Origin of the sequence: Pelagicoccus enzymogenes (assembly GCF_014803405.1) — a bacterium.
In the GTDB taxonomy this organism is placed as follows: Bacteria; Verrucomicrobiota; Verrucomicrobiia; order Opitutales; family Opitutaceae; genus Pelagicoccus; species Pelagicoccus enzymogenes.
Map to the genome: position 1 here is coordinate 57,672 of NZ_JACYFG010000004.1, position 100,632 is coordinate 158,303.

Sequence of the window (100,632 nt, forward strand, 5' to 3'; positions counted from 1 at the left end):
GCGTTCACGTAACTCAAGTGCGCCACAATCCCGCAGGCCAAGCCGACCACTATCACTGAAATCGATTTCCACATGGCCGGAGACTACTTGAAGAGGTAAGTGTCCTTGATCAGCGGGTCGATGACCTGCTTGTAGCTTTCCGCAAGCTGCTCGCCGCGCTCCACCTGCTGCTGGGCCACCCGAAGCTCCGCCAAAAGCAAGCCTCCTAAAACGCAGGCCACCACGAAGGCGGCAGCGTAGACCGGGCGGTTGAGAATAGACTGCACCAGACGGAAGAAGTTCGGCAAGGCGGCTGGTTCGAGGTCCTCGTTCGCCACCCGCGCCCAAACGCGAGCGTTGAGACGGGGATGCTCGATCTCCACATCCTGCCACAGCTCCAAGGCCTGGTCTAACTCTTCTGACTTACGGTCCATTTACGCGATCTTTGATGCTCTCAGTTCAGTTTCGTTCGAAACGATTCCGGGCACGCCAAAAAACGATTCGATAAAAACCTTACGTAGCACAACACCCAAGCTCCAGCTCTCACTTCACGAAAAAATACGGATTCGCGAAGATGCTGGAAAATCGCAGAATATCAGAGCTGTCGTCCTCCGCTGCGCCCCCAAATGGGGGGAACCGGTGAATGTCTCGCCTCCCAGCCTCGGTACCCTCGGTCCGCATTGCGAGAGCTGCACCCTATCGACGACTAGTTGCAGCCGCAGCCGCCACCGCCGACTCCCTCTCCCCCCGTGGACGCCTCCCGGGAAAAGGTCACGTGGGCCGTCATGACGCCCTCCAACTCGTCGCGGTCGGAACGCATGCCATACTCGGCCAAGTTACCTTTTTGCCACGCTTCCACCGACTGGCAGCCTGACATGAGCAGCGCTCCCAAAGACACGCCAACAAGCACGAACACCCGGACAGCCCCCGCTTGACCCTTTTTCATCGCTCCACCTCCCGCAAGAGATCGGCGATCTCGCTCTCCAGCTTTTTCGCCGTTTCCTCTCCTCGCCAGCCATAGTGCACCGAGCGGATCACCCCTTTGGCATCTACCAAAAAGGAAGTCGGCATGACCTCCACTTCCGCGTCAGCTACCAGCGATTGCTTATGATCCCATACGACCGAAAAGCTTGGCCCGGCGCGATCCAGAAACCGCTGCATCGCCTTCTCGCTGGAGTCCACGCTCACCGCTATTACTTGGAAGCCAGCGTCTTTGTTTTCCTGATACAAACGCTCCATCTCCGGAAACGAGGCCTTGCAAGGCGCACACCAGGACGCCCAAAAGTCCACATAGCTTACCTTTCCCTCCAGCTCGGGAATCTCTCCCTGCAAATCGAAATCTGCCAGGTCCGGCAACTGCTGCCCCTTCTCCCAAGCAGCGAAGCAAGCTGCCGCAGCAATGAACGAGGAGAAAAAGAACGCTCCCAAAAGTCTAAGACTGTACAACGTATTCATAAAATCGTGATGTTTGATAGTTCGAGTGTTCCGAGACGAAACAGGCCTCGGCTCCAAAGTTCGCTTCCATCAGTTCCGCTCCCCTTTCCGGCCCCGCCACAAACGCAGCCGTAGAAAGCACTCCCGCCTCCAAGCAGGAGCGAGCCACCACCGAAACAGCCAAAAGGCCGTTCGCAACCGGATAGCCCGTGGAAAGATCGATGATGTGACCATAGCGCTTTCCCCCGAGCACGAAATTTCGATGGTAGTCGCCCGAGGTCGCAACCCCGCCTCCTTGCAGCAGGGCCAGTCCGGTCCAGGTCGTTCCCGGACGAGTCGGATCTTCCAGTCCGATATGCCACGCGGGCGAATCCGGTGGCGTACCCAAAACATGGATATCCTGTCCAAAATCGACCAAGCAATTTCCAATTCCGTACTCCACCGCAAGGCCCGCCACCTTGTCCACCGCGTATTCCTTGCCAAATCCGCCGAAGTCTAGGCACATTCCCTTTTCGGGCAGGAAAACTTCACCCGGACGCCGCTGCACCTTCTGCCAACCGACCAACGACTTGGCTACGGAAATTTCCTCCGGACTGGGCAATTCCGATCGTTTGCGGCGATAATCCCACAACCCGATCAAAGGCATTCCCGACGGATCGAGTTGCCCGTGGGTCATGAAATTCAAGTCGTCGCACAGGGCTAGCAGATGCTCGAAATCCTCATCGACCTGCACCCAATCTTCGCCCGCCTTGCGATTCACCTCCGAAAGCAAGCTCGTATCCAAAAACCGAGAATACTTGCCCTCGAAAACGCCGACCCATTCAACCGCTGCGTCGGAGAAGGCAATCGCCCTAGGACGATCTTCTAGGGCGAACAAGACCGAACACGCCGTCCCCAAGGCTTGGAACTGCAAACGATAGAGCCGCCGCCCCTCGTCGAAAGAAAGGCGGCTATCGATACACTTTCGGTACGCCTGGTCGCTCGCTAAAACCACCAGCTTCCTCCAAGGGTTAAAATATCCGCGCTCGGGAAAGCCTCGTCCGAGGTATTGCCGTCGCGTCCCTTCATCTCGTAGCGCTCCCAGCTCGCGTCTAGGGAAACGGCTTCCGATAACTTGTAAATCGCCTTCAGCCCAAAGGTTTCCGTCTCCATCTTGGCCAGACGGTAGTCCGCAGAATAAAACGGGCCCCTCCCGAACTCCGTATCGAGAGGATTGATACCGGTTCCGTTCAAATCCGTATAATAAAAGTCAGCCGCTCCCTGGGAGTAGTAACGATAACTGGGGCGCAGCGTGAATGCGTCACCGATTTTCTGATACCATTCGAAATCGAAAGTGTGGCTTTCGATTCCCCAAGAGTCGCTGAAGAAACGATAGTCAAAGTCGACGCTCGCCCGTAGTCCCGGAAAAAACCGTTTCACGTTGGCGAACCAGATGCGGCGCAGCCGCTCGTCCGGCCGATGCTCCGACGTTTCTTGAAAGAGAAAGAATCCGGGCAAGACTTCCAAATTCGCGGCGATCGACTTGTAGGGATCCGACAAATACCCATCGAACTCGCTGTAGGTGAAGTTCAGACTGGCCACCGTGTTGGGATCGAGCACTTGGCTGATGCCCACATAAGCGTCGAGGCTCTCTTTTTCGCGGGCCTCCGAGAAGAAACTCGGCTCGATCTCGTCGTCGATGTAGGAAAGCCCATAACTGAGCCCAGTGTTGCGCTTGTTGTACTCGGAGGTGTTGTAGATCGCGTAACCCTTGGAGAGGAAATCGCTTTCCTTGCTGTGGGAAAACTGGAAGGAGGTTTTGTGGATACCGTTGGTCCAATCGAGATCGACAACCCCCGCTTCCCGTACATCCGTGATCTCGGAAAGAACCGTTTCGTCCCCGTTCCTGCCATTGGAACCCGTCGGGGTCGCCCCGGAAATGGTGTCATGCACCCCATGCAGGCGCAGGGCGAGGCTCTGCGTGATGGCCTTCTCGCCGCCCACATACTTCGATAATACCCGCACCCGTCCGTCATCCTCCTGATAGTCCTGCCATTTGACGGACAAATGGTCCTCCGCTCGCGTCGGCTTCACCCAAGCGATTTGCAAGTAAGCTCCGAAGGCAATGACCCGCAGCGAGGTCGGGAGCGAGAGGCGAACAAAATTCATGGCGTATCAAACGAAGGGAGTGAGGGGAGGCGAGACCTCAGCGGCTAGCTCGCCCCACATAGACAACGCAGCAATCGTCAATTTGCACTAAGGAACAAGTTTCTTGAAGGATATTCCCATAAGGACGTGGCAAAAGCGCAAAAACCATCAACATTGCCTAGGTAGCAACAATTCCAAAACGACACCCCTCCATGAGTTCCCAATACCTTTTCACGTACGGCACCCTGAAAAGCGACCAGCCCGAGCACGCTCAACACTGCCTTCCTCCACTCTCCATCGTCTCGGCCAAGGCTTGCGGCACTCTCTGGCGCCTGCGGGAAGGGTATCCCATTCTGCAGATCGAGCCGGAACTCGCCTTGCTAGACGCCAGCAAGGACCTCGTAGCGGATTGGGCCAAAGCCTTGCAAGCAGAAGCGAGCGACTCGCCTCCCCAACTGGAAGGCAATTGGATCGAAGGGCAGCTGTTCGAGTTTCCGCTGGAAGCCGACGTCCTCAAGAAAATGGATGCCTGGGAAAACTTCATCCCCGGCGTCAAAAGCGCCTACCAACGCCGCTTGATCTGGGTAAAAACCGCCGACGGCGCCGACCGCGTTGCCTGGGCCTACGTCTGCTACTCTCCCCCCAATTGGGCCACAATGCTGAACGAAACCAGCTGGAACGCCTGAGTACGACAAAAAGGATAGCACTGCAGGACGCGACGCCCCCTTCTGAGCAAACCCGGTGGGACGGCCGCTCCGCGGGCGTCAATAGCCCTTTCCCTCTACCCGCCGATTCGCTTCAACCAAAAGCGCATTGGCTTCGAACTCTCCTCAGACTCGCCGATCTCCTTCCAGGAGAAGCTCGCTTCCAGATCCGGCTGCTCCACGAAGCCGTACTTTTTCCAAAAGGCCGACAAATCCGCATAGTCCGGCGGGCGCCTCGGATCGTCCTCCGCCCGACGCACCGCGCAAAAAGCGCAGTAGTCGAATCCCCCCAAAGCGCGAGCATGCCGCTCCCGCTCCTTCATAAATCGCGAGCCAATCCCCAGGCCGCGATACCCTCGTCGCAAAACCGACTCGCCAAAATAGAACACTTGCTCGATCGCGTATCCACTTTTCAAGAACGGCTCCGCAAATTCGCCGTCCGCATCCGCCAGCGGCAAGCCCGTCGAAACGCCCACCACCTTGTCCCCATCGAAAGCCAGCGCGAATACGCTTCGCTGCGACTCAGCGTAGGACAGCAAGTACTCCGACTCATAGTCCAGGCTGCCTTCGTAGAGATAAGGGTACTCCCGAAAGACCTCCATACGCAACAAAGCGAGGTCCGGCACGTAAGGCCCAACCTCGCTTCCTGAAACCGTCTTGACGCTAATACCTGATGTATCCATCAGACGGATAAAAGTTAAGGTGCGACTCTCCCGCCTAGAAAGGGGATTCCTCGAGATCGTCGAGGTTACCGCCGCCGGACGATCCTTCCGAGCCCGCTGCGTCGAGAGCTGGCGAAACTTGACCGCCCGCGTTCTCGATCTTCCAAGCCTGCAGGTTCACGTAGTAGCGGCCCTTGTACTCGTTGCCTCGGATATTGAAGCTGACCTTCACATGATCGCCCACCTTGAGCTTGTCCACCTGCTCGATTTTTTCCTTCGTCGCCTCGAACTTCACGTCTTGCGGAAACTTGTCCTCAGTAGTGATGACAAACTCGCGCTTGCTGAAGCCGCTGGAAAACGTCTGCGTTTCTTCGATAACTTTTACGGATCCGACCATTTCGTACATAGACCCGCACTCTTGGAGGCCGCTCAGCCGATGTTAAGCCGAAACTTCCAGAACTTACTCACAAAGGAAGTGGGAAGCGGCCTTGCGCCGCGATTTCAAATGGAATGATCGCGACGCAAGGTCGCTTCCCACAATGAACAATTGAGATCTGGAACTTGGCGCCCCCTCCCGCTACCGCCAATTCTCTTCCACCCACTTGGCCGGACGCGAGTAGCGACGCACCCAGAAGCTCGTTCCTTCCAGAGCTTCCTGCAGCTTCGGGTTGCCGTGGAAAATCGCGATGCGCGTGCCCGCCGGATACTTCGGCTTGATGAAATAGTTGAGCGGGGCCGTCGGCAAGCAATGGTACTTGTAGCTCACGCACCACTCCGCCGGCCAGTACTTCAACTTGCCACGCTGGTGAATCGCGTCGCTCAGGTAAGCCTGCTCGTTGCGGAAACGGGCCCGCACGTCCTCCAAATTGTTAAGGAAGTAGTCGAGCACGTAGGGATGCGCCCCCGGACGAAAGCGGAACACGGAAGAGTTGCCCGTCACACGACGCGGATACTTCCAGTCGTTGATGATCAAGAACTCGCCCTCTTCCTCGAAAAACGGGTCGATGCTGTCGAGAATCACCACGTCCAAATCCAAGAAAAGCGTGTCCCCCTCCAGATCTTCCAGCTTCTCCGGAAACATGCTCAACTTGTTCCAGCCGCGCTCAGGAGCGCCCGCCGGCAACTTCATCTCCGGCAAAGGAAATACCTCCACGTCCGCATCGATCCCCTCCGGACGATCCGTGAAGCACACGAAGCGATGCTCGTACGACAAATGCCGCTTCACCATCGACTTAAGACGGTTCACGTACTCAGGACCATAGCGGGTCCCCCACTTCATGCAGATCACGTTTCTCATGCTCGTCCGCCAAGAAGGCGAAAGCCTCCACCCCACGCAAGCGAGAACCACCCATGGTGGGTCGACCGCTCCGCGGGCGACTCCGTACCCCCTTCGCGCTTCCCCATCGAAAATTCACCACCCCCCGCTACCCCTGCGGCAACAACGCCATCTCCGAGAGCAACTCCTCGCTCAAGCTCGCCGACAAGTTCGCCCGCCCCGAACCCAAGTAGCCCGCAACCGCCTCCACATCCACTGCAAGCCAGTCCTTCAAAGTCGAAAACACCACCGGAGCCCGCCCCTCGTCCTCCGGCAGGTAGACGTAGTCAATGTAGCCCAGCGAGCTGCCAATGTCCTCGTACCCGATCTCGTAGAGCGCGTCCAAAACCGCCCGCTGCCGCGTAGACGGATCCTCGATAGCCCTTGCCCATTGAGCCGATACCACCGGCTCGCGGCGCGCCTTCAGGCGAGAGACTTCGGACGCCACCGAATCACGCTTGCCCGGTTCCCCCAAGCCCTCGTGAAAGCCGTGCAGCTCCTCGTCCTCCGCGCCCAAGGTCAGATGCTTGGCAATGCTGCGCACCCCCGCCAGCGACATTTCCTGCTCATTTGCCAAGACCCACTGAGCGGCTCCTTCGCCGTCGCGAGCGGCCCATTGCTCCGCCACCGCATCCATCACCGAAACGTCAAAGACTCCGGTCTCCAGCTCCGCCAAACGATCCAATGCGTTCTCGGGTCCATCCCGCACGATCCGATGGGCCACCAGCTCCGTCAGCTCAGCCTTCAAGTCCGGATCCGCCAAGCCAGCCAATACCTCCGCCGCTTGCTCGTAGTCCCGCAGTTCCCCCACCAAAACGTCCATCGCCCTCCCATAAAGATCGTTCTGCAAGCCCCGATCAATGTAGCCGCCGTCCGGCGCCACCCAAGCCGACTCGATCCAAGCAAACGCCCCCTGCGGGTCCGCCATCGTCCAGCCCCTAGCCACCGAAGGAACCAAGGCCGCACGCTCCGCCGGAGTCATGGCGCTGAGCAAAGCCACCCCCAGATCCGGGGACCGTTGGGCAATTTCCTGCAAAACTCTTCCCGCATAGCCAAGAGCCCGATGGTCGTCCAAATCCCGAGCCATCAACTCCGCAAAGTGCTGCTCGAGCTGAGGTCCCGAGAAGTCCCGCAAAGCCACCTCCAGCATCAAAGCGCCCTGTCGCTCGTTTTCCCGCAAGACCTTGTCCGCAAAAGCGATTTCGTTGCCCGCCTCTCGAGCCAACAAGCTTTGCCAGTTCGCCTTCTCCACCGACCTCGCCACCTCAGGTAGCTGCGGTGCCTCCTTGCCAGCCTTCACCTCTGCCACCGTCGCCGCCGGGCGAGCTTCCTGCCGAATCGCCTCCAAGATGAAAGCCACGCAAAAGCCCAAGGCAGTCAGGGTCAGAATTGAAAAAGCGATTTTGGCAGCGAGTCTCACGAAACAAGATCCAGGAAACAAACACCTGCGCGAGCCCGACGCACATGGCAAGCCTCCCCACAGGCGTAGCGTCCGCTGTCCCAGCGGACAGAACTCCGAGATGGAGGGACGATCCGCAAATCCAAAGCAGCCACCCCGAGAAACAAGAAGGCCGACGATCTAAGATCGCCGGCCCAGGAATCCAACTCTTGTATGTGAGCAAAAGCTCCCGATCGAATATAGCCTGCTGTTACCCTAGCCGTCTCCGAGGAGACGCGTTCGATCGGAATCCTAAACCCGAGAACAGGATATCACTTTTCCGCCTAAAATCTATTGGGCCCGCTGCTCAAATTCGATAAGTGGTAGTACGTAAAATTTGGACACATACGTGTAACAACTGCGCAAAACCGTGAGTGAAACATCCCATTTTTAGCTCGTTTGCCCTTACTGGGATACCCTCATACCACTCCCCATCTCGCCAAGAATCCTTGATTCCGCCCCGCAGCGCCCAACTGACCGCAGCAATAAGCCTCAAGGCGTCAGGTTTCACGGTCACCCAGCCAATCGTCTCCAAACCGTCAGTACAAACTGAAGGCCATTCGGCGGCGCCTCGCCCAAAAAAATTAGAAAAAAGTCAAACAAAGGCGCTTTGCGTCGTCGCATCCCAGCAATTCGCCCTACTGCCGAACCCAATTTGACACAATTCAACAAAACGCTTGACCACCCCCCACCGTTTTTGATCTAACCCCCACCCTACTAATTAAGCGGGTATAGTTTAGTGGTAGAACTCCAGTCTTCCAAACTGGTTGCGTCGGTTCGATTCCGTCTACCCGCACCACTTTCTTAAAGCGCTGTCCACTACCGGGCGGCGTTTTTTTGTGCTCGCTCACCAACAGGACCAAGGCAGAGCCATCTCAAAAAATCACCGCTGCTCGAACGACCAAGGTACCGTGGAACTCACTCCCACAACCACCCTTCAGGAAAGCCCGCTGGCAAGAAAGATAGATATCTGGCGACGACTTCCTCCCCCACTTCGCCAGTCACGCAATGAGCGTCGAATCTGTACCAGTAAATGGATACAAATCCCGACAAGAACACTTAACCGTCCTCTGCGGCCACCCCACAGTTCAGCCGAAGCCCAAATCCCCCTAACCTCAAAGCCAAAACCAGGGTAGTGGAGCAGGGCAAACTACCCCGCCAAGAGGTCTTCGAAATAGTGGGTGGCTGCCCTTGTCGGGCCAACTGTGGTTGGCCAATAGGCTAGAGACTGCGACCTAGTCCACATCCAAGCTTTTGAGGTAGGCCAGGCTGAGAGGGATGTCGACATGAGGCCGGACGCCCTCGTCCTCGATGAAATGAAGGTCTACCCCGTACTCGAGTGCCGTGCTGATGACAGCCTCCCAGTCGATCTGGCCGGTGCCAACCGCCACTTTGTCCGTGGCAGGCGCGCCGCCGGTCGGTTTTCCGATCGGGGCTCCTTTCCTGATATCCTTGATATGGGTGGCAATCCAGCGGTCCTTGTACTTGTGCAAGAGTCCGACGGGATCTCCCCCGCCGTGCACCACCCAGAAGACATCCATTTCGAACCAGACGGTCTCGGGATCAGTCTTCCGAAACATGGAATCGAGGAGGGTCTCCCCTTCCAGTTCGCCGGGAGCAAACTCATAGCCGTGAGGATGGTAACCGAAACGGATCCCCTCTTCCGCGAACATTGCCCCCCACTTGTTAAAATGCGCCACCGCAGTGTTCAACTGCTCGATGTCAAAGGTATCGCCCTGCCGTATCCATGGAATGAAGACCGCCTCGACGCCGAGAGCCTTCATTTCAGCTACCACTTTCTTCGGATCTTCCTTCATCGCCCCGTACTGGACGTGGGCCGAGCGCAACTTGAGGCCGCGCTTTTCGATTTCTTCGCGGTACTCCTCAGGAGTCCACCCATAGAGCCCCGCTGCCTCCACCTGCTCGATCCCCCAAGCCTTTACTAGGTCCAACGCCACCTCTGGGTCTTCCTTGGTCAAGTCTCGAAGGCTCCACAGTTGAAGCCCAATCTTGTTTTTGAAGCTTCCATGCCCATGTTCATGGGCCTTATCGCTCCCCGCGAATAGGAACGGCGCCAATAGTGTCAGTGAAAGCAGGGTAAGGGTCGTTTTCATAATACGCTAAGGACAGGTGCTCGGCGAAGCGCTGTAAATTGGAAAATGGCTGCCACTCGCGAATCCTTCGTTGAAAGAGAGCGGAGCAGTCACGGGTCGAAACAGGATAAGATGACTCCTTAGACGACTAAGGCGTGCCTCAACCTCTTATTCGACAAGCCCATCAACTTCGCTCACGGCAGCCTCGACTGATACGGCTGTGCCGTTGAACAGCAAAAGCGTAAGCTCAACGAGTCCTGAGATCTCCAGTCAACTCAACCATCTATCCTACTCCGGCCTAAAAGCTTAACTCTCACAACCGTCCCATCCTGGCGTCTCCAATCTCCAAAGAGATAACGCAATCGCATAACCTGAGTGACCTGATTTATCGAAGCGAATTCAACAGAATAAAACGAGCCGACGGGATCTATTTAAGCGCAGAAACGAGGTCTTGAGTCAGCTGCATCATGCTGACGATAAACAATTCTATATGGTTTATCGATATATCCTATATGACTTAGGGTATAGAACGACATCAAATACCCTCGATAACAAGCCGTGCCCAACCTCTCAACCCTCACAGCAACTCACTATCCTACAACCACTTGGAATCTTCCTACAGAAATCAATCAACAGTGCCACCGCAGATGACAGCCTGCTCTATAGGCAGACGGACAGAGTAACTAATATTACCGAGTCCGGTTTGACGAGGGCAGGTATTTGAACAACCTCACATATATTAATAAGACCAATCAGTTTTATTGATAAAGCTACCCACTGATTGCCCCTTCCCCCTACACTATAGCAGCTTAACACTGCTCGTCTCCAAGGCTGCAATTCCAACTAGAACATACCCCCTACCCCCATACCCTCCCACCATTATTCGAGAACCTGTACTGGTTTACACTTTACAATTGGCAATCCGTCACGAATTGCACCCGCCTTTGTTAGATAATGTCGTGCCGAGGACTCGGCTCGAAAGCTAGCGGAAGCCAATGCATCCTGGTTGTTAAGATACCCAGAGTCCAACCGGCCCACGACGGGCTGTTTCAGTGCCCCCCCCTCCGCAACATCCTCGAACGGCTCCCTGTCGCCCAACAATGCGCTCCGGCTAGCCCGCCACTAGAAACTGCAAATTTCCAACACTCGCTCAATCTGGCTCCGCCCCCAGGCTCCGTGGCCAAGCTACATGCCTCGAAAAAGGAAAGCGACCCCTGCCATAGCCTACGATTTGAGCGCTGAGTACAGCCGCCTTCCGCGACGCCATGATTTCCTGTTCATAATCAACTATAACCTATGAAAAAACAAAACCTAAGATCATGCACGATCATGGCGTTTGCGAGCACCTTGCTCACTCTGCCAATGGTCGGTCAGGACGCAGACGGCGAGGAAGAAGAAGTCTTCGAACTCTCGCCGTTTGAAGTCACGGCCAATGATAGAGAAGGTTATCAAGCGGTGGATACGCTGGCTGGTAATCGTCTGAACACCAAACTGCGCGATGTCGGTAACGCCATATCCGTTGTCACGACGCAATTCCTCGAAGACACTGGAGCGACCGATAACAAATCCCTGCTGCAATACACCACGGGAACCGAAGTCGGAGGCACGCAAGGTACCTTCGCTGGTACAGGCGATGGAGCATTGCTCGACGAATCGTCCAACTTCATCAACCCGAACCAAAACACGCGCGTGCGCGGCCTCACCGCCGCCGACAATACGCGAGACTTCTTCACTTCCGACATTCCTTGGGATGGATACAATGTCGAACGTGTGGAACTGCAGCGCGGGCCTAACTCCATCCTGTTCGGACAGGGAAGCCCAGCCGGCCTCGTAAACGTCGGCTTGAAAAGCGCTGCCTACGAGGACGAAGGAGAAGTCGAAGTACGGTTCGATCAGCACAACAGCATTCGGCTGGCCTTCGACATCAACAAAGTCCTTATAGAGGACGAGCTGGCGGTGCGATTTTCCGTCCTGAACAATGACGAAAAATATCAACAAAAACCCGCATACAGCCTAGACAAACGTATCTACGCGGCCTTGCGCTGGGATCCTGCCTTCCTCAACGGCGAGGGCGTCAGGACCACCTTCAAAGCGAACTTTGAAGACGGGAAGGTTGAAAGCAACAACCCTAGAACCCTGCCCCCTATCGACCGCATCACCCCTTGGTTCGATACCGGCACCTATAATGGTTCCTACATTTCCAACGGAAACATCATCGGTCCCGACGGAGAGCTGATAGCTGTCAGCAAAGGCGACACTCGGGTTTACCAAGCTCTCAATAGGCAAACGTTTAATGCCCACCAGTTGCAGCAGGACAACGTCCAGTTTCCGAACCACGGCCAAGGCCGCCCGGGCGTTAATGGCGGTCCGTATTCTGGTGCCTTCAATCCCGACTACAATCCTCGCCTCGGCAGCTTCGCTGATGCTTTTGGCGGTCCCATCAACTACTTTGCGGTAGACGGCGGATCACCTCAAATCTGGCAACAGGAAATCCAAGGATCTCGCGGTATTGGGCCAGATGGTAACATCGATGGAGGAATCGGCGGCTTCGACTTCAACCGTTCGATGGGAATCGCAACCGAGTCGGACTTCGCCAAAAACGCAGGCCTGCCCTTCGGCGAGTTTGGCGTCTACAAGAACAACAGCATTACCGATCCTTCCATCTTTGACTTCTACAACAACCTGATCGACGGTCCAAACAAGGAGGAGTGGCAAAACTTCAACTCCTTGACCATGAGCTTCTCCCAGACCTACTTGAGCGACATGGTTGGTTTCGACCTGTCGTACAACAAGCAGGACTACGACAACGGTCAGCTGTCACTCCTCACCGGAAGTCAGCAGGCTCTCTACATCGATATGATGGGAGTGTTCCCCGACGGCAACACAGACGGCTGGGATCCCGGTGAAATACCTTTCGACAACGGCACGCCAAATCCGAACGTTGGACGTCCATTCGTCTCTGATAAAGGCCAGTTCGGAAACAACTCCTACGAGAGCTTGCGCGAGAGCATCCGCGTCACTCCTTTCGTCAAGTACGACTTCGACAAAGGGGACGGCAACTGGTTCACCAACATACTCGGTAGCGGGACAATCACTGGCCTTTACAGCGAAGACTCGCTCGACCGTGAAAACCGGAACTGGCAACAGTACGCGATCGAAGACCAAGGGTATATCGACTTCATGAATTTCGCCAATGTCAACAGCTTCAGCAGTGGCGATCTCGCTCCCAGCACCGTGGTCTACTTAGGTGGTTCGCTAAAGGACGCTTCCAGCGCCGTCGGGGCAAACATTCCAGGCATCACCCAGAAAGTTAACCTGCCACGGAATTCGATAACGAGAGTTTTCGACTCAACTTGGGGCAATTATCCAGGTGTCGATCCAGCAGCGGAGTGGATCAACAATGCGTATCTGCCACCCGAACTGGAGTATCCAGATTATGACCCTTCCGATCCAGACGCAGAGACCCTGTGGCCAGATCGTCGCCTAAGCACCCAAGCGGAGAACCCGCTGAACTACGTGGGCTGGCGCGACTATCCGTACACCTTGACTGCGTCAGAAGACTCGGCAGCGAACCGCGAAAGACTGACCACTCGGGCTGCCCTCGAGAGCAGTGAAGTGGAATCCCAAGCGCTGATCTGGCAGGGGCACCTCATCAACGATTCCATCGTCGGAACCTACGGATGGCGCAAGGACACGGTGACCTCTCGATCTTTCAGCCAGGACACCAATGATCATCTCGACGGCGGCGGATTCGGATACTTGGACTTTGACCCTTCCTACTACACGCTCGAAGGCGCCAGAGAGAACCAACTCGAGGTGCAATCTCACAGCTACAGCATCGTTACGCACCTAGACCAGCTGCCTTTCGTCAGCGACCTCGTGGACAACCTGCCATTCAGCGTGAGCTTGTTCTACAACAACTCGTCGAACTTCCAGCCTGAGTCGGCTCGCGTCGATGCCTACGGCGAATCCATCTCCGCCCCTGCCGGCGAAACTTGGGACAAGGGCATACTCGTGCAAAGCAAAGATGGCCGCTACTCCTTCAAGCTCAACAAGTTCACGACCAACGTTACCAACGGTACGAGCACAGCTCTCAGCAATATCGGATTCGTAGGGCAATCCCAGGACTGGGGCGGCAACTGGGCCAACCAGTTTGAATACGACATGTCCATCGACAACCAGTCACACGTTATCAGCCACATCGCCAAAAACCGACCCGCCGGTTCCCCTATTCCGCCTAACTTCTCGGAGGACCTTCTCCTTCCGAACGTCGACATTTGGAACGATGGACAAGGGAATGACATCAACGGTGACCCCGTTGACGGCGGAAGAGGTTCACTGTACAACTACGGCCTCGCTCCTGGAGAGACAGCCGCGGATGCCGCAGCCCGCGAAGCCAATGCGATCGCCGCATGGCGTTCTTGGCAGGCTTCGATCGACCCACGTTTCTACGAAGCGTGGAAAATCGATCTGAACAGCCCGTTTAGAACCACGGATGCGACACGCATCTCATCCACAACTCCGCAAAACCTAGCGGTCACCGAGGACAGCACCTCGCAGGGCTACGAAATGGAGTTCACGATGCGTCCCACCGAAAACTGGAACATCATGGTCAATGCCGCCAAAACCACGGCAGTTCGCAATAATATCGGTGGCGCTGCACTGAACGAGTTCATCGCTGGTTACGAGAACGCCCTCAACAATACTGCGGCAGGCGACATCCGCGTCTGGTGGGGTGGTGCCGGTAACGAAACGACCCTATTCCAGTGGAATCGAGAAATCGGTTCCGAGTGGACTTCGCGCAAGCTTCAGGAAGGCACAAACGTCCCGGAACTTCGCGAATGGCGCGCCAACTTGATCACCAACTACGACTTCACCGATGGTAAATTCGCCGGTCTAAGCGTAGGTGGTGGCCTTCGCTACCAAGATTCGGTAATCATTGGATATACTCCCGTAATCGATTCGGATGGAAAACTCGGCTACGATCTAGCGAACCCCTACATGGGACCTTCCGAGACGAATCTGGACCTCTGGGTCGGATACGGCAGGGAGTTAAATGACAATCTCGATTGGCGAATACAGCTAAACGTTAGAAACGCCTTTGAGGGGGATGGCCTGATACCGATAACGACCCAACCGGATGGCACGCCGGCGGGCTATCGTATAGCGCCGTCGGAAACCTGGTCGATTAGGAATACATTCTCGTTCTGACCAATTGATATTAATTGGTCGTCTTTGCGCGCCCCCGGATTTTCCGGGGGCGTTTTTCTTGCCTGAACGAACGGCCCAATCATAATGCAAGATCCCAGCTGTTCTATTTTTTGATCCTTGTTTTGCCCCACGAACAAAGCTTGATTCGCTCTAGGCTAACCGGCAGCTTCTCGTATTCACTTCTCGATTACTTAGATATGCGCGTACTAGCGATCACAACAGTAACCACCCTATACATCGCTGGCGCTAGCTACCTCAACTCCACCCCACAGTCCATTCCTCTCGCGCCGCCCAGCGCTAAAAGCAGCACAACCCTTTTCACCCGCCTCAGCCCAGAAGAAACAGGTATTCGCGCCAACAACGAGTACGCTGACCCTCGCATGTGGGGCGAACGCTACCAAGAATTCGCGCTCGGAGCAATCGGTACCGGCATCACCGTCGGAGACTACGATAACGACGGAAAGCCCGACCTCTTCATCGTGAACAAGACCGGTCGCTCCAAGCTATTTCGCAACCTCGGCAACTGGAAATTCGAAGACACCACCGAAAAAGCCGGCCTCGCCCCCAAAGCCGAAAACGGACTCCTTAGCTGGTTTGGCTCGGTTGAGGATGAAAGCTCCGTCGAAATCTGGAAACAAGGCGCCGCATTCGCCGATATCGACAACGACGGAGATTTAGACCTGTACTTATGCCGTTCCAATGCCCCCAATCAACTCTTCATCAACCAAGGCGACGGCACCTTTAAAGAAGCCGAGAATGCCAATGGACTCGCTCTCAACAGTGCTAGCGGCATGGCTTGCTTTGCCGACTTCGACAGAGATGGCTGGCTCGATGTCTACGTGCAGACCAATCTCCTAGACTCAACCACAAGCCCTGAAGGCAATCGAGACCGTTTGTATCGCAACATCGGATACGGTAAATTCACAGACATCACCGACGCTGCCGGAATATCTGGGCTGACCTTAGGCCACTCCGCCACTTGGTGGGACTACAACGAAGATAATTGGCCCGACCTCTACATCGCGAACGATTTCGCCACGCCCGACACCTTGTATCGCAACAATGGCGACGGCACATTCACAAACGTACTAGATCAAGTCGTCCCCCACCAACCCTTCTCCTCAATGGGCGCCGACCTCGGGGATATCGACAATGACGGGCACATTGACTTCTTCGTCGCCGACATGGCCCCCACCACCCATGAGATGGACCACCGTGGCATGGCTGTTACCCGCTACTCCATGCGCGAAGAAAACATTACACCTGGCACCGCTCCCCAGTACATGTACAACGCTCTGTATTTGAATAATGGAACAGGACGCATGCAAGAGGGAGCCTGGCTCTACGGCATAGCCCGCACCGACTGGACCTGGTCAACTCGCTTCGTCGACTTAGACAACGATGGTTGGCTCGATCTTCATGTCACCAACGGCATGTCCCGCGAATACCAAAACGACGACCTACGCCAAAGAATCTACCGCACTGTTCATCCCAAAGCACGCCTCGCAGTCATGAAATCCAGCCCAGTCATGAACGAGGCTAACCTCGCCTACCGCAACCAAGAAGGCCAAGGCTTCAAACGCGTCGAGAAAGACTGGGGCCTTGGAGAAGTCGGCGTCAGTTTCGGCACCGCCTTCGCCGATTTCGACAACGATGGCGATCTCGATCTCGTATACAGCAACCTCGACGCCCCTCCCACGATCCTCCGCAACGACAGCCAAACAGGAAATCGCGTCATTTTCGATCTCCGAGGCTCCGCTTCCAATCGCTACGGCGTCGGCGCCACCATCGAGATTCAAACAAAATCCGGAAAGCAACTACGCCAGCTCGTCCTAGCCCGCGGCTACCTTTCTAGCAGCGAACCCGCCCTCCATTTCGGCCTTGGCGAAGATACCACAATACTGAGCGCCACCATAAACTGGCCAAGCGGAACAACCCAAATTCTAGAGGACCTTCCCGTTAACCAGCGGTACCTCATCCAGGAATCCTCGAGCTCCGAATCGTCCAGCAACGATTTGGTCAAGAACAAGAGAACAGCACCGATTTTTGCAAAGGAAGCAGCTCCAGCACAATCCCCGTCGCCAAAAAACCAGCCCAAACCGGATCTACCCTTTCTCGAATCCACGCTCTGGAATTGCGCTGTTAAAGCCGATTTCAACGGCGATGGTATCCCCGACTACGCCATCGGTAACCAAGGTTTAAATACACACTACCAAGCCACCCCCGAAAACTCCATCGTCTTCTTCAAAGGTAACTTCGGGGGACGTAGCCAAAACCAACAAGTCGAAGCCTACTACCAAGACGGTCGCCTACTCCCCTTCGCCTCGCGAAAGGAACTCATCGCAGCGATCCCACCCCTCCAACGACGAATCCCCTCGACCAATAAGTACGCCGCTTCCACCATCGAAGAAATTCTCCCACCTGCAGCCCTCGCCCAGGCAATCCGCACCGAAATAACAGAACTCCGCAGTGGCGTCCTGATCAGCCAAGCAGACGGCTCCCAGCGCTTCATCCCCTTCCCCTTCATAGCCCAAATCGCTCCTATCCAAGACTTCGGAGTAGCCGATATCGATGGCGATGGTCATCTCGACCTCCTAGCCGCCCAAAACGACTACCAAGTCCCCGCTCATATTTCACGCTACGACGGAGGACTGGGCCAACTTCTCCTAGGAAATGGTGATGGCACCTTCCGTGCAATAGATCCTCAGTCAAGTGGCATCATCATAGACGGTCACGCCCTGTCCATCCATATCGAAGACCTGAACCAAGACGGAAAAACCGACTTCATCGTACAGCGAGAAGGCCTAGAACCACTCGTCTTTCGCAACCAATCCGAAGGCACCTCCTCCAACTAGCCATGCGCTTTTATTATAAAGGAAGCTTCGCTTTGCTCGCCCTAGGCCTAGCTACGACGACGCCCAACCTTGTCGGCAGATCCCAAGTCGATTCAGCACCCCTTGTTCCCTATTCCTCCCCCAACCCCACCAGCTCTCAGACCCTATTCTCCGAAATCCCCTCCACCCATTCCGGAATCGATCTCGTCAACAGCTACAACGACCCCCGCATGTGGGGAGAACGCTACCAGGAAATGGTTTTTGGAACCATTGGCACCGGAGTCGCCGTAGCCGACTACGACAAAGATGGACTACCCGATCTATTTCTAGCGGCTAAGACTGGAGGCTCACGACTGTATCGAAACCTTGGTGACTTTAAATTCGAAGACCTGACCGAGTCTGCCGGACTGAGTCTTCAAGACGACAGTTGGTCAGGTAGACTGAGAGGCCTCTTTGGCAGCGGCTCGGACCAAGACCTGCCCTGGGATCAAGGCACAGCTTTCGTTGATGTGGACAACGACGGATGGCTCGATCTCTACGTCACCTCTTTCAATGCGCCCAACCGCCTTTACATTAACCAAGGCGATGGCACCTTCCACGAAGAAGCAGAGCAAAGAGGGCTTGCCATTCAAGACTCAAGCGGCAGTGCCGCCTTCTGCGACTTCGATCGAGACGGATGGCTCGACGTCTACCTGCAAACCAACATGCTAGACGTCATCTCACAGCCCGACGGGAGACCTGACCGGCTCTTCCGCAACAAGGGCGACGGAACCTTCGAGGAAGTCACCCAATCCGCTGGCATCTCTGGCTCCACCTCCGGCCACTCCGTCGCTTGGTGGGACTACAACGAAGACGGCTGGCCAGACATCTACGTCTCCAACGACTTTTCCGTTCCCGATCGCCTGTATCAAAACAATGGCGACGGAACCTTTACCGATGTTCTCGAATCGGTCCTCCCTCTCACCCCATACTATTCTATGGGTGCCGACATCGGAGACATCAACAATGACGGCCTGATTGACCTCTTCGTCGGCGACATGGCCCCAACATCGCATGAAACCGACCACCGTGGCATGGCCATCTCCCGAGCCCGTGAACTCGCAAACCGCCCCCCCGAAGCAGCGCCCCAACGCATGCGCAACGCACTCTACCTAAACACTCGCTCCAGCCGCATGCTCGAAGCCGCTTGGCTGTTCGGCGTCGCACGCAGCGATTGGACTTGGTCAGTACGGTTCGAAGACTTCGACAATGATGGCTGGCTCGATCTCCACGTCACAAACGGAATGATACGAGAGTACCACAACGCCGATATCCTTAAAGGCGTCATGGGCGCCGTCAGCCGCCAAGCCCAGCGTGCTGTCATGAAACGCAGTCCCGTCATGGCCGAGAGCAACCTCGCCTTCCGCAATAAACAAGGGCAAGGCTTCGAACGCGTCGAGCAAGAATGGGGACTCGACCACCTTGGCGTCAGCTTCGGCTCCGCCACTGGAGATTTCGACGGCGACGGCGACCTCGACCTCATCTACGCAAACTACGACGCCCCCTTCACCCTATACCGCAACGACAGCCGAGACAACCGCGTCGTATTCGCCCTCCAAGGCAAGCAATCCAACCGCTACGCCATCGGAGCCTCCATCGAAATACAAACCGTATCTGGTAAACAGATACGTAAACACCTCAATGCCCGCGGCTACCTTTCCACTAGCGAACCCATCTTCCACTTCGGCCTTGGGTCAGAGGAAACCATCCAAACCGCCACCATCCGCTGGCCCAGCGGGAATGTGCAAACCCTAACCAATTTAAAGGCGAATCGCAAATACACCGTCCCGGAAGACAACTCGTCGCAGAACGGTACGCTCGCCACCATCCCGGATCCAGCGCCACAACTCTTTAGGAAAGCAGATTCCACATCACTGGCCTCTAACCTGCAGCCCCCAGTCCAGACAAAAGACTCCCTAGCCATCGCACCGCCCCTCGTTCCCCAAGGAATACAGTTCTTCCCAGACTTCATCTCAGTCCAAGCCGACCTCAACAACGACGGGACCCCCGACTACGTCATCGGTAACCTCGGTTTGAATACACGCTACCAAGCCAGCCCCGAGGCCCCCTTCGTTATTCTGGAAGGCCGCTTCGCCAATCCCCGAGAGACGCAACGCATCGAAGCCTACGTCGAAAACGGACGACTCCTCCCCTTCCGCTCGAGAAAGGACCTCATCGAGCTCATCCCGCCGCTCGAACGAAAATTTCCCAGTGCCAACGCTTTCGCCGCAGCCACGCTCGAAGAAATCCTCGGCCCAAGCGCAATCTCCAAAGCCTCCCGCCTTGAAATCACCGAACTGCGCAGTGGGGCGCTTATCTCAAGCCCCGAAGGTGAACTCACCTTCTTCCCCTTCACCGGACTCGCCCAAATCGCCCCCATCACCCACGTAGCCATCGCCGACTTCAACGGCGACGGACATCTCGACATTGCCGCCGCCCAAAACGAACACGACGTGGATCCCGTCATTGGCTACCACGACGGAGGTCTCGGTGTCATTCTGCTCGGTGACGGAACGGGCCACTTCAACAGCCTCTCCCCTTCCGAGAGCGGCCTCGTTCTTCCCGGTACCAACTGGCGTCTAAACGCTCAAGACGTCGACAAAGATGGCGACATCGACCTGATCGCCACCCCGTCCGAAGGAACAAGCCAAATCTACCTCAACCGCACAAACGACTGATCCCCATCAACCATTGTCGCTTTCACTGCGCTCTTGCACCTCTCGTGCGTCCGGCAGTTAATTTCCTCCACCGACAAGACCCATAACTCGTGACTCAAGCCCCAAAGACACAAACAACATTCCTGAGCTCCAAAGGCTGGCTACTCGCCTTAGCGGCGTCCTCGCTACTGCTGCTTTTCGCTCACTCCTCCCGCATCAAGCAGATAGACCACGTTTCAAATCTTGCCGGAGGAGACGAAATTGCAATCGACGCGTCTTCACCCACTGGATACGAAAACGGCTTCCGTAAACTCGTCGTTCCCGAAAAAAACACGAACAGCATTCAATGGATCATGCAGGTCCAGCAGCTCTTCGAAGAAGACACGCTACTACTTCGTCACGTCGACTACGACAATGCCCCAGACGGACGAAGCGTTCGAACCTCCTCGCTTTACCGGTGGTATCTCGGGAGCATAGCGTTCCTGAACAGCCTCCTCACCGGGAATCCGACAGGCGTATCGGTCGAAAAAGCTGCACTTTGGGCCGATCCCATCCTACAAGTAGCGACTCTTCTTTTGCTCGCTTGGTTCATCAAGCGCCATTTCGGTACATTGCCGGCGAGCTTTTTTGCAGCCGGCTTTGTAAGCCTCTTCCCTTTGAGTACCGCCTTCGCCCCAGGTCAGCCCGGCGAATCCTCCGTTCTCATCGCTTGCCATCTCGGCGCCATAGCCACCCTCCTGGTCGCCGTCCCAACCCCCTTACCCCCAAACGCCCCCACATCGCTTTCTAAGCGACGGCGCCTCTTCACCGCAAGCGGCCTGCTTGCCGGCCTCGGGATGTGGATAGGCATTGCGGGGACCTTGCCCCTCTTAATCGGAATAGTCCTGTCCGGCATCTTGCTCGCTTTCTTAAACTCCCGCCAAGCAGAATCAGATCCGCTACCATGGAGAGCCTGGGCACTTGCAGGAGCTTCCACCACCCTCGTGGCATGGCTCATAGATCGAGCTCCCGCTATCGCGGACGAAGCGTCCTGGCAGTCCGACTTTATCCACCCGCTCTACTCTGCAGCATGGTTAGGCTCCGGAGAGCTACTACGTTTTCTGTCCATGCCAAATAAAGGCTCAACTCGCCGCAAGGTTACCATAACCGTCCTTTGCTTGCTCCCAATAGCAGGCCTCGCCTACATCAGCAGCGTAAACTCCTCCGTGGAAGGATGGAGCTTGAATCCTGTATCCATAAAACTAACGCGTCTACCCATTGGCCCAGACGCAGCAGGTTTCGTTGAGTGGATCAAACAAGACGGAACCGGCCTCATGCTGATTGCCACTTTGCTCCCGCTTGCCACCCTAATCTCCCTTGCATTCCATCTGTTCACGACGAAACTCGCAAATGCCGAGAACCGGGCGCTGTTAATAATTCTCGGCCCCGTCCTACTCGCCGCTGTATTCGCATTCTCGCGACTCGGCTGGTGGAATCAAGTGGCCGCTCTCACACTCCTCCTTGCAACAACCGCCCTGACGAGCAAACACGTCAGCCAAGCCCTCAAGTGGAGCCTAGGCTCGACCATTGGATTCGCCGCCTTGCTCGGACTCTCCCTCTCCTACTCCGGTATCGGGAAAGCATCGGACAACCTAGTCGAAACCAAGGATTTCGAAAGCCTCATCGAGCGCCACCTCGCGCAATGGCTTGCCAGACGAGGGGCCATGCCTGGAGAAGTCGCTCTCGCTCCGCCCACCGTGAGCGCTACGCTTTCGTACTATGGAGGCCTTCGCGGTCTCGGTACACCGTATCCAGAAAACGTTGAAGGTTTTTCCACCGCAGTCCGGCTTTCCGCCGCCTCGACCGCAGACGAAGCGCACGCGCTTTCAGAAGGACGCGAGGTCAGCTTCATCGTCCACCCCTCTTGGGACACCTTCCTTGAAGAGTACGCTCGTCTCGGCACCGAGCATCCCGAAAACTCCTTCATAGCGCTGCTGAACCGCTGGCTCGCCCCACGCTGGCTCTATCCCGTAGCCTTCCAGCTTCCAGTTGTGCCAGGCTTCGAAAACGAATGGGTTACCATCTACCGTGTGGGCGAAGTACAGGACAACTCCAGCGCTATCGCCAGTCTCTTTGAGTACTTTTTGGATACTGGTCGCCGCCAACTCGCCGTCATGGCCCAAGAAGCGCTCGCCAACAATTTTCCCGATGAACTCGTTACCCACATAGCCACAGCACAACTCGCTATAGCTCGCGGCGACCCTCAAGGCTTAAAACTCGCCGCTGACAAAATCATTGGATCCATCAATGCCGGAACCGACTTCTACCTCCCTTGGAATTTCCGCGTGAGCGCCTCTATAGTTCTCGCCAACGCTAAGCGTATTCCCGAAACGAAAACGCAGCTAGGGATCTGTCTCGAGGAAATCACTACAGATCGCGTTCGACGCCTTCCAACCGGCTCCCTAACGAACCTGCTCCTTCTCTCAAAGGCACTCAAGGCCGACTTTCCCGATCCAGAAGTCAAAGCCTATGCCATAAGCCTACTTCCGAAGCAACAGCAAGCTGAGTTTCAGCAGTAGGCTATCCACTACTTCACGATTTCCCAAAGGCCATTTTCAGGGATCTCGCTCAATTCGCTTACTTGCCCATCCGTCCATCGTACAGCAACCCTCGCAAGCCTGCGCTCCTTCGAATGAGCCACCCAAAGAAGCGCCGATCCTTGTGACATCCAGCCCCCGCCCGAACCTACTTCTTGAATTCGCTCGTATCCATCTTCGTAGACAAACATTAGTTGCGCACCCACTGCGTTTGGGTTTGTTGCGGAACCCGTCAGATGAATAGCCAGCCAATTCGCCGCGTTACTCTTATTTTCAAGATAGACGCTTTCGCCACGATGCCGCGTCGAAAAAACTCCCGGCTTGCCATCTCCCGCAGCATCCAAAACCACAGCCGCTCGCCCGTTCCCCTGTATCGACACTCCTGAGCGACTCGGCTCTAAGACTTCAAAACGTCCGTCGCCTTTACCGGCTAGGAACAGACCCGCTCCCCCATGGAAGCTAGGCGTCGCTACGTCCGTATTTTGGCTGGCAAACACATCCAAATAACCATCCCCATCGAAGTCCTCGGCCAGCAATCCCAAAATCGGCCCGATCTGGGCCCTCGGCGGAAAAGGGGAAAATTCATAGCGCCCACCTTCTTGGCTAAGAAACACGCCCGAAAGAAAACTGTCAGCTTCGAAAACTTCAGCTGCATCCAAAGCACGAACTCCGAAGACTTCTTCCAAAGTGGCTTTCGCATAGTCATCACTCCGCGGAAAGCGTCGGAGGGCATGTCCGAGCCGACTGCCTATATCTCCACGAGCCCTCAGCGGATACAGCGTCCCATCTTCGTACACCGCTTCCGCGATCACTCTCTGGTTGCTAGCGCCGAAGGGTCCGTAGTACAAGCTCGCCGGAGCTTCCCGAGAAGCTTCATAGGTCGTATTCAATCCTAGGTTACCGACTGCGAAGTCAAGTCGGCCATCTCCATTGAAATCGCCGCTCGCCAAGCCATTCCACCAGCCGCGAAGGCCACTATCGAAACCAGCAGCCTCCGTCCTGTCTTCAAAGACACCGCCGCCCGCGTTACGGAAGTAGCGGACCGTATCCCACTCCAAAGCTGCGATCAGGTCCGGACGGCCATCCATGTCGATATCGCGAAACAAGGCACTCTTAACCAAACCAATATCATCCAACCCGGCGACCTCGCTTACAACAAAGCGTCCCCCCTGCCTCAACAACAAGAAACTACGCGGACTAGCCGGATACTCGCCGGGAATCGAACGGGCTCCCAGAAAGAGATCCAAATCGCCATCGCCATCTACGTCGCCTAGCGCCGCCGCTCCCACGTTGATAGAGAGACGAGGCAACCAGTTCGTCTTTGAGAATTTTCCTTTGCCATCGTTGGAATAGATCAAAGGCTCAAAACCCTGCGGCCATAGCTCCGATTTAGCGCTCGCCTTTGTCACCAGCAGATCCTCAGCTCCATCTCCGTTGGCATCGAAAAGCATGACCGGCCCGTCCTCGACCGCAGAAGCACCCAAACCCGAGACGGCGACCTGCTCGTATCCACCGTCCTTAGACAATAACAATCGAGCAGCGGAACCAGTCGTGGCGCCCACATAGACATCCTCCCGTCCATTGCCGTCGACATCCCCCACTGCCAAAGCAGGACCATGTCGATCGGTGCGAAACGGAAGCAGGAACTGCTCTTGGTCGGATATCGCAAGTCCCGACTCGTCCACGAACTTCAAGCCATAATCCTCGGCCCGAGGAACAAAAAGCGGCTCTCCCTGAACCTTTACTGGTCCATCGCGCGCTGCCCCCTCTTCCTCGATTAGATAAGCAAAGTTCGCATCAAGCTTCTCAAAGACCTGGGCTCCCCCCAATGGCCATTGGACCGTAAGTCGTTCAATCTCAGATTCCGAGCCAAGACCGAAATGAGTCACCAATTCGCTGCCTGAGGAATAGCCACGGGCCGAAGCTAAATCCCTCACCTGTACCCCCGACCTCGTTTCGACCTTTACAAGCGCACCCAATGCATCCCGGTTCGACTCGCCCCCGCGCAGGCGAACCTGTATGCGATTCCCCCCCGCAACGTCATTCCGGTAAACGCTGAGACCTCCTCCGTGGTTTAGGTACACAATATCCATGTCCCCATCCCTATCAAAATCGCCCATCGCCGCTCCGAAACTCACCCCGACGTCCTCAAGTCCCCAATTCTTGGTTACATCTTCGAAACGCCCTCCAGCTAAACTGCGAAAGGCTAAGTTCGATTCCTCCAAACGTGGCGAGCGATTCATAACGGCGATCCGCTGCGGCATGGAACGCGCTTGCATCATACGGGCCAACAGATCGCTGTTGTTCGCCTCCCGGACCATGCCATTGGTCACGTGAAGATCCATCCAACCGTCATTGTCGAAATCCTCGAAACGAACCGACCATGTCCAATCCGTCGCGTCCAGTTCCGCCCAACAAGCCGCTTCCCAAAAGGAATCCGTACCCATGTTGAGCAAGAGTGAGTTCCGCGTATACTGAGGAGCCACATGAATGCCGCCTCCCATTCTAAGCAAATCCTCCTTTGACGCTGCTGGCTTGCGACGCATCTCTGTCTCACGCGAGGTCGCCGCCATGTCGCCGAGGAAGATGTCGATATGCCCATTGTTGTCCACATCAGCCGTGTCCAGACCCATCGTCGAGTACGAGGTATGTGGGGCCACTTGGTCGACAACGTTGGTAAAGCTACCGTCTCCGTTATTCCGATACAAATAGTCGGGACCTGCATAGTCGTTGGCGATGTAGAAATCAGGCCAAAGGTCCTCATTGTAGTCGAACCAAATGACAGCGTGGCCGAAGGTATCTCCAGAGACTCCCGCCTCCTTTGTAGTCTCCACAAATAGCCCGCCCCCTGTGTTGCGGTAGAGGCGGTCCAAGCGACCATTCGACTCGGTCCCATCCATTTGGTTTGTGAGCACGAGCACATCCAGCCATCCATCTCGATCGTAATCGGCAAAGGCCCCTAAAACGCTGCCATCAGACAATCCCAGACCGCGTTTTTCGCCCTCCTCCTCAAAGGTACCGTCTCCTTGATTTACATAGAGTAGATTCGGGGCTCCATTTCGACAGACGTAGAGGTCCTTGTCTCCATCATTGTCGATATCCGCGAACACCGCCCCTTGACGCCAAACGACCTCGTCGTCCGAAGAAACCGCGTTCCTCAACCAACTCATCACCCCAGACTCCTCAGCTAGCCCAGCCTCTTCAGTTACATCCTCGAACCTCCAGTCGCCCAGATTACGGAAAAGGCGGCCTGGCTTCGTCTTCGTCGACACGTAAAGGTCGAGCTTCCCGTCACCATCGTAGTCGCCCGCCGCGATTCCCGAACCCATGCTGCCGCCCATGTACTCCCGATAGCGAGTTCCCCACATCTCTGGATCATCATAGGCGTTGTCGACCACAAGCCCCGTATCGTTCGGGTCCAACTTGGTAAAAAGGGTCGAGGCCCTAGATTCGGAGGGCACGGAGAATTCCGTTTTTTCGATAAGCTTGGAAAACGCCTTTTGTCCAGATACCGCGCTAGACGATAGTAAGGCAATTGTTACGAGAGCGATCGAATCAGTGCGTGTCATGCTTAAGCAAGACAGATTGAAGGACATCGAAAATCGCTTCGCAACTGAATTGTCCCCCTCGCCAAACTCAAACCGTTCCAAGTCTTGACCGAGCAGCGAACTATCCCATCAAAAACTCGCGAATTCAGTCATCTCGCACTCCTCCCAGAGGGGCACCGGCCAAATCCTCCCATTGGAGTCCTAAATTCGACCACGCTCTCGCCTTTGGGGCCCATGCGAACCGACATGATTAAAGTCAACGTGCGAATACAGGTTCTACAAGATGCCCTTTTGCATCAGTGGGCCAACAAGCGATTCATCGCGACCCGCACCCGCTATCGAATGAAAGGCAAACAATAGCCAGCCATTCGGAATATTGAAAAACCGCCCCTCGAAAACCGGCATTGAACGAAAAGGAAAACACGAGGCTGGAGGACCTGCTTCAACAGTAGACAAATAAAGCCCCATTTGGTTTAGTAAATAAAATCTATAACCTTGGATATAGCCAACAGCCCCATTCGGCATATTCTATTTATAGAGATGCCTGCAGCGTTTACTTCTAAGCGTTCCAAGGATGAACTAATGTTCACGATGAGGAAATTCCGACTCGCACGTACCCATTCCCAAGCAGCGAACATCATTGTGCCTTCCGCATCGTTCTCATCTGCAACACTCCAACAAAAACGGAACTCAAGATTCAACATCTCGTTTCCATTTCGAAACGCCCCCAAAACCTGATACCGAATCACGTATATTACTTTTGGATACACAAAAGCTAATGCTTTGTCAAAAAGATCGATATTATGAAGTACCTACTCTCGATTTTTAGCCTTCTGACCTGCGCCACTATCGCTGAAATGCATGCGCAGGACGAAGACTTTTACATATTCCTCTGCTTCGGCCAATCGAATATGGAGGGATTCCCAGGCATTCCGGAATCGGAAAAAGGTCCTGTCGACCCACGTTTCCAGGTCCTCGCTGCCGTAGACTTCCCAGAGCTGGGACGGGCAAAAGGCAGCTGGTACACCGCGACCCCTCCGCTAAGTCGCCCCTCCGCAGGCCTCAGCCCAGCCGACTACTTTGGCCGGGCTCTCGTCGAGGCCCTACCTGAAAACAAAAAAGTCGGCGTCATCAACGTCGCCGTCGGCGGCACCAAGATCGAACTCTTCGACGAAGCCGCGCGCGCGGCCTACCTCGCCGATGCTCCCGACTGGCTACACAACATTTCCAGCGCCTACGACAAGGATCCCTACGCTCGCCTAGTCGAGATGGGCAAGCTCGCTCAAAGGGACGGCGTCATAAAGGGCATACTCATGCATCAGGGCGAATCCAACACCGGCGATAAGGAGTGGCCCCACAAGGTGAAGACCGTATACCTGAACCTCCTCAACGATCTTGGCCTCAAGCCCGAAGACGTTCCTCTGATCGCAGGCGAGGTCGTTGCAGCCGACCAATACGGAAAGTGCGCCAGCATGAACGAGATCATCCGCACCCTTCCCGAAACCATTCCCACCGCTCACATCGTTTCTTCCGCTGGATGCCCGGACACGGTAGACGACCTCCACTTCTCTCCCGAAGGCTACAAAATGCTGGGCACCCGTTACGCCGACACGATTTTACCACTATTGGTACAGTAACCAAATATCCAATACTAATCATGCGCCCTTACCCCATCTTCGCCGCCTTCGCCCTATTGGCCTGTGCCACTTGCCACGCCCAACAGGCCAACGTAAACCTCGACTGGAATCCTCAAGAAAACACGGAAAACCTAACGCCCTTCAGCGCCCCGCTCAATTCGCCCGAGGTCCACGACGACCGAACCGTCACCTTCCGCGTCAAAGCTCCGAAAGCAGAAACGGTCGCCCTCAACGGAGCCATCCTCGCCGCATTCGGCCGAAACTGGAACGATACCCTGCCGTTCGAAAAAGGTGAAAACGGCATTTGGACACTGACCGTAGGGCCCGTCCGTCCCGACATCTACGCATACCTCGTGCAGGTCGATGGCGTCCAGGTCGCTGACCCATCCAATACCATAGCATCCTTCACCGGCATGCCGCCCTACAGCCAAGTGGTCGTGCACGGCGACGGTCCGGCTTACTACGATGCCAAGAACGTCCCTCACGGTGCCATCACTAGGCACATTTACCACTCGGACGTTACCCAAGGCGAACGCGATCTCTACGTGTATACGCCTCCTGGATACGACTCATCTATTCAATACCCCGTCCTCTACCTCATGGGTGGCAGCGGCGAACTCCCCCATAACTGGATACACGACGGGCGGGCCAACTTCATTTTGGACAACCTTTACGCGGAAGGAAAAGCCGAGCCTATGATAATGGTGATTCCAAACAACCAAGTCATCCACCGCAACCATCCCCAGCACCGCCAACTCAGCTTCGACATCCTCGAACGCGAACTGCGCGAACAAGTAATCCCACTAATTGACGCCAACTACTCCACCATCCCCAATCCGAGCGGACGCGCCCTCTCCGGTCTTTCGATGGGCGGTCGACACGCCATGCTAGTCGGGCTCAACTCACTCGATCTATTCGGCTCCTTTGGAATCCTCAGCGCGGGCATGACGGATGCCGAGGAAGTCCTCGCCGACTTCCTGAACGACCCTATGGCCAACCAGAAAGTCGACTACCTATTCATCGGCCAAGGGAAAATGGAAGCGGAAGGCCGCTGGAACGAACGCGTCCAAGCCCTCATCGACTCCCTCAAGGCTCACGACATCGAGTACGAGTATTCTGTCGCTGGATACACCGCCCACGACTGGGCAACATGGCGGGCCCTTTTACACGAGGACTTCCTGCCCAACCTCTGGAGAAAGCAGTAACAAAGCCCTTTACCCCTTATTCCCCACCATTCTCTCTCTTTCCGTGTTCCAAACCTTACGCCGCACCCCACTTTTTATTATCCAGACGATTGCGTTCGCTACGATGAGCCTCGCCGAAACAACCGACCGATCTGATATTCGCATCCGCGATCCCTTTGTGCTGCCTGACCCGTCCTCGAAAACCTACTACATCTACGGCACCACCACTTCCGGTATTTTCGATGGCAACATCGAGCGTAAGGCTGTGATGGTTTTCCGCAGCAAGGATCTGAAAAACTGGGAAGACCCCGTTCCAGTCTGGGAAATTCCCGAGGACCACTGGGGACGCGAAACAGTCTGGGCCCCGGAAGTGCATGAGTACAAAGGTCGCTACTACCTGTTCACCACCGTCACCTCCAAGGAGACCCTTCCCACCCCGCCAGGCCGTCCGCAAAACGTGCGGCGCGGCACAGAGATCCTCGTGGCCGACTCTCCGCTCGGTCCTTTTGAACCTTTCGAGAACGGCCCACAAACTCCCCACGACTGGATGGCCCTGGACGGCAGCCTCTGGGTTGAGGACGGCGTTCCCTACATGGTTTTCTGCCACGAGTGGGCCCAGATCACAGACGGCAGTTTCGACATCGTACAACTCAGCGAAGACCTCTCCCGTCCCGTCGGGAATCCAAAGCTCCTCTTCCATGCATCGGAAGCGCCTTGGGTTCGCTGCCGCGGGGATATAGGCGAACTGTATCAAGGAAAGCGATACCACGCTTACGTGAGCGACGGAAACTGGCTCCACTACACCAAAGACGGAACGTTGCTCATGCTCTGGTCCAGTTATGGCCCGACCAAGTATGCCGTTGGGATTGCCCGATCGCAAAGTGGCAGCGTTTTCGGACCTTGGGAACAGCTCCCCGATCCGCTCTGGTCCGACGATGGAGGACACCCAATGCTATTCAACACCTTCGACGGACGCCTCGTCATGGTCATCCACCAACCCAACCGCAAAGTCGAGCGAGCACGCTTCTTCGAAATCGACGACCTAGGCGACACCCTCGCAATCAAAAAGGAAATAGCCATCGATTAGGCACATCTTGAATAGCTGTATCCAAAATTCCTACAGACTGCAACGCGCTGTAATTTACTAAAAATAATTCAACCCTATCGCAAAACAATGACACTACCCAATACCGTACTCAATCTAACCAAATCAGCTATTTTCACGCTGACGCTTGCAGTCTCTGCGACAGCCATCGCCCAAGACGGAAAAATCTATCCCCTCGATCGCCCGGACGAGCCTAACGCCATTCCCCTCAACACCGGAGGCGTCGAAGGTCAGGAAAATCCAGAGAGCTGGTTCCGCCAATGGGGAGATCCCATGGCTCGCAATATCTCCGAAGCGACACTGACTCCGTTCCTGCCTGATCCTGAAAAAGCGAATGGAGCCGCAGTAATCGTAGCCCCCGGCGGAGGTTTCCGCTGGTTATCTATGGGCAACGAAGGCTGGGAAATCGCCGAGGCCCTCAACGAACAAGGTATCGCCGCATTCGTACTCAAATACCGACTACGCCCAACCGGAGCGACCATCGAGGATTTGGAGCGCAGCATGAACCGCACATTCTCTTCGGCCGGCAGCGGCGACAATCCCCCACGCCCGCAGTGGGATCTATCAAATCAACTCGAAGACGCCGAAGCAGCCTACGACATGATCATCGAGCGAGCCGAAGAATGGGGCGTCGACACGGACCGCATTGGCATGATCGGCTTTTCGGCTGGTGCTGGTCTGACCATGCACTGTACGCTAAATTCCGAAAAGATGAAGCTCGCCTTCATCGGTCCAATCTACGGCGGAATGGGACCGCAAGAAGTTCCCGAAGACGCGCCACCAATGTTCGCCGCCATCGCTACCGACGACTTCCTTTTCCGCGGTCAATTCGGCGTAATAGAGTCATGGCACAAAGCTGGCGTTCCCGTCGAATTCCACCTGTATCAGAATGGTGGGCACGGATTCGGACTCGGCAACCCCGACCGCACCAGCAACAAGTGGTTCGGCTCCTTCATCTACTGGCTGGAAGTAAACGACTTCCTCGAAGCTAAGTAAGTTTTCGAGAGCAGTTTCTGCTCCATCTTCAGTTTCTTTCACGCAAAAGCGTCGCTGCCATTCGGAGCGACGCTTTTTCATTTATTGCTTGGACGCAATATACTTCAGCGTGCCTCACGTTTTCGAGAGATGCCGATGCTTCCGATAAACCAGTGGAGTCGTCTCGAATATTGAGCGAAAGTGGCGGATGAAGCTGCTGTGATCGTAAAAACCCGACTCAATCGCGATGTCGGTAATAGGAGTATCACTGTTGAGCAATCGGTCGCTGGCGATCAGGACGCGCAAGCGCACGATATATTGCCTCGGAGTTGTTCGAAAAGTCTCCTGGAAACGTCGCTCGAGCTGTCGCTGCGAAAGCCCAATCCGCTTGGCAAGCTCCGGAATTGAAATCGGTTCCGAGTAGTGGCTGCGAATGTATTCTACGAGGGTGAAGATTACATCGTTGGAGTGATCCAGAATCCTCTCGTAGCTTTGCACGATACCGCAAATCCCAACCGTTTTCCCCTTCACGTCACGCATGGGAAACTTCTGAGTGATGAACCACTCGGGAAGGCGCTCGCGCGATGGGAAAAGCTCCACTAGGTTCAATAAGGGTTTTCCGCTGCGCAGGACCTCCAAGTCGTCGGCTCGAAATTTCCGAGCCATGTAGGCGGGAAAGATATCCATATCGCTCTGCCCGTGCAGGTCCTCGGCCCCGGACAGTCCGCAGCGTTGAGCGAATTCGCGATTGCCCATCAGAATGCGGGATTCGCGGTCCTTGACGAAATACATGATGCCCGGGAGGTGCTCGAAAACCTGGTTAAGCGATACGGTGGGATCGATGTTCGAAAACCAAGATTTCACTTCCAGCATGGCGAAAAAGTACAATTTTTAAGCCAGTCGATACAAGCTGTATTTCCTTCGGTGCGCTAGACTACAGTTGTGGGTCGGGCTACGTGCTGACCCCAGCCCTTCAACCCCATTACCCTTTCATGAAATTTGGAGCGAGCACTTGGCTTTGGACCTCACCTTTCGACGGCAGCGATGTTTCGTTGCTCTATAAGATCGCGGAGCTCGGCTTCGACTGCGTTGAGATTCCCGTGGAAGACCCGGAAGCGATTGATCCGGAAAAAATCGCCGCAGCACTGAAAGAAACAGGTCTTCAGGCGATCGTTTGCGCAGCGGTCGTGGGAGACCGAGACATTTCTAGTTCCGATCCCATCAAGGTTCAAGCTGCCGAAACCTACTTGCAGGCGTGTATCAAGCTAGCAGTGACATGGGGAAGCTCGCTCGTGGTGGGCCCGCTTTACGCCCCCGTCGCCAAAACTCGTTTGCCCACAGAAGTCGAAAGACAAGCGGAATGGTCCCGCTCCGTCGCAGGCTTGCGTCGCATGGCGGGTTTCGCCGCTGAAGCCGGAGTCCGCCTCGGTATCGAACCGCTGAACCGCTTCGAATCAGACATGGTAAACACTGCGGCTGATGCCTTGCGAATGCTTGACGAAATCGATCATCCGGCCATCGGCCTTTCGCTGGACAGCTTCCACATGAACATCGAGGAAGTCGATTTTTGCAAAGCAGTCGAGCGAGCAGGAAAACGTCTGCTCCACCTGCAGGTCTCGGATAGCCACCGCGGCGTTCCAGGCGATGGAAATAGCGATTGGACGGGCTTACGAGAAGGGCTTCGTCGCATCGGCTATGATGCAGCAGTATCGATCGAGAGTTTTTCGCCCGATACCTCCAGCTTAGCGGAAGCCGTCTGCATCTGGAAACGCTTCGCGCCGAGCCAAGACGAGTTCGCGAAAAGAGGTCTACAGTTTTTAAAGAGTTGGTCTGCCTGACAGATAAGGGCGACCTAGGTTAACCCCAAAAAGTGAATACGATGAAAGTTGCAATCATAGGGCTCGGATTTGGAGCCGAATTCATTCCCATCTACCAAGCCCACCCACGGGCTGAAATGTACGCCATCTGTCAACGCAACGAGGATAAGCTCAATGCGACTGGCGACCAGTTCGGAATCGCAAAGCGCTACACTTCGTTCGAAGACGTGCTGGCTGACCCGGAAGTTGACGCCGTGCACATCAATACGCCGATTCCTGATCATGGCCCGCAATCCATCAAGGCGCTGGAAGCCGGCAAGCACGTCGCCTGTACGGTGCCGATGGCGACAACTGTCGAAGACTGCAAACGAATCGTAGAACTGACGAAAGAGACCGGTCTTATCTACATGATGATGGAGACTGTTGTCTATAGCCGCGAGTACCTCTTTGTGAAAGAGATGTACGACAAGGGCGAGTTGGGTCGTATCCAATTTCTACAGGCAAGCCACCAGCAAGACATGGCTGGTTGGCCAGGGTACTGGGACGGCCTTCCACCGATGCACTACGCCACGCACTGCGTAGGACCCGTGCTCGGATTGCAACGCAAGCTGGCAGAGAGCGTTTCGTGCGTCGGTTCCGGAAAGATCGACGACGCGCAGGCTAACGTCTATGGGTCACCGTTCGCGATCGAGTCTTGCCACATCCAGATGAAGGATAGCGATGTGGCCGCTCGCATCTATCGCTCGCTTTTCGAGACGGCCCGTCAATATCGCGAGAGCTTCGACGTATACGGCTCCAAGAAGTCTTACGAATGGCCGTTGATCGAGGGTGAAGACCCTGTATTGCACACCCTCGGCAAACCAGAGCCCGAAATCCCAGAGCGGGTGAAGGTACCGGACTACGCCCATCTCCTGCCGAATGAGATCCAGCATTTCACGGGGCGCGGCGTTTACGATGCCGACGAGCACCAACACCTCTCCTTCACGCAAGGGGCTGGGCACGGAGGGTCGCACCCGCATCTCGTTGACAACTTCATCGGAGCGGTCCTCGACAAGTCCAATCCGTATCCAAATGCGGTGGAATCTGCCAACATCAGTTGTGTGGGCATCCTCGCCCACGAGTCAGCCATGAAAGGCGGCGAGCTGATGAGAATGCCAGATTTTACGCTCTCGCTGGACTAAACCAAAGGCGTCTCGCTCACGCGAGACGCGTACCCGCTTCTTTCTTGAAAATCCTGTAACTCGCAGATGAAACAATCCTTTATCCACCGACTGGCTGTGGTGGCCGCAATCGCAGCAATCTTTACGGCGGGCCCATCCGTTGCGGCCCAGGAAAACGATGACGATGGCGTTATCGACCTCCTGTTCATAGGGCACGGTCAACGCGAAGGTAGCGGTTACCACCTGTCGCACGTATTCGCTCCCGTCTTCAACCGCTCTCTCGGAGACGAGAAAATTCGTATGCGTTATGTGGAGACACTGGATGTGCTCAACCCGGAGGACTTGGCGGCAACCGACGCTCTGATGCTGTATGCGAATTACAATACCATCAGTGACGATCAAGAAGCGGCCTTGCTCGAATTCGTGGCGAACGGCGGCGGGTTCCTACCTGTTCATTGCGCGAGCGCCTGCTTCGGACATTCGCAGGAGTTCGTCGACCTTGTCGGAGCGCGTTTCCGCAGCCACGGCTACGAGGAGTTTTCTACAACGATACCAGAGGGTAGAGAGACACACCCCATTTTGCAGGGGTACGAAGGCTTCGTCACCAAGGACGAAACTTATGTGCACGCCGACCACAACGAGGACCAACGGGAAGTGCTGATGTTGCGGGAGGACGAGCCATGGACCTGGACTCGAACTCACGGTAAAGGCCGCGTGTTCTACACCGCTTACGGCCACGATATGAACACTTGGGGACAGGAAGCGTTTCACGACCTGCTGATTCGCGGGATTCTCTGGAGCGTCGGCGAGGAGAAAAGCGAGGCGAATCGGCGATTGGTAGCGAGCATGCCAGAGATGAAATACGAGGCTGCGGATACGATTCCAAACTACCTGAAAAAAAGCCCAGCTCCCCAGCTCGCGAGCGCCTTTTCTCCTGAAGAATCCGAGAAGCTAAGTCTCGTTGCGGACGGCTTCGAAATGAAATTGTTCGTGGCAGAGCCAGACATCGTGAACCCGATTGCTTTCGCATGGGACGAAAAGGGACGCCTCTTTGTTGCGGAATCTGTGGACTACCCTAATAACGTCGACCCGAACCAAGAGGGTAACGACCGAATCCTCATCTGCGAAGATAAGGACGGCGACGGGCGAGCAGATACTTTCACCGTGTTCGCGGAAGGACTGAATATCCCGACTAGTTTGACGCCCGTGGACGGCGGATGGATCGTGGCCCAAGCGCCTCATTTCCTGTTTCTCAAAGATACGAACGGCGACGACAAGGCCGACGTCAAGTATCCAATAAACGATTACTGGGGAATTCGAGATACTCATGCCGGTCCCTCTAACCTGCGCTACGGTTTCGACAATAAGATCTGGGGAGCCGTCGGCTACTCGGAGGTCGAGAAGTCGACACAGGGAGAATTTGGACAAGGTGTATTCCGCATGGATACGGATAACGGAACCGTCGAGCCAATAGGTCTCTTCAGCAACAACACTTGGGGACTAGGCATGAGCGAGGATTTCGAAATTTTCGGGTCAACCGCCAACAACGCGCCTGCTTGGCATGTACCTTTGTGGCGTCCTTTCACCTACGAGAGAAACCCTGCTCTCCCCTCTCAGCTTTCAGCGAAGATCGACGACTTTACCCAGTTCTTTCCCATCACGCATAAGTTTCTCCAGGTAGACGCCCACGGTCGCTACACCGCAGGTGCTGGCTTCAACCTGTACACAGCGCGAGCTTTCCCGAAACAGTATTGGAATGCCTCAGCGTTCATAGGAGGGCCAACGGGCCATTTGCTAGGCCAATTCTTCCTCGAAGAAGAAGGCTCTAGCTATGTTGCCCAAAATCGTGGTTCCATCTTGTCTTCGGTCGACGAGTGGCTGTCTCCAGTTTTTGCTGACGTCGGTCCCGACGGTCAGCTCTGGGTTGCGGATTGGTATAATTTCATCATCCAACACAATCCTCAACCCTCCAAGCAATCGGCAGGCTTCGATGCTGAAACGGGAGCGGGCAATGCCCATGTGAACCCGCTGCGCGATCGCCATCACGGCCGTATTTATCGCATCGTGGCAAAAGGGTCGAAGACCCCAAAGTCCCTCGACCTATCGGAAGCAAGTACGACGGAGCTGGTGGAAACCTTGGCCAATGACAATCTGTTCTGGAGGATGACCGCCCAGCGGAAACTGGTGAGAGAAAAACGTCGTGAGGCAATCCCTCAGCTTCGCGAAATCGTTCTCGAAGACAATTCAGTCGACGAGATCGGTTTGAACACGCGAGTCATCCATGCCCTTTGGAGCTTAAGCGGACTCGGCGCTTTTAACCTTGATTCAACACAGGCTGAATCGGTTGTTCTTGCGGCCTTAGAGCATCCGTCAGCATCCGTTCGCAAGAACGCAGTTATGGCGTTGACGGAAACAGGGAGCGAAGAGGAACTGAGTTTGGCTGCGAGCAAGACCGATGACGCTGATCCCAAAACCCGCTTGAAGGCGCTTCTCGCTCTGGGGCTTCTTCCGCCGTCGGAAGATCGATCAAACGAACTCCTGAGTCGCCGCTCTGAGTTTACGACCGATCCCTGGCTGGGCCGAGCATTTGCCTATGCTGTACTCGAAAATGGCGACGCGTATGTGAGACGTTTACTCGAAGGAGGGACGAGCATAGATTTCGCAAATGGATTCGACAGCATCGAAGAGGTGCCCGAGTACGTTGCCTTGAAGCTCTATCTCGCAAAGCAAGAGGGCGACCTCGTTGCCGCACTTGGAAACTGGAAGAGCCTCCCATCCGAGACAGTCGCAATCGCCAGCATGGCTCTCCTCGACGTATGGAAGACTCAACTACACGAGCCAAGCAGTAGCGACCTAGTCGCCTTGCAGGAGATGGCTCGTCTCGTCGACGCGGATACTCAAATGCAGCTGAAGCTGCGAACTGCAGGCCTAGATCTGCAGTTTTCAAAAATCGACGAAGAGAAGTACCAGGATTTCGTGAAGCAAAACACTTTCGAGCCTCAAATCTGGGGCTGGGGACGCGTTTCCTCGGGCGAAGAACTGTACATGCAACACTGCGTGGCTTGCCACGGTTCAGACGCAGGAGGCGATCAAGGACTTGGGGCTCCTTCCCTGCGCGGAATGGACAATTGGTACACGCAAACTCAGCTGCAGAAATTCTATGCAGGCGTTCGCGGGACCCACTTCAAAAATCCCCGTGGAATCGCCATGAAAGGAGCGCTGCAATTCCTCGATATGGAGACTCGTCCTCAGATGACCATTTCACACTTGGCCCACTACCTCGAGACGCTTGAGGCAAATGCTCCAGATGAGGCCACTTTGGAAGGCGATCCAGCGAAAGGCAAAACGCTGTACACGACCTGTGTGGCTTGTCACGGGCCCGAAGGTCAAGGTAACACGGAACTGGCAGCGCCGAAGCTCACCGGTAAACAAGACTGGTACCTCTACAAACAAATTCGCGAATTCCAGGAGGGGGTACGCGGGTCTGATCCACGTGATGCGAAAGGAGCAGAAATGGCCCTGATGGCAAAGACTTTGGTCGACGAGCAAGCCGTCAAAGACGTCGTCGCCTATATCCGTTCATTGGATACAAAATAAACCTATATTTCGAACCGGTAACGCTATCCTTTCCCTCGGCCTTCTTGTCCTGTTTCACCTCAACACACTGAACCTGACCCCATGACTGACTCCCTAATCCATCCTAAACGTCTTCTCTACGCCGGCTTTACGGCAATCCTTGCTACCGGCATCGGATTCGCCGTACGGGGCGGAATTCTTGACAACTGGGGGGCCGAATTCGGATTTTCCGCCACCCAGCTCGGGGTGATCAGCGGAGCCGGTTTAACCGGGTTTTGCTTTGGGATTTTCGTTGGGGGCTTGGTGGTCGATTCCATTGGCTACGGAAAATTGATAGTCGCCTCCTTTCTTTTGCATATGCTTTCTGCGGTAGTCACCTTCACGGCGACTGCCGGCATGGATACGGCGATCGCCTACCAGTGGCTTTTTTGGGGAACCTTCATATTTGCGCTAGCGAATGGTTCACTCGAAGCGGTAGCAAATCCACTGGTGGCGACGCTCTTCCCTGAAAACCGTACCCATTATTTGAATATACTGCACGCTTCTTGGCCACTGGGTCTTGTGCTTGGTGGCGCGGTCGGCTGGTTCCTTGACGACCGTATGAATGTCTCTTGGAAATGGCAGCTCGCCATCTTCCTGATCCCAACGATCGTTTACGGAATCATGTTCATGGGCCAGCGCTTCCCTAAGTCGGAAGCAGCGGAAAAGGGCCTCAAGCTCGGCGACATGTTCAAGGACGTCGGCCTGCTAGGCGGAGCGGTGATTGCCTTGATGTTGTTCCTGTTTTTCCAAGCGACCTTCCCAGCGATCCCTACATACGTGCTGGCGATTGCTGCTCTAGCGTTGATTTTCGTGATCGGAAAGATAACGAGCTTCGCCCTCGGTTCTATCATGCTCTTCGTCCTGTTCGGAACGCATATCTTGGTAGGCGCTGTCGAACTCGGAACAGATGGATGGATACAAAACATCACTGGAAGCATCCTGAGTTCGGAGGAAGGAAAGTTCCTCTTCGTCATCACCTCGCTCACCATGTTCGTCCTGCGTTTTTGCGCCGCTTGGATCGAAGAGCACCTTAAGCTGTCACCGGTCGGCTTGCTATTGCTCTGCTCGGTACTTGCTTTCGTGGGCTTGAATCTCTCAAGCGGAATTGAGTCCTTCAAGGGTGCTGTATTGGCATTGTTGATATACGGTGTTGGCAAAACCTTTTTCTGGCCAACGATGCTCGCAGTGGTAGGTGACCGGTTCCCGCGCACCGGAGCCATCGCGATCAGCATCATGGGCGGACTTGGCATGATGTCCGGTGGCTTGATCGGATTGCCTGGACTAGGATACGCAAAAGATCGTTTCGCGAGCGAAGCGTTACAAGAAGAGGCACCAGCTATCTATCAGGAAATGAAAGCTGTGGACTCCAATAGCTGGCTGTTTTTCGAACCCGTGGCAGCAATCGATGGAAAGAAGCTAGCCGAAGCTCGTTCCCAAGAAATCCCGAGCGAGGTCCAGCAAACCTTGATCGACTCCAGCCTGAAGGGAGACCGCAAGACCTTGAGAGTCGACTCGCTCATTCCAGCAACCATGGCCGTGATATTTCTCGGACTCCTCATCTACTTCCGTCGGCTAGGAGGCTATCGCCGCGTCGATCTGGACAACTAGCAATCGGAGGCAGAAAAGAACCATTACACTTCCAAGACAAATGGGAACGAAGGCCTTCGCAATGGATTGCTGCAGTCTCAGTGTGACTTCGTACACTTTAACTTATTTATCGCTAATGAGACATAGCGAGAACTTGGTACGCCACGTTCAACGCCATCGCCACCAGCGACTTCCTATTCAAAGGTGAATTCGGCGTGCTCATGTCTTGGTACCTAGCTGGAATTCCACCTGTATCAAAAACGGGGGGCCTCGCGATCGAGGCAATACCTCTAACGACTGGTTCCCTGTCTTCAGGCATTGGCTCGAGGTCAACAAATTCTTAGAAGCGAAGTAAGGCCTTTCGATCTCGCACACAGCGTTTACCAATGAGGAGCACTTCACCCCATGTGAAGTGTTGCTCTATTTTTGCGGGTAGAGGCAAAACCTAGAACTTAGGATATAGACAGATTTGCCCCAATGTCGGGCTGACAGGCGACTCATCTGAGGCAAGCTCGTACCTTCGGTTCCCTTCTAGGAAAAGAAGAGAGCACATTAACCCCGTAGCGACCCCTAGGGATCCTACTTGTTTGCACATGATGACACCCACCAGATATAGACGCTTCCTAACAGCACTCACGCTATGCACGAGCATAGGTTCGATCGCGCTTGCGGACTATCCCATTGTCTCCAATCGTTACCTCGCGGATCCCACCTCGGTAGTGACAAAGGACCGCGTTTACATCTACTGCTCGAACGACGACGAAAGTCCCGTCGAAGGTGGATACAACATTCCAAACATCGTCTGCGTTTCGAGCAGCGACATGAAAAACTGGACTGACCACGGAATCGTATTCGATGCCGAGAGAGATACTTCCTGGGCCAAGAAAACGTGGGCCCCTGCGGCCGTGGAGCGCGACGGAAAGTTCTTCCTCTACTTCGGAAACGGTGGAGCCAACATAGGAGTCGCAGTCGGCGACAGCCCGATTGGCCCTTTCGAAGACGTTCTCGGAAAACCTCTCATTACCCACGGAACCCCTGGCGTTCAACCTGCCGAGAATATGTGGCTATTCGACCCAGGCGTTTTCATCGACGACGATGATCAGGCTTACATCTACTTCGGCGGAAACGGTGACGACAACGTAAGGGCAGCGAAGCTGCATCGAGACATGGTCACACTGGACGGCGAAGTGATCAAAATGCACGCCCCGAACTTTTTCGAAGCAGCGTGGGTCTACAAAATAGACGATACCTACTACTTCACCTACTCCACCACTCCGAAGGCCGAGATGCGTATCGATTACATGACCAGCAAGCATCCGACCGAAGGCTTCAGCTACGCAGGAATCGTTGCCGCCCAGCCGCCCCTCAACAACAACAATAACCACGCCGCTGAGTTTAAGTTCAAAGGCAAGTGGTACCACGTCTACCACAACCGTATCGTCGCCACCGAGGCCGGCATTCCTACCGGATTCCGTCGTAACATCGCGCTCGAGGAATTTGGATACGACGAAAACGGAGCGATAATCCCAGTCGAGTACACCGTTAACGGAGTGGAGCAAAATGGCGCCCTTGATCCCTATCAGCGAGTCGAGGGCGAAACCTTCGCAGCCCAGAGCGGCATCGAAACGGAGCCGAGCTCCGCAGGGGGCATGAACCTGGCCCACGCGAGCGACGGGGATTGGGTAAAAGTCGTCGGAGTCGACTTTGGAGAACAAGGAGCCAAGAGCCTCACCCTTAACGCCAAAGCCCAAGCCCAGGGAGCTGAAATAGAGCTGCGGACCGGTTCGCTTGACGGCCCGCTCCTCGCGAAAGCCGTGGTTTCGCCATCTGACGACTGGAAAAGCCATTCAACAGAGGTGAGCCCTCTCACGGGCATCCATGACCTGTACATCCGGTTCACAGGCGACCAAAATTCAGAACTGAAACTGGACTGGTGGCAATTTGCCTCCAACTGATTACATTACAACTATCCATACGCCTCTACCAACCCCATCCCCATAGGCACCCATGCAACACCTAGTACTTCGAACAACGCTTTTCTTTCTCGCCTTCTCAATCGCAGCCAGATCCCTAGCGAGAGATTCCGAAAAGGAAACCTTCGTCATCGTCCATGGCGCCACAGCAGGCGGGTGGGAATGGAAGGCGACAGGAAAGTACCTGGAAAATGAGGGGCACGAAGTGTACCGAGCCACCCTCACCGGGCTGGGCGAACGCTACCACCTCGCAAATCCGGACATCGACCTCGACACCCATATTGACGACGTAGTCAACCTCATCCTATTCGAAGACTTGCACGATGTAGTGCTCTCAGGGCACAGCTACGGAGGCATGGTTATCACTGGCGTAATCAACGAGATCCCCGAGCGTATCAAGCACGTCATCTTCCTCGATGCCGCGGTGCCCAATGACGGGGAGTCGATATGGGACATGTTTGGCAGCGGGGGACCGAGGAACGATTCGCGCATCGAAAACGGGATGCTCCTCACCCCTTGGGTCACTGAAGAAGCCACCCCTCCGCACAACACCCCCCAGTCCATCAAGACCTTTAGCCAAGCAGTATCCTACGACAATCCAGCCGCGAAGGCGCTCGACGTCACGTTTGTCGCCTTCATCCCCGAAGACCAGAGCGTCGAAGAGCGCTCCCAAAGCAAAGCCTGGCGACGGGCCGTGGAGCGAGGCTGGACCATCCGCACCTTCCCCGGCGGCCATGTCGCCCAACAGGAAGACCCGCGCGGCGTCGCTAACCTCATGTTCGAATGTATCGGTGACGTGAATACTGCTCGCTAGATAAAAACAACATTCATCGTTCAACGTGATACGTCCGTTCTCTGGAGAGCCATTATCATTTCTATCGCTCGAAAGTCGGTCGGAGCGAGCAAACACCTAACCTCAAAGACCTTGAAAAAACAAATACTACTACTTGGAGCGCTGCCATTCGCGCTATCAGCCCAACCCGTGACGGACGTGACTGTCCGTATCGACGCCGAAGAACGCGCCGACGCGATCAATCCCATGATCTACGGCCAATTTATCGAGCATATGGGCCGCTGCATCTACGGAGGCATTTGGGCCGAGATGCTCGAGGACCGAAAGTTCTACCACCCCATCACCGAAGACTATAATCCTTACGGTGATCAGACGCTGGCAGACCCAGATTTCCCCGGCGTCATCGACAGTACCGAGTTTCCAGTGATTTCGGCCTCGCCCTGGGAGATTATTGGCGAGCCCTCCGGCTTGAGCATGGTCACAGAAGACAGTTTCGTCGGAAAACACACCCCGCGGATCGTCTCCGGCACCGGAGTTCGCCAGAACGACCTCGGCCTCAAGGAAGGCCTCGACTACCCGGGCTACCTCTGGGTCAAGCCCCTCGGCGGCACCGCCGAAGTGGAAGTGAGCCTCAATTGGGGCAATGCCGAAGGAGAGAGCAGCTCCCAGAAACTCACCTTTTCCGGCAAGAAATACGCCAAGAAAACGTTTTCCTTCACTCCTCGCAAAACGACTTCGCAGGGCGCCTCTCTTAGCGTTCGCGTCCTGCGCGGAAGCATCCAGCTGGGCACCCTTTCTCTCATGCCTGGCGACAACATCGACGGCATGCGGAGCGACACCATCGAACTGCTCAAGGAACTCGACTCTCCGCTCTACCGCTGGCCGGGCGGAAACTTCGTTAGCGGCTACGACTGGCGCGACGGCATCGGCGACCGCGACCGTCGCCCTCCTCGCGTCAATCCGGCCTGGACCGGCGTCGAGCACAACGACTTCGGCACCGACGAGTTTCTGGCCTTCTGCCGCCTCCTCGGCACGGAACCGATGATTGCGGCCAACACTGGCTTCGGCGACGCCTATTCCGCGGCCCAATGGGTCGAATACACAAACGGCGACACCTCTACTATCGGAGGGGGCTGGAGAGCCGACAACGGACACAAGAAGCCTTACGGCGTGAAGTACTGGTGCGTGGGCAACGAGATGTGGGGCAACTGGCAGCTAGGCCACATGCAATTGCATCACTACTCGCTCAAGCACAACCGAGTAGCCGAAGCGATGCTCGGAGCGGACTCCGACCTCATACTCATCGCCTCCGGCGACTTGGAACGCGTGAACGAAACTGACCTAGCGCAAGTCCGCCGCGGCGTCACTTGGACCGAGGGCATGCTCATGGACAGCCATGAATACATGGACTACATTTCCGAGCACTTCTACACCGGCCGCACTCCTTGGTCGGACGTGGGGCGCGTCGACATCGCCACTCACCTGGAAAACATGCGCAGCAACATTCGCAGAAAGGCCGAGGGCCATCGCGAGTTGCAGCCTAAGCTCGAAGAGCTAAACGGAAAGACCATGCCCATCGCCATGACCGAATGGAACTATTGGCACCGCACCTACAAATATGGCGAACTGGGTTGCGTCTACGACGTGGCGGACGGACTCGGCATCGCCGCAGGCCTCCACGAGTATTTCCGCCACACCGACATCATCGATATGGCGCTTTACGCTCAGACGGTGAACGTCATCGGAGCCATCAAGACAACTCGCATCGCGGCGGAGATGGATACCACGGGTATCGCCTTGAAGATGTATCGCCGCCACTTCGGGACCCAACCGGTAAACGTGGAGTTCGAACACGAGGTTTTGGACGTGTCAGCCGCCCTCACCGATGACGGTAAAGCCCTCACGCTCTCCGTCATTAATCCCACCGAATCGGAATTAACCATCGACCTAGATCTGAGCGGCATGGCAGTTGGCGATGCCGGCAAGCGCTGGCACTTCAGCGGCCCCGACGAATTCGCCCACAACACACCCGGCAAGGAACGCGTCGTCGAGATCGTCGAGACCCAGATTAACAACCCTGGCAACGGCCTAAACTCCCCAGCCCTCAGCGCCTCGATCTACGTCCTGCCGCTGAAATAGGAACGGCATCCAGATAATTAAAGCACAAGAGGGTGTATCCAGATTTCTGGATACACTCTTTTTTTCGGTTTAGGCTCGTCGCTTGCCCGTTGAGAGTTTTAGGGCCTTCAGCTTAAACAAACCGGCGACGCTTCTGAGGTGGATCGACTTCCGAAGACAAACGCGAATGCCGCCTTTGGTACCGAGCTTGCGATAAAGCCAAAACGCCCGAAGCCAGCACACCTTTTTATTCCCTTGAGATACTCCGTTCGCTTGCGGCGGGGATGTTTATTTTCGAAGGCGGGGCGTGTCCGCCGGGGCATGCAGTAATGCAGGATCGATCGACTCCGCCTCCGCAAGGGAGGCACTCAAGCGCTCGCCCTTGGTCGCAAACGGTCGGTCCTAATCCGACGACCCGACACTAATCTCCGACCTGATCGAGACTTCACCCTCACTCGGAAAGTCCTCGGGGACCGGGAACGTGACCGGTCGATCCGCCAGCCATTGCAAAGCGCGGACCACCACGGTTTGCAGTCCGGCGCAGCGCATGCGCTCCGGCTGAACGTCCCCTTTCCAGACGTGCCCAAAAGTCGAAGTGTACACCCTCCCGCTTCCATAGGAAACCGTCCATTCGAGCGGCCAGTTCATCGTCGTCACCGGGTCGTACCCATACGAAAGGACTTGGAGGTCCTTCGCAGGACCGCGTGCGTAGTAGTAGACCTCGATGTCCGGCGTCAGCCAAGCAGTCGGCAGTCCCGCGTGAATCGGATGTTCGCCGATGCGGCGGACGACAGTATCAAGCCGATCGCCGTGACCCGTATCCAGCCCCTCGCCCGGAGGGATGCGCTTGAGGCTTCCGTCGTCGTTTACGGCGATCGCCCAGCCAAAGCCCTTCTCGCGCCAGCCAAGGCCAATCATGTCGTTGTAGGCCGGCCAATCGGCAAAGGCATTGTTACCCGAGTGCCATACGTAGACACCTCCTCCCTCACGGACATAGGACTCGAACTCCTTTTGGACCTTTCTCGGCCAAGCTGGCCCGCCCCAAATATCATTGCAGGTCTGGATAGCCACATCGTAGCTACCGAAATCAGGTTCCCAGTCGTCCCAGTCGGGAGATTCAGCATTCGCCGGAGCGGTGGATACGTCGACCTCGAAAAGTTCCGTAGGCTCGAGCATCCCGCGAATCAGGGCCGTATTCAACTTCCAGTCGTGATTGCTGTACCCATCGACGATAAGCGCCCGAATAGAAGCCTGGCTCTCCGCAACAATTGCAGCCGGTAACAGGAAAATCGATACAACAAGCAAGCAAAGAACAGGCCAGGGCATCTCCCAAGTGCACACCCCGCCACCCCCAACCGCAAGCGGAATCCCAACCCCTTCATTTCCTGTAGCGCCAGCCGACCTCCCGCTCCTCCGAAAATGCCTCCCTCGACAACACCGACCGACCTATAACATTTCAAAACGATTTCATGCACCGACCGCAAAGGTATGGAATCGACCCCTTTTAGCTCCTTCCAAACTCTATCGAATCTAGGCTTACCCTTTACTGCCCGCCTCGCCGTGGGCTTTTGGGTCTTCAAGTCAATTCTATTGCTCAAGCGCTCCCATCGCTTACGTTCAACCTGCAATCCTTCGATCCTCCTCTCGACATGCCCTTGCCCATCCCCGCAAACCTCCGGGCCCTCGCCAAGCGCCCGGCCTTCACACTTACCGCTGTCGGCATCGTAGCCCTCGGCGTCGCCCTCGCTACCACTGCCGCCTCCATCGTCGACGCGCTGGTCTTCCGGCCGATCCCAGTCGAACGTATCGACCAACTCTATCGCGTGCAAAGCGGGATCTACAGTGGCACAATGACTCCGCCGGACGCTCGGGAACTCTTCGATCGCACCGATTTCCCTGCGTTGGGTTATCACCACCGCTATTCCGTAGAATACAACAGCGGCAACCATGCCGGCTTGCTGGTGCTCTGCGAACTGCAAGGCGATCCGTTTCGCGTGCTCAATTGGAAGGCCGCTCAAGGGCGACTGCTGCAGCCGGACGATTTCCAGCTCGGTTCGGAGCCTGTAGCAGTCCTTTCCCACGCTTTCTGGAAAAACGACCTCGGCGGACCTGACGTCATTGTTGGCGAATCCCTCCTCCTCAACGGCAAGAGTTTCCGAGTGGTCGGCGTGCTTCCGCCCGAACACGATCGTATTCACCGCACCACCAAGCCTCACGCTTGGACGAGCTTGGCGCATACGTTTGATAGCTGGCTCTTCGACGGGCGAAACGCCCATTGGCAAAGGGTTATCGCCCGGCTTCCAAGCCCGGAGCAGCTGCCAGCCTACCAGACGCAGCTCGATCGAGTGACCGCCCACCTCAAGCAGGCCTTCCCCGCCGAATCCCAAAACCTCGACTTTCAAGCCGTGCACGAAATCCAAGCAGGCCGGGAATCGAGCGCCGAAGCGGCCCAGCAGAGCTACATCATCGTAGGTTTGGTGGCGAGCTTGCTGCTAGTCACCTGCTTCAATGTCGGAAACATGCTGTTGGCGAACGCCTACCGGCGCGAGCGCGAGTTCGCGATCCGACGCTCCGTAGGGGCTTCTCCACTACAGATCGTCAAGAGCCTGCTTGGCGAGAGTTTTGGCATCGCCCTGCTGGGCGGCGTCGCCGGAGTGTTGCTCAGCCTTTGGCTGGTAGACTTGGCGGACCAGCTGCCCCTCACCCGATCGGTCGATGTACGGCTAGATACGACTGCCCTACTCATCGCTCTCGGCACTACGATAGCGACAGGGTTGATTAGTGGTCTCGCCCCAGCCTGGCACCTTGCGCGTGGAAACACCGCCGACTCGCTGAAACGCGGTGCCAAGGACTCAAACGTCGCGTTCGCCGCCAAGTCCCTCGTCGTGGCCCAGGTCGCTCTTTCCGCGGCCTTGCTCACTTCCACCTTCCTCTACACCCAGTCGCTCAAGCGCTCGTTGGAATTCGACCCGGGTTACAACTTCGAAAACATCACCTACTTCCGCATTTCCGTGCAGAGCATTCCCGAAGGCCGAAGGTACCAGGCGGCCAAAGAACTGCGGCAAGCGATCAGCTCGATTCCCGGCGTAACGCACGTCGGCTATGGATCAACGCGGCCCCTCGGCGGCTTCGGGTCCTCCCATATCAAAACGGCGCAATTCGACCCCGGCATAGAAGAGGACAATTGCACTTCGCATTTGATTTTCGTGTCGCCCAACTATCTAGCAGCCCAAGGCCTGACCCTACTCGAAGGTCGCGATTTTCTGGATACAGACGATGGCTGGCCGCTCAAGGTCGCGATCGTAAACCAAGCCTTCGGAGAGCGCTTCTTCCCGGAAGACCAATTGATCGGACAGGAGTTTTGGCCTTGGGGGGACACCGGAGAGCCCGCGATCCGCATCGTCGGCGTAGTAAAAGATTTCGCCCCGGAGCCTTGGGCCAAGACGCGTCCATTGATGATCTTGCCCGCGGTTCAACCACGAATGGTCATGTACATTCGGTCGGAGGGCCCGCCCGCCACGATCAGAGATTCCCTAGAAAAGCTCGTGCACGATCCAAAAAACGAATACGTAGCCCAAGAAATCCGCGACTTTTCTTACGCACGACAATCCTCGCTTTCCAATGAACGCGGAGCCTTTTACGTTTTAGCTGTGCTCGCCATCTGCGGCCTTGCGTTGTCTTCCGCGGGCATTTGGTACACGACGCGACAGTTCGTCCGGCAGAGCCGTAAGGAGCTCTCGATCCGCTCGGCAATCGGAGCGACTCCAGGCAGCCTACTCGTGCTGACGCTCTCCCGGTCCCTCCGGCTCGTCAGCTCGGGACTGCTGATCGGCTGCCTCTTGTCGTTCTTCGCTTCGCGCCTCATCCAGAGCTCCATCAACGGAGTCGAAGCCACCGACGCACGACCTTATTTACTTATGGCCGCATGCCTGATCGCGGTCGCGACTGTCGCGACTTATCTGCCAGCGCGAGCCGCTTTGAAAGCCGACCCGCGCGAAGCGCTCAGCGAGGTTTAGCCGGCACCCCCTTCCGATCCCTCCTCCTATGACCAACTACCTCCCCGCTAACCTTCGGGCCCTCGCGAAGCGGCCCGCATTCGCGTTCGCCGCGATCGCCATCGTCGCAATCGGAGTTGCCCTTGCCACCACCGCCGTATCGATCGTCGACGCGCTCGTATTTCGGCCGATCCCGGCGGAAAACGTCGATCGGCTTTACCGTGTTGAGGGCAACATTTTCAACGGTGTACTGCCTGCGCCGGACGCCCGAGATATCATCGAGCGATCCGGCGAAACTGCCTTTTCCTACAGCCACCGCTATTCTGTTGAATACTCGCTGGAAAAAAACGCGGGGCTGATAGTTCTTTGCGAGCTGCAAGGTAAAGCCTTCGAGACGCTGGAATGGCAGGCCCACGAAGGTCGCCTACTGCAGCCCGACGACTATTTGCCCGGCTCCGAACCAGTCGCAGTGCTCGCCTACGCCTTCTGGCAAACGGATCTGGCAGGCCGTCAGGATGTCGTGGGCGAGACAATCAATCTAAACGGCAAGCCTTTCCGCGTGGTCGGGATTTTGCCGCCGGGCAAGGACCGGGTGCATCGCACTGTGAAGCCGCAAGCCTTCACTGCGTTGATCCACACTTTCGACGACTGGGTGTATGATAATCGTGGATACTTTTTGAGTACGGCGATTGCTCGACTCAGGCCGGGAGCCACCCCGATCGCCTTCCAAACGCGGCTCGACCAAGTGACCGACTACCTCAACGACCGGCGGCCCGAAGGAGCTGGCGAGCGGAGCTTGAAGGCGACCCCCGAGATCCAAGCGGCCCGTGCCTCCTCGACGGAGTCGCTGCAGCAAAGCTACATCATCATCGGCCTGGTCTCCGCCCTCCTGCTGATCGCCTGCTTCAACGTGGGAAATATGCTGCTTTCCAATGCTTACCGTCGCCAACGGGAATTCGCCATCCGACGCTCGGTAGGGGCCTCGCCACTACAAGTGATGCAGCAGCTACTCGGCGAGAGCATGGCAGTTTCGATCATCGGTGGAGCGCTAGGCGTAGGGCTTAGCCTTTGGTGGATTCAACTGGCAGACCAGCTGCCATTCGTCGCTTACGTTGAAGTCGAGTTCAACGGCATCGCTCTAGCGGCAGCGCTCGCGGCCACTTTGTTCACTGGGCTCGCAAGCGGTTTACTCCCGGCTTGGCATCTGTCTCGCGGAGCCACCTCCAGCTTGCTCAACCAAGGCGGAGCCAAAGCCTCGCAAGTCAATTTCTCGACCAAGCTCCTCGTTGTCGCACAGGTCTCTCTCTCGGCCACGCTCCTTAGCGCTGCCTTTCTCTACACCCTGTCACTGCAGCGTTCGTTCGCGTTCGACCCCGGCATCGAGGGCGAGCGCCTCGCGTATTTCGAAGTGTCGTTGCAAAGCATTCCAGTCGGCCGACGAGATCAAGTCGCAGAAGACCTGCGGCAACGCCTCGCGAACATCCCAGGCGTAGAAGCCGCGGGCTTCTCCACCTCGCGCCCACTGGGCGGATACGGCACCACCCACCTCACGACCGACCGTTTCAAGCCCACGGAGGAGGAAGACAATTGCGCAGCTGGCTTCATGTACGTCTCGGAAGGCTTTTTAGACACTCTCGGCGTGCCGATCGTCTCCGGAAGAGATGTAAGGAGAAGTGAATACACCTGGCCTTTCGAGGTCGCCGTGGTGAACGAGTCTTTGGAAAAGCGGTTCTATCCTGGCGAGAGCGCCGTCGGGCAAACCTTCAAGCCTTGGGGTGGCGACGAGCAGCCCCCTGTGCGCATCGTTGGCGTTTTTCGTGATTACCCCGTTCAGCCATGGGAGCCCGCTCGGCCCCTCTTCGGACTACCACAAGCCCAATCCCGAGTCCGCTTCCACATCCGGTCAGAAGGCGACCCTCGCTCGATTAGCGATGCGCTGGATGCCATTGCGCGCGACCCGAGCAACGAATTTGTGGCTCAGGACGTCCAATACTTTTCCGACGCCATCGAGCGCAGTCTCAGGACCGAGCGCAGCGCCTTCATCGTGCTCGCCACGCTCGCCGTCTGCGCCCTGCTGCTCTCCTCCACGGGGATCTGGTACACGACCCGCCAATATGTCCGGCAAAGCCGCAAGGATCTCTCGATCCGCATGGCGATCGGGGCCTCGCCCAACAGCCTGCTGATGCTGACGCTCGCCCGCTCGCTCAGACTCATCGGCGCCGGACTAGTGCTCGGGTGCCTGCTCTCGTTCGCCGCTGCCCGGGCGATACAGAGCTCGCTCAACGGTGTAGAGGCGACCGAGCTGACGCCTTACCTACTGATGCTCGCTTGCCTGCTGAGCGTCGCGGTAGCCGCCACCTATATGCCTGCCCGAACCGCATTGAGAGCCGACCCCAAGGACGCCTTGAACGAGGTTTAGACCGAGATCAAAAATTTGCCGACGTCGAACCAGAGAGGGTCAGGACTTAAATCTTAATATCGCAATCGAAGGTCCCACCACATCTCAATTGATCATCAAAAACCTCCGTACCCTTCAGTCCCGATTCTGTCCAAGAATAGCAAATACACCACTGGCGGTTAACCCGTATCGAATGCCGCCCTTCCCAGTCGCCGCTGAGAGCTTTGAGGGGGATGCCGGTGGCACGCGGACGCCATCGACTCGAGCCGGCGCCAGCACGGGGGAAAGGTCACTTCTATGAACGTGCCTCCTTGATACCGTGCCTCCTTCCTCAGCCGCCCGCTACGGGCGCTTGAGGACGAATACAGTCGCTGCTCGCTGCGGCAGTTTCATATTGTCACCGCCTTTTTCCAGCGGCATACATGGACGCATGACTCGTACTACCCCGATTATCGCGTTTCTCCTCTGTCTCGCCTCTTCCGTGATGGCCGCTGATTCAATAAAAGTTATGCACCTGACCGGGCAGTCCAACAAATACCACAGCTGGAAAAACCTGGGCGACGCAATCACCCAGCATTTGGAAAATGCCGGCATTTTCGAAGTGGATACGGTCGTTTCGCCTGCCCTCGGTGAGGACATGAGCGAATTCTCTCCTAACTTCGGCGAATACGATGTTATCGTCCTCAACTACGACGGAGCGGAGTGGTCTGAACCGACCAAAGCCGCCTTCGTGTCGTACGTGAAAAATGGCGGCGGTCTCGTCACCATCCACGGCACCAATAACTCGTTCGCCTATTGGCCGGAGTTCAACGAGATCATAGGCCTCGGCGGCTGGGGCGGCGCGGGGCTCTACGACCCTCCCCTCTACCCGGGCGAGCCAGACAAGCAGGCAAGTCGTGACGAGAAATGGGGCCCAAGGGTCTACTGGCATGCCTGCGGGGCAGTACACGACGATTCTCCGGGCGGTACCTTTCACCCACCTAAGCACGACTTCATCATCACCAACCGAACTCCCGATCACCCCATAATGCGCGGATTGCCCGAAATGTGGCTGCAGGCAAATGACGAAGTCTATTCACGGCTCCGCGGACCAGCTAAGAACCTGACCATTCTTGCGACCGCCTACGCAAATCAAAAGCTGAGAGGCTCCTCTCCGCACAACGAACCGATGCTCTTTACGGTAGCTTACGGCAAGGGTCGCGTGTTTCAAACGACTCTCGGACATGTCGGCGCCAATGACGACGCTAACGTTCCTTCCGTTCGCAGCGTCGGATTCATCGTCACGCTGCAGCGCGGAGTTGAATGGGCTGCCACGGGAGAGGTCACTCAAGCTCTACCCGAAGACTTCCCCACAGCCTACGAAACGAGCGTTCGGTAGCGGCTGTAGAGTTTCAAAAAAACCACTGACCACGGAGGCAAGAGAGCTCGAAAAGAAACGAAGAGAGCCTTACTTCACAGGAATCTCCATCTGCGTCAGCGAGTGAGCGGGGAAGCTATAGCGGATCATGTTCTTCTTGAACTTGATCGATCCTTCGTCGATGTCCACTTGCTCTACTTCCGCTGTATTCGTCGCATCGATACTGTCGCCTGTTACGGTCCGAACCGTAGCACTTCCCATGTATTCGCCCGACTGCAGCTCGATGTCCGTTTCGATGGCGTCGATTTCGCTGCGGTTGACCACATTGATAAAGAGAGCACCCTTTTCTTCATTGAGAACTGCGGTCACATCGAGATAGGGAACCTCTTTGAAAAGCTCGTTGCTGTAGGTCTCGCAACGCGAATAAACGTCGAGTGAAACGCCACGGCAGTTGTTCGAAAAAAGCGAAAACGGATAATACAAGGACGTCTTGTAGCTTCCGTCTTCCGTGATACCGGTTAAGCTGGTGAGAAAGGTCAGGTTCGCCATCTTCACGATGTCCGCGTGCCGGATAAAGGCATTTAAATGCTGCGAAAGCAACAAGGGGCCAGCGATGGTATTGCCGCGAGCACCATACTCGTCGAAGGAAATATAAACATCGTGATCGCTCACGGCCTTCGACTTTGCCTTCTCAATGAGCCCCTTGGTGACGACGATCTTCTCCTCAATATCCAGTCCCAGCGACATGGTGTCAGCGAAAACGGGCTTGTCGATTGCCCTCAGCGCTTGCGTCGCGTATCGGTGCAGAGAGATGTAGTCGATATCCTCGTACATCTTGTCGAGAATGTAATCGTTCCAATCAATCCAACCGTCGTTGGGGTCATAGCTACTCGTCACCAGCGGGTAATTGGAGGAACCCGAGGCGATGAGTTTAATATCCTCGTCTACCATCTTCATAACCTTAGCGGCTTCGCTGGCAAAACGCACGTACTCCTCCTTGGTCTTGTAACCGATCTGCCAAGGACCGTCCGCCTCGTTTCCAAGTCCCCAATACTTCACGTCAAATGGTTCTGGATTCCCGTACTTCGCTCTCAAATCGGCATAGTACGTACCCACTGGAGCATTACAGTATTCCACCCAATTGCTGGCATCGTCGATGGTACCCGATCCGGCGTTAATACAAATGAAATTCTCCGCTCCGACGAGATTGCAGAACGCGACATACTCGTCCGTCCCCATTTGGTTGCTCTCTGGGCGAGTGCGGGAACGGTCAAGCTTCACCGGGCGTTGGTCCTTGGGGCCGATTCCGTCTTCCCAATTGTATCCAGAAACGAAATTTCCACCCGGCCAACGAACGATGGGAACCTGTAGTTCCCTGACTTGCTGCAGGTATTCTTTACGGAATCCGTTTTCGTCGGACAGCGACGAATCGGGATCGTACAAAGATCCGTAAACTACAGGGAATCGTCCGAGCGGCTCCAGAAAGCTACCGTAGATCTTCGGATCGATAGCGTCGACTGTTCGATCCAAATCGATTTTGATTAGAGCAGCTTCCTCAGCCGCAAAGCTCGCAGAGAGCAAGCTGGAGAACAATGAACAAACGAGAAATTTATTGGGCAAATTCATAAGTGGGGGTAGGAAAATTTACAAACAGGTGGCCTCTCTATCCTAATACGCTCGGCACCTCTGTCAACGACCTGCATGAGTATAGATGATATAAGGTCGGCGAACGCGCGTTTGAAAAATCGAACAGAGGCACGGCAATGCTCCGTCATGGCCGCAGAGCCCGGCTGCCTATGGCACGACGGAACGTTGATTTTCTAAATCGCTTCAACTGTAGAACCGTTACCGCAGACACCACGGCCGCTACCTCACTCCATCGTCCCAAGGCGGTAGTAGTCGAAATCCACATACCCGCCGGTTTCTTCCGAGGCCCAATTGAAGAGCCCGAAGCGGTAGCCCATGAAGTGAGGCAAGGTATAGCGCATCTGCAAGGGCTCACCGACGGGAATCCATTTCCTGCCGTTAAGGCTGTAGTAGAAATAGGCCTTGTCGATGCGATCGCGGAAGTCGAAATCGATCTTCAAGTACACTCGCTTCTTGCTGAGCGGCAAAGTGGCGAGGACCTCAGTCTCGTCCTCTTGAGCCCGTACCATCACGATAGAACGCTCGCCATTTTCCTGTCTTACTCCCACGTATCCAAAATGCCGTTGCAAGGCGATCAGACCGGCAGTGTCGCCGTCCTTCATGTCAGAGACGTCGAGTTTTATCTCGCCTGAGCTGGTCGGGCCAAAGCTGCGCTGGGTCAACATGTTTCTCGCGTGCAACACGTCCTCGTCCACTCGAACCGTTTCGAGTCGCAGGTGTCCCTTGCGTTCGCCGATCGACCACTTGTCGTTTACTGGGTTGTGATTCCATTGCCAGGCCAGTGGTAGTTCCTCGCCCGGCTTGCGGTTAAACTCGTCGGACCCCACGATGTTGCCGAAGCCTTCCTGATCGTCCTCGATGTCGAGAACCAAAGGAGCCTTGCCGTCCTCGCCTAGCACGGGCCAGCGGTCTTCCCACTTCACTGGGACCAGCCACGGACTGCGGCCCACCGCGCCATTGTCCTGAAACAATACTGCGTACCAGTCGCCTTCGGGCGTATCGATCAAACAGCCTTGGGCGACACCCTGATCTTGTAGCACCATGCGTCCTTCATAGGGACCTTCAAGGTTCTCGGAGCGATGCACGATCTGCGTGCGCATCCCGCCCTGCGGCCAGCAAATGTTCATGACATACCACATGCCGTCCACCTTCAGAACCTGCGTGCCCTCCGCGTGCAGCATGGCGTTGTCAGTCGCAACTTTCTCGGCATGCTCGATCACTACCTCGTTGAAGCCATTCTCCTTCACCCCCGACAAGTCAGATTCCAACTCGGTCAACCGAATGTTGCCACCACCGTACATCAGATAGACTTTTTCGTCGTCGAAGATCAAGGAGTGATCGTGCAGCGAAGGCTCAAAAGAGATCTCCTCCCACTCGCACTTCTCGATATCGTCTGTAATATATATGTGGGTACGCCCGCTTGTAGCAGAAAAAGTGGATACGTAGAATTTCCCCTCGTGATAACGCAAGCTACTCGCCCACGAGCCTCGCCCATAGGCGCTGCGTTCAGTTTCCAGCCTTAGCGCTTCATTGTCCGCCAAAGTATCGTAAGCGTACCCCAGCAGCTCCCAGTTCACCAGATCCTTCGACTTCATAATCGGAAGCCCGGGACTCATGTGCATGGTGGTGCTGCTCATGTAATAAGTGTCGTTGACACGGATTACCGCCACATCCGGTACATCAGCCCAGATGAAGGGATTTTTGGCCTGCTCTGCGCACGCCAAATTCGCTAAACTCGATGTCGCTATGACAACGAGAAGACGGGTGAATATTCGAAAACGGCTCATTTAGAATAGAGTGAGGTTATCGGTTGGAGATCAAATGCGTTACAAAATTGCTGCAAGGTAGCTGAGTGGGGAGGGCAACGCTCCTGATCGATTCTCAGTAAAGTACCACGCCTCCGCGCGCTTCCAGCTCCACAACCAGACTACCATCGTCTCCCACGACAGCCTCTTTCAGCCCTACCGTTCCGTCTGGCAGGTCGTGCAGCATACGAAGGGTCTTGCCAGCTAGCCACGGAAGCGAGAGTTCGTATGCCTTCGATTCCTCACTAGAATGCGTCGCTGCGACGTACCAATCCTCACCTGAACGGCGAGCCAGTACGACCTTTTCTCCCGGATAGCCGTCGACAAAGCGGGTCTCGTCCCAAGCAGCTGGAACCACACGGAAGAAATCGAGCACATGGGCGGGTTGTTCATCCAAGTTGTTCGGCGTTAGGCCGTAGTGTTGGATCGGCGAAAAGTAGAGCACCGAGGTTGCGAGCTGAAACGCATCCGTGGTGCGGCGGAAATTGCCTCGCTCCGGAGACTTGGAAAACCGCTCGTTGAGAACCACAGGACCGTAGTCCATCGCCCCGACGGGGTTGCGAACGAAGGGGAACAAGGTACTGTTAAAGGCCTCCTTGTCGGAAAAGCCCTGACTAAAGATCAAATTCTCCGAAGCCGTGACCGCTTCGCTTGTCATGTGATTTGGATACATACGTTCCCATCCGCGTGGCAGGGTTGCACCGTGGAAGTTCAACGAGAGTCCGTAGCGGTTGGCATCGGTCATAAGATCCTCGTAGAATTTCATGGTCACCTGCTTGTCGCCGCCGAAGAAATCCACCTTCAAGCCTTCAACTCCGATGGACTGCAGCCACTCCATCTCTTCCTGCCTGATCGGAGCGGAAGCCATACGGTTGCGCGGCGTCTGGGGCGCGTCGTTCCATGAACCGTTGGAATTGTACCAAAGCAAGACGCCGACATCCTTCGATCGGGCGTATTCGACAAGATCCTTCATGCCTTCGCGACCGATACGTTCGTCCCACCAAGCGTCAATGAGGATGTATTCAAAATCTAATGCAGCCGCCATATCGATAAACGCCACTTGATCCTCGCGGTTCATGCTCCCGTCCTGCCAAACGAGCCAACTCCACGCCGCCCTTCCCGGGCGATAGTATTTCGACGGCTCGTACAATGGCTTCACAAGGTCGGTCGCTACCGTAGACTCGACGATCGGAGCAAGCGTTTTGCCAAAGGTAATGGTGCGCCAAGGCGTCTGCATTGGCAGTGAAACCGAAACGGTGCTCTCCCCGACTCCCGCATTCTCAGCGGCCTCGGGAAATGCGATGCGGTACTCGCCTTCTTCGTTCGGATCGCTCAAGCGAGTGCCCACATACTGGCTGGTGGTACCCGTCTCCGAGATGAGAAGCCAGCCTTCGGAATCCAGCTTGAACAAAGCGGGGAAAGTAAAGCCAAGGCCTGTATGCGACTTCGTATCCACCGGCACATCCACCAAATACCCTTCCTCGTAGCTGGGCTTAGTGGCCGCGTATCCACCGCCCCATGGCACTTGCCACGTCACGAAGGCGGTCGATTCATCCGGCAGGTTGAAGCTCGACTGCTCGCTCTCTACCACGACGCGATGCCTCTCCTCGCTGTTGACTCGATATCGATAGGCAACGTCGGAATCGGATACGCGAAAGACGACCGATAGCTGATCGCCACGGTCGTTAGCGTAAGTCGCAACAAGCTCGTTCGCCTCGTAATCAACGAAACTCGTTTTTCCATTCGGCAGCCGGTAGCTCTCCGAAACCGCAGATTCCTCTGACGAAACGAATTCCAATCCCGCGCCGAAGTTTCCGATACTGGTCTCCAATCCCAAACGCGATTGTTCCAACACGGAGACATCGCCAGAACGCACAGAATAGCTGAGCCCTTCCTCGGTCTGATCGATCCGAACGGACAGATGCCCATTCGGAGAATTCACCTCCACTGCAGCCAGGGCTTTTGCGCAAAGCCCTAGTGTCATAAGTGTTCCTACACAGTTTTTCATCGGCTTTCGATTCGGGGCCTATTTAAAAAGGCGTTGGACGAAGTTATACAAATTGCTGCCCCAGTGCTCAGCATCATGGCCAAAGTCGTCTACATGCCAAACGTGAGGAATCTTCTCCGCAGCAAGGTAACGCTGGACCCGCTGCGAAACGTTGATCAGCCCATCCTTATTGCCACAGGACAAGTAGAAGAGCTTGAGTTGCGACGCAATTTCTTCCGAAGGAGGAAACAACTCCTCATTGGGCTTGGTGTTTGGTGCAGCTGAAAACGCTCCCAGCCAAGCGAACGTATCCAAATTGTTGAGGCAAAAGTTTAGCGTCTGCCCGCCACCCATAGACAAGCCAGCGAGAGCTCTGCTCTCACGGTCACTTAACACCGAGTATTTCGCTTCGATTGCTGGGATGAGATAGTCTATAAGATCCCGCTCGAATTTCGCAAAGCCCTCGATCTTCTCCGGGGAAAAAATCTCTCCCTCCGCCCGGTCATTAGGCAACGCCCTACCGTTAGGGAGTACAATGATCATTTCCTCAGCTTTCCCTTCGGCAATGAGGTTGTCCAGGATCACATTGGGCTGAGTAAAGCGAATCCACTCCGTTTCGTCACCCCCGATGCCATGCAGCAAGTATAGGACCGGATACCTCTTTGCTTCATTGTAGTTAGGAGGCAGATACACGTTAGCCAATCGTTCTGTCTGGGTCACTCCTGATTGGTAACGAAACGCTTCGATGGAACCCCGATCAATGCCATCGCGCCGTAAACGATAGTTTTCGGGTGGCTCAGGGTAAAACCGTACATCTGCAGGCCCCAGCACAATTTCGCGCCCTAAATTCCGACGAGCTTCTTCCGCTCCATCGTTTTGCCCCAAACAGTAGCAGCAATAAAATTGTAGGAAAACGAGAAATAGAGAGATTTTTTTTAGCATGATCCAGGACACGCCACGAAGAAGCGATTCTGCAAGATCGACTCGCCATTCGGGGAAGCGTTACGGGGTTGACGTACCCTTGCGATCAAGCCCCTCCCTCGCAAAGGCTTCAAGGCTTAGTTAGTAAAACTTACTCTATATCTATAGTCATAAGAAATAATCAACCCATGACTATAGTCGTATATGAATACTTTTGAGGCTTTCCCTCCTTTCGTTATCCAGAGCTAAGCTAGAACTGATGAACGAAAACATCACCCTCTTTTACTTCACATGAGAACGAGCGCTATTCTAATACTCCCATTCCTCTCACTTTCCCTGCAATGCTTCATCGCCGTCCCCACGACTTCCGCCAAAGAGCCCAGGCCTCGCCACACCATGGCCCACTCCGTAACCAGTCCCAATTACGAACGGGAGCGACTAGACAACGGAGCTTGGAAAGCTGAAACCTACGCCCTAGCAATGGGCAAGACCATCGATCCCAGCGGAAAAGACGAGTCCCTCAACGCCCTCACCGTAAAAGAAATGGCGGAGATACTAGCCAATGCCCTTCACCGGCAAAATTACTTGCCCCAGTCGGATCCTCGTAAAACCGATCTCATGATCGTCGTCAACTGGGGGAAAACGATCCCCTTCGACGACGGATTGAGCCAGAGCGCCATCCAAAACCTGACCGCGACCATCGACCAACTCGACAGCCTAGAACTCGACGGAGAAAGCGCGGGCGCCGTCACATTCAGCGCCACCCCGTCGGAAGCGAAGCTAGAAACGATGCTTACCATTCAGTCGATGGCTGAGCGAGCCCGGCGCCAAGCAAACGACTACAATGCGCAACTGCTCGGGTTCGCTCCGGACCTGTTCGAACATTACAAGGACGACACCCTTGGCGGGCCGCAGCGCTTGATCTTCGACGACCTCGTCGCCGAAGTGGAAGCCTCACGTTACTTCGTCATCCTCGTCGCCTACGACTTCAAAAAACTGGTCGAGAAAAAGGAAAAAGAGGTCCTTTGGATTACCCGATTCAGCATGCGAGCCAAAGGGCGAAACTTCGACGAAGAGCTCGCCAACATGGCCCAATCCGCCTCCAAGCTTTTTGGAACCGCCTCAGGTCGAATGCGGCGAAACTTGCTTCCCGGAAAGATTGAGATGGGCGAACTCGAAGTCATCGATACCTCCGAAGACCATAAGGACATCGAGTAAGCTGCCGTCGCTGGGCTAGCGAAGGATTTCAGCAGAATCCAATCCCTCGCTCAATTTGATCCCATCGCCCTTTTTCAAATCGAAGCGCTCCCGCTTCTCCCCTAAAACAAAGGTCACGGAACCGTCCCGATCCGCGCGAACCAGCGCTGACTTCAGTTCTCCGCCTTCCCATGCCATATCTACCGTGAAACCGCTCCGCGTCTTGAACCCTCGGAGCGAGCCCGCAGGCCAGGAGGCGGGCAAAGCCGGCAGTAGTTGAATCATTGGCACACCCGCCTCATCCTCGAGGTGGGATTGCAACAGCATCTCGGTGATGCCGTTGGCACCGCCAAAATTACCGTCTATCTGAAACGGTGGGTGGGCGTCGAACATGTTGGTATAGCAATAGCCTGGACTGATCAGAAGCTCCAAGAGGTCGTGAGCGCGCTCGCCTTCGAGGAGACGCGCCCAGAAGTTTACCTTCCATGCCAAGCTCCAGCCCGTTCCCTCGTCGCCGCGCAGCTCTAGGCTCCTACGAGCCGCCTTCGTTAGCTCAGGGGTCGTGAGCGGAGAAATCTGGTTGCTCGGGTGCAACGCATAAAGGTGGGAAATGTGACGGTGATCCATTTCCGGAGCTCCCAAGTCCCAATCGAACTGCCACTCCTGCAACTGCCCGGCCTCGCCGATCTTGAAAGGGCTGAGGCGCAGAGCGGTCGCTTTTACCTCGTCGCGAAAAGCGGCATCCACCTCTAAGACCTCGCTCGCTCGCCCAACCGCCCGAAACAGGTCCCTTAGGATTGCATTATCCATGGTGGGGCCTGCCGCGTTGGTCACCCCTGCGTGGTGAGCATTCTCCGGTGAATTTGAAGGGGCAGTCACCAAGTATCCAGTTCTTGGATCTTCAACGAGCGTATCCAAGAAAAATTGAGCCGCCCCTTTCAGCACTGGATAGTCTTCTCGAAGCGTGGCGATATCCCCGCTAAATTCGTAACGCTCCCACAGGAAGAGGCTCAACCAGGCTCCGCCCATCGGCCACATCCCCCAAAACGCTCCATCGATCGGAGCAGTCGCCCGCCAGAGGTCGGTGTTGTGATGCGTGACCCAGCCCGAGGCATTATAGAAATTCCTGGCCGTTCGCTGCCCCGACTCCGAGAGCTCATGCAACATCGCGGCAAGCGGCTCTACGCACTCGCCCAACTGTACCACCTGAGCCGCCCAGTAGTTCATCTCCGTATTGATGTTGATCGTATACTTGCTCCCCCAAGGGGCCGAAAGCTTGTCGTTCCAAAGCCCCTGCAAGTTCGCAGGCTGCGATCCGGGCCGGGAACAGGAGATCAGCAGGTAGCGGGCAAAGTTGAAGTACATCTCCGCCGTCGCTGGGTCATTGTCCTGCGAGAAAGTAGCAATGCGGGCATCGGTCGGACGCCGAGACAAGTCGGGTCGCGGACTCTCGAGATTCAGCTCCACACGATCGTACAAGGATTGGTAGTCGGCAATGTGTCGGGACTTCAGTTCCTCGTATTCATAGCCAGACGCGGCAACGACCTTCGCGGCGTTCCGCTCATGCGGGTCGCCGCTGACGTCCTTCCAGTTTACGTAACTCGTGTCCGCAGCCACCAGCAGCGTTACGCTATCTGCGTCACGGATTTTCAAATACCCATCCCCAGGAAGCGCCCAGCCACCCTCTCTCTTGACCGACACTTCCACTTCCCACCGCAAACCCGACTCGATCCCCTCGCTTGGACTGTTTCTGCCGGCAATTCTCATTCCCTCGGCCCAATAGGATTGGCGAGCCCCATCGTGCAAGGAGTCCAACTGCAAGGTCACATCCACGCTCGAGGGCTGGTCCGCTTGTATTCGAAACACAAGCACACCATCGGGCGCGCTGGCAAAGCTCTCTCGGGTGAATCGCACCCCATCCTTCACGTAACTCACGGTGGCAAGGGCTTTGGTCAAATCGAGGGAACGCTCGTAGTCTTCGACGACCTCGTGCCCAGGCACCTTCATCAGAAGGTCCGCCATAGACTGATAACTCATCTGCCGCATCGGCTTCGCCATGAAGGAACGCTGCACCAAGGCCTGAGCCTCGCTGTGCTTGTTTTGAAACAGCAGCTCTCGGATTTTCGGCAACGCTTCTGCTGCCTCGGGATAGCTCGGATCGTAAGGGCCGCCTGCCCAGAGCGTATCGTGATTGAGCACGATTCGCTCGTCCGCCGCGCGCCCCATTACCAGGGCGCCTGTGTTGCCGTTGCCGATCGGTAATCCCTCGGACAATGGCTCGAACTGCCCCGGCTCGTCGTACCGGAGCAAAGTTGAATTTTTAGCTACGAGCAGCGGAGCGAAGCTCGCCAGCGCGAGGGAAATGAGAATTGAGCGATGGGGCATTGTAATAATGAAAACAATAGATCGGTTCATAGCAACCGCTTCCGGAGACAGGAAACGCTATCGCTCGATCCTCAAGCGATAAAAGAGCACAGGTTTGTCGGAATCCAAAGGAATGTTCCAATTAAGCGCCTCTCCCGTTCCCGTCTCGAGCGTTCCGACAGGCTCCCAGTCAGAATCCAAGAGCGTTTCGCTGTTTTCGACCTGATAACGACGTCCTGAAATTGTATTGTTGAGTGTGATACGTAGATGCGACTGGTCGAAAAGAAAGCGAACCGCATTCGCTTCCGCGGGATCGAGCTCAGGCCTCACGTCCTCCTGCATCACCGCCACTACCCCCTCCGCATCCAAGGCCTTGGAATAAATCCGAAAATCATCAACTCGCCCCTCAAGGTAAGGGTCAGGCCATTGCGAGCGCCCAATATAGTTTTGGCTAGTCACACCCAAGCTGGAAGGGTTCAAAGTCATCTCACCGTTGCGCCCGACTTCCTCTCCGTTGACATAAAGAATAGCGAGCGAGCCCTTCATCGTCACCGCAAGGTGCAGCCATTCCCCAAGCGGCAAGGGTTCCGAACCGTCTACCACCTGCTCACCCGAACCGTCGGTGATAGCGAAACGAACCGTGCCGCCTCCGCCGTTGGGAGTGAGAAAAAGGTAATTGCCCGTGCCAGAGCCGAAATCAAAAATCCGGGACCAAAAATGTCGTTCGTCAAGATAGGCCCAAGTCGATATCGTAATCTCATCTAGCTCACTGACGATGCCTTCAGGCAAGAGCACATGCCCATCGCCGCCATGCAATTGAACAGCGTTTCCGTCACGCCCGCTGGCCCAACTGGCATCTCCAGCAAGCGCACCTTCCCAACCACTCACGGAGCTATCGACTACCGAAGTGCCGCTCGACGCGTCGAAGCCGAAACTGGCGTAGAGGAGCGGCGGACTTGATTTCGCTTCCGCGCTCTCCAAGCTCTCGGCGCCGTTGATCTGAGCGCTAACGATATAAAACCAAACATCGCCCTCTTCCACATCAGAATCCACGTAGCTCGTCTGCGTCACGCCTGAGGCGATATCCGTGTAGGGCCCTCCGGATACAGGCGACCGTTTCACGTTGTAGCTGCTCGCACCCTCAGTTGCGCCCCATGTCAATTGATTCCCCGTCTCTACAGTGCCTACGCTCAATCCTAGCGGAAACGGAACGGAAGCGTCTGACTGAATTGCCCACAACTGGCTCGCGCTTCCATCGTATACGTATTGCACCACGGCCGCATCTTCATCAACCGATGCGGCCATGGGAACCACCGTTAATCCACTCACCGCGCTGCGGAGTCTGAAAAATCCATCCGCCGATGGAGTGATCAACACACGCCGGTTGCGCAGCAAGTCCGTCCAAGGTACCACCTCCATCGGATCGTCGTTATCCTGCTCCAGTCCCACGCTCCACTTCAAGTTTTGGTTCGCCCACCTTACATGATAGTTGCCAGCTCCCAGATGCGTGAGTTGCCACTCCTGGCCAGACCCTTGGTAGGTTTCCTGCACAAGCTCGTAGGAACCGAGGTCAACTCCAATCGAATGGCCGCTCTTTCGATTGACGAAGCGGTAAGTTCCATCGGGGACGGGTCCGTCCGATACGGGCGTCAACTCAAACCAATTCAGATCGATCCCGCCAGACTCAACCTCCGTGCGAACCTTCTGCTGACCATAGTCTAAGAATACCACAGACTCAACCGTCCCCCAAACACTCGAGCCGCCAGTGCTCGGCATCGCAATGGGTCCCGTGGCATCGATTCCATTGAAGTCCATTCGTATTGTAGAACTCGATACCGCAGCATAACGAACCTTCAAAGCGTAGAGCCCCGGCTCTTTAACGAAAACCGTATACTCGAGCCACTCACCCGGCTCCGCGGACCTTACCGCGAACCCGCTTCCACCGTCACTTACACTGCGGATATCCACACCTTCATCAGGTCGATACTCCCCATGATTGTTCGTGTTGTCCAAGTCATTGTAGGCAATGCCTTGACCTCCGGTATCGAAATCTTCCGCTTCTACCCGCAGGGTTCCCGTAAGCTTGTTGTTTATCCATTCGCCAACCGTTTCGCGCGGCAGTCCTTGGTTTCCAAATACGCCTCGCTGCACGGGCCATTCTCCGAAGTCCGGGACCCAGCCGAGTCCCGAGCGGTTCAGGATATCAGAATAAGCGGTTGGATCGTTGATCGCTTCATTGATAAAGTTGGGCGGGACGTGGAGAAAGTTGAGCCACGAGATCCCCAATCGTTCCAGGGATGCCGTCATCTCCAAATCGATGTGATCCAAACTATACCCCCATTCCGAAGTAGTGAATTCCGTCATGAACATCGGGTAGCCCGCTTCCAACATCTTCTCCAATGCGGGAGTGGTTTCCTCATGCCCAGCATATCCATGAAAAGCGACTGCTGCATTGCTCCAGTCGATATCGTCGTGTATTTTAGAAAGATCACTCAGAGCCGCCTCCCAATTCGAAAATACAGCGTAAGTCATTAGCAGCACAGGTGTATCCGGGGCATGGCTACGTATCGTATTATAGGCATCCACCTCCATTTCGAGAACCGACTGAGAATAGGGTGGCGTCCAGGCCACCGGTTCGTTTTGGATCTCGAAGATGACGTGCGTTTCGTCGGCGTAGCGGGGCGCGTAAAAATCCCAAAAATCGATAATGTAGTCGTAATTGTAATCACCATTGTTGGCTCCGTTACCAATCGTGATGACAAGGTAAAGCCCCAGCTCGCGAGTCATCTCCACCATCTGATCCATTCGCGAAGCAGAATAGCCGGGCCCCTGACTGCCCTCCGCGGGATAATCTGGATCAAAGACTTCGCCGTAGAGATGCACTGCATTCAGTCCAAGTTCCTTCAGCTGCGCCAAGTTTTCCCTCGGAGGTGGATTACCCCACTCCGTTGAGGCAAACGGCCCACGGATAAGCTGACCATTGTCCGCCACGAAGGTGGTACCCGCTTGGTTAAGAACGGCCCTTCCTCTCTGCATGGACAGTTCCGACGCATCGTCCCCCAGTTCGAAAGAATCCACATCTACGTAACCAGCGCTGGAATCGGTCTCCGTGTTGTAACAGAATATCGAATACTTCTGGCCTTGAAACGTGCTGTGCGTAATATCGAAGCCCAGAGTAAATATTCCGCCAAAGCGGGTCCATGTCACACCGTCATAGCTGTAGGAACAGATTCCTACTTCTTCTTCAAAGTCTAGGTCGGTCCGCAGGTAGATGGCATTAGCCTCCACCGCGATGGGCACCGCTCCATCGTGACGGCCGACGCCCCGATTCTCGAAGCTGCTGCGTAACCATTTGTCGCCTTCACTATCCACTTCCACGAAAACATTGGCATTCACCTTCCCCAAGACACCAAAGCCCGCCCGGTCACCGCTTTTCAGATTGGAAATATCCAGCTTGACGATACCGTGGCTCTGCGGTCCCTGACCCTTTTGCGTGAGCGTGTTCTTCGCATTCCAGAAGCGATCCGCTCGGAGAGGACGAAGCCTTAAGAAGCCTGGGCGTTCGCTTAAAGACCATTTGCTTTCGTCAGGATTGTGATTCCACTGCCACTGTAATCCTAAGGTCGAACTTGAAAAGCCATCCGAGGTGGCTGGCTCCTTTATTGCCTTTCCTATAATGGGCTTATCGACTGTATCCAAAATCACGTTCCGATTATCCGGCGTACCGAAGACTGGCCAATCGTCTTCCCAAAAAACGGGCCCTAAGTTTGGAGTTCGACCAATGGCCCCCTTGTCTTGATGAACGAATCCAAACCAAGAGCCATCCTGCAACTGGACAACAGATCCTTGATGCCCACCGCTTGTCGCCGTTAACACCACTCTGCCGGTTTCCCAAGGACCCGCCAGATTATGAGATCGGGAACACCGTAGTTGAAAGGGCCATACACTAGGATTTGCATTGAATACGTAATAGTAGTTTCCCCGCTTGATCACGTGAGCCCCCTCACCTCCTGCGTCGAAAACATTGTTCGATTGCGAAACCACTTGCGAGTAGTCTTCGCTCAATTCCATTAGCGTCATCTCGGAATGGCCGCTGAAGATATAGCCCTTGCCGTCATCATCGAAGAAGAGACCTGGATCATAGGCAGGGCGATCCAGCTGGTGGTATTGCCAGTCACCCTCCACATCATCGCTGTAATAGAGTCGAGCATTACCAAAAGTCGGGTTCACTAACACATAAAAAATCCCCTCATTGTAACGCAGACTACACGCCCAATAACCTTCTCGATAAGCGGTGCCGCTCTCCAAGTCATAGGCAGCGCCACCATCAACCTCGATCGCGGCATGCCCCGCGATCTCCCAGTTGACAAGATCTTCCGAATGCAGGATTCGAATCCCCGGCACGTCCACAAAGGTGGTCGATACCATGTAAAAATCGTCGCCGACTCGAATGATATCCGGATCAGGATAGTCGGCGTAGAGCACGGGGTTCGTAAACCTGCCATCTCCCTGATCCGCCTGCCAAGCAAGGGCTACCTGAGACGGACTGTGCAAAGCGAGACCGAGAAGGAATACGTTTACTAATATGCGTACAGTCATGGAATCTTATATCGGAATTTGGAGTCCCGAAGCGCGCGCCTCTAAAGCAAGCGAAATCTGGGGGAAAAGAGGGCGCGTATTGGGGTGTACACAACGCTTCCCAAGCCCCCATTGCACACAAGCCTACAAAGGTAAGCAAATACCCCTTACCGTAGTTATAGACGCGCCTCCGCCGCACTTTCCGAGCCACCCCCTCCTCGTGCATATAACCAAAGACATATGCCATTTTTAGCCAACGCCACCTTGACGGTTCATCACTACCGCTCGTTCAATCGGTATCAGAGAAGGTCCCGGTCGACTCCGGCCCTACGGCTCCCTACCCCCACTTTTCCCTCGCATGAACGCAAACAGTACATCCTCTACTTTTGTCGCTCATAAGCCCGCCCACCCGCTTCAAGCGCCCTTCGCAATCAGCCCCCTGCCCCCCTCCAACAAGAGGCCGCCTCCCGAGCCCACTCACCAGCAGGGACGAACAAGACAGAGCCCCGCCAGTCGAAGTAAAATTTTAGTCGCGGCCCAGTACGCCAATCAAGACTTCCTGCAGGGCATCGCTCGTTTCGCCAAGGAACACAACTGGCACCTTATTACGGACATGCTGCACACCGGAGTGCTTCCCAAGCGATGGGATGGCGACGGGATTCTCGCCTTCGTTCCTTACCAATCCGATCAGCCCTCCTTCGCGAACGGCACCAAGGTGCCGAACGTGACCGTCAGCCTGGCCGACGATTGCCGCTCAATACCAAGAATTGAGCCTAACCACTTCGAAATCGGAAAACTCGCAGCAAAGCACCTAATCGAAGTAGGCTGCCAGAACTTCTTGTGGGCGCCCTTTATCGACGACCCTCAAAACCAAGAGCGTTTCGCAGGCTTTCGTTCAGCGCTCAAAGCCTTCGGATACCCCTGCGGCCAACTCCCTCCTCCCCACGCTAAATCATTCCAACCATGGCAAGAGAACTGGACAGAGTGGCGCCAGTCCGTACTAGAACTGCTTTCCAAGCCCCAAGACCGCATCGGCCTTTTCTCGTTCAATGACTGCCTTTCCGGGGAACTATTAACCATCGCCGACGAGATCGGACTATGCGTTCCAGACCAAATCGCCATCCTCGGGGCAGGAAACGAAACGGTCGAATGCGAGGCGTCCCACGTCAGTCTCTCGAGCGTCGACCCGAACATGGAAGACATGGCGTACCAAGCGGCCGCCCTGCTTTCCGATCTCATGGACGGCAAACGTTGCGAGACCGAATGCATCAGAATCGCTCCCAGGAAGGTGGAAGCAAGAACCAGCACTGAGGTATCTTCTCGAAACAATCCCCGTATCCATCGGGCCATGACATTCATTGCGGAAAATTATTCCGACCCTAACTTAGGCGTCAACCCCGTCTCCGACGCCCTGGGGATTTCTCGACGACAGCTCGAACGCGACTTCCGGGCGGAAAAAGGAAAAACCATTCGCGAGCACATCGAAGAGACGCGCATGAGGGCAGCTACCCGATTGCTCGTCGAGCGACGGGACGACACAGTAGAGGACATCGCCCGGCGCGTGGGCATTTCTTCGCCAGGAAGTTTCTTCAGGACTTTCCGCAAACGTTACGGCCTCACCCCCTCGGAGTTTCGCAGCGGAGCTTAGAAAAGCCGCTCAATCACCCCTCACCGGCCCCGAGGGACGACGTCTGCTCAAGCCGAGCCTTGAGCTCCCGCCGAAGCTCCGACTCGCTCCCCTCGTTGGGAACCAAGCGCAGCGCCACGTTCCAAACCTCACGCGCCTCCTCAAGCTTCCTGTTGCGGAAAAGCACATCTCCGTAAACGATCAAGATGCCCGGCCGGTCGCCGGCCGCACTGAGCAAGGCTCGCAAAGCGAGCTCCGCCTCTTGGAACCGACCCGCCTGAACCGCCACTTGCGCCCTCGCGCCAAGGGCATCCATCCTTCGAGGGCGAAGGGCCAAAGACTTTTCGAAGCGTTCCAAAGCCTCGTCCACCTTCCTGCTCTTCACCGCCTCCAGCCCCAGCTCGTAGTGAGCGTCGGACAGAAGCTCGATCGCCTCATCGTAAAACGGCGCGACCTGATGTGACTGCTGCAGAAACGGAAGCGCTTCTCCAAAACGCCCCGCTTCCATGAGCACTAAAGCCGCTCTCACCATGGCCTCCGCATCCATCGGCGCCAGTTGGCGAAGCATTCGCAAGCTCTCGTTCGCTTGATCGATCTTGCCCTTCTTCATTCCCAATCGAGCGCGAGCGAAATGCAGCTCAAGGGAATAAGGGTCCGATTCGATGCCCCGCTCAAGCACTGACAACGCCTCCTCGTAGGCCCCTTGCTCGACCAGCAGTCTTGACCATTCAAGATTCAATTCTCCGCTGGCGCCAAAACGCTCCGCAGCCGCACGAGCGGTTCGCTCCGCCTCTTCCTTGTTCCCACGAAGGCTCAGGGACTTCACCAATAAAGGATAAAAGACATCCGCCGCGCCCCCCTTGGCCAAACCTTCGCGAAGCTCCTCTTCCGCCTTTTCGTAGTATCCAAACCCCATATACATCACTGCCCGATAGCGAGAGTATCGTGGGTTTTCGGGATCCAAGGCCTCCATTCGTTCGAGATAAGGCAGGGCTTCCTCAAAGCGATTTAAAGTAAAGTAGTCGAGAAAGAGGAAATCCAAGCGCTGCACATCGTATATCGCATCTATCACTTCCTGGAACCAAGGGTCATTCTCCGGAACGCCTGCGGAATACTCGATCGCTTCAGAGGCTTCGTAGGCACGTTTTTCATCGCCAAGCCGAGCGTAAACCTGGGACAGCAAGGCCAGAGCGCTGCTATTGACCGCGTCAAATTCGAGAACGGATTCCAGCTCCTTCACCATTTGCTCGATTTCCCCTCTCCGCTCGAAAACGCGGGCCAAGCCAACATAGGCAGAGGCCAGCTCCCGATCAATCGACTTAGCCTGCTGGAAAAGCTCCGCTGCCGTATCGAGACTCCCTTCCTTGAACCTGGCCTCGCCCAGCTGCGCCAACGCCAAGCCATACCCATCGTAGGCTGCGACGGAGGTCTCGAGATAGGACATCGCTCCCTCCGAATCCCCTTTTTCCTTCACCAGCTGAGCAGCCAAGTAATTCAAGCGAGCGCGTTCCAAATCGTCCTCGGCAGAAGCGATCAACCAATCGTAGAGGCACTTCGCCTCCCTATCGTATTCGTTGGCATGATACAAGTTCGCAACCGTTCGCAGCCTTGTACGATCTGGGTTCGCCGTGTTCAGCGATTCCAGGAGAGCGCTTAAACGCTCTCCGAGAGCCGACTCCCGAGAGAGCTCCTCCGGCAACTCCAAAAGCGATCCCAAGTCGTTCAGTTCCGCCAAGCTATCATCCTTCACCTCGGACATCGCTAAGGCGCCGAAGCACGCAAAGACAAAGGCCGATAAACCCCATCCAATCCGCGTCATCTCAGTCTCCTTCGCGAGCTTGATCGCGATCCCAATAAGTCACGCGGCTTTTCTTGTCGAAAGGCGGGTAATACATAAACGCTCCGGTCACTAGTTCCACCTCGCCGTCCTCATCCATGTCAGCTCCGTCCACGGAAATTAAATGAGTCGGCTCGCGAGCTAAAACAAGCCTTTCAAAGGCCATCGCTTCCTCCTGCCGATAGCAGACCACAGACACCGCTTCCGGTAAAGTCCAGTCGTTGAATCCGCTCACCACCACGATGTCCCGCTTTCCATCTCCATCATAATCGACGACCAAAGGGCTAATGGCCCCAGGCAAGTCGGCAATACGCCGGTATTCAAAGTTTCCCAAACCATCGTTACGAAGCCATTGCACACCGTGCCATGAGCGAGGGCCTGGCGTCGAGTAGTCCAGTCCATCTCCATTCGTATAGACAATGTCGATACTGCCGTCGTCGTCGACATCCGCTAGACAAATGCCGCTGCTGCCAAAGTTCTTGTTTAAAGATCCGTAAGCCACTCGACCTTGAAACCCGCCGCCACCGTCGTTCTCAAAAACATGTATTTCCTCCCAGTCCTGGGAAACCAGCGCCACGATGTCCAAGTCGCCGTCGCCATCCACATCGCAAACGGGAGCATGGATGGTACCAGATAGGTCAAGCAAGGTGTGGCTCGCGTATTCGCCGTTTCCGAGATCCTCCATCCAGCGAATTTCGCCGTCGTAAAACCCGAACATTCCAACCACTAGATCCAGCCTCCCATCCTCGTTCAGGTCCGCTGCGGTCACATAAGTCACCCGAGGAACGTTTTCTAAGAGAACGCGTTGCTCGAAATGTCCCTCCCCTTTGTTTTCCAATAGGAGGACCGATCCGATTCTTCCGTTATTCGGCACAACGATCCCCATACAAGCGACCAAGACGTCGAGCAGGCCGTCTCCGTTCAGGTCAACCGTTTCCGTAAATACCGGCCCAGGAGCCATGCTTGCGATTACGGTCTCCTCGAACCCGCCATGCTCAACCTGTCGCATCCAACTGACCTGATTCAGACGGCCCTCGCAGACCAAAACGTCCATCAAGCCATCCTGGTCGAGATCGGCGATATTCACGTTGCTCACCCATGGCTCGCCCACGGCTGCCGCCCCGATACTACGACTCGCAATCGGACGAGCGGGCAGGGCCAAAGCGTTTCCGACGAAGAACATCCCCGCGACCGCCCACGAAGCCATCCATATCAATTCTGTAATTGTTTTTCTCATACAACTGAGGCATCCCCAAAAAAACGCCCCTGAACGAATCCAGGGGCGAAGCATTAACTAAGATACTTACTATGGCTAGAACTTGAAGGTATTCGTTAAGAATATCTGCTGTGGAGCCTTGATGCGGTAGGCCGCTGGCGTACCATCAGGCTGCACCGTGATCGGGACGAGCTCGTCGCCTACTCCCACGTTTGAGATGTTCATCTGAATTCTCCAATCGACCCTGTCGTTGAAGATCGGCTTGCCGTAACCCACCCATAGGTCGAAGTCCATCTGGTAGTCATCCTTGTAAGGCGTATCCAAATCGTAGGCGAGGAACTCTCTACCTGTAAATTCAGACACCTCGTAGTATGGCTTGTAGGCCAAGGTGGACGCCGACTGGTAACGGGCGCTACCACCGACGCTCAAGCCCTTGAACTTGCCGTCGCCGAAGTCGTAATTGGTGACGAAGTTCACGTGCCAGAGACGGTTCTCCGGTACCACAGTCCCTTCTTCAGCGAGACGGGCCTTGATATCGCCGTCGGCATAGCCGTTCCAGTTGTCACGAGCATTGGCAGTACTGCCGGAACCCCAGATGCGAAGGTCGCCCATCGCGGTGGTATTCATGCGATCGTTGAAATCGAGCAGGTACTCGATCATGGTCATTTCACCACCTGGAGCCAAAGTCTTACCGAGGTTGTCTCGGTAGGACTTGATCTTGGAGGCGTTCATAGTCATGCGCCAGTTGTCGGTGATCTGGGCATGCAACTCGAGCTCGTAGCCTTCCGCCTTGATGTCATCGGTGAAGCGGAACGGGAGACCTGCTTCCGTGAAGTCGCTTCCGTCCCATGCGAAGCTCCAAGCTTCCGCCATCATCTGTGGCAGAGGAGCCATTTCTTCGAGCCACTGGTCATAGGCGGCAATAACCGCCGTTTCCAAAGCCTCGGCTTCAGCAACCGTTTGGCCATTGAGAGGCTGGTAGTCGAAACTCCACCTTGGGTTTGGCTCTTCGTCGGTCGGAACCGGCAGGTCACTGATCGTGCCGTCACCGTAAGTAGGACCGTTGTTAGGCTGGCTGCGGTACTGGTAGTTGTTTTTGAACTGGTGGTAAGCTTGGGCGTAGATGCCGATGTTGTTGCCGTAGAGCCAGAAGGCTAGACCTGTACCAACATTGTTCTTCACGTCAGATTCGAACTGGTTCAGACGAAGCGAATACTTGCCGTCCTTGGTCGCAACCATGAGCCCGATGTCTTCCGTATTACCTTCAGGCAACGGCAATGGCTGGCCCCAGTAGTCCACGAAAACCTGACCGGTCTGGAAGTTGTTAGACTTGTTGTAGGACAGGCTCACGTTAACTGGAAGGTTGTCCATCAACCCACCGATGAACGGGAGATCGTTCGTGTGAGCAACCAATCCCCAGCTCTTGGACTCTTCCTTGAAGGGGCCGGTTTCGTTGACCGTGTAAGGAATTTCCGTCGGGTACTCCGTGGAGTCGTCCGTGTTCCAAGTAGTGCGGACCTGGCCTACTTCGTCGTTGCGAATACCTGCCGTGGCTACGAGCGAACCGTCCCAGAGCTTACCCTGCCATACGATGGCAGTCGCTTCGTTGTAACGGTCGTCCCATTCGCGGCTCTCGGTGAGGAAATCGCGATTGCGAGGGTCGGCATCGGTCATGAGCTGAACGTCACGCGTAACCCAGCCAACGTAGTTCGCGGGATTTTCGGACTGCGTGGACTCGATGGGGCCGTCCGCGGTGCCGGCAGTGACCTGGTTGTACCAGATGGCACCGGGATCTACATAGGCCGGATTAGCAGAACCATCTTCTAGCAGAGGGTTAATAGGCTTATTCCAAGTAGAGTCGAAGTAACGCAGGGTCATGGTATCCGAAAACTGAGGAGCTACCATCGGGGGACGGATCCCGAGGTCCTGACCCAGCGACGCGCCTTGGAGGTTCGGACCGATGTATACGTTTTGCATCGGGACGAAATCTGCCCAGAAGCGGCCGTTGTTAGCCTTGATATCTTCGAACTGCCCGAGGCCGTAGTAGTCGCCGATGAAGGTGCTGCTGCGCCATCTTTGGCTGGTGCGAAGATAGTCGTCCTTGGACGCCATGCCGGTGACAGTGTGCTTACCAAGCAGACGCGTAATCCAGTTGTTGTCTCCCTTATCGAAGTCGTGGGAAACGAAGGCAGTCGCGCGCCAGCTTTCACGATCGGTTACGGATTCGCCCTTGGCATTGCCAAGACGTACAAAAGGACGTCCAGCGCCTGGATTGACAGTGCCATCGGTGTACCAGCCGGTTTCAGGCGTATTGGTACCGTCAGCAAAACGGCTGTTTACATCGATGTGGATCGTATCGGAAACTGGATTGTAACCACCTGAGAGGTAGCTTTCCTTGTGATATCCGATATCGAAGCCCATGGTGTCGCCAAAGAACGTCTGGCTAAGGGAGAGATCGAGAGAATCGAAGTTCTGCCACTCCCGCTTGATGTCGCCATCTATCAGGTAGTTGTAGAAATCGAAGATCGCTGGATCCGTGATGAACTTGTCCTTGGTCAGGCTGGCGAATGGCAAGCCTTTGTACTGAGCATAGTCGCGGTAGCCAGGCAAACCGTGCGGGTTCCCGTCGGCCAAGCCAAAAATGTTACCGTCGCGTCCGCCTTCCAAATCGATAACGCCGGTCTCTTCGTCCGCCGCATCTGGAGAGAGGCCGAGATAGGCAACCGCGTTGGGAGCCAGCCCGAGAACGGGCTGAGACTCGCCTGGCAGGTAGGAGAAAATCGAGCCACCGAAATAGCCCGCGTATCCCGTACCATTGGTCGCATTGCCGATCCATTCCACGTAGTTCGGATTCGGGTTAGCCGGAGTCTCCCCATCTTGGTTGGCTGCCGCTCCACGACCTGGAATTTGCCAGTGGTTGTCGTTGCCCCAAGCCACGTCGTAGAGTTCATTGTTCAGCTCGGTGAACCATGGAGAGATGCGGTCGCGCGGTGGCAAGTTGCGCGGACGGTTGCTTTCGCCATCTCCCATTTCGTAGTTCGCCCTCAAGATCGTGCGAGCATTGTCGGAGGTAAGGAAGCTTGGCTCGTAGCGAAACGCGAAATACTGCCGCTGGATGTCGTCAAAGGCAGGATCTTGCTTGAACTTGGAGTTGTTGTCCACCGCAGCAAAGCGAACCGCTAGCTGATCTTCGATGAGCACGCGATTGATGTCAACCGACGCGCGAACACTGCCAAACTCGTCGACGCGGATAGCGACTTCACCGGCATCCTGCCAGCTCGCTTGCTTCATGCGGGTATTGATCACGCCCCCCGGGCTTCCTTGTCCAAAGAGGATCGCGTTCGGACCGCGCTGGATGTCGACGCCGTCCACGTTGTATCCATCCCATGGGATACTGGAGAGGTACAGGTCGCGAGTGTTGTCCGCTCCTACCAAGCCACGAACGCGGTTGGTCGACTGCGGATTCAAAGCCGCGTTGGAGTCAGGATTGGTCCCTCCTCCCGATCCGGAGTAGTTTCCATATACACCGCCAACTTCAGTACCCAAAGTGTACTTCAGAAGCGTGCTGTTGTCCGTAGCGCCAACATCGTCCAAGAATTGTTCGTTGTAGACGGATAGGGAGGTACCCAAGTCCTTCAAGTCAGTCTTCAAGCGGTTACCCGCTAGAGTGGCTTGGGTTGAGTAACCGCTATTCGCGTCGCCGGAGATTTCGAAGGGAGACAAGGTGAAAACCTCCTCATCGGATACGTCTGGCTCCGATTGGGAGTAGCCAATCGTAGGCAGCAACACAGAAGCGATGATCGCCCCCGTGTATCTATTTTTTCCAGGTGGTATTTTTATCATAATCAGGTAACAATTTTGTTAGCTTGTAGTTAATCTCTCCCTACAACCCGACAAACGACAGCCAACGCGAACGACGGTAGACGAAACTACCTGAAGCAAACGATTTGGGGTAACATCGCGTTTAGATTCCTGTGATGAAAAAATCTAATTTCGGGTGCAACGAGAGCTTACAGTCTACCAACAAGACAGAGCTCCGGTCTACGGGCATTTTGCGACATTGATACACACATTTGCGACCTACTCAAAGCATCTATAACCAAGGCTATAGAAACCTCTATAACCATTGTCCATTTGCCCATGGCGTGCCTTTTCCCAGCATCCAAACCGCAGCACCTAAGCCCCACTCCCAACCCCAAAATATATAATAGAAAATAGTTCAATTATATAATCCCAAATCTACCATCTATTCAATGACCCCCCAAATAATTCGCCTGTCGCTGCACCTCCCTCTCGCCCTTTTCGTCTCAGCACTCCAGCTGCACTCGCAGGCGCTAACGCAAACCGAATTCTCGCCCTCCCCCCCCTCAAACACCGGCAAGCTATTTGAACCCGTACCACCCGAGGAGAGCGGACTCCAAGTCGACAACCAATACGACGATCCACTCATGTGGACCCAACGCTACCGTGAGTTCATGGGTGGAGGGATGGGATCCGGAGTCTGCGCCGCAGACTTCGATCAAGACGGTAAGGTCGATCTTTACGTCAGCACCAAAACCAAACCGGGCAGGCTATTCCGCAATGTCGGAAACTGGCGATTCGAAGACGTCACCGACGATGCAGGGCTCTCCGAGAGTTCCTCCGTGTTGGGCTGGCTCTCCAGCGCCATCTCCGACGACGAGGCAATATGGCGCCAAGGAGCAGTGTTTGCCGACGTTGACAACGATGGCTGGCTCGACCTCTACGTCTGCCGCAACCGAGCCCCTAACCTGCTGTACATCAATCAAGGTGACGGAACCTTCGAGGAGGAAGGCGAGAAACGAGGGCTCGGCATTACGGACGGTAGCGTCGTGGGCTCCTTCGTGGACTACGATCGGGACGGCTGGCTAGACGTGCTAGTGCTCACCAACCAAGTCGACGGTACCGAATCGCAGGGCCGCCAGGATCGCCTCTTTCGCAACACCGGGGAAGGCTACTTCGTGGAGACTACAAAAGAAGCAGGAATTCAAGGGTCGACCTTCGGGCACGCCGCCACTTGGTTCGACTTCGACGAAGACCGCTGGCCTGACCTCTACATCGCCAACGATTTTTCGGGCAACGATTACCTGTATCGAAACAATCAAGACGGAACGTTCTCAAACGTATTGCACGAAGTCGCCCCCAGCGCGCCCTACTCCTCCATGGGAGCCGATACGACCGATATCAATAACGACGGCCACATCGACCTACTCGTCGCCGACATGGCCACCACCTCCCGCGAGAAAGATCGACGCGGCTTGGCCGCCTCCCGAAACGATGTACTGACAACCGGTACCACGGAGGGGATTGCCCCCCAATACACACGCAACAGCCTTCTCCTCAACACAGGACTCGGAGTCTTCGGAGAAGTAGCCTGCTGGGCCGGGATCGAAGCTACAGACTGGACTTGGTCCGTACGCTTCGAGGATTTCGACCAGGACGGCTGGGCAGACCTGCATGTCACCAACGGGATGGTTCGCGAGGCGAACAATAGCGATTTGCTCGCCCGCATGATGCGCGCCCTCTCCGACATGCAACGGATCGCCGTGATGAAGCGATCGCCGCCCCTCGACGAATCAAACCTCGCTTATCGAAACCTCTCCGGAAACGGTTTCTCCGAAGTCACCGAGGACTGGGGGCTTACGGATATCGGCGTCACCTTCGGGGCAGCCACCGCCGACTTAGACAACGACGGCGACCTCGACCTCGTCTACCTAGACTACAACGGTGGCCTCAAGGTCTTTCGCAACAACGTCGAAAAGCATCGAAGCATCAAAATACAACTACAAGGAACCCAGTCGAACTCCCACGGAATCGGCGCGGTCGTCCGCATCGAGTCTCCCTCTGCCGGACTGCAATCACGCACTCTCACCGTGGCTCGAGGTTACGCATCCAGCAGCGAACCTGTCGCCCATTTCGGAGTCGGTAACGACGCTTTCATCGAAAAGCTAATCGTCGAATGGCCATCGGGGAAGCAGCAAGTCTTCAACAATCTCGCAACCAACAGCGCCTATAAAATAGTAGAAGCCCAATCTCCCGAAAGCGTATCCAAACCGGAATCACAAAGCCTGTTCTCAAAGGGCAATACAGCGCTAGGCCTGTCCTTTCACGACAAATCAGAGCTAGCTCTCGCCGACAAAGAGCAGGCCTTCCTCCCTTTCAGAACAGACCGGGCTGGCCCCTCCCTCGTCGTCGCCGACTTCAACGGAGACAAGGTAGATGATGTGCTCTACGGAGCGACGACCGGATCCAAACATAAGCTGCTCACTTGGAAGAACGCTTCGTTCCAACCTCAAACCATTCCCTCGCTCGCCCAAGTCGAAACTGAAAACGGACCAATCCTAGCCTTCGATGCCGACATGGATGGCGATCGAGACCTCCTCGTCACACAAGCGAGCGCGAACGCAAGCAAGTGGCCGGACCACTTCCGCGTGTCCTTGCTGCTCAACGATGGAGCGGGAAATTTCACGCCCGATACCGACTTCCCCAAGCTCAGCGTGAACGCCGGAGCCGCAGTTGGAGCCGATGTCGATTCCGACGGCGACCTCGACCTGTTCATAGGCGGACGCTCAATCCCCGGACGGTATCCAGAAACTCCAGACAGTTTTCTCCTCATCAACGATAACGGCACCTTCGTAAACAAAACCAAACAACTCGCGCCCGAGCTGGCCAAGCCCGGTCTCGTCAAGAGCGCCCTCTTCCGCGACGTCGACCGCGATGGGCGCCCCGACCTGATCGTAGCCCTCGAGTGGGACTACGTTCGCTACTATAAAAACCAAGGAGGTGGCCAATTCGCCGACTACACCGAATCCGTGGGATTCGAAAGCGGCGGAAAGGGCTGGTGGAACGCGCTCGCCAGCGCCGATTTCAACGGCGACGGATCGCTCGACTTCGCTGTCGGCAACCTCGGACTAAACACCACCTACCACGCCTCGCCGCAAGCCCCTGCCACTTTATTCTACGGAGATTTCGCCCGCAATGGGACACGCCTGATCGCCGAAGCCGTCTACGACAACGGGGTCCTCTACCCCGTTCGCTCCCGCGTGGACATAGGGGCCAAACTCCCCCATGTCCTCCGGACCTTTCCCAAGAACGACGATTTCGCCAAAGCGAACATGGCTGAAGTCTACGGACAAGCCCAGCTCGATTCCGCGCAGCGACTTGAAGCGAGCAACTTCGAGTCTGGCATTTTCCTGAGCCAAGCTGACGGTAGCTACGCATTCACGCCCTTCTCCGCAGCAGCGCAGACTAGCCCCATCATCGGAATGGCGGCCGCAGACCTCGACGGAGACGGCAATAGCGACATCGCAGCAACTCAGAACACCGACATTGCCATCCCGCGTTTCCATGGAGACATGGGCCTATTCTTGGCTGGAACCGGAGAGGGAACCTTCACTTCGACACCACCCACAAAGTCAGGACTCCTGCTTCCTAAAAACGGTAGAGCGATCGCCGTTTTCGATGCAAACGCAGACTCGAAGCCTGACTTGCTGGCGATGCAACATGGCGCAAACAATGCCTACCTGTCTAATGAAACTGAATACGCTGACCAGTGGCTCTCCGTTGAGGTTCGGGGCCCTCGGACGAACATAGACGCAATCGGAGCCCAACTGGAATTTCAATTCCCCGACGGATCCACCCGCTACCACGAAATAGGCCTCGGAGGGGGTTGGCACACTCAAGGTTCACACACCCTTTACCTTGCCAACCCTGATGCTTCCCAGTCGCCCACCCTCATTGTGCGATGGCCAGACGGCACCCAAAGCTCCCACGAGGACGCCCCTTCCGCTGGCGTTTGGCGCGTCGAAGCGATCGACCGTTAGCCCCTAAAATTCTGCGACCGAACGACACCATGAACCCCACCCCATTATGGCATAAGGGAGCCGCCGCCGCTGTCATCCTCCTCACGCTCTTTTTTGCTCTTAAAACGGACTACCGATCCCTGACCTGGGCGGAGACACTGACCAGCCAAGGAAGCCCCGCGCCCCAGCTAGACAGCGACTCTCCTACCGGCTACGAGCTCGGACAAAGGCATTTCTTGGCAACGCGAAATCACGGCACCACCTACCGCTGGATCGCCTACACACAAGAACTAGTCGAGAATGGCCCATTCAGCTCCACGCTCTACCTGAGCGATGCCGCTCCCACCGGCCGCGTTCAACAGCTTCCCAAACTGTACGCGGGATGGCTAGCGGCGATAGCCGGAGGCATCAGCCTGACCACCGGACACCCACTCCCGATAGCGATAGAGAAAGCCGCCCTGTGGGAGCCGATCCTTTCCCATGCCATCGCGCTCGCTTTCGTCGCAGGCTTCATCGCCCGCCGTTTCAACATCGCTAAGGCGGCAGCGACTACTGCCTTCCTGGCCCTCTTTCCCTTCTTCTCCGCCCAATTCGTTCCAGGTTCCATCGACGCGGACAGGTGGGCGCTCCTACTGGCCAGTGCCGCCATAGCCATCAGCGTACCGAATCCAAATAGGGAATACAAACTCCCCGCTTCGACAGCCGTGCTCGCAGCCCTAGCCCTTGCCGTCTCTCCCACCTTCGGCTTCATTTCAGTCCTCGCCATCGCAGCGATAGCTGCTCTCACGATCTACAGCCAGGGCACAAGCTCCCAATCGCTCTTCAAGTGGTCTTCACTCGGGGCCGGAATCACCGCAATGGCTTGGTTCATCGACCAAAACCCTGTCGCTCTCGAAACAAGCGAACTACGATACAACCACCCCCTGTACGCGATCGCATGGCTCGGGATCGGACTGACCCTCGACGGAAGCTTGTCCATCATCGACGGTAAAAACAGTCGTTCATCCACCCTTTGGAAACTCGGATGCGGCATCCCCCTGCTCGGCTCCCTTTTTTACTATCAAATCGCTTACAAGCACTTGGGATGGCTGTACGCTACCCCTGGCTCCCTCCGCCCCTCGGACCTGGACGCACCCCTTGTGTTCAAGAATTCATTTGCCTGGCTGAACGGCGCGGGCCCTCTGGAGATTGTATTCATCCTTTTGCTACCTGCGACAACGATCGCAGCCCTCGGGGTAAGTTCCTTCGTTCGCTTCAAGCAAGGCGCACCCGAATTCAAGACAACTCTCAGCATACTGTGCGTCTACGTCTCGACGGCTATCCTGGCTGTATTCAAAATACGCTGGGGTATCGCCCTCTCACTCATATCGCTTCCTCTTCTCTGGCAACTCGTCCAGAGGCAGACGCTCGACTCCGGCCGATACACCTGGACCGCAGTGGGCGTGATGCTATTCAGCCTCTTCGCCTGGAACAAGAGCCTTCCCGACCCCCTGCGCCGTCCCTCCGGTGACACTCCCCTGCGCCCCGCCGACCTTCAGGCACTAGTGCAAAGACACCTTTCGCATTGGCTCGCTACCCATAATCCCAGCCGGGAGGTACACGCCCTCGCCTCTCCCGCCCAATCCGATTCTCTCATCTTTCACGGAAACCTCACTGCCTTGCTATCAACTGCGTGGGAGTCATACCCCGGTCAGGTTGCAGCCTCTCGTATTCTAAGCGCCCCTGAGAACACCGAAGTACAAGCAGTACTCGAGAGCCGCGAGATCACTCACATCCTGCTTCCATCCTGGGACGAAGTGCTGCCCCAGCTCGTACAGGAGGCCCAAAGTCCTGGCCAAAATACTTTCTTCGAAAGACTGCAAACCTGGGTCCTCCCCCTCTACCTGCGAGCAATTCCCTATCACCTTCCTGCCGTTGCGGGATTCGAATCCGAGAAACTAGCCGTATTCGAAATTTGCCCACAGCAAGACGAGGCCTTATCCATGAGTCGACTCACGGAATACTTCGTAGAGATGAGACGCATGGAACCGGCGGGTCTCGCCGCCCAAACGATCGAAGAAGCCTACCCGCAAGACCCAAACGTCTCGGCCGCGCTTTCAATTTTCTACAAGCACTCGAAAGACACCCTCAACTCCCGCAGGCATAGCGAAAAACTGTCCGAGTCCATAAAATCTGGATACATCCCCTTCGACTGGGACCGAAGGGTTGTTCAAGCCATCGCGCTTGCCCTCAACAACAAGCGACAACTGGCACGGGCGGAACTCGAAGCATCTCTGGAATCCATGAACGAAGACTCACTCTATCAACTAACCCCCCTGCAGACATACCAGCTTCTGAGCCTTTCCAAAACTTTTAGCATGAGCATTCCAGCCGAATTGCTGGAGATCGCCCTAAAACGCTGTTCAGAATACCTCTAAAGTTCACTCACTCCTAACAATCAATGCCACGGGCGAAAAGCCCGACCCCCATACCCCAGAGAGCCGGGCCAATGCTACCGTATGCACTATACATGAAACCATGAACAGAGACATAAAAAGAAACACTTCCCTGTCCCACCGGCACGATCAACCAATGAAACTAGATTTAAATGCAGGACCAGAGACAGAAACCATTTGCACTATAAAGATATCATTTCCCAAAATCTGGAAAGAAAACATTGGTTATTAATAGCCTATACTCCTGGGTATAGTTATATACTAAAAAGGTTTTCCTACACCACTATCAGCAAGCGAACCGGCACGGCTTCAAGAGATCCAGCCCCTTGCAATTTATCCGCTAGGCTTTACTTTTCAGATCGCACCCTTTGCTTGGGATTAAGCCCTGCGTCGCCAATGCCCTCCACCACACCCAGTCGCTTGCAACCACGCCTCGTCTAAGCCCTCGCCCCAACCCATGCCCTCCTTTCTCGTTCACCTTAGACTCTCCCGACTTGCCTGCCTCGCACTTCTGGCGTCCGGCTCTCAGTTCCTCTCCTGGGGGGCATCGTCCCCTACCATCGGTCTCCCCATCGCGCGCATCTACTCGATCGAAGAAATAGGCGCCTCCCGGGGGCCGCAGTTGAGCTTCGATCGCCTGGGGCGTCTTGCAGTCATCAGCGGCGGAAGCTATATCGTCCTTAACGACGATTCCTGGATCGACCTCGCAATCCACAACAACGACATCCTCCCCATGCTTGAGCTGGCTGTCGACTCGCGAGGTACCGCCTACTACGGAGCGCTTGCCTCCTGGGGTATCGCTGAAACGACAAGCAACGGGTCGCTGCGCCCGACCTCGCTGCGCCCTGCCCAATACCCAGCATGGGTGAACGCCACGAACTTCACCCAGATTCTCTTCACTCCGACAGGCGTTCTCTTCGTCGGCACCACCGGTGTGGTGCACCTGAACACCACAACCATGGAGCACTCGTTCTTCGAGCTCCAAGTTGCCTCCGCCTTCACGCTCGACTCGGAAATCTACCTCTCCTCCGGCACGTACGGCACCGTGAGATTCGATCCACAAAGCCAGGAAACGGAGATGGTCTCCCCGGATATTGGCATCTTCAATACAGCCTACTTTGGAGAAAATGGGATTGTAGCCGCCACCACGAACAACCGGCTCGTTTACTTCGACGGGACATCCTTCGTGGAGCGCGACTTCGGATTTGGCAGCCGACGCCTCGGCACCATCTCCTCCCTCGAAAGCCTCCCCGATGGCGGCTTTGCCGTAGCCATCGATGGCGAAGGACTGTTTCTGATAGACGGCGAGGGAAATCGGAAGATGGCGCTCACCACTACCAATTATCGCCGCATCCTCGACCTCGCAGCTCGCGATACCGGGATCCTCTGGCTCGCCAGAGAAAGCTCCGTCGAAAAACTGCTCTACAACAATCCCGTTTCCGTCGTCGATCATCGCTCAGACGTGGTCATTGGCTGGCCACAAGTCCTGCAACGCGGAGGACACAGCCTCATCGCCTCGAATGGACTTCTCTACAAGATGGAGCTATCAGCCGACTCTTGGTACTACGAATTCGAGTCCGTCGAAAACCTTCCCACTTCAGGAGTTTGGGCAATCGCTACCAACGAGGAGCACCTGATCGTGGGTAACAGCGACGGCGTGTACGCTCAGGTCCCGGGAGGCTTCTCGCCCATCCTCGAGAATATCGACGCCAATCGCGTCTACTTTCAAGACGACAACACCTGCATCGTCGTCGGCGGCACCGAAATCGCAGCTCTCAAATGGGATGGGCAGCGCTGGTTCGAATGCGCGCCACGCATCAAGGGAGTCGGGTTTCCCTCCGTCGCCCACCGCACCGATGAAGCCCTATGGATCGAGCTAGGTCTCGACAGGGTCGGCCGCGTTTGGTTCGAGAATGGCGAAATTCAACTCGAGATCATGGATCAATTCCCATGGCCCGAGCCCGTCTGGGTAAACATCGGCGTGCTTAACCAATACATCGTCTTGAGCGGCCCCGACAACCATCGCGTCTACCTCGACAAAGCGACCGCGCGCCCCGTATCCACGCCCCCGATCGAAAGCTCGCTCCAGCAAGCGGAGCATACCGTGCTGCGCGTCACCGAAGATGAAGACGGCGTGATATGGGCCACTCACGCCAAGGGAGTCCTCACCTTCCATCCAAGCGAGAACGGCTACCGTATGGACAGCGAATCCCTCTCAAGCATCAGCGATCAATACCCGATGATTACCTTGATCAACGGACAACACGCATGGATAGCGACAGAGTCCGTGCTTTATCATGTCGACCAGGATTTCAAGCCGCTGACAGTCCCTCCAAGGCAACCCTTTCTCGTATCCATAGTGGACGGCAAGACCGGTGACCAGCTTTACTCAGCGCACCACAAAAACGACACCATCACCGAACTTCCCTACTCCCAAAACCATCTCGTTTTTCGGTATTTTTCTGGTGGATACACTCCTTTACAGAAACCCATCTACGAATTCTCAATGCAAAAAGGATCCGAAAGCTGGAAGGTGTATAGCGAAGATTCGCTGCTAACCCTTCCCAGCCTAGAGGAAGGGAGCTATCGCCTTACCGCGCAGCTCACAGACAGGGACAAGCGGGTCGGCTCCCCCATACTTACATCGTTTAAAATAGCGCCTCCCTGGTACCGCTCTACCCTAGCTTACGTCACCTACTGGAGCGCAGGGGCCCTCTTCTGCCTCGGCATCATGGCCACTGGGTTCCATCGGGCTAAGAGAAAGCATGAACAACTCGAGCTTCTCGTCCAGCAACGAACCCAGGAACTCCGCGAAACCATGCAAAAGCTCACGGAAGAAGCGAGGACCTCGGCCACCCTTGCCGAACGAAACCGCCTCGCCGGCGAGATTCACGACAGCCTCCAACAAGGCCTTAGCGGCATCGCCCTCCAACTCGACGCCACACTGAAGCATGACGATTTGGATACAAATTTACACAATCGCCTCTCGGTCGCTCGACGAATGGTCTCGTATACCCGTCAAGAAGTCCAACAGGCCGTTTGGGACCTCGAATCGCCATGGCTTCAAGACGAGAGCCTGCCCGAAGCTCTCCGCAACATCGCCCAAGTCCTCGGAGCTGGAACCGCAAAACTGGATTTCGAAAGTTCGGGCTCGTCCTTCGTCATCCCATCCCGCAGAAAACATCATATCCTGCGCATCGCCCAGGAAGCGATAACCAACGCAGTCAGGCACAGCGGAGCCGCAAATATTAGAATCGTGCTTAACTATTCCGACACGCAACTGAGCCTGGAGGTTATCGACGACGGCAAAGGATTCGATCCCAACGAGGTATTCTCCGAGGGTCTCGGCCACTTCGGAATGAGAGGGCTACGCACCCGGGCCAGCAGAATTGACGGAACCCTGAACATAGAGAGCTCTCCCGCAAAAGGAACACGCGTCACCCTCATCGTGCCACACGCCAAAGAGGAGCAAAATCCAAGATCAAACAATGAACGACAAAAAGATTAGAATCCTTCTCGTAGACGACCACGTCGTCCTGCGCATGGGACTTGCGACAGCAGCAAACTGCGAGCCAGACATGGAAGTGGTCGGCCAAGCAGAGAACGGAGAAGAAGCCCTGGAAAAGTGTCGGCTTCTAAATCCTGACGTAGTCGTTCTCGACCTACGAATGCCGAAAATTGGCGGAATCGAAACGATCAAGTTGCTGAAAAAGGAGAATAATTCAGTACGCGTACTGGTCTTCAGCAACTACGCCAGCGGCGAAGAGGCGACTCAAGCCTATCGAGCAGGAGCTTCCGGTTTCGTCGTTAAGGACATGCCACTCGACAACCTCATTGAGGGCATTCGCAGCGTCTACCAAGGCGACCAATACCTCCCCACGGAGATCGCGACCCGACTGAGCCGCCAAGCGCTCTCGCATCTCACCAAGCGTGAGCTAGAGGTTTTAAGCTACGTCGCCAAAGGCCTCAGCAACAAAGAAATCGCAGCCGAGCTAGAACTGGTCGAAGGCACCATCAAGGTCCATATTACCAACATCCTCTCGAAGCTCGGAGTCTCGGATCGAACCCAAGCCATCCTGACAGCCGTAAAGCGAGGGCTCATTCACATCGAATGACCCTTCCCGTCGATACCGCACTCACGCCTCGCGAGCGACTATCCAAAATCCGGCAACTCAATAATGGCCTGCACTTCTTTTTAGGAGCGATCTTCCCCCTACACCACTCCCTAGATCGGAAAAGTCTTCTCGCATGCAAGAGCTCATTGCCGATGAGCCTCTCGCTTCCAAGGAGCCCCCCCCCCCTGATCTATTCGGGACAGGAAGCGGGCCGCGGTTGGGTATGGAATCTTGAACAGCAAACGGGTACATTCCTCGAAGCTTGCTTCGCTGGTAATTCTTGCGATTCAACAAGCCCCGTCGCGCGAAGCGTTTGTTTGCCGTGATGCCCCGTCGCGGTCTCTCCGCGATCGACGGAGTCGATAGCTTGCTGCGGGGTGGCAAACAAAGGGCGCAGATATTCACTACGACGAAAAGGTCAACCCGTAGCTGCTTTCATCAATTCCGTAGACCATGAAGCGGGCAACGACTTGCGCTACCGCATCGCTCGCGGGAACGAGGCCGATAAGAGCTAAGCCCGAAACCTGAAGCCAACGCCCACAAAAAAAGGGAAGTCGTATTAGTAACTCAAATACAACTTCCCGCTCGTTTCACAAACAAGCTATTTTAGCTTGAGCTCACCCCAGAAACGGCGGGGGCTTTGGGAAAAGAGGACGCCCCATTCAAAGGGCGACGCCTCAACTCCACCCGCGGATCCGTATCCGCAGTTCGAGACAACCTTAGTTCAGCCGAACGATTCCCCCCTCGGGCAACTTTGCCCTTGGATACCGTCTCGGAGTGCTGGCGAGGCAAAACGCGATCCCCCTTTCCAGTCAGAGCGGAGACCGATGCTCCCGCCTGATTCCCAGACTTCGGAAAGCGAGAGCGCTCCAAGGAATACTGCTCCGCAGTTAAACTTACCTGCCCCGCAAGCAATAGCAGGGACAACGACAATACTGTTTTAGTCTTCATGTGTAATTATTATTTCCATACATGAAGCAACGTTTTGAAAACAATATGGCTGCGCAGCACAGCCTGTTTCGAAAGCAGCAAATGCGGCCCCTTATAGTGAAGCGCCTTTTTCTGCTTTAACCTCCATCAACGAGAACCCTAGCCCCGCTACCCTCCGCATGCAGACTTAGGATTTCGTCACGATATTTCGTGCTCCACTGCCTCAACTTTTCGCCTATCACGAAATTTCGTTTAACAAGAAAAGGCTCCCAAAAACCCATTAACCACTTTCCTACAGCCACTTACACTGCAACAGAAAAATTTGGCACAAGCTTTGGTAAAAGGACTGTGAACGCGTTGCCGCAACTACGAGGCGACGCACCAGAGAAACCGTTCACTTGTACCTAAACCATGCACGACACCACCAAAACCCAGTCCAAGCTCTCTCCGCGGGAGCTTCTGCGAGCAGCGACTCGCTTCGCCCTATCCCTCACACGCAATCATTCAGACGCCGAGGACCTCGCCCAGATTGCCTGGATGAAACTGCAAAAGAAGTACGGGAGCGTCGACAACCGGCGCCTTCTCTTCGTCGCCATTCGCAATACTCACTTCGACCAACTGAGACGCACGCGCGTCGTCAGCTTCAGCCCTTTGGAGTCGGCCCCGGAACCGTCCCGCAGCGAGACGCCAGGCCACAGCCTCGATCTGGAAACCACTCTCTCGACTCTCTCCGAAGCGGAACGAACCACCCTCCAACTCAACATCATGGAAGGCTACACCGCTATCCAGATTGGCGAAAAGTTGGGCATGCCTCGCGGCACCGTCCTCAGCCACATGTCCCGAGCCCGCAGCAAGCTGCGCAAAGCCTTCGGACCAGAGTTCGGCGCCCTAGAGGGCCAAGTCGCCTAGCTGCCGATCGAACCATGAACGCGCTCATCAAAAGATGCTGGATCGCTCTCGCGCTCCTCGCGGCCACCGCCACCTTTGCCCAAGAGGGGGAAAGCGACGAGGGTCAATTCCTGAGCTTCACGCTGGAGAACGACGCGCCCAACGGCACCGACCGCTACTACAGCTCCGGCATCGAAGTAACTTGGTCGAAATGGCAACGCTTGCTTCCGGCTCTGCCCTTCGAACTCAGCTTCCCCGCCCCGCCGCCACCCGCGATCCGCGACCTGCCAAACTTCCACGCAGGCCAATCCTACAGCCTGCGAAGCATCGCCGTCGGCCAACAAATCTATACGCCGGCCGATCTTTCGAATCCCGACTACCTTCCCAGCGACCGACCTTATGCAGGCTGGAGCTATCTCCAACTTTCGCTCGCCCGCGCATGGGGACACCAGCGCCAGAGCGTCGCCATCGAAGTCGGAACCTTCGGGCCCAACTCCCAAGCCGACGAAGCTCAGCGCTCATTCCACAAACTGATCGGCAGCGCCGTGCCCCAAGGCTGGGAACATCAAGTAAAGAACCATGTATCGGCAGACTTGATACTGACGAGAGACGACCGTCTGCTCAGCCAACGCATTCTAGGCGACTATCGCCTAAACCTAAGCAGCTCGCAGAAGCTCCGCTTGGGAAGCGCTAATAGCAAACTGGAGCTTGGATTCGCCACCGACTTCGCCAAAGGAACTCCGGGCAGCGATCGACGCTCGATCCGCTACTTCAGCCGCGGATCCATAAGCTTGGTCGGCAGGGACCGCAGCCTCAGCAATCCCTACCGCGAATCGTCTACAGGGGTCGCCAAAGCCAGTCTCGTTCCTAGGTTGGAAGCTGGCTTCGAATACCAATTGCCCAAAGCCAAGCTTAGTTTCAGCATCGTTCGCCTCGGCAAGCAATTCGCGTCGCAAGAAGGGGATCACAGCTTTGCCTCAATCAGCTATAGCCTTTGGTGAGTCGAGCCAACTTGACTCCACGTATTCTATATTCCGATACATCTTCCTACTCTTCCCACGGCCGTTGCTTGGCCCTTAACTCGATGCCAAGCTTCTTCATCCGCGAGGCGAGCGTGCTCGGCTTGAGTCCGAGCACGCTCGCCGCCCCGTCCTCGCCGTAAACACGCCCTTCCGTCACTTTCAGGGCGTTGAGGATGTTGCGCCGCTGCAGCTCGACCATTTGGTCTTCATTCATCACCGCATCCTCGGAGACCGGACTCGCAACTTGACCGCCAACGGAGCTTTCCCCTGTCGGCACCTCAAAACGCAAACTTTTGCCACGACTCGTAATCAAGGCTCGCTCCACCTGATTCTGCAACTCCCGCACATTCCCCGGCCAATCGTAGCGAGCCAAGGCTTGTAGTTGCGATTTACTTACACTTGGCATCTTCAAGCCATGCCGCTTTACCAAGTGCTCCACGAAGTGGGCGAGCAGGGCTGGAATATCCTCTCGACGCTCCCTCAAGGCCGGGGCCTCGATGGGAAACACATTGAGGCGGTAGTAGAGGTCCTCGCGAAAACGCTTCTCCTGCACCTCCTCCTTCAAGTTTCGATTGGTAGCCGCGATGATGCGCACGTCGACATGGCGCGTTCGATCCTCGCCCACCCGCTCGTATTGCCCTTCCTGCAACACCCGCAGCAGCTTTGCCTGCAAGTCGAAGGGCATTTCTCCTACCTCGTCTAAAAAGAGGGTGCCGCCCGCCGCCGCTTCGAAGCGCCCGGGGCGGTCGCGCAAGGCGCCGGTGAACGCTCCCTTGGCATGGCCGAAGAGCTCGCTTTCAAACAAGCTCGCCGGAATGCCCGCGCAATTCACGCGGATCATCGGCTGATCCTTGCGCTGACTGCGTCGGTGGATTTCGCGAGCAATCAGCTCCTTGCCGGTGCCCGACTCCCCTGTTACCAAAACATTGGCCCCCGTAGCCGCCACCAACTCGATTTTGGATACGATTTGTTGCACCGGCTCGCTGCGACCCACGATTTCGCCGAAGCTCCGGCTCTCCTCCACTTCGGTACGCAAGTATTCGTTTTCCAACTCCAGCTTGCCATGCAGCTCCCGTATCTGTTCGAACGCCTCCGCATTCGCAATGGCCATCGCCAGGTGGTCGGCGACCATCCTCTGGAAACGGGCGAGATTCTGGTCGATCTCCCGGCGAATGAAAATTCCCAATACGCCCAAGACCTTGCCTCGAAACAACAGCGGCTGAGCATTGATCCCCTTGATGCCCTCGTCGATCGCCCACTTCGGATCCACCACCCAGGTCCGATCTTCCTTGAGATTGACCGTGACCGACTGACCCGTTTGGGCCACGTGCCCGACTTTTCTCACCCCGATTGGAAAACGAGCGAAACGCCCGTCCAAGCGATTCCACACTTCGCTCTTGTTCACCATGGAGCGTCCGCCACTGGCAACCAAGTGCATGCACTTCACATGCTTCTGGCACTCCTCCGCCAAGTGACAGCGATCGCATATGTCGCCCTCCCGCAGCTGCCAAACCCGCACCAAGGCGACATCCTCCCACTCGGAGATCACTTGGGCAGCCGTATCCAAAAGCCGCTGACAATTGTGTTCCTGAGGCAGCTTGAGCAACAAGTCCGCCAATGCCTCCAAGCCTTTCGTGAGCGTGCTCTCCATACCACCATGAACACGACATTTCGTGGTACATCAACACTATATTTCGCGTTCCCCAAGATATCGCCAGAGCTTTCCCGACAGGGAAATATTCTCTAAACACTGTCCTTCAATTACTTATAGCAAACAAGCACCTTCTTGGCGCAGCCTGTGATAAAGGGTTGGCATGTTCGAAAACGAATCGAGAATCAGCCAAGTCAACACGGAGGCCCTACCGGCGCCCCTTCGTCTCGAGTTGCAGAAGCTGGCAGGCGGAGCACGCAGCCTTGAGGGCTTCCTGCAGGTGCTCGCGAACGCCCCGCTCATGCTGGAGGCCTACCTTGTATTCGGAAACGCTCTCGACAAGTGCAGCCTTTCGGAAGAGCTGCAGGCCAAGCTCTTCCTCGCGATCGGCGAATTGGCAAGCAGCTCCTACGACGTGTCCGCCGCCACTTCCCGAGCTAAGGCCCTCGGAATCAGCGAGGAGGAAATCAAACGCGCCCGCTGTGGCTTGTCCGACTTTCCCCTTCATCGCGCCGCCCTCGCTTTTGCCCGTCAGCTGATACGCAAGCACGGCCATCTCACGGACGAGGAGCTCAACAGCCTCCGACGCTCCATCCACGACGAACGAACCATCGTGGAAATCGTCGCAGCCGTGGCCCAAGTCCACTTCGCAAGCCTGCTCAACAACCTCGCGAACACCCCCTTGGACCATCCTCCAGCCCAAGAGATACGAGACCTTAGTTAACACATTTCTACGTAACCATAAACCTAATACAATAAAATGAAGATAAACTGGACCAACGCAATCGTCGCCGGAATCCTCGGCACCATCCTATTCGACATCTCCGGATTCCTGATGACAGGAACCTGGTGGGACATCCCCGGCCTCATCGGCCAAAAGCTGGGATACGGGCTCCTGGGAGGACTGCCCGTTCACTACGGAAACGGCATCGCCCTCTCCGTCATCTATGCGGCCCTCCGCCCATCGCTCTTCGGCCCCGAGTGGTTTCGAGCTTTCGCCTACACCACCGCCCAAACCGTGCTCATCGTGTGGTTCTTCATGCTCCCGCTGCTCGGAGCCGGCATCGCCGGATGGGACCTCAACAAGGCCCTGCCCATCATCACCTTGGTTCGCCATTACGCCTACATGGTGCCGCTCGCCTTGATGCTCAATCCCCAGAGCCAGTTTTCGACTCTCTTCGGAAAGCCGAGCGACCCGCAACCTTGCTGAAAGCGGAATGCAAACCCTCGAGAGCGAACGACTCCGAAGGAAGCTTCAACTCCAGGAGTTCCTCTCACGCACCACGCTAACCGCATCGCTGCACCCTCAACGTATTCACTCTTTAGCGACACTCAACACCCTAAAACCAAAACAACTCATCATCAAAAAAATATCATGAACAGAATAAAACTAATCGAAGCAGAAAACGCAGCGCCCGCCACGGCATCGCTTTACCAAGCGGTCAAGTCCAAGCTAGGACTCGTCCCCAATATGGTGAAAGCGCTCGGCAACAGCAGCACCGCCCTCGAGGGCTACCTCGGACTCAGCGGAGCCGTATCCAAAGGCAGCCTACGTCCGTCGACCCGCGAGAAGATCGCTCTCCTACTCGCCGAGGAAAACAGCTGCGAGTACTGCCTGCGGGCCCACACTGCCATCAGCGGATCGCTCAAGATCCCTGCGGGCGAAATCGCAGAGGCGCGTCGCGGCACTGCCTACGACGTCAAGGAGCAAACCTTGCTGACCCTCTCCAAGGAGATCCTGGAAACCCGCGGCGCCGTAAGCGACGAAACCCTGCAAACGGCCCGCCGAGCCAACGTGAGCGATGAGGAGATCGCCGAGGTCGCTGCCAACGTGGCCCTCAACATCTACACCAACTACTTCAATCGCCTGGCTCAGACCGAAAACGACTTCCCAGCCGTGGAAGCATGCTCCTGCCAAAACGCCTAATCGCGGCGTTCTCAACAAAACAACATCCAACGAATCGCGGCAGGGGCCACAAGCCCCTGCCGCCTAAAACACCCAAGAAGATGGCTCGAAAGTTCATGGAGATCGCTCTCACTCCCAGCGTACAAAAAGCCCAAGAGGCGGCTTACGGAAGACACCAAACCGTCGAGAAGGGAGCGGAGACCGATGCCCTCGGCGAGGGCGAGCAAGCCTTTGTCCAAGCTCGCAACTCCTTCTACATGGCCACGGTCAACGAGGACGGCTGGCCCTACATCCAGCATCGCGGCGGGCCCACTGGCTTCCTGAAAACGATAAGCCCGGAGCAAATCGCCTTCGCCGACTACAAAGGAAACCGGCAGTTGATCAGCACCGGCAACCTCTCTCGCCACGACCGCGTCGCCCTCTTCCTCATCGACTATCCGTCACGCACGCGACTGAAAATCCTCGGTCGAGCCCGTACCTACCCTCTTTCCGAAACGCCTCCCGAAGTGCTGGACGGCATCGGCGACTCTACCCTTGGACGAGCGGAACGCGTGTTCGTCATCGATGTAGTCTCCTTCGACTGGAACTGCTCCCAATACATCACGCCCCGCTATTCTCACGAGGAGATCGCTCCCCTCGTAGAAGGGCTCAAGCAACGCATCCAAGATTTGGAGACGCATTAAAAACGCAGGCGATTTACCCCCACTTTACCGTTCCCGCCCGGGAACAAACCGAAGGCCAAACACGGCTGAAACATCAACAACACAATCCGAGTAAACTATGAAAACCCTAGGCAATATCTCAACGCTCCTCACTGGACTTATCGCAATGCACAGCGCCCTCGCCCAACTTCCCGACCCGGGACTGGAGATCGACCTGTCCGACACCGCCTTGGTGATCACGGACCCGCAAAACGATTTCCTCAGTCCCGAGGGAGTCACCTGGGGAGTCGTCGGAAAAAGCGTAACCGAGAACAACACCGTCGAGCACATCGGACAACTCTTCGCCGCAGCCAAGGAACGCGGAATGCTCGTGGTCGTGTCTCCCCACTACTATTACCCACACGACCACGTATGGGAGCACGAGGGCACACTCGAGACGGTGATGCACAGTATCGGCATGTTCGACCGAGACGGTCCCCTCACCACTGAAGACTTCGAAGGCTCAGGCGCCGACTGGCTGGAGCGCTACAAGCCTTACATCGAACACGAGAGCACCGTAGTCACAAGCCCCCACAAAGTCTACGGTCCCGAGTCGAACGACCTCGTTCTACAGCTGCGCAAACGTGGTATCCGAAAAGTAATACTTGGCGGCATGTCGGCAAACCTCTGCACGGAATCACACCTGCGTGAACTGATGGAGCAAGGCTTCGAAGTCGCCGTCGTGCCGGACGCGACCGCAGCCGCGATCGTGGGCGACCTCGACGGTTTCCAGGCCGCCTCCGTCAACTACCGCATGATCGCCAACACCACTTGGCCTACCAAGGACGCAGTCCAAAAAATACGCTCCGCGCCGGGGGATCCTAAGGTTGCCCCCTTTCGCCCGCAGACAAAAACGCGCTAGATCGCCCACGAGAGGAACACGAAGCCATGACAACCACATTGCAAAACGAGACCGTATCACGTCCGCCACTACCACCATTCACCCAGGAGAGTGCCTTCGCAAAAGTCCAGGCAGCCGAAGACGCATGGAATTCCCGCGATCCAGAAAGAGTCGCCCTCGCCTATTCGCCCGACACGCGCTGGCGCAACCGCTCCGATTTCCTAAACGGTCGCGAGGAAGTCCGCCAATTCCTAGCCCGCAAATGGGAAAGGGAGCTCGACTACCGGCTCAAGAAAACGCTCTGGAGTTTTACCGGGAACCACATCTCCGTAAAATTTGAATACGAGTACCACAACGAAGCGGGACAATGGTTCCGCGCTTACGGAAACGAACAATGGGAATTCGCCGCGAACGGACTGATGCAAGTTCGAGAGGCCAGCATCAACGACGTCGCAATCGAAGAGTCCGAGAGAAAATTCCGCTGGGAACGATAGCCAACAAAAGGGGTGCGTACCGCTCTAGCCTCGGTACGCACCTAACACCTCCCATATCTACGTATCCTATTTTTTGATACACTATATCATTCACCCAAACCACTTACGACTGAGTCCAGCCCTTCAAATGAACACCTTAACCTTCGACACCGTCATTATCGGGTCCGGCACTTCCGCTTACTACGCTGCCCGCGGCTTGCAAGCCGGCGGTCAAAGAGTCGCCGTCGTCGACCAGCAAGCCTTCGGCGGTACCTGCGCCCTCCGCGGCTGCCAGCCCAAGAAATATCTCGTCGCCAACGCCGAGGCCATTGCCGCCGCCCGACATCTATCCGGAAAAGGAATCACTCACGCTCCGCAAACGGACTGGCCCGCCCTGCAGGCCCTTAAGAACGAATTCCTGGAAGGCATCCCCGAAAGCTCTTTCAACGGATACCGCCAAGCGGGAATCACTCCCATTCGCGGTCGAGCCCAGCTGCTCGACGAGCACACCCTGCAGGTCGAGGACTCAACCCTCATCGCTGACCACATCATCATCGCCACCGGCTCCTCCCCTCGCCGCCTCGACATTGACGGAGCCGCGTTGGCTGGCACGAGCGACACCTTCCTGGACCTGCCCAGCCTGCCTCCGCGCATCGCTTTCATCGGCGGCGGATACATCTCTTTCGAATTTGCCCATGTCGCCGCTCAAGCCGGCAGTGAAGTCACCATCGTGCACCGCAGCGCCCGACCGCTCAGCTCCTTTGACCCAGAGGCCGTCACGACCCTGCTCCACGCAACCGCCGCGGCCGGCATCACCTTCTGGCCGGAACAAACCGCGACCTCGATTGAGCGAAGCGGCAACGGACTTCTCCTGACGACCAACAGCGGGGCTTCGATCGAAGTCGATTGCGTCATAAACGCGAGCGGCCGCAGCCCCAACCTTGGCGTACTCGACCGGGCAAGCGCCGCAATCAAGACAAGCCCCCGCGGCATCGTCGTGAATCGCTACCTGCAAAGCCCCTCCCACCCTAGCATCTACGCGATCGGCGACGTCGCCGACACCGGCTACCAACTTGCCACCGTCGCCGATCGGGCAGGCATGCTGGTCGCGGAAAACATCCTGTACGGAAACCGATCGCCCCTCGAGCTCGACACTGTCGCCAGCGCCGTATTCACCATTCCAAACCTGGCTCGGGTTGGGCTCAGCGAGGAGGAAGCCCAGCGCCAAGGACTCGACTTTCGCGTCCACAAAGGCTCGACCAAGAACTGGCCCTCTTCCCAGCGCATCGGAGAAGCCCATTCGTTTTTTAAGGTCCTGATCGAAAACGGAAGCAATCGCATCCTAGGAGCCCATTTGCTCCGCCACCAAGCCGCAGAAGTCATCAACCTATTCGCTCTCGCCATCAAAAAGAAACTGACCGTGGGCGACCTGAAGTCGGTTCTCTGGGCCTATCCCACCTACGGCTCCGACCTCAACAACATGATCGCCTAAGCGACCCGTCCCACTCTTTCGCCAGAAACCTCACCAACCAACACACAAACATGAACACTACACCCAACCTACTCATCATCAACGGAAGCCCTCGCGGAGGACGTTCCCTATCCCGCAAAATGGCTAGCCGCTTCGAGGAGAGCTGGCGAAACCGAATTCCAGACTCCAAGGTGCTTGTCAAAAACGTGGGCAGCGAGCCACCGCCATTCGTTTCGGAAGCGTGGATCGCAGCCGTCTTCACCCCGCCAGAGGAGAGGGACGAAGAGCAGCGAAAACTGCTCGATTACTCGGACCAAGCGATCAACGAGCTCCGAGCGGCTGATACCATAGTCCTTGCCACCCCCATGCACAACTACGGCGTACCTGCTGCCGTTAAAGCTTGGGTCGACCAGGTCGTCCGCGTCGGCGAAACGTTTTCATTCGACCTTAAACGCGGCGACTTCCCCCTGGAACCCATCCTCGCTGGAAAGCGGCTGGTGACCCTGACCACCGCCGGCGAATTTGGCTTCACCGGCAACGGCATACGCAACCACCTAAACCACCTTCACCCCCATGTTGAAGTATTTTCTCGATACCTCGGAGTGTCCCAATCTTGGCAGGAAGGCATCGAGTATCAGGAATTCGGAGACAAGCGGTTCGAAGACTCGAAAGCCAAGTCTTTCGCCGCCATCCCCCGCATCGTCGACGAGGTCATAGCCTCGTTCCTGCGCGAGGAACGGAAGGAGCAAAATAGGATCGCCGTCGAGTAAGCCGCTCTTGGCCATTCACTACCGCCACGCCACCCGATGATCGAGCCGGGTGGCGAGCTTATGAGGAACCAGCAGCCCTTCCCTCCACACCTAGCCCCCCTACAACTGACATCGCCTCCGCTCTCGCTATGAAAAAGAAAACGAACCGCAAAGCACCCGCAGAAAGCAGCCCACCTCCCTTCCCGCTGCGCATGCTTTACTACCTTCTGGAACTGCTGAACGAACGAGCGAGATGTCGCGAATGCCCTCCCCTAGAGGACCCCTTCCAAAAATAGCGGACCATACAAACCGCAGAATAATTTCACCTCAGCCTTGTCGCCCAAGGATGCGAGGGCGGTGTAAGCTAAGATCCTTAAAGACTGTCCAATAAATGTAGGAGCGTGAATTGCGCTTTTTATGAAGGATCGGACTGTTCCTTACATTTCTTACATCGCGTGGGAAGCGACCTTGCGTCGCGATTGGAGGCCGCCTGACCGCTACGCTTCCCACGGGAGAATTGCACATCAGAATTACGCAAGGAACGGCACTGACAGCACACGAGAAACCCCATATCGATTGCTGCCAACTACCAGGGAGAAGAGTCCCATTTCAGTCTTTCCGTTCTGAGAAACAATCCAACAACACATACGATCCTCTCCAGCGAAGGGTTGCAGCTTGCTGCAGACCGCAGCGCAAACCCGCTTCACAGCACGACGCGGTCTGGACCAAGGTCCAACCCTACAAAAACGCGACCTACTGAGCACCCTCTCAGCGCCTTTGCTTTCTCAATAGTTTCACGATGCGGCCATTTACGATCTCTGCCACATTCCACAGATACAACTTCGAATCGGTCGTGTTATAAAATTGTACGACGACCGTATCCAAATCCTCATGGTATTCAGCGAAGCTCTGGTATCCGGGCACCCATCCAGAATGTTTGTACACGTATATCGATGCATAGATGGCACGTTCATTTTCGTTAAACAAAGACCCGTCGTTTAAGGCCCTTAAGAAGATCCCTACATCCTCTGCGGTAGCGACCATGCCATGCTCATCCATCTTCAAATCGTGGGGATGGCCAACATGATAGCCGCTCATCAAACGATCCGCATTCACTTCGCTGTGTGAAGCATAGGTGTTTTTAAGCCCGAGAGGGTTCAATATTTTTTCTTCAATGAACTGGAACTTGCTGTACCCCAAAACCTTTTCGACAATCTGAGAGAGCAACAAATAGTTGGTGTTAGAGTATTCGTAACCTTCTCCGGGTTCAAAATTGGCCGGCTTATCTAGGATCAGCTTCAGCGCATCCTCACCGCTTTCCGGTGGGTTAGCCCAGAAATTTGGCGTATCCGTAAAATTGGGAATACCGCTGCGGTGCTGAACCATCAATCGCAAGGTGATCCGTTCCGCATTTTCAATTCTTCCCCCAAGCTCCGGAAAATACTCAGCAAGCGTTCTATCCAAGGACAGCCTTCCGTCATCCACCAGCTTGCTTACAGCGACCGCATCATAAAGCTTGGAAATACTGGCAATTTTAAAGAAGGCCTGTGGATCCGCTGCTATCTGGTCTTCACGATCGTGCCAGCCGGCCCCGTAAAACGCAGGAGGCTTACCGGCCTCGTTGACATACACGATCATCCCCTCAAAGCCATGTCCAATGGCCTCATCCAACTGTTCCTGAACAGAATTCGGGAGCGGCAAGATCCAAGCCCACACCAATATCCACGGTACGAAAAACAAGGATACGACAGTCCCAAGCAATAAGGCTATCCTGACTATCCACTTAATCTTTTTGTTTTTCATAGTTTCAAAGAAGCTGGAGACGGAAGGTCATTGAAGCTGCGAACAAAACCCAAAACTGTCCAACAAAACTTACTCGCCTCTTCATAGTAGGGTTGCAGCTTGCTGCAGACCGCCGCGTCGCTTTTACCATTCAACCCTTCCTAGATCGTAGTATATCGTTCCATCGGTCAAAACAATGGCTCCTCCATTTGAGCAGCAACCCAACTTGTAAGAGACCGTTTTTATTTCATCAATAGGTTCTCCAGTCAGCTTGTTTACTGCCGTAAATCGATGCTCTATAAATATTTGTCGTAAAATAAAATCAAGCTGTGGCAGACTCTCCAAAGGAATACGTGTAAATTCTATTTCTTCTTCTATTCTCTCGTAAATGTATCTTGCGGATTCAGTATCTGAAAGCTTCCATTTTTCAGCCATTCTCAGTATTTCTAAATTGTTAATCTGAAATTCAGCGACTATATTTGAAACCGTCACGTGTCCTTCATTCGCGATAGTTTCACTTACCGTAGGCTTACTAGTTTTTGTAATCTCGACACTGTGAAAATTGGAGTCGACCATGGGGTTCCTGCCAATCATCTCAGTGGCAATCCTAAACTGACCGAACGAATGGGCAGCGGTCGCTATAAGCATGATCATGAAAATGCTGAATCTCTGCATATCGACGAGGTTAAACGTGGTGGCTTGCCGAGGTTGCCTGTACCGTCCGGTTGCCGCTTCCTTTTCTCTTCACAAGAAGCGCTCCACCCATCGCAAAAGAAAGCCCAATTCCCGCAGCGAAAGTCATGGAAAAGAAGCTATTGTTTTTCGTTGCTTCAGCGGCTATCAAATCGATTCGTGTCGATTTCTGGAACTCTTTCCATCCCTCATATTCTTCTGTTCCTTTCACAAACGGAGAGTTCACGTTTTCAATGAGCCCGTCGAATAGCTCAGCAGCCTTTTCTTTCGTCGCTTCTCGGTTGACTTTGGAAGTGGCCATTCCAGTCACGCCAACTGATATCAAGATTAAACCTAGGACGAGGAGGTAGAGTCTTCGATTGGTCTTCATTTCTCCGACAACGTCAAAGCCACACGATGTCGGCTCCGGCTAAGGTTAGAATTGTTGGGTTCGTTGATTCTTTTGGGTTAGTAGCGAAGAGGCGGGCGTCTGCCCTTCTTTCATGATTCCTTAGTCTCTTTCACCTCAACTTTTGGTTCCATCTCTTCTCCAGGGACGAAGAGCCAGAATCCAACAGTTGCTAGAACCAAGCCAACAACGAAGCCTATTCCTGCTCTCGGCATATCTCCATCGTTGTATGGGCTTACGACCAGAAAGTAGGTCAATCCGCCAACGACGCCCCCAACCAAAGCAGACATTCCTTGGTTCATTTTGTATTGGGTTCCACATGCCGGACACTTCAGGGGTGACCATTTCGATACCGTAAGCGACTTAAGGGGTCCAATCTTAGCTGAACACTTGAGGCAAGTTCTCATGTTATTTTCAAAGAACGTCAAAGACTCACGACGTAGGGCGCGCAGCGTCCGGAGTTGTGAGCTCTGCCTGGTTCGAACATTTTGTATTCGTACTCATGTTTGAATTGTGCGGATTACGAGTACGTCCCCATTCGGGCTCACGTTAACTATGTTTCCTTTTAATCGTTCCCTAAACGGACTGAAAGCTTCGATTAGGGATTCAATTTTTTCAGGGTTGTTTTTGTAAATGGTCCTAATGGACTTCTCAATCACGTCCAGATATACGTGTGATGCTAGTTTTAGATGCTCTTCAATCGATTCTTTTAAGTCTGCTTTATGCATCTCATCCTTAGTGTGCTCAAAGAACTCGACATGGAAGTCTTCTAAGGAGATCCGAACTGGAACAAAGGCTCTATTCGGGAACCCTTCTTCCTCGAAGAAATCTACACTATGAGCCCCCAGTTGATTTCTGATACGCCTGATTTGAAGACTTTCTAAGTCTTCTCTCATTTTGGAATAATTTGGATGCTGAAAGAACTTCGCCAAGCTAAGCAGGGCATTTTGCTGCAGGTATACCGCGTTGAGTAGGCCATAAAGTCTCAAATACTTTTCTCCCAACTCGTCATACTTAGTTGGGCCGCTAATGCCAAATTTTAGGAAGTTCTGAATGGCAGCGTTTGAATCCTCCAGAATGTCTTCTGAGGCGAGAATGTAGTTCCAATCACTTTCGTCGTTTAATTTTAGGCACGATCTTACGTGCTTCTTAAAGTCGTTCGTTTCCTTCTTGAAAATCTTCTCGCGAGTGAGATTAACGAACATGTCGTTGATCTTACACAAAAGCTCTGCCCAATCTAAATTCATTCTTCGA

The 100,632-nt window shown here is 55.6% G+C and carries 65 protein-coding genes and 1 tRNA gene (1 of these 66 cut by a window edge); 36 read left to right on the forward strand and 30 right to left on the reverse strand.

Translation table 11 applies throughout. The features are described from left to right. The 6 genes from IEN85_RS02255 to IEN85_RS02280 all read right to left on the reverse strand — a co-directional run. Positions 1-74 carry the beginning of a hypothetical protein gene (locus tag IEN85_RS02255; RefSeq protein WP_191615448.1) on the reverse strand. Its footprint begins 364 nt before the window's first position, so the window shows 74 of its 438 coding nt (coding positions 1-74); its start codon is at positions 72-74; its stop codon lies off the left edge, out of view. Between the two features lie 9 nt (positions 75-83). Beyond that, positions 84-413: a hypothetical protein gene (locus IEN85_RS02260; RefSeq protein WP_191615449.1), complete on the reverse strand. Its 330-nt coding sequence runs from the start codon at positions 411-413 to the stop codon at positions 84-86. Between the two features lie 272 nt (positions 414-685). Beyond that, positions 686-925 (reverse strand): DUF4266 domain-containing protein, encoded by a 240-nt coding sequence (locus IEN85_RS02265; protein ID WP_191615450.1) that lies wholly within the window; start codon positions 923-925, stop codon positions 686-688. Beyond that, the gene (locus IEN85_RS02270) at positions 922-1,434 is read right to left on the reverse strand and encodes a TlpA family protein disulfide reductase (protein WP_191615451.1); all 513 of its coding nucleotides are present in this window, start codon (positions 1,432-1,434) and stop codon (positions 922-924) included. The genes IEN85_RS02265 and IEN85_RS02270 overlap by 4 nt, the downstream gene beginning before the upstream one ends. Beyond that, complete coding sequence (locus tag IEN85_RS02275; protein ID WP_191615452.1) at positions 1,412-2,407, reverse strand: FAD:protein FMN transferase; 996 nt, start codon at positions 2,405-2,407, stop codon at positions 1,412-1,414. Before IEN85_RS02275 ends, IEN85_RS02270 begins: the two co-directional genes overlap by 23 nt. Continuing rightward, entirely contained in the window at positions 2,398-3,561 is a 1,164-nt protein-coding gene (locus tag IEN85_RS02280) for a DUF3570 domain-containing protein (protein WP_191615453.1), read from the reverse strand. The genes IEN85_RS02275 and IEN85_RS02280 overlap by 10 nt, the downstream gene beginning before the upstream one ends. 191 nt (positions 3,562-3,752) lie before the next feature. On the opposite strand from IEN85_RS02280, the gene IEN85_RS02285 reads away from it, so the two are divergent. Beyond that, entirely contained in the window at positions 3,753-4,226 is a 474-nt protein-coding gene (locus IEN85_RS02285) for a gamma-glutamylcyclotransferase family protein (protein WP_191615454.1), read from the forward strand. 95 nt (positions 4,227-4,321) lie between these two features. Here the strand turns inward: IEN85_RS02285 and IEN85_RS02290 are convergent, their stop codons facing one another. The 4 genes from IEN85_RS02290 to IEN85_RS02305 form a co-directional block, all read right to left on the reverse strand. Beyond that, on the reverse strand, positions 4,322-4,927 hold the full coding sequence (locus tag IEN85_RS02290; protein ID WP_191615455.1) for a GNAT family N-acetyltransferase: 606 nt from the start codon (positions 4,925-4,927) through the stop codon (positions 4,322-4,324). A gap of 34 nt (positions 4,928-4,961) precedes the next feature. Further along, positions 4,962-5,312: a DUF3127 domain-containing protein gene (locus IEN85_RS02295; protein WP_191615456.1), complete on the reverse strand. Its 351-nt coding sequence runs from the start codon at positions 5,310-5,312 to the stop codon at positions 4,962-4,964. A 171-nt stretch (positions 5,313-5,483) separates the two neighbouring features. Next, complete coding sequence (locus IEN85_RS02300; RefSeq protein WP_224772410.1) at positions 5,484-6,203, reverse strand: hypothetical protein; 720 nt, start codon at positions 6,201-6,203, stop codon at positions 5,484-5,486. Between the two features lie 127 nt (positions 6,204-6,330). Next, positions 6,331-7,641 carry a hypothetical protein gene (locus tag IEN85_RS02305; RefSeq protein WP_191615458.1) on the reverse strand — a complete coding sequence of 437 codons (1,311 nt, stop codon included), beginning with the start codon at positions 7,639-7,641 and terminating at the stop codon, positions 6,331-6,333. Positions 7,642-8,384: 743 nt separating this feature from the next. On the opposite strand from IEN85_RS02305, the gene IEN85_RS02310 reads away from it, so the two are divergent. After that, positions 8,385-8,458 (forward strand) — tRNA-Gly (locus IEN85_RS02310). Positions 8,459-8,894: 436 nt separating this feature from the next. On the opposite strand, the gene IEN85_RS02315 is transcribed toward IEN85_RS02310, so the two are convergent. Beyond that, positions 8,895-9,773 (reverse strand): sugar phosphate isomerase/epimerase family protein, encoded by an 879-nt coding sequence (locus tag IEN85_RS02315; protein WP_191615459.1) that lies wholly within the window; start codon positions 9,771-9,773, stop codon positions 8,895-8,897. Between the two features lie 1,275 nt (positions 9,774-11,048). On the opposite strand from IEN85_RS02315, the gene IEN85_RS24305 reads away from it, so the two are divergent. The 4 genes from IEN85_RS24305 (at position 11,049) to IEN85_RS02335 (ending at position 23,051) form a co-directional block, all read left to right on the forward strand. Beyond that, complete coding sequence (locus IEN85_RS24305) at positions 11,049-14,963, forward strand: TonB-dependent receptor plug domain-containing protein (protein ID WP_224772411.1); 3,915 nt, start codon at positions 11,049-11,051, stop codon at positions 14,961-14,963. Positions 14,964-15,160: 197 nt separating this feature from the next. Then, positions 15,161-17,818 carry a VCBS repeat-containing protein gene (locus tag IEN85_RS02325; RefSeq protein ID WP_224772412.1) on the forward strand — a complete coding sequence of 886 codons (2,658 nt, stop codon included), beginning with the start codon at positions 15,161-15,163 and terminating at the stop codon, positions 17,816-17,818. A gap of 2 nt (positions 17,819-17,820) precedes the next feature. Beyond that, a complete protein-coding gene (locus IEN85_RS02330) occupies positions 17,821-20,514 on the forward strand; it encodes a VCBS repeat-containing protein (protein ID WP_191615461.1) in 2,694 nt (897 codons plus the stop codon). Between the two features lie 89 nt (positions 20,515-20,603). Next, positions 20,604-23,051: a hypothetical protein gene (locus IEN85_RS02335; protein ID WP_191615462.1), complete on the forward strand. Its 2,448-nt coding sequence runs from the start codon at positions 20,604-20,606 to the stop codon at positions 23,049-23,051. Positions 23,052-23,059: 8 nt separating this feature from the next. Here the strand turns inward: IEN85_RS02335 and IEN85_RS02340 are convergent, their stop codons facing one another. Then, positions 23,060-26,491, reverse strand: a complete 3,432-nt coding sequence (locus IEN85_RS02340; RefSeq protein ID WP_224772413.1) for a CRTAC1 family protein — start codon at positions 26,489-26,491, stop codon at positions 23,060-23,062. Positions 26,492-26,893: 402 nt separating this feature from the next. After that, positions 26,894-27,142: a hypothetical protein gene (locus IEN85_RS02345; protein WP_191615464.1), complete on the reverse strand. Its 249-nt coding sequence runs from the start codon at positions 27,140-27,142 to the stop codon at positions 26,894-26,896. Between the two features lie 278 nt (positions 27,143-27,420). Between IEN85_RS02345 and IEN85_RS02350 the strand changes: the two genes are divergently transcribed. The 4 genes from IEN85_RS02350 to IEN85_RS02365 all read left to right on the forward strand — a co-directional run bounded on the left by IEN85_RS02350 (position 27,421) and on the right by IEN85_RS02365 (position 31,539). Beyond that, entirely contained in the window at positions 27,421-28,254 is an 834-nt protein-coding gene (locus IEN85_RS02350; protein WP_191615465.1) for a sialate O-acetylesterase, read from the forward strand. A 20-nt stretch (positions 28,255-28,274) separates the two neighbouring features. Then, positions 28,275-29,459: an alpha/beta hydrolase gene (locus IEN85_RS02355; protein WP_191615466.1), complete on the forward strand. Its 1,185-nt coding sequence runs from the start codon at positions 28,275-28,277 to the stop codon at positions 29,457-29,459. A 43-nt stretch (positions 29,460-29,502) separates the two neighbouring features. Beyond that, positions 29,503-30,525 (forward strand): glycoside hydrolase family 43 protein, encoded by a 1,023-nt coding sequence (locus IEN85_RS02360; RefSeq protein ID WP_318186571.1) that lies wholly within the window; start codon positions 29,503-29,505, stop codon positions 30,523-30,525. 87 nt (positions 30,526-30,612) lie between these two features. Beyond that, the gene (locus IEN85_RS02365; RefSeq protein WP_191615468.1) at positions 30,613-31,539 is read left to right on the forward strand and encodes an alpha/beta hydrolase; all 927 of its coding nucleotides are present in this window, start codon (positions 30,613-30,615) and stop codon (positions 31,537-31,539) included. Between the two features lie 114 nt (positions 31,540-31,653). Here IEN85_RS02365 and IEN85_RS02370 read toward each other — a convergent pair whose 3' ends face one another. Then, positions 31,654-32,391, reverse strand: coding sequence for an AraC family transcriptional regulator (locus IEN85_RS02370; RefSeq protein WP_191615469.1), 738 nt, complete (start codon positions 32,389-32,391; stop codon positions 31,654-31,656). A gap of 119 nt (positions 32,392-32,510) precedes the next feature. Between IEN85_RS02370 and IEN85_RS02375 the strand changes: the two genes are divergently transcribed. From IEN85_RS02375 to IEN85_RS02405, 7 genes are all read left to right on the forward strand, one after another. Continuing rightward, positions 32,511-33,356 carry a sugar phosphate isomerase/epimerase family protein gene (locus IEN85_RS02375; protein WP_191615471.1) on the forward strand — a complete coding sequence of 282 codons (846 nt, stop codon included), beginning with the start codon at positions 32,511-32,513 and terminating at the stop codon, positions 33,354-33,356. Between the two features lie 41 nt (positions 33,357-33,397). Then, positions 33,398-34,516 (forward strand): Gfo/Idh/MocA family protein, encoded by a 1,119-nt coding sequence (locus IEN85_RS02380; RefSeq protein WP_191615472.1) that lies wholly within the window; start codon positions 33,398-33,400, stop codon positions 34,514-34,516. Positions 34,517-34,582: 66 nt separating this feature from the next. Beyond that, a complete protein-coding gene (locus IEN85_RS02385; RefSeq protein WP_191615474.1) occupies positions 34,583-38,092 on the forward strand; it encodes a PVC-type heme-binding CxxCH protein in 3,510 nt (1,169 codons plus the stop codon). A gap of 81 nt (positions 38,093-38,173) precedes the next feature. After that, complete coding sequence (locus IEN85_RS02390; protein ID WP_191615475.1) at positions 38,174-39,721, forward strand: MFS transporter; 1,548 nt, start codon at positions 38,174-38,176, stop codon at positions 39,719-39,721. 575 nt (positions 39,722-40,296) lie between these two features. Continuing rightward, a complete protein-coding gene (locus IEN85_RS02395; RefSeq protein WP_191615519.1) occupies positions 40,297-41,655 on the forward strand; it encodes a glycoside hydrolase family 43 protein in 1,359 nt (452 codons plus the stop codon). A 52-nt stretch (positions 41,656-41,707) separates the two neighbouring features. Further along, positions 41,708-42,487 (forward strand): alpha/beta fold hydrolase, encoded by a 780-nt coding sequence (locus tag IEN85_RS02400; RefSeq protein ID WP_191615477.1) that lies wholly within the window; start codon positions 41,708-41,710, stop codon positions 42,485-42,487. Positions 42,488-42,598: 111 nt separating this feature from the next. Next, positions 42,599-44,605 carry an alpha-L-arabinofuranosidase C-terminal domain-containing protein gene (locus IEN85_RS02405; protein WP_224772414.1) on the forward strand — a complete coding sequence of 669 codons (2,007 nt, stop codon included), beginning with the start codon at positions 42,599-42,601 and terminating at the stop codon, positions 44,603-44,605. Positions 44,606-44,986: 381 nt separating this feature from the next. Here the strand turns inward: IEN85_RS02405 and IEN85_RS02410 are convergent, their stop codons facing one another. After that, positions 44,987-45,910, reverse strand: a complete 924-nt coding sequence (locus IEN85_RS02410; RefSeq protein ID WP_191615478.1) for a ThuA domain-containing protein — start codon at positions 45,908-45,910, stop codon at positions 44,987-44,989. A gap of 323 nt (positions 45,911-46,233) precedes the next feature. Here IEN85_RS02410 and IEN85_RS02415 point away from each other — a divergent pair, with 323 nt between their 5' ends. The 3 genes from IEN85_RS02415 to IEN85_RS02425 all read left to right on the forward strand — a co-directional run bounded on the left by IEN85_RS02415 (position 46,234) and on the right by IEN85_RS02425 (position 52,355). Then, entirely contained in the window at positions 46,234-48,600 is a 2,367-nt protein-coding gene (locus IEN85_RS02415) for an FtsX-like permease family protein (RefSeq protein WP_191615480.1), read from the forward strand. Between the two features lie 28 nt (positions 48,601-48,628). Next, positions 48,629-50,998 carry an ABC transporter permease gene (locus IEN85_RS02420; protein ID WP_191615482.1) on the forward strand — a complete coding sequence of 790 codons (2,370 nt, stop codon included), beginning with the start codon at positions 48,629-48,631 and terminating at the stop codon, positions 50,996-50,998. Positions 50,999-51,296: 298 nt separating this feature from the next. Then, the gene (locus IEN85_RS02425) at positions 51,297-52,355 is read left to right on the forward strand and encodes a ThuA domain-containing protein (protein WP_318186572.1); all 1,059 of its coding nucleotides are present in this window, start codon (positions 51,297-51,299) and stop codon (positions 52,353-52,355) included. A gap of 69 nt (positions 52,356-52,424) precedes the next feature. Here IEN85_RS02425 and IEN85_RS02430 read toward each other — a convergent pair whose 3' ends face one another. The 4 genes from IEN85_RS02430 to IEN85_RS02445 form a co-directional block, all read right to left on the reverse strand. Continuing rightward, a complete protein-coding gene (locus tag IEN85_RS02430) occupies positions 52,425-53,960 on the reverse strand; it encodes an alpha-N-arabinofuranosidase (RefSeq protein WP_191615483.1) in 1,536 nt (511 codons plus the stop codon). A gap of 245 nt (positions 53,961-54,205) precedes the next feature. Then, positions 54,206-55,768: a glycoside hydrolase family 43 protein gene (locus IEN85_RS02435; protein ID WP_191615484.1), complete on the reverse strand. Its 1,563-nt coding sequence runs from the start codon at positions 55,766-55,768 to the stop codon at positions 54,206-54,208. 94 nt (positions 55,769-55,862) lie between these two features. Then, positions 55,863-57,770: a glycoside hydrolase family 97 protein gene (locus IEN85_RS02440; protein ID WP_224772415.1), complete on the reverse strand. Its 1,908-nt coding sequence runs from the start codon at positions 57,768-57,770 to the stop codon at positions 55,863-55,865. A gap of 42 nt (positions 57,771-57,812) precedes the next feature. Continuing rightward, a complete protein-coding gene (locus tag IEN85_RS02445; protein ID WP_191615486.1) occupies positions 57,813-58,715 on the reverse strand; it encodes an alpha/beta hydrolase in 903 nt (300 codons plus the stop codon). 270 nt (positions 58,716-58,985) lie between these two features. Between IEN85_RS02445 and IEN85_RS02450 the strand changes: the two genes are divergently transcribed. Beyond that, entirely contained in the window at positions 58,986-59,912 is a 927-nt protein-coding gene (locus IEN85_RS02450) for a hypothetical protein (RefSeq protein WP_191615487.1), read from the forward strand. A gap of 15 nt (positions 59,913-59,927) precedes the next feature. On the opposite strand, the gene IEN85_RS02455 is transcribed toward IEN85_RS02450, so the two are convergent. Then, the gene (locus IEN85_RS02455; RefSeq protein ID WP_191615488.1) at positions 59,928-62,276 is read right to left on the reverse strand and encodes a glycoside hydrolase family 95 protein; all 2,349 of its coding nucleotides are present in this window, start codon (positions 62,274-62,276) and stop codon (positions 59,928-59,930) included. 57 nt (positions 62,277-62,333) lie between these two features. Then, entirely contained in the window at positions 62,334-66,854 is a 4,521-nt protein-coding gene (locus tag IEN85_RS02460; protein ID WP_191615489.1) for a family 43 glycosylhydrolase, read from the reverse strand. Positions 66,855-67,191: 337 nt separating this feature from the next. Between IEN85_RS02460 and IEN85_RS02465 the strand changes: the two genes are divergently transcribed. Next, positions 67,192-68,481: a helix-turn-helix domain-containing protein gene (locus IEN85_RS02465; protein WP_191615490.1), complete on the forward strand. Its 1,290-nt coding sequence runs from the start codon at positions 67,192-67,194 to the stop codon at positions 68,479-68,481. Between the two features lie 13 nt (positions 68,482-68,494). Here IEN85_RS02465 and IEN85_RS02470 read toward each other — a convergent pair whose 3' ends face one another. The 3 genes from IEN85_RS02470 to IEN85_RS02480 all read right to left on the reverse strand — a co-directional run bounded on the left by IEN85_RS02470 (position 68,495) and on the right by IEN85_RS02480 (position 75,356). Continuing rightward, positions 68,495-70,219 carry a tetratricopeptide repeat protein gene (locus IEN85_RS02470; RefSeq protein WP_191615491.1) on the reverse strand — a complete coding sequence of 575 codons (1,725 nt, stop codon included), beginning with the start codon at positions 70,217-70,219 and terminating at the stop codon, positions 68,495-68,497. Between the two features lie 61 nt (positions 70,220-70,280). Further along, the gene (locus IEN85_RS02475) at positions 70,281-71,534 is read right to left on the reverse strand and encodes an FG-GAP repeat domain-containing protein (RefSeq protein WP_191615492.1); all 1,254 of its coding nucleotides are present in this window, start codon (positions 71,532-71,534) and stop codon (positions 70,281-70,283) included. Between the two features lie 75 nt (positions 71,535-71,609). Further along, positions 71,610-75,356: a TonB-dependent receptor plug domain-containing protein gene (locus IEN85_RS02480; protein WP_191615493.1), complete on the reverse strand. Its 3,747-nt coding sequence runs from the start codon at positions 75,354-75,356 to the stop codon at positions 71,610-71,612. 410 nt (positions 75,357-75,766) lie between these two features. On the opposite strand from IEN85_RS02480, the gene IEN85_RS02485 reads away from it, so the two are divergent. The 6 genes from IEN85_RS02485 (at position 75,767) to IEN85_RS02510 (ending at position 88,702) form a co-directional block, all read left to right on the forward strand. Beyond that, complete coding sequence (locus tag IEN85_RS02485) at positions 75,767-79,354, forward strand: CRTAC1 family protein (RefSeq protein WP_191615494.1); 3,588 nt, start codon at positions 75,767-75,769, stop codon at positions 79,352-79,354. 29 nt (positions 79,355-79,383) lie between these two features. Further along, the gene (locus tag IEN85_RS02490) at positions 79,384-81,750 is read left to right on the forward strand and encodes a hypothetical protein (protein ID WP_191615495.1); all 2,367 of its coding nucleotides are present in this window, start codon (positions 79,384-79,386) and stop codon (positions 81,748-81,750) included. Positions 81,751-82,225: 475 nt separating this feature from the next. Then, positions 82,226-85,276 carry a sensor histidine kinase gene (locus tag IEN85_RS02495; protein WP_191615496.1) on the forward strand — a complete coding sequence of 1,017 codons (3,051 nt, stop codon included), beginning with the start codon at positions 82,226-82,228 and terminating at the stop codon, positions 85,274-85,276. Continuing rightward, positions 85,257-85,883, forward strand: coding sequence for a response regulator (locus tag IEN85_RS02500; RefSeq protein ID WP_191615497.1), 627 nt, complete (start codon positions 85,257-85,259; stop codon positions 85,881-85,883). Before IEN85_RS02495 ends, IEN85_RS02500 begins: the two co-directional genes overlap by 20 nt. A gap of 1,341 nt (positions 85,884-87,224) precedes the next feature. Further along, the gene (locus tag IEN85_RS02505; protein WP_191615498.1) at positions 87,225-87,722 is read left to right on the forward strand and encodes an RNA polymerase sigma factor; all 498 of its coding nucleotides are present in this window, start codon (positions 87,225-87,227) and stop codon (positions 87,720-87,722) included. Between the two features lie 14 nt (positions 87,723-87,736). Next, positions 87,737-88,702 carry a lipid A deacylase LpxR family protein gene (locus IEN85_RS02510; protein ID WP_191615499.1) on the forward strand — a complete coding sequence of 322 codons (966 nt, stop codon included), beginning with the start codon at positions 87,737-87,739 and terminating at the stop codon, positions 88,700-88,702. A 46-nt stretch (positions 88,703-88,748) separates the two neighbouring features. On the opposite strand, the gene IEN85_RS02515 is transcribed toward IEN85_RS02510, so the two are convergent. Beyond that, complete coding sequence (locus IEN85_RS02515) at positions 88,749-90,374, reverse strand: sigma-54-dependent Fis family transcriptional regulator (RefSeq protein ID WP_191615500.1); 1,626 nt, start codon at positions 90,372-90,374, stop codon at positions 88,749-88,751. A gap of 163 nt (positions 90,375-90,537) precedes the next feature. On the opposite strand from IEN85_RS02515, the gene IEN85_RS02520 reads away from it, so the two are divergent. From IEN85_RS02520 to IEN85_RS02555, 8 genes are all read left to right on the forward strand, one after another. Beyond that, a complete protein-coding gene (locus IEN85_RS02520; protein ID WP_191615501.1) occupies positions 90,538-91,098 on the forward strand; it encodes a carboxymuconolactone decarboxylase family protein in 561 nt (186 codons plus the stop codon). 36 nt (positions 91,099-91,134) lie between these two features. Next, positions 91,135-91,584 (forward strand): hypothetical protein, encoded by a 450-nt coding sequence (locus tag IEN85_RS02525; protein ID WP_191615502.1) that lies wholly within the window; start codon positions 91,135-91,137, stop codon positions 91,582-91,584. A gap of 165 nt (positions 91,585-91,749) precedes the next feature. Next, positions 91,750-92,301: a carboxymuconolactone decarboxylase family protein gene (locus IEN85_RS02530; protein ID WP_191615503.1), complete on the forward strand. Its 552-nt coding sequence runs from the start codon at positions 91,750-91,752 to the stop codon at positions 92,299-92,301. Between the two features lie 80 nt (positions 92,302-92,381). Continuing rightward, a complete protein-coding gene (locus IEN85_RS02535) occupies positions 92,382-92,963 on the forward strand; it encodes a pyridoxamine 5'-phosphate oxidase family protein (RefSeq protein ID WP_191615504.1) in 582 nt (193 codons plus the stop codon). Positions 92,964-93,060: 97 nt separating this feature from the next. Next, positions 93,061-93,843, forward strand: coding sequence for a cysteine hydrolase family protein (locus IEN85_RS02540; protein WP_191615505.1), 783 nt, complete (start codon positions 93,061-93,063; stop codon positions 93,841-93,843). Between the two features lie 26 nt (positions 93,844-93,869). Further along, complete coding sequence (locus IEN85_RS02545; RefSeq protein ID WP_191615506.1) at positions 93,870-94,316, forward strand: nuclear transport factor 2 family protein; 447 nt, start codon at positions 93,870-93,872, stop codon at positions 94,314-94,316. Between the two features lie 127 nt (positions 94,317-94,443). Further along, positions 94,444-95,787: a dihydrolipoyl dehydrogenase family protein gene (locus IEN85_RS02550; protein ID WP_191615507.1), complete on the forward strand. Its 1,344-nt coding sequence runs from the start codon at positions 94,444-94,446 to the stop codon at positions 95,785-95,787. A gap of 50 nt (positions 95,788-95,837) precedes the next feature. Next, complete coding sequence (locus IEN85_RS02555) at positions 95,838-96,536, forward strand: FMN-dependent NADH-azoreductase (RefSeq protein ID WP_191615508.1); 699 nt, start codon at positions 95,838-95,840, stop codon at positions 96,534-96,536. Positions 96,537-97,283: 747 nt separating this feature from the next. On the opposite strand, the gene IEN85_RS02560 is transcribed toward IEN85_RS02555, so the two are convergent. The 5 genes from IEN85_RS02560 to IEN85_RS02580 form a co-directional block, all read right to left on the reverse strand. After that, positions 97,284-98,318: a serine hydrolase domain-containing protein gene (locus IEN85_RS02560; RefSeq protein ID WP_191615509.1), complete on the reverse strand. Its 1,035-nt coding sequence runs from the start codon at positions 98,316-98,318 to the stop codon at positions 97,284-97,286. A gap of 123 nt (positions 98,319-98,441) precedes the next feature. After that, positions 98,442-98,951 carry a hypothetical protein gene (locus IEN85_RS02565; protein WP_191615510.1) on the reverse strand — a complete coding sequence of 170 codons (510 nt, stop codon included), beginning with the start codon at positions 98,949-98,951 and terminating at the stop codon, positions 98,442-98,444. Positions 98,952-98,982: 31 nt separating this feature from the next. Continuing rightward, a complete protein-coding gene (locus tag IEN85_RS02570; RefSeq protein WP_191615511.1) occupies positions 98,983-99,360 on the reverse strand; it encodes a hypothetical protein in 378 nt (125 codons plus the stop codon). A 110-nt stretch (positions 99,361-99,470) separates the two neighbouring features. Beyond that, on the reverse strand, positions 99,471-99,680 hold the full coding sequence (locus IEN85_RS02575) for a hypothetical protein (protein WP_191615512.1): 210 nt from the start codon (positions 99,678-99,680) through the stop codon (positions 99,471-99,473). Positions 99,681-99,878: 198 nt separating this feature from the next. Beyond that, on the reverse strand, positions 99,879-100,632 hold a 754-nt coding region (locus IEN85_RS02580), incomplete at its 5' end, for a hypothetical protein (protein WP_224772416.1).

Coding starts and splice junctions, on each gene's coding strand:
- IEN85_RS02260 (WP_191615449.1), bottom strand. CDS start 413: ATGGACCGTAAGTCAGAAGAGTTAGACCAGGCCTTGGAGCTGTGGCAG.
- IEN85_RS02265 (WP_191615450.1), bottom strand. CDS start 925: ATGAAAAAGGGTCAAGCGGGGGCTGTCCGGGTGTTCGTGCTTGTTGGC.
- IEN85_RS02270 (WP_191615451.1), bottom strand. CDS start 1,434: ATGAATACGTTGTACAGTCTTAGACTTTTGGGAGCGTTCTTTTTCTCC.
- IEN85_RS02280 (WP_191615453.1), bottom strand. CDS start 3,561: ATGAATTTTGTTCGCCTCTCGCTCCCGACCTCGCTGCGGGTCATTGCC.
- IEN85_RS02285 (WP_191615454.1), top strand. CDS start 3,753: ATGAGTTCCCAATACCTTTTCACGTACGGCACCCTGAAAAGCGACCAG.
- IEN85_RS02290 (WP_191615455.1), bottom strand. CDS start 4,927: ATGGATACATCAGGTATTAGCGTCAAGACGGTTTCAGGAAGCGAGGTT.
- IEN85_RS02295 (WP_191615456.1), bottom strand. CDS start 5,312: ATGTACGAAATGGTCGGATCCGTAAAAGTTATCGAAGAAACGCAGACG.
- IEN85_RS02300 (WP_224772410.1), bottom strand. CDS start 6,203: ATGAGAAACGTGATCTGCATGAAGTGGGGGACCCGCTATGGTCCTGAG.
- IEN85_RS02315 (WP_191615459.1), bottom strand. CDS start 9,773: ATGAAAACGACCCTTACCCTGCTTTCACTGACACTATTGGCGCCGTTC.
- IEN85_RS24305 (WP_224772411.1), top strand. CDS start 11,049: ATGAAAAAACAAAACCTAAGATCATGCACGATCATGGCGTTTGCGAGC.
- IEN85_RS02325 (WP_224772412.1), top strand. CDS start 15,161: ATGCGCGTACTAGCGATCACAACAGTAACCACCCTATACATCGCTGGC.
- IEN85_RS02330 (WP_191615461.1), top strand. CDS start 17,821: ATGCGCTTTTATTATAAAGGAAGCTTCGCTTTGCTCGCCCTAGGCCTA.
- IEN85_RS02345 (WP_191615464.1), bottom strand. CDS start 27,142: ATGCCGAATGGGGCTGTTGGCTATATCCAAGGTTATAGATTTTATTTA.
- IEN85_RS02350 (WP_191615465.1), top strand. CDS start 27,421: ATGAAGTACCTACTCTCGATTTTTAGCCTTCTGACCTGCGCCACTATC.
- IEN85_RS02355 (WP_191615466.1), top strand. CDS start 28,275: ATGCGCCCTTACCCCATCTTCGCCGCCTTCGCCCTATTGGCCTGTGCC.
- IEN85_RS02365 (WP_191615468.1), top strand. CDS start 30,613: ATGACACTACCCAATACCGTACTCAATCTAACCAAATCAGCTATTTTC.
- IEN85_RS02370 (WP_191615469.1), bottom strand. CDS start 32,391: ATGCTGGAAGTGAAATCTTGGTTTTCGAACATCGATCCCACCGTATCG.
- IEN85_RS02375 (WP_191615471.1), top strand. CDS start 32,511: ATGAAATTTGGAGCGAGCACTTGGCTTTGGACCTCACCTTTCGACGGC.
- IEN85_RS02380 (WP_191615472.1), top strand. CDS start 33,398: ATGAAAGTTGCAATCATAGGGCTCGGATTTGGAGCCGAATTCATTCCC.
- IEN85_RS02385 (WP_191615474.1), top strand. CDS start 34,583: ATGAAACAATCCTTTATCCACCGACTGGCTGTGGTGGCCGCAATCGCA.
- IEN85_RS02390 (WP_191615475.1), top strand. CDS start 38,174: ATGACTGACTCCCTAATCCATCCTAAACGTCTTCTCTACGCCGGCTTT.
- IEN85_RS02395 (WP_191615519.1), top strand. CDS start 40,297: ATGACACCCACCAGATATAGACGCTTCCTAACAGCACTCACGCTATGC.
- IEN85_RS02400 (WP_191615477.1), top strand. CDS start 41,708: ATGCAACACCTAGTACTTCGAACAACGCTTTTCTTTCTCGCCTTCTCA.
- IEN85_RS02410 (WP_191615478.1), bottom strand. CDS start 45,910: ATGCCCTGGCCTGTTCTTTGCTTGCTTGTTGTATCGATTTTCCTGTTA.
- IEN85_RS02415 (WP_191615480.1), top strand. CDS start 46,234: ATGCCCTTGCCCATCCCCGCAAACCTCCGGGCCCTCGCCAAGCGCCCG.
- IEN85_RS02420 (WP_191615482.1), top strand. CDS start 48,629: ATGACCAACTACCTCCCCGCTAACCTTCGGGCCCTCGCGAAGCGGCCC.
- IEN85_RS02430 (WP_191615483.1), bottom strand. CDS start 53,960: ATGAATTTGCCCAATAAATTTCTCGTTTGTTCATTGTTCTCCAGCTTG.
- IEN85_RS02435 (WP_191615484.1), bottom strand. CDS start 55,768: ATGAGCCGTTTTCGAATATTCACCCGTCTTCTCGTTGTCATAGCGACA.
- IEN85_RS02440 (WP_224772415.1), bottom strand. CDS start 57,770: ATGACACTAGGGCTTTGCGCAAAAGCCCTGGCTGCAGTGGAGGTGAAT.
- IEN85_RS02445 (WP_191615486.1), bottom strand. CDS start 58,715: ATGCTAAAAAAAATCTCTCTATTTCTCGTTTTCCTACAATTTTATTGC.
- IEN85_RS02450 (WP_191615487.1), top strand. CDS start 58,986: ATGAGAACGAGCGCTATTCTAATACTCCCATTCCTCTCACTTTCCCTG.
- IEN85_RS02455 (WP_191615488.1), bottom strand. CDS start 62,276: ATGCCCCATCGCTCAATTCTCATTTCCCTCGCGCTGGCGAGCTTCGCT.
- IEN85_RS02460 (WP_191615489.1), bottom strand. CDS start 66,854: ATGACTGTACGCATATTAGTAAACGTATTCCTTCTCGGTCTCGCTTTG.
- IEN85_RS02465 (WP_191615490.1), top strand. CDS start 67,192: ATGAACGCAAACAGTACATCCTCTACTTTTGTCGCTCATAAGCCCGCC.
- IEN85_RS02470 (WP_191615491.1), bottom strand. CDS start 70,219: ATGTCCGAGGTGAAGGATGATAGCTTGGCGGAACTGAACGACTTGGGA.
- IEN85_RS02475 (WP_191615492.1), bottom strand. CDS start 71,534: ATGAGAAAAACAATTACAGAATTGATATGGATGGCTTCGTGGGCGGTC.
- IEN85_RS02480 (WP_191615493.1), bottom strand. CDS start 75,356: ATGATAAAAATACCACCTGGAAAAAATAGATACACGGGGGCGATCATC.
- IEN85_RS02485 (WP_191615494.1), top strand. CDS start 75,767: ATGACCCCCCAAATAATTCGCCTGTCGCTGCACCTCCCTCTCGCCCTT.
- IEN85_RS02490 (WP_191615495.1), top strand. CDS start 79,384: ATGAACCCCACCCCATTATGGCATAAGGGAGCCGCCGCCGCTGTCATC.
- IEN85_RS02495 (WP_191615496.1), top strand. CDS start 82,226: ATGCCCTCCTTTCTCGTTCACCTTAGACTCTCCCGACTTGCCTGCCTC.
- IEN85_RS02500 (WP_191615497.1), top strand. CDS start 85,257: ATGAACGACAAAAAGATTAGAATCCTTCTCGTAGACGACCACGTCGTC.
- IEN85_RS02505 (WP_191615498.1), top strand. CDS start 87,225: ATGCACGACACCACCAAAACCCAGTCCAAGCTCTCTCCGCGGGAGCTT.
- IEN85_RS02510 (WP_191615499.1), top strand. CDS start 87,737: ATGAACGCGCTCATCAAAAGATGCTGGATCGCTCTCGCGCTCCTCGCG.
- IEN85_RS02515 (WP_191615500.1), bottom strand. CDS start 90,374: ATGGAGAGCACGCTCACGAAAGGCTTGGAGGCATTGGCGGACTTGTTG.
- IEN85_RS02520 (WP_191615501.1), top strand. CDS start 90,538: ATGTTCGAAAACGAATCGAGAATCAGCCAAGTCAACACGGAGGCCCTA.
- IEN85_RS02525 (WP_191615502.1), top strand. CDS start 91,135: ATGAAGATAAACTGGACCAACGCAATCGTCGCCGGAATCCTCGGCACC.
- IEN85_RS02530 (WP_191615503.1), top strand. CDS start 91,750: ATGAACAGAATAAAACTAATCGAAGCAGAAAACGCAGCGCCCGCCACG.
- IEN85_RS02535 (WP_191615504.1), top strand. CDS start 92,382: ATGGCTCGAAAGTTCATGGAGATCGCTCTCACTCCCAGCGTACAAAAA.
- IEN85_RS02540 (WP_191615505.1), top strand. CDS start 93,061: ATGAAAACCCTAGGCAATATCTCAACGCTCCTCACTGGACTTATCGCA.
- IEN85_RS02545 (WP_191615506.1), top strand. CDS start 93,870: ATGACAACCACATTGCAAAACGAGACCGTATCACGTCCGCCACTACCA.
- IEN85_RS02550 (WP_191615507.1), top strand. CDS start 94,444: ATGAACACCTTAACCTTCGACACCGTCATTATCGGGTCCGGCACTTCC.
- IEN85_RS02555 (WP_191615508.1), top strand. CDS start 95,838: ATGAACACTACACCCAACCTACTCATCATCAACGGAAGCCCTCGCGGA.
- IEN85_RS02560 (WP_191615509.1), bottom strand. CDS start 98,318: ATGAAAAACAAAAAGATTAAGTGGATAGTCAGGATAGCCTTATTGCTT.
- IEN85_RS02565 (WP_191615510.1), bottom strand. CDS start 98,951: ATGATCATGCTTATAGCGACCGCTGCCCATTCGTTCGGTCAGTTTAGG.
- IEN85_RS02570 (WP_191615511.1), bottom strand. CDS start 99,360: ATGAAGACCAATCGAAGACTCTACCTCCTCGTCCTAGGTTTAATCTTG.
- IEN85_RS02575 (WP_191615512.1), bottom strand. CDS start 99,680: ATGAACCAAGGAATGTCTGCTTTGGTTGGGGGCGTCGTTGGCGGATTG.